This window comes from Candidatus Phytoplasma asiaticum, assembly GCF_015100165.3.
GTDB lineage: Bacteria > Bacillota_I > Bacilli_A > Acholeplasmatales > Acholeplasmataceae > Phytoplasma > Phytoplasma citri.
In genome coordinates this window covers 346028-461370 of record NZ_CP097206.1, presented here as the reverse complement: position 1 = coordinate 461370, position 115343 = coordinate 346028, and the positions used below count along the sequence as shown (strand labels likewise).

The window sequence follows — 115343 nt, the reverse complement described above, 5'->3', positions numbered from 1 at the left end:
GTTTAAGTAGTGTTATTTTAGTAGCTTCTTCTTTTGGTTTTATTGGAATTGGTTTAGATAATTCTGTTCCGGAATGGGGGATGTTGTTGAGTCTTAATAAAACTTATATTTATAGCTATCCGAGATTATTCTTTTTCCCGATGATGTTTATTATTTTTACTAATTTAGCTTTTAATTTTATAGCAGAAGGTATTAATAAATTTATTGAATAATAATTGATTTTTAATTTTTTGTATGGCGATAAAATTCATCTTTGTTCGAAGAAAGAGGTATAAATAATGGATATAACCAAATCCAAAATTTTATTTAAAGTTGAAAATTTGCATAAATCTTTTAAGGTTAATAAAAAAAATTTCCAAGCCAATTACAATATTAATTTATCTATTTTCAAACAAGAAACTTTAAGTATTATCGGCGAATCAGGTTCAGGAAAATCTACTTTAGGCCAATTAATTATACAATTACAAAAAAATAATCACGGTAATGTTTGGTATTTTCCTGAAGATGATTTAAATATTAATTTAAGTATTTTAAAGCCTAGTCAAATTAAAAGGTGGCGTCCTGATTTGCAAATTATTTTTCAAAATTCTTTTTCAGCTTTAAATCCTAAATTTAAAGTGCGTGATATTATTGGCGAAGGTTTGATAATTCATCAAAAAGTTTTGGGTTATAAAGATCCTAGGTATCATCAACAGATTATAGATATTATGCAAAAATGCGGATTATCTTTAGAATTGATGGAACGTTATCCGGCTGAATTAAGCGGAGGCCAAAGACAAAGAGTTAATATAGCTAAAACATTAATTTTAAAACCAAAATTTGTAGTTTGTGATGAAATTGTTTCTGCATTAGATGTAACTGTGCAAAAACAAATTTTAGATCTTTTAAATGATTTTAAAACTAAATATAAAGTGACTTATTTATTTATTTCTCATGATTTAGGAGTAGCTCAATATATTAGCGATAGAATTGGAGTAATGTATCAAGGTCAATTAGTAGAATTAGCTCCTACACAAGAAATTTTCCAAAAACCTATACATTTTTATACTAAATCATTATTAAATGCTATTCCTCGTATTCCTCATTATGAAACATAATGTTAACAATATTTAAAATTCTTTTGTAATAATAGTTGTGCAACGCATAATTTAAAATAGATATTCGCAAATTTAAAAGTTAAAAGATAATTTTATTAATTAAATTTAAAAAAATTAATTAAATTAAACAGGTTTAAAACATGATTAAAGTTATTTGAGTTATTGATATTTATTATTGTATTTTTTTATTTTTAAAGGATGAGATAATATGAATTTGTTACAAGTAAAAAATTTACATACTTATTTTCAATCTGAAAATTCTTTAGTGAAAGCGGTTAGAGGAGTTAATTTTGAATTAAAAGAAAAAGAAACTCTTGCTATTATAGGCGAATCTGGTTCCGGAAAAAGTCAAATTGCTTTATCAATTTTAAAACTTTTACACAAGAATCAAAAAATCGTTCAAGGGCAAATTATTTTTAATCAAGAAGTAATATCTAATTTTAATGAACATCAAATGCGTAAAATTCGTGGTCAAGAAATTAGTATTATTTTTCAAGATCCTGTTTCTAGTTTAAATCCTTTGTTCAAAATAAAAACACAAATATTCGAAATTTTAAAATTACGCAAGGGATTATATGGTAAACAGGCTTTTCTTCAGTCTATACAATTATTAAAACAGGTAGAGATTTCTGATCCTTATAAAGTTTTAGAATCTTATCCGTATCAATTATCCGGAGGATTATGCCAAAGAATATCTATAGCCATTTCTTTGATTTGTCATCCGAAATTGTTAATTGCAGATGAACCTACTACTGCTATAGATGTTATAGCTCAACAAGAAATTTTGAATTTAATTAAAGATATGCAAAGAAAATATAATATGTCTATGATTTTTATTACACATGATTTAAGTATTGTTGCTTCTTTAGTTGAAAATATTATTGTGTTATATAAGGGTATGATTGTTGAAAAAGCTCCTTGTAAAAAAATTTTTAGTAATCCTATACATCCTTATACTAAAAAATTGTTAAATGATTTTTTATTAACTAGTATTTATCGTTCTCGTATTCAACCTAATAAAAATTTTTATGATGCTGAAAATGAAGTTTTTGATTTTCGTAATTTTAAAAAATATGCAGAACCAGATTTAGATTTATACCAAGTATCTGATGAACATTTTATTAGTTGTACTTTAAAAAAATAATTTTTTTATTGCAATCAATCGGTTTATATTTGAAAATTTTAATTTATTATTTAGCGAAGAAATAAATTTAATATTCATAATGTTAATTTGTAAAGAAATTAATAAATTTTTTAAATTTAAAAAAGATTTTATTTTTGTTTTAAAAGACATTAATATATCTTTATCATTAAAATGTTTATTTTTTATTTTAGGAAAATTTGGTAGCTTTAAAACTAATTTGATGAATATATTAGGTGGTTTGGAGAAAATTTCCGATGGAGATATTATTTTTAACCATAAATCTTTTCGAAATTTTAGTGAAAGTGATTTGGATAATTATAAGAAATCAATCAGTTGGTTTTATTTTTCAACATTTTAAGTTAATCGATGATTTGGCAGTATTTCAAAATATATTAATTATTTTAGCAATTACAAGGTAAAAAAAGTTAATGATAAAATTATGAATAATCTTCTAAATGATATAGATTTAGCTGGTTTTGGTTTGTGTCATGTTAATGAATTATCAGGAGGTCAAAAATAACGAGTAGTTATCGCAAGAGCTATTATTAAGAAACCTGATTTTTTAATGACGAACCAACAGTTGCTTTAGATAGTGTCACTTGAGAACAAATATTAAAATTGTTTTCGAGAATTGCTAAAAAACATTAATCATTTTGATTTCGTATGATTTTTAGAAATGTCTCATAAATATGCAGATCGCATTATCGAATTACAAGATGGTAAGATTATTAAAGATCAAATAAAAAATTTAACAATTTTTTTATCTAACAATTTTTTTACAGATATTTCTTATTTTGATGTAAATAATAAAGAATTAATAAATAGTAAAACTTATTTATGCGAAAAAAGTTCTAAGTTTTTTTAAAATTATCTTTTCGTATGGCTCGGAATAATATAAAAAACAAATCTATTTCATTATTTTTTAATATTTTATTAACAATTTTTTTTGTTTTATTAGTTTTTTTCGGTAATGTATTTTTTTAAATCTTCGTATGGTATTAAATCAATGTTTCAAAATCATCCTTAAAAAATTTTGGTTTTAATCGATATTTTAACAAATTTTTGACTATGTCATCGATGACTTTAGATGATATTTAATTTATTGAAGCAAAAAAATCCGAAAGTTCATTTACAACTCATAATAAATTTGGAATGTTAATTATCAAAAGGAAGATGATTCTAATTATTTTTTAATTAGTAATGTGGTTGATTTGATAAAAATATCAGAAAATAAAAAATTTTGGAGAATAATTGGTTATCGCAAATCATTAATTTTATTAAAAATAAAAATTTATATTTCTCAAACTATTTACGAATTTGTATAATCTTATAATAAGTCACCAGATTCCCGATATATTTATAATGATTTTGAACCATTATTACCATTATTACAAGAAATATTGGCAGAATTTATTGTAATCGAAATGATAGATGATCAATATATCAATATATTTCTCGTATAAGAATCAAGATTATCAGAAATCACAATCAAAAGAAAAAATACTTTTTTTAATTTTATAAAACTTTCGTTTTTAGAATTATATTATTCGGTTGAAAAGTGTTTTGGTAATCTAATATATAGTTGTATTACTTAAAGAACTTAAAGAAGTAATAAATAATTTATAACTCTGGATTTTATGAAAAAATGTTATAACGAAAATCAAACTTTGAAGTTTTGCGAAATAATAGGTTTTCTTCAAGATTTATCTAAAAAACAAATAGATGATTTTGTTGATAATTATTATTCTTTGTATAGTAATGATTTATCTAAAATAAAAAATAAATATTTAATAATATCAATATCTCAAACTCCGCTTATAAGAGAATTATTTTTACTAATAATTCTATTAAAGCCAAGATACAAAGATATAGTCATTTTAAGAGCTATTGGAGCTTGTAAAATGTATATTTTATCTATTTTAATAGAAATAGTTATCTTCTTGATTAATTTGAGTTTATCCTTAATTTTGATTAAATTCTTTTGATTTAAAAAAAATAGTTGGTTTATTTCTTATTTATCTGTCCCTTTTTAATGCCACACATAAAAACTTATATATGTTTTGGTTTTAGGATTTATATTTTATATTTTAGTTATTTTTATACAAATTATAAAAATTACTATTAAGAAATATATTGATGTTATTAATTCGAGATAGATAATCTTTTGTATAATTGTTAGAAAACTATTTTATAAAATTTTATAATTAGAAAACTATTTTATAAAATTTTATAAATTATTTTTATTTATTGTAAAAAACAATCGAATTATAAAAATATTAACAAAAAAAAGAAAATTTAGGTTGACATTTTGTTAAAGATAATACATTATTATTATTGGTGATTTTTCATTAAATTAACGCACTAAAAACCCCCAATATATTAATTTTAAAATAATTAAATAATTAAAATCGTTTTTTTAATTTTGTCAATAATTAAAATAAATATTTGAATTTTAAATTTATAAATAAATTCCAATATAAACAGGAGCGATTAAGTGATGAATAATAAAGAGTTAGCGTTAAAATTGCACGCACAAAAAAAAGGTAAGTTAGCTACAGTATCTAAAGTAGAAGTTAATAATTTAAAAGAATTGGCTCTCGTTTATACTCCGGGAGTAGCAGAGCCATGTTTAAAAATTAAAGAAAATCCTGAAGATGTTTATAAATATACTTCTAAAGGTAATAATGTTGCAGTTATTAGTAATGGAACAGCAGTATTAGGATTAGGAAATATTGGTGCTTTGGCCTCTATTCCGGTAATGGAAGGTAAATCTGTTTTATTGAAGAAATTTGCTAATATTGATTCGTATCCTATTTGTGTAGATTCTGAAGATCCTGAAGAAATGATTAATATTATTAGTAAAATTTCTTCTGTATTTGGTGCTATTAATTTGGAAGATATTAAGGCTCCTGAGTGTTTTGAGATCGAAGAAAAGTTGAAACAAAAATTATCGATCCCTGTTTTTCACGATGATCAACATGGTACGGCTATCGCTGTTACTGCTGGATTAATTAATGCTTTAAAAGTTGTGCATAAAAAGATGTCTGAAATCGAAATAGTTATTTTAGGAGCAGGAGCAGCAGGTACAGCTATCGCGAAATTGTTATTATTATTAAAACCTAAAAATATTGTTTTAGTAGATAAACATGGAGCAATTAATTCTCAAGATTTAGAATTATTAAATGTAAGTCAACAAAAATTAGCTAAAATAACTAATTTTTATAATGAGACCGGTACTTTAAATGAAATTATTAAAAACAAAGATGTTTTTATTGGAGTTTCTAAATCTAATTTATTAACTTCTGATATGGTTGCTAGTATGAATAAAGATGCTATTGTTTTTGCTTTGGCTAATCCAGTACCAGAAATTATGCCATCAGAAGCTAAGAAAGGTAATGCTCGCATTGTAGCGACAGGTCGTTCAGATTTTCCTAATCAAATTAATAATTTATTAGTTTTTCCGGGGATTTTTCGTGGAGCTTTAGATAGTAAAGTGACTCAAATTACAGAAGAAATGAAATTAGCTGCAGTTTATGCTTTAGCAGCTGTTATTCCGGAATCTCAATTAAATGAAGAAAATATTTTACCTTCTATTTTTAATCCTGAATGTACACAAGCTATTGTTAAAGCTATAGCGAAAGTGAATAATATTTCTTAAAATAATAAATTTTATAAAATTAGATTTTATATTATTTTGTATTTTGTAGAAAGGAAATTGTTTTTATGCAAGGATTATTAATTTTACAAAATGGTTTTGAAGATTGCGAAGCTTTGGCAACAAGAGCTTTATTAAAAAAAAATGGTTTTGATGTTACTACTTTTACATTTAATGATTCATTAAATGTTGTTTCTGCATCGGAATTAAGGGTTAAAGCTGATATTTCTGAAAATGTTAATTATGATAAATATGATTTTTTAATTATACCAGGCGGTCCTTATGTAAAGAATGTTATAGAAAATGAACATGATTCTTTACAAAAAATATTAAATGTAATTAAAATATTTTCAGATTCTAGTAAAATTATTGCAGCTATATGTGCAGCTCCTGCATTTTTGGGAAAATTAAATTTATTAAAAAACCATTCTTTTACTTGTTTTCCTGGATATGAAATTTATATTAAAGAAGGGAAATATTGTCCTGATAAAATGACAGTTGTAAGCAGAAATTTTATTACTTCACAATCTCCTTGGACAGTTTTAGATTTTGCTAATGTTTTATTAAAAACATTCAACAAATAATAAATAAAAATTAATATTTTTAATATTTTTGATTTCAACAATATATTTATTTGATTATTTTAAAATAATTTGAATAAAAAAATAGGAAGTAGCCTTTTATATATGAATATAAATAGTTCTATTAATGATTCAATTTTTAATTCTCATAAAAAACCTAAATTAAAAATTTTAGGTTTTTCGATTGAGTTTGCTTTACTTTTATTGAGTATTTCTGTAATGCATATTTGGATATCTTATGATTCTGCCAAAGGACAATTTAATTCATCTTGGCATAATTTAATTTCAGTTCTCTTGTTTACTATGATTTTTGCTGAAATATTAAAAGTAATAGGTAAAAAAATACCCATATTAAAAGATATGGGTGGAGGAGCAATTTTTTGTTTATTATTACCAGCTTTTTTATTTAATTATAATTTTTTTCCTCGTAATTTTGAAACGTCATTGATGCAATTTCAAAATGCATTTCGCGAAAGAATATCTTTTTTTAATAAAAATAGTAATATAGGTTTTTCTGAATTTTTTGTTGCTTCATTGGTTTGCGGTAGTCTTTTGAGTATTGATAAATTTATTTTAAAAAAAAATGGTCCTAAATTTTTATTTTTGGTTATTTTATCTTTAATTTGTTCTGGATTAGTAACAGGAATTTTAGGCATTTTTTTAAAACCTATTGGTGGTATAGATAGCGTTCCTGGTAGCCATCGTAATAGTTTTTTAGATGCTATATTTTTTATTTTTGTTCCTATTTCGTGTGGCGGTTTAACATGTGGAATTATTCCTTTGATAAAAGTGTTTTCACAAGGAATAGTTCGTTTTGAAGATGCTTTTAAAAACCACATTATTACTTCTTTGTTAATTGGTGGTATTTTAAGTGTTATGTTTGGTGGTTTAATTAAAAAATTTTTTGGTAATTCGGAATATAGTAGTCCTGATGGTGAGTTAGATAAGAATATAAATAAATTAAATGCTGATAAATTTAATCATCTCAAAAATGAAAAAAAAGATAATAACTCAAATTTAAGTTTTTTAAATATGAAAATGGGTTTGTTGATTATTTTTGCTTTGTATGCTTTAAGTAGCATTTTTAGAAGTTTATTATTGAAATTATGGCCATCTGCTAATTTAGAAAAATACGTACCTCCTACTATTATTTTTTTAGTTATTTTAGTTTTATTAATTAAGTTTTTTGATTTGATTTCGGATAATTATATTCAATATATTAATCAAGCCTCTAAATTTATTACTCAATCGTTTTCATCTTGTATTTTAGTAGTTGTCGGTATTAATATTAATATTTTAATGATTATTAATCGGATTTCTAATTTATCGTTTTTGTTTACTTGCATTATTTGCGTTTTAACTACTGCTTTAACATCGGCTATAATTGGTAATAAAATGGGTTATTATCCGGTTCAAGCTTCAATTGCTGCTGGACTTTGTGCTAATAGCATTGGTGGTGCAGGTAATTTAGCTATTCTGGAAGCTTCTGATTCTTTAGAATTATCTCCTTATGCACAAATATCTACTCGTCTTGGTGGAGATTTAACAGTAATTGTAGCTAGTATTTTTTTTCCATTATTTTACTTTATCAATTGATAAATGTTATCTATTGGTAAATGTTTTAAAAAAATGGAATATTTAACTAAATTAGCTCTTATTGCTAGGGCGGCAAAGAGGCCTAAATTTCGTGCTATTTAACCAACAGCCAGAGCCGATAAACTCTGAAAGGATATGGTCGGTTTAGCAAACGAAAGGATGCCGAATTATAGCAGACCATAAAAGCGGGTTGCGACGAAAGCAAATTAGTCAAGATGATTCCGCCACCAAATAATTCTATGGAGAAGCCTGAGATGGCCTAAGAAGGAAAATTGATGTAATAAGAGAACCTGTCTAGGAAGTTGCTCAAACGGACAGTCCAGAGTCTACTAATATATATAGCAAATATTGGGTAGTTTATCATATAAATAAAACCTGGAATCAGCCTCTTAAAGAGGATACTTCCCCTAAGGAATTAAGGTTGAAATTTAGCGTAACTTGGAGAATCCTAAAACTAAGTAATTAAATTTACTAATCCGGAGATAAAAGCCCGGATGGTCAAGGATAAAGAATCTTTTTAGTAGTCGTAAGGGTAAACCTAAATTTGGAATAATTTAGTTAATCGGCTTACCAAGAAGAGAGTTAATGACTCTTATAGGGCGAAAGAAGAAAGTAATTTATTGTTTATTCAATGGTATCAAGGAAGGGGTTGATATATTATGTCAACAACTGTTTCACTCGAAACTAAACTTTCGCGAACATTGAATAGAATTCAACATCGTTCATCAAACGGTTACTCCCTAAAAAGAGAGCTGCAACAAGGAATGAATAACTTCTATAACACGTTAACAGCATTCAACAGAATCGCTACTAACAAGGGGGCGGGCACACCCGGAATCGACAACGAAACCATTGATGGAATTAATCTAGGGAAACTAGAAAGATACCATCAGGAATATGTCAATAATGATTACAACCCCAAACCAGTTAAAAGAATTCTCATTCCTAGTGATAATAAAGGAACCAGACCCCTGGGGCTACCTACTATCAAGGACAGGCTAATACAAAAATGTCTTGAACAACTCTTAACTCCCTATTTTGAAAATATCTTTTCAGAATGGAGCTTTGGATTTAGAACCAAAAAATCTTGCCACGACGCCATCAAACGCGTCAAACAAAGATTTAAAGGAATTGATTACATTATCAAAATCGACCTAAAAGGCTACTTTGATACGATCAATCATGAGATTCTCATGAGAACCTTAAATCGGTTCATCAGAAAGAATAAAGTCCTCTCAACCATTAATAAATGGTTAAAAGCCGGCTTCATGAAGGACGGAATCAAAAATGAATCTTTATCTGGTTCCCCCCAAGGAGGAATCATTTCTCCCTTATTAGCCAATGTATATTTACATTACATTGACCTAAAAATGGAGGAACTGATTAAAGAAGGAAAGCCAATTAAGAAAGGGAACCCAGAATATTGGAAAGCATGGACTAAAAACCAGCACCAGAGACTGGGGATTGATAGTTCTATCAACCTAAATCCAAAACCAAGAGTCGAATACATCCGCTATGCTGATGATTTTATTATTGGTGTTAAAGGCGAGTATGACAAAGCCGAAAGGATTAAGAATCAAGTAACACAATGGCTAGAGCAAGATTTGAAACTTACCATTAGTAAGGACAAATCAAAAATTGTCAAGGCCAGCAAAGGAACTAGGTTTCTATCCTACTTGATTAAGGTTAAAACAACCAATAAAACACGTGAAAGGAAAACTACAAAGAATTCCTTAAACGGTAAAGTTCAAATCCAAGTTCCCAAAATGAGAGCCAAAGAATATGGACACGAATATAATTGGTTAAAAGAGGGAAAGGTAAAACACGACGAAACATTAGCGGGTAGAGACGAATTAGAGATAATCCGAACCTACAAAACAATCGTTAGAGGAATTATCCAATACTTTTGTTTGGCTAACAATCTCGGTGTTTTAACCTATCTAAACTATCTAGCCGAATATAGCTGTTTGAAAACGCTGGCAAGAAAACGAAAAACGTCGATTGCCAGAGTTCGAAAGAAACTGAAGACAGGTTCAACTTGGGGTATTTCCTATATTAACAAAGGAAAGACTCAATATGAATCATGGGACGTTTACTCTTGGGATAAAATTAAAAAAATGCGTAACTATAAGGGAAATCCGGATATTACCATTAATAGATTTATATTCCGAGGTCGCACGCATCTAACTGACCGTTTGAAAGCGGAATGTTGTGAGAACTGCAATAAAACAACCCAACTTCAAATTCATCACATTGGGACAGTTCGCAATGCGAACCACCAAAGTATCATGAATAAAAGTACCAAGGTATTGTGTAAAGACTGTCACCTAAAAGTGACAAACCAACAAATACATGATATTAAAAGAATAAGGACGATAAGAATAAATAGCTAATCAACCGCGAGGAGAAATTAGTTCTCGAGAGAGAGTAAATTAGGGAAAGCCGGATGCTTGGAAACTTGCTTGTCCGGTTTGGACGGGGGCTGATTGTAAATAAAACAGCAAAGATAAATCGCTGCATAAAACGCAATTAATCTATCCGTATTAGAAACTGAGCTTTTATGTTATCCTTCCTTAGGTTTAGTTTCTATAAATAGTTGCGGATCTCATCAAGATATGAATTTTAATCTTTTTATAAAGTCTAAAGAAACTTTTAGTGTTTATTTTTATCATATTTATAATTTAGTTTTATCATATAAATCATTAAATTTTCATAAATTAAGATTATTAGGCGTAGAACAAGAAAAACGCATGTTTAAGGCGACTAATAATATAAATACTCATAAAGGTTTAATTTTTTCTTTCGGCATTATTTATTATATAGTGTCTTATAGTTTATTTAATAATATTCCTTTTTCTCGTTGGCATTTTCAAACATGTCAATTAACTAAAGAATTACTTAAAGATTTTTTATATTTTGGCAATAAAACTCCTGGTGAAAAGATTTTTACAAAATTTGGAATTACGGGAGCACGCGGAGAAGCTTTAGCGGGTTATTATAAAATTTTTTTTCAAGGTTTACCCTTTATTTTACGTATTTATAAAAAAAATCCTTATTTAAAATCTCAAGAATTTTATTTATGTTTATTAATTTTTTATATGAGTATTATCGAAGATACAACTTTAATTAATAAAATTGGTCTTTCATTTTTTAAAAAAATACAAAAAAAAGCTTTATCATGGTTAAATATTTTAGAAAATTATGGGTTTTATAACTTTCAAAAAGCTATTTTATCTAAAAATGATTACTATGTAAATTATAAAATCTCTCCAGGGGGTTGTGCTGATTTATCTGTTGTAACTTATTTTTTATTTTGTGTAAATCGGTTGAATAATATTTATGAATATTGAGTTTTTAGTCAAAAAATATATTTTTTGACTAAAATTAATAAAAATGGAGTGTGTCAAGTGCAAAATATTCAAAAAAAAATTTATTATTTAAAACAAAATCCTTTAAGTGTGATTGTCCGTACGAAAACTAAAAATAATGCTTATAAAATTTTAAAAAATACATTAGAAAATGGTTTTCGTTTTGCCGAAATTACTTTAACTATTCCTCAAGCTTTTTCTATAATCAAAGAAATTAGTTTGCAATATCCCGAAGCAATGATTGGAGCTGGTACTGTATTAACATTAAAAGAAGCTAAAACAGCTTTAGAAGCAGGAGCGCAATATTTGGTTTCTCCTGTTTATAACGAAGAAATTTTAAATTGGTCTATCCAAAATGATATTTTATACATTCCTGGAGTTATGAGTGTTAATGAAATGTATCTAGCTATTCAAAAAGGTGCTTCTTTATTGAAATTGTATCCAAGTATTGCATTTACATCTCAAGCTTTATCCTTAATTCGAGATCCTTTTCCTAATTGGCCTATTTTAGCAACAGGGGGTATTAATTTATCAAACATTTTAGATTATTTTGAAGCAGGTGCATTAGCGGTTGGTATTACAGGTGAATTAGGTAGCGATCGCGATGTGGATATAGTAGATGAATCTAAAATAGCTCATTTAGCTTTTAAATATGTTGATATAGTTAAAAACGTGATTAAAAAAAGAGGATTGAAAAATGATAAATAATAATAAATCAAATCCCATTATAAAAAGAGCCTTTTGTGGTTCTCTCAATTCTAGTGATTGTTTAGTCACTATAGAACCTAATTTAGCTGATATTATACAAATTTTTATTCAATCACCTTTTGAAAAACAATTTGGAGAACAAATGCGAACTTTAACTTTGAAAATTTTAAAAGATAATAATGTTACTAGTTGCAAAGTGTTAATACAAGATCAAGGCGCTTTAGAAATTGTGTTAAAATCACGTATTTTAGTCGCTTTAGAGCGTTCTAAATCCTGATTTATGTCTTACTATTATAAAATTTTTTTAATTTTGAAATACAAAAAATAATATCGAGGATAAAAATGAAAAAAAATAGAAAAACCATGTTATTTGTACGGGTGCCAAAGAGGCCTAAATTTCGTGCTATCTAACCAATAGCCAGGGTTGATAAACTCTGAAAGGAGATGGTCGGTCTGACAAACGAAAGAATGTCAGATTACAGCAGACCATAAAAGCGGGTTGCGACGAAAGCAAATTAGTCAAGAAGACGCCGCCACCAAATAATTCTACGGGCAAGCCTGAGATGGCCTAAGAAGGAAAAATTGAGGTATTTAACAAACCTGTCTCGAAAGTTGCTGAAACGAACAGTCCAGATCCTACTAATATGAGGTACGAGTATTGAGTAGTTTATCAGAAAAACCTGGAATCAGCCTCCTAAAGAGGATACTTCCCCTAAGGAATTAAGGTCGAAATTTAGTGTAACTTGGAGAATCCTAAAACTAAGTAATTAAGTTTACTAATCTGGAAATGAAAGTCTGGATGGTCAAGGATAAAGAATCTTTTTAGTAGTCGTAAGGGTAAACCTAAATTTGGAATAATTTAGTTAATCGGCTTACCGAGAAAAGAGTTAACGACTCTTATAGGGCGAAAGAAGAAAGTAATTTACTATTTATTCAGTGGCATCAAGAAAGGGATTGATATACTATGTCAACAACGGTTTCAATAGAAACTAAACTTTGGCGAACACGGGATAAAATTCAATATTGTTCATCAAATGGCTACTCTTCAAAAAGAGAACTACAATAAGGAATGAATAACTTTTATAATAAGTTAACCGCATTTAATAAAATTGCCGCTAACGAAGGCGCGGGTACCTCCGGGATTGATAATAAAACCATTGATGAGATATATCCAATACTTTAGCTATGTTGACCTATTTAAGTTATCTAGCTGAATATAGCTGTTTGAAGATACTGACAAGGAAACGGAAAACTTCAATTGCCAGAGTTCGGAAGAAATGCAAGATAGGTTCAACTTGGGTGTATTTCTTATCTTAATAAAGAAAAAACCCATTACGAACCGTGGGATGTTTATTCTTGGAACAGAATTAAAAAAATGTGTAACTATAAGGGAAATTCGGATATTACCATTAATAGATTTATATTCCAAAGTCGTACGAATTTAACTGACCGTCTAAAAGCAGAACGTTGTGATAACTGCGACAAAACAACCCCACTGCAAATTCATCACATTGGGATGATTCGTAACGCGCATCGCCACAGGGTCGGGAATAAAAGAACTGAAGTATTGTGTCAAGATTGTCATCAGAAGATAACCAATTAACAAATACACGATATTAGAAAACAAGAACAATAAGAATTAAATAGCTAATCAACCGTGAGGGGAAATTAGTTCTCGAGAGAGAGTGAATTATGGAAAGCCGGATGCTTGGAAACTTGCTTGTCCGGTTTGGACGGGGGCTGATTGTAAATAAAACAGCAAAGATAAATCGCTGCATAAAACGCAATTAATCTATCCGTATCTGGCAACAACCCTGCTTTATTTAAAGATGTTATTTCTTATCAGGTGGATAGTGTGATATTTGATTTAGAGGATGCTATTGCTGTTGAAGAAAAGGATGCCGCACGCGAATTAACTAGAAATATGATTAGTTTTTTGGATTATTATAGGTTTAACATTGAAACTATGGTAAGAATTAATGCTTTTGATACTCCTTTTTATCAGAAAGATTTGGAAGTTATGGTAACTAATGAAAAATTAGATGCTATCCGTTTACCGAAGGTTGAATCGAAATTAGAAGTTTTACGAGTTATCCAAGATATCGAAAGTATTGAGGCTAAATATAATAAATCTTCTAAAATTGTTATTTTTTGCGCTATAGAAAGCGCTAAAGGAGTTTTAAATGCTCTTGAAATAGCTTTATCTTCTTCGCGAGTAGTAGGAATTGCTTTGGGTGGTGTTGATTATATGTTAAATTTGCAAGCTACTAAAACTATTAATCGTCATGAATTGTTTTTCGCTCGCCAAATGATATTGCATGCAGCTAGAGCTGCTGATATTGATGCTATTGATTGCATTTATGATAATGTTTCTGATTTGGAAGGTTTAGAAAAAGAAGCTATTTTAGTAAAAGAAATGGGTTTTAATGGTAAATCTGCCATACATCCCAATCAATTACCTATTCTTAATCGAGTTTTTAGACCTAGTGATCAAGAAATTCAAGAAGCTTTAAAAATTTTAACTTTATATAAAAAAAATCGTTTACAAAACCAAGGTGTATTCGCGATTGATGGCAAAATGATTGATAAACCAGTTATAAAATATTCGGAAAATATTTTACAAAAAGCTAATATTTCAAATCCTAACATAGAAGATGAATAAAGATTTATTTGTTATTTTTTTTGTATTACTAATAAATTCAAAATAATAAAGGATTTTAAATGATAGATTAAATTAATTTTGAATAAGTTAGAACTTTTGTTGAGATATTTTATTAGTTTAATATTTGCATTTTTTTCTACATAAATAAATATTATTCAAATAAAAAATTATTTAAATAGTTTTTTGATTAAACAATATTTAAGAAAATTAAGTGATTTTTAAATGGTTAATGAATAAAAAAAGGAATAATTAAATGAGAGAACAATTTAAGAAAAATGAAAAAAAACTAGATAATAATTCATTTTATGATTGTAAAAATAATGATAATAGCGTTGGCTCAATGACTAAAATTAAAAATAATTTAAATAATAAAGTTTTAAATTCTTTAGAAGAAGCTATTGTTAAAAGTGGTTTGAAAGATGGTATGACTATTTCTTTTCATCATGCTTTTAGGCATGGTGATAAAACTTTTCAACAAGTTATGGAAGCTATCAAAAAATTAAATATTAAAAATTTAACTGTTTTAGCTTCTTCTTTTACGAAGTCTCATGATTGTTTTATTGAATATATTAAAAATGGTATTGTAACTTCTTTGGAAGGTTCAGCTATAAGGGGAGAGTTAGGAAATGCTATTTCTGAAGGCCTCTTAACAAAACCTGTTATTATTAGATCTCATGGCGGTAGAGCACGATCTATTACTACAGGGCAATCTTTTATTAATGTTGCTTTTTTAGCTGCTTCAAGTAGTGATGAAATGGGTAACGCTAATGGTGTTGTAGGTGATTCTTGTGTAGGATCTTTAGGTTATGCTATTGTAGATGCTCAATATGCTGATAAAACTATTATTATTACAGACACTTTAGTTTCCTATCCGAATAATCCTATTTCTATTCCGCAAATTTATGTGGATTATGTGGTTAAAGTAGAAGTTATTGGTGATAATAAAAAAATTTCTTCAGGAGAAATTCATTCTAAATTTAATCCTAAAGAAATTGTTATTGCTGAAAATATTGTTAAAGTTATTAAAAACACGCCTTATTTTAAAAATGGTTTTTCTTTTCAAACAGGTACTGGCGGGGCTTCTCAAGCATCTTTAGTAATTTTATCTGATGAAATGAGACGTAAGCAAATAAAAGCTTCTGTTTTTTTAGGGGGGATTATTAAATTAGAAGTAGATTTATTAAAAGAAGGGTTAGTTAATACACTATTAGATGTGCAGTCTTTTGATTTAGAAGCGGTTAATTCTTTAAAAAACAATCCGAATCATTTAGAAATGTCGGCTTCTTTTTATGCTAATCCGTTTATTAAAGGTTGTGCTGTTAATAAATTAGATTTTGGTATTTTAAGTGTTTTAGAAATAGATGTTAATTTTAATTGTAATGTTATTACAGGAAATGATGGATATTTACGCGGAGCTTCTGGTGGTCATAGTGATGTAGCATATGGTAGTAAAATTGCTATTGTAGCTGCTCCTTTAATTCGAGGACGAATTTCTTCTATAGTGGATCGTGTACAAACAATAGTTACTCCGGGAAATACTATTGATGTTTTGGTAACTGATTTAGGTATTGCTGTAAATCCGATAAGAACTGATTTACTTATGTGGTTAAAGTCGGCTGGAATAGTTGTTAAAGATATTCGCGAATTACGTGACTTGGCTTATAGTATTGTGGGCGAACCATTGCCAATTGATTACGATACTAATCGTGTTATTGCTTTGATTGAGTATCGTGATGGCACTTTAATTGATACTGTTTATAAAGTAAAATAAAAAATAATTTTATTTTAATTTTTGTTATTATATTTAGGTTTGTATAATTATTATGTTTTCTAAAATGATTAAGAAATATTTAAAAGCTAAAGAAGAAAGATATATATTACAACTTGAAATGTTAAATTATTATCAAAAAGGTTTGTTAACTATTAATTTGAATATTCCAGGGATCATTAAACTTAAACCTTTATATTTCGAATTTTTTAATTTATTTATGAAAAACATTATAATACCTTTTTTACAAACAAAACAAATATGTTTAGGTTGTAATAATTTTAGAATATTATTTGATAAAGCTGGTTTTTATGTTAATATAATTTTGATTACTGCAGAAATAACAAAATTAATGGAAATTAAAAAAAATTTTTTAATTTTAGAAAAAACTCATATTTGTTTTCGTTTAGTTGATTTAGATATTATTAATTTAAAACATGAAAATATTTCCCGAAATTTGTTTTATCCGCCGAATTCTCGATTATGTTTTATATGTTCGAAAGAAGCGAAAGTATGTGCTTTGAATAAAGCGCATAATTTAAGAGAATTATTAACATTTATTGATGATATTATGATAAATTTTATTTATTCAAATAAAAAAATCTAATTTAATAAATTAAAAATAATTTGGATTTTAGATGGATATATTATTTATTTATTGATCTGATTATTTTTTACTTATAAATAGTTTTTTATTTATTTATATTATTAATTACAAGAAAAAAGAGTTTTAGGAGTTTTTTTATGAAAATTATGTCTGTTAATTCTGGTAGTTCATCTTTGAAGTTTCAATTAATTGATATGGTTACAGAAAAAATGTTATGTAGTGGTTTATGTGAGCGAATCGGTAATGTGAATTCTATATTTACCATTAAAACTTTAGATCGAATTTATAAACAAAATATAGTTATTGCTGATCATCGATTAGCTATTGACTTATTATTAAAAAAATTAATTGAATTATCAATCATTAAAGAAATTACTGAAATTAAGGGAATCGGATATCGTATTGTTCAAGGTGGCGAATTATTTCCAAATTCTATTATTTTAACAGATGAAAATCTTGATAAATTGGAAAGTTTAAATAATTTAGCTCCTTTGCATAATCCGGTTAATATTTTGGGTGCTCGTTTGTTTAAACAAATTTTACCTAAAGCTCTTCATGTAGGCGTTTTTGATACTAGTTTTCATCAAACCATTAAAGCTTCTAATTTTTTATATGCAGTACCTTACGAATGGTATAAAAAATATCAAATTCGTAAATATGGTGCCCATGGTACTTCTTGTCGTTTTATTGTTCAAGAAGCACAACGTTTTTTAGAAAAATCTAATTTAAAATTAATTATCTGCCACGCTGGAAATGGAGTTTCTATTACTGCCGTTAATAGTAAAGGAGAATCAGTAGACACTTCTATGGGGGTTACACCATTAGCTGGTGTTCCGATGGGTACGCGTAGCGGAGACATAGATCCTGCTATTGTTGCTTTAATTTCTAGTTATGAAAATAAAACCTCTCAAGAAGTGATTAATGATTTAAATAATAAATCTGGATTATTAGGTATCTCAGGAATTTCTAACGATTGCAGAGATTTAGAAAAAGCGATGTTAGAAGGTAATGCTAAGGCTAAATTAGCTTTAGAGATTCAAATTAAGAAAATTGTTGATTATATTGCCAGTTATTATGTAGCATTAGAAGGTATTGATGCTCTAGTATTTACAGCAGGTGTTGGAGAAAATTCCATTTTTTTTAGATCAGAAATTATTTCAAAATTAGCAGTTTTAAATATTTTTTTAGAACCAACATTAAACGAAAATGGTCCTAAATTGAGAAATATTGCTAGCAAAAATTCTATTATTCCTATTTTAATTATTCCTACTAATGAAGAATTAACTATTGCTCGGGATGTTATATCTTTTATTTCGAATAAAAATAATGAAGCTAATATAGAGTAAATAAATAATTTAATCCTTTTATGAGCGTTCAAAGACCTTAAATATTGTGTTATCTCATCAATAATTAGTGCTAATAAAGCAAGAACATTACCTCCTCTTTTTTATCAAATATTTCCTTATTTTCTGAATCTAAATTTTAACCTTTGAGTAGAATAAGTTCAACCCGTAATAATGATTATTGTCGGTGTTAAAGGAACATTAGGTGCAAAACTAAGAAGATAAAATCAAGTCACTTAATGGTTGAAATAATGTTAAAACTAACTATTATTAAAGACAAATTTCAGATAATGATTGATCACAAAGGAATATAGTTATTATCTTACATGGTTAAAATAAATTCTGCCAATAGTATTTAAAAAAAACCGTAAAAACTCTACTTAAAGGAAAAGTCTAAATCTAAATTTCTAAGTATAAAATTAAGATATATAAAAAAAAATAAGGATAAATCCATTCAAAATGATTAAACATTAAGAAAGAATTTAAATTTATAAAACGATTTTTAGAGGAGGGGAGATCTTCTGCTACTTTTTTTAGCTAATAATTTTGGATAATTAACAATTGTTATTTCTATCTATTATGAATTATACTGACCGCTAGATTAATTGTAGAAAGTATGTGGAGTATGATGCTTAATTATCCTATTTGATAATCTATCATGCAAAGTAATAATTGATTTGATACAAAGTTAGTTCTCAGAATATATTAGGATAATCTAGGACTAGGAAATTTGCTTATAATTTTTTTATAATAAAGGGTGTTTTATAATTTTTTTTGAAAAAATTTGCAATTAATAAAGAGTATTATTTCGGAGGAATACCCAAGTTTGGTTAAAGGGGCTCGCTTGGAAAGCGTGTAGATCTTATTAGATGCGAGGGTTCGAATCCCTCTTCCTCCGCCAATTAATTTTTTATATAAATAGTTTATATAAATAAATATTTTATTATTTTATAGCATAATTTTTTTGAAAATGAAATATAAAATCATAAAATATTTAATTTATAAAAATTTAATTTCGAGCAAAAGGTTAAATATGTTATTAATATGAAAAAATATTTAAATTTATGTCGTACTATTTTAAAATATGGTAATATACGTGATAATCGTACTAAAATTTTAACTAAAAGTATTTTCGGTTATCATATGCGTTTTAATTTGACTCAAGGTTTTCCTTTATTAACGACAAAAAAAATTAATTTTAATCTAGTGATACATGAATTATTATGGTTTATTAAAGGAGATACTAATATTCGTTATTTAGTTGAAAATAAAGTTAATATTTGGAATGAATGGCCTTACGAACAATATCGTAAATCATCTTTTTTTAAAAACGAAACTTTATCGGAATTTATAAATAAAATTAAAGAAGATGAAAATTTTGCTAAAAAATATGGAAATCTTGGACCGATTTATGGAAAGCAATGGCGTGATTTTTCAGGAGTTGATCAATTAAAACAAGTAATTAGTGATATTAAATTTAATCCTTATTCACGGCGTTTAATTATTTCTGCTTGGAATCCTCCGGAAATATCTCAAATGATTTTGCCTCCCTGTCATATATTAATGCAGTTTTATGTCGAAGAAAATAAATTATCTTTACAAGTTTTTCAAAGAAGCGCAGATGTATTTTTAGGAATCCCCTTTAATATTAGCAGCTATAGTTTATTATTATGTTTAATCGCTCATATTACTAATTTACAGGCTTATGAATTAATTTATAATTTAGGAGACGCTCATATTTATCTTAATCACATTCCTCAAATTAAAATTCAATTAAAACGCTCTCCTAAACCATTACCTTATATTACTTTAAATAAAAATATTCATTGTATCGAAGATTTTACTATTAAAGATATTTGTTTGCATAATTATGATGCGCACGAAACTTTAAAAGGAGAAATAGCAGTATGATTAGTTTAATAGCGGCTGTAGATGGCAACTTTTTGATTGGTAATGATAAAAAATTACCTTGGCATTATTCTCAAGATTTAGCTTTTTTTAAAAGAAAAGTGACTAATCAAAGAGTATTAGTGGGTTTAAGAACATATCAATCTTTATGTTCTTATTATAAAAATAAAAAATTTCCTTTTAAATCAATCTACTTGGCTACCACTTCTTTTTCTAATATTTTTTCTCTATATCATCGCGATGATATTTCTATTCAACAAGTTGATGATGTTAAAATTTTTTTACAAAATTTTCATAAAACATCAAAATCAATTTTCGTGATTGGAGGTAGGCAAATTTATCAATTAGCCTTGCCCTATGTAAATATATTATATTTAACTTATATCTTGCGACGTTTTTCGGGAAATATTTATTTTCCGTATTTAAATTTAGATAAATATATTTTAAAAGAATATCTTATTATAGAAGAATTAATTTTTGCTACTTATCATAATAAAGTAAATAATTATTTGTAATTATTTTTGAAATAATGATTTATTATTTTAAAATTTGGATAAAGTTATTGAATGTATTTTTAAATTAAAGATTTTAAATAATTATTTAAATATTATATTTTTGTTCTTATAAAAGGGTTAATTTTAATGAATGTATTTAGTTTGGTATTTGTGATAGTTTTTTTGTAGTTTGGCGTTTTTTTATTAATATTCTGGTATTGTTGGAAAAATAATAGGAGTGTTTTTTTGTTTTTTTGCTGTTTTTTTAGTATCTATATTTATTATAAACATTTTGATATGCGTGATTGATTTTTTATCTATGAATTGCGCATTGATTGATAAAACTTTTTAAAAAGTTTTTATGTGTGTATCTCTTGATTTTTCTATTAATTAATAAAATTTTTATATTATTATATTAATTCATATTAGTTTTTCCTAAATAAATTAATAATAAATCTTGGTTTTATTTTTAATAAAGAGGTGAGGTAATATTAATATTTGAAATTGATTGGTTTTAATTTTTTTAAAAAATTATTATTTTCATTGTTAATAGAAGAAAATATTTTTTTTATTTAATTTGTATTTATCAATTTTGTATTATTGTAATATTCTAAATATTTATTATCAAATCTTTGTTAATTTTTAATTTATATTTTTTTAGAAATTTTCTATGTTTTTTATTATAATATTGCAATTTATTTTGTCATAATTTTTGCATTTTTTTTGATTAATTTTGCAATAATATTGATCAAATAAGAATGATTTTGGAATTTTTAAAATCTATATTAGTTATTAATTATGATTTTATAATTAATTTTATGTGTATCAGTTTTTTTATTCTTAATATTAAATAAATAATTTGAAAGTTGTTCACAGATTTGATTTAAATTAATTTATGTATTTAAATAATGAATACTATATATAGAAGAAAAGTAAAGTTTTAAAGAAAAAGGTTTGCAATTTACTTCTTAAATTTACAGCATTTTTAATTATTTGGAGAAATGAAATAGCTTTAGAAAGATATAAATATACATCTATAATGATGCTATGAATCCATGAAAATAAAAATAATGAAATTAAGTTAGTAAAATAACAGATAATTAAATATTTTATTATACGACCTAGAAAAATAAATAAAGATTTAAATAATTGTTTTAAAGTATAATGTTCTGTCATAATAAAATCCTCTTTTGTGTTGAATTTAAATAAAATTTAAAATAATTATTTACTTTTGATAAAAAATAAATTAAAAATAATAAAAATTATTATAATTTTATTATTATTTATTTTTGAAATAATTATATCTAAAGTTTGTAAAAAAATAATCAAAATAGCTTAATAATTAAATTATTTTGATACTAACAAACTAAATTTATAAATATTTTTTTAATAAATTAATGTAAATTTATTTTCTTCATATACATTTATATTTTTTTAACTTATTAATTTATTTTTAAAAGAAATGCGAGAAAAAATATGTTTAGTTTTATTTTTATAATAATTTTTTTGATTTGCTGGTATTATTTTATTATGATTTTTCCTATAAAAATAATTGGTATTTTGATTGGTTTTATTTGCGCTATTTTAACATCTTGGTTAATCAATTTATTATTATTATTTTTAAGTTTAGGATATATTAAAAACAAATCTATAAACAATATTTATCATTTGAAAATAGTTCAAAGTTTTTCGAAATTAATTGTTCGTTTTTTTTGTATTAAAGTTTCAGTGTATAATTATCATTTAATCCCTTTAGATAATCGTTTAGTTGTTTATACTAATCATAAAAGTAATTTTGACCCTTTTATAATAGCTTCTATATTCCCTCGCCCTATTACTTTTACCCCTAAAGATGAACTTTATAATAATTTTTGGTATGGTTGGTTTTTAAGGTTTTGTTTTGATGCTACTCATTGTATTAAAATTAATAGAAGTAATAGTAGAGATAATTTAAAATCTCTCGAAAAAGCTAAAGAAATAATTCAACATAAACTAGCTGTGTTAGTTTTTCCAGAAGGAGGTATTATTAATCCTATTTCCGATAATATTAATCACTCTTTAGATGGCGCTTATAAAATTTCTATTCAAAATCAAGCTGATATTTTGCCTATAACTTGTAAAGGAATTCATAATATGCGTCATAAATGTTGGTTTAGAAGAAAAAAAGTAGAAATATTTATACATCATCATCTTTCTTATTTAGATTATAAAGAAAAAAAAACTTCACAAATTAATTATGAAGTAACTAATATTATCAATTCTTTATTATAATTGTGGATATATAATAGATAATTGAAAATGTTAATTTAATGATTTATAACTTATTATATTCCAAAATTATCGGATATAATTTGACAGATATGATTATCATGAGCATAAATATAAATGTTACAGAGATCAATATATTTAAATTTTCTTTAAATATATTATTTTTGAATAATTTTTTTAAATGAACATCAGATATTAATTTAGCTTGAATAAAGTTTTCTGGTATATTTATATTTGAATTTTTAAAAAAATTAATACCTATAAAATTACCTTCATTATCAAAACATATAAAATTTATATTTTTAATTTTTTCTTTTAAATTAAATACAGAATCGAATACAAAATTACTATTTTTATTTATTATGCTACTTATTTGACTTTTAAACATTTGAGGATTATGATCATAATTATCTAAATTTGTAAGATAATAAATATCTTCGCCTACTCTAAGATCTGAAGTTTTTTTAAACTGGACTACCGGATAATTTTCTGAAGATTTAAATGTCATTAAAATAAGGTTATTTTCGTTGGGAAAGATATTATGTATCGTACCCTCTTCCTTTTTATAAATTTCTTGATCTGAGTTGTATATAATGATTTCGTTTTTATCTTGCAAAAGTCTTTTATATAAAAAATTATATAAGTTTATTAAAATATTGTCAGATTCTTCTTCATAATTAGATAAAACATAATATATATATTGATTATCTTTAGTTTTTACTTTATTAAAGATGATTCCGTTGCCGCTTATTTTATTATCTTGGTGCCAAACAATTAAAGAATCCATAATTTTTTGTTTTGTAGTATGAACAGAAGTTTTGGTTAAATCAATAAATTTTAAAGATATAAAAGCACTGTCTTTATTAGATAAATAATGATGATTATCTAAAGAATATTGTAATAAATCAATAATTTTATTATTTTTATTTTTTCTAATTATTTTTAGATTAATTTTTGATTTATTTTTATTGTCAATATCAGCATATAATTCGATATATTCTTTTTGCGGATCTATTAATATTATTTGTTGTTGGTGATAATTATAAACTAGTTTAATTTTTAATTTTATTTTTGATTTATTGGGATAATTTTTTAATAAGGGAAATGAAATAGGGTTTTTATTAGTTAAATCAGTTAATTCATCTATAGAAAATATAATATTTGGTGTTTCCTGATCTTGATTAATTTCGAGATTGTTAAAATTTTGTTTAAAATTAGTAATTTTTTGCATTAAATAATTTTTATGTTTTTCACTATTTAAAGAAGTTATTGTTTTTATATTGTTAGGATTGTTCTGGTGTTGGGAAAAAATTTCTTCTAGTCTTTTTTGAATGTGCAAAATATTAATAGCATGTGAAAAATTATCTGTTGCTATAGGATTATTGATAGTATTACGATTCATACCAATAATTTGTCCTTTTTCATCAAAAACAGGACCTCCGCTATTTCCGTGATCTATTTCTATATTAAAAGAAATAATAGCTTCGTTTAATTGGGTAATATCTCCTTTTTTTAATAAATTTCTTTTTATGGATCTTGTTTGTTGTTCGTTTGATTTTGGTAAAAATAAATTTTCTGATTTAAATGATTCTTGAGATCCCATACTATAAACTGTTTGTTGAATTTCAGGTTTTATAAATTTATCTGGAAAAGCCGTTTTGAGAATTTTTTTAATTTCTTTATATTTTTTATGATTGTTATCTGTAAAAGTTAATATACCTATATCATCAAAACCTTCAGAATTATCTATAATAGTAAAAATTTCTGCATCTTTGTGAGAATTAAAATAAGAATTATAAATTTTAATTTTAGCATTTTCTTTTTCGGCTGGTAATAAAACATGTGTATTAGTAAGTATATAGTATTTATAATTATTAGTATTGGGAATTTGTTCAATTTTGTAAATAAAGCCTGAACCTAAAAAATTTGTAAATTCAATTGAAAAAGTTATTTTTGATATATTTTCTATGAAAGTTTCAGGATATGGTGGGTTTTTTGGTTCTTTTATAGCATTTTCGTCTATATAATTCAATTTAAAGAATTTAAAAAATGGGTCTGTTAAATCTATATATTTGTCATCTATTATTTGTATTAAACCGTTAAATTTTCCATTTTTATTTAATTTAATTAATAATTTTATATTTTGTTCTGGATTATTTGTTTCTGATTCGATTTCTAAAGGTATTAATTTTCTTATTTCGGATGTTTTTGAAATTTCGGAATCAGGTATATTATCATCTTCATCTGTTGCACTTTCGCAGTCATCATATAAATTATATGAATCTGAATCGTATATTGGTAGATATATATTATTGTCATATTCGGTATTAAAATTATTTCGATTTAAGCAGATATAATATTTATTTACTATTTGGCAAAAATTGTAAATACTATTCGAAGGAATAATATAATTTATTTCCATTTTTTGAGATTGTTTAGGGTATGAAATTCCAATAAATTCACCTTCTTCATTGAAAAAAATTTTATTATTTTTGCCTTTAATAGAAATGGATAGATCATTTGATTGATTTTTGTCATATTCTTCGCTTATAATACCTTCTTGAAAAGGTTTAATATTATCATTAATATCCAACGTAAAACCATAAACTGTTTCGCCTTTATGAAAATCATATTTTTTGATTTTGGGAAAAATATTATTATTAATTTGTGAGTTGTCAAATATTTTTTTTAATTTATTTTGTATATCTTTAATAATTGTGTATTTATTTTTCTTTTCTTTATTAATAATATCGTCGTTAGAAGTTGCATATTTAACTAATATGTTATCGGTAGCCGAAATTAATGTTTGTTTATAATTATAATAATAAAATGTACAAACTATTAATATTAATAAATGAACTGATATTAATAAATAATTTTTTTTATTTATACGAAAAATATTCATGTTATTTATGTATTTTAAATCAAACCTTTTCTTTAATTATCATTAGAATTGTTAGTTAATTATAAATTAATTAGCGAATTTGAAGTAAATATTATTTTACTCGATTTCATAAGATACATTTATTATTATATAATAAAAATTTTAAGAAATATGTTTTTACATACTTGACATAATGTTTTAAAAATAATAGAATAAATTTAGCAGTCATGATAATTGAGTGCTAAATTATTTTATTTTTGGATGAAATAAATTATTTTCATCGATAAATACTTGACAAGCAGTTGTTTAATTAGTTAGAATAATCTTAGCAGTCATGATTGATGAGTGCTAATTTATTAAAATTATGATTATATTTCAATTTGAATAAATAACTTAATTTCAATTTTCGTTTCAATTTTCATAAATAATTTAGAATTATTTTATTTATTTTGGTTTTAATAAAAAATAGTTTGATTTGTAATTAATCAAGAATAATCAAAATATCTTAAATGATATGATTTAAATTCGTTTTTTATTTTTCTAAAATATTATTCGAAAAAATTCAAGTAATAAATAGTTCATGATTTAAATTATTCTTGATTAGTAATTTTAGTTAAGTGTTAATAATTAAATTATCTAAACCATATAAATAAGAGGTTAGGGATTTTTATTTAAAAGAATAGAAGATAAACTATTATGGTGATGGTGATGAAAAGTTATATTTTTTTCAAGGATTTACAAATTGATTTCGAATAGAGAGAGATTAATTTTAAAAGCTATTATTGAGCATCATTCAGCACATCAACAACCTATTAGTTCGAAATTTTTATCATGTTTGTCTTATTTAAAATATTCTAGTGCCACAATTCGTTATGATATGGCCCAATTAGAAAAAAAAGGTTATTTATGTAAAACTCACATATCTAGCGGCAGAATTCCTTCTTTAAAAGGATATGTTTTTTATTTTAATCATTTGATTACACGTAATCATGATATTTTGCAACAAATTTCGTTATTTGAAAATATTTTTAAAAATAAAAATTTTAATACAGAAACTATTATAAAAGAAACTTTAACTTTATTGGGAAATGTGACTCGCTATCTTGTGATTTTAGCTTTTCCTGACGCCTTAACTACCCACAAAGTGGCTAAAATTGATGTATTTTTTTTAAGTCCAGAAAAAGCTATTTTGTTGATAATTACTAATCATGGTCAAGTACGTTATCAAAGTATTTTTTTAGAATCTTGTAATAGTTTTAATTTTAAAAATTTGCAGAATATTATTTTTATTATAAATAATATATTATTCAATAAGTATTTGTGTGAATCTATTAAAATTTTGCAAGAAAGAAATATTGAAAATAATTTTTGCAATTCACGTTTATTTGATAAATTAATTAATATATTAATAGAAATTTTTTATAGTTTTAACTCGAATAATTCACATATTTATGGTATTAATAATTTAATTAATAATTTTAGCTGGGCGGATAGCAATACCATGAAAGAAATTTTGCACATTTTAGATACTAATAAATTAAACGAAATGTTATTTGATGCTCATAAATATATTTTTAAATTTAATAATCGAATACGTTGGATATCTTGTCATAAATTCGCTATTATCTCTATTCCTTGCGAAATTAAAAAATTTCCTGATCAAAAAATGTTTATTGCGGTTTTAGGACCGATGACTATGGCTTATCCAGAAGTTATTCCTCTTTTGGAATATTTATCTGTAAATTTGTCTCAAACTTTTTACAGTAAAACAAATTTAATTTCTGATAGTTGGGAAGAATTTCGTAAATAATATTAAGCAGTAAAAATTAAATTTTTAGAATAAGGAGTTTAATTTGAAAATTTATGCATTCTGAAGAACATTTAAAACAAAATCTTAATAATAAGAAAAAAAACAACAATAAAAATATAAATGAAAATAATTGTTCTTGCCAAGGAGACAATACCCAATCAAATAAAATTTCTTCCGATGGTGTATCTTCAGATATTCACGCAAATAAAAAAGAAGCTTCTAACTCAAATTGTAGTTGTAGTAATAAAGAAAATAATGAAGATGCTATTACTAATTCTGAATCAAAGAAATTTATTTCAAATGAAAAAGATTTACAAACATTACAACAACAAGTAAATTCTTTACAAAAAGAAAATTTTGATCTTAAACGAAATTTACAAGAAGTAAATCAACAAAGAACAAATGATAATTTAAAATATTTAGCTGATTTTGATAATTTTAAAAAACGTATTACTGTCCAAACGAATAGAGAAATCAAATATGCTTTAACAGATTTTATTAAAAATATTTTAGTTCCTTTAGAGCAATTTGAAAAGGTTTTAGAAATGCCTAATGTAGATGAATCTGTTAAATCTTTTTTATTAGGTTTTAAAATGATTCATAAACAAGTGAAAGATATTTTACAAAAGGAGGGAGTCGAGGAAATTAAAGCTTTAGGTGTTAAATTTGATCCGAATTTTCATTATGCTTTAGAAAAAATATCAGATCCAAAACAACCTAATGGTATTAATATTTCAGTTTTACAAAAAGGTTTTTTATATAAAGATTTAGTTATAAAACCAGCTATGGTAAGAGTAAATGAATGGAGTGATAAAAATAATGACTAAAAAAAATACAAATTTAAGTCCAATTATCGGAATAGATTTAGGTACTACAAATTCTTGTGTTGCTTGTATGGAAAATGGGCAACCGAAGGTAATTACTAATTCTGAAGGCGATAGAACTACACCTTCTGTTGTAGCTTTTAAAGGAGACGAAATTATTGTCGGTAAAGCCGCAAAACGTCAAATGGTTACTAATCCTAATACTATTCTTTCGATTAAAAGAGAAATGGGTAAAAAAGGTTATTATAAAGAGTATAATGGTAAAAAATATACTCCTCAAGAAATTAGTGCTATTATTTTGCAAAATTTAAAAAAACAAGCTGAAGATTATTTGGGAACAAAAGTAACAGAAGCTGTTATTACTGTCCCTGCTTATTTTAATGATGCCCAAAGACAAGCTACTAAAGATGCTGGTAAAATTGCTGGTTTAGAAGTAAAAAGAATTATAAACGAGCCTACAGCAGCAGCTTTATCTTATGGATTAGATAAAAACACTCAAAAAGAACAAAATATTTTAGTATTCGATTTAGGCGGAGGTACTTTTGATGTTTCTATTTTAAATATTGCAGAAGGTAATTTTCAAGTTTTAGCTACTGCAGGTGATAATGTATTAGGTGGTGATAATTTTGATGATGCTATTGTAGATTTTTTAGTTAAAATTTTTCGCGAAGAAAATGGAATTGATTTAAAACAAAATAAAGATTTAACTGCTTTGCAACGTTTAAGAGAAGCTGCTGAAATGGCTAAAAAAGAATTAAGTAATGTTGTATCTACAGTTATATCGCTTCCTTTTATTACTATGTCTGCTAATCAAACGCCTTTACATTTAGAATATACCCTAACAAGAACTAAATTTAATGAAATAACTAAAAATTTAGTAAATCGTTGTGTAACTCCTTTAAGACAAGTTTTAAAAGATGCTAAATTGCAAGTATCACAAATTGATCAAGTTATTTTAGTGGGTGGTTCTACAAGAATTCCAGCTATTCAAGAATTAGTTACTAAAGAATTAGGAAATAAACAGTTAAATAAAAGTGTTAATCCTGATGAAGCTGTCGCTTTAGGAGCAGCTATTCAAGGAGGAATTTTAAGAGGTGATGTTCAAGATATTGTTTTATTAGATGTAACTCCTTTGTCTTTAGGTATTGAAACTTTAGGTGGTATATTTACTAAATTAATTGAACGTAATACTACTATACCGACATCAAAATCTCAAATTTTTTCTACTGCGGTAGCTAATCAATCTTCCGTTGATATTAATGTATTACAAGGAGAAAGAGCATTAGCTAAAGATAATCAATTATTAGGTAGTTTCCAATTAACAGGTATTCCTCCTGCTCCAAAAGGTATTCCTCAAATCGAAGTTACTTTTGATATTGATGTCAATGGTATTGTTTCTGTTTCCGCTAAAGATTTAGGTACTAATCGTAAACATAGTATTACTGTTTCGGGAGGTAGTGGTTTAAGCGAAGAAGAAATTCAAAAAATGATAAAAGATGCTGAAAAAAATGCAGAAACAGATAAACTTCAAAAAGAACGTATTGTGTTACGTAATGATGCGGACAATTTTATTTCCCAAACTCGTCAAACTTTAGAATCTTTGAAAGATTCTGTCGAAGAACAAGAAAAGAATGATATTGAAACTAAAATTCAAGATTTAGAACAAGCTTTAAAAGGTGATGATTATGATTCTATTAAAGAAAAATTAAGTATTTTGGAAAAATCTTCGCAACAAATAGCTGTAAAAGCTTATCAAAAAGCACAACAACAAACCAACAAAGAAAATCAAAATCAAGATACTACTGAAGAAGCTGCTAAGTCAGAAGATAAAGTAGTAGATGCCGAGTTTGAAGATAAAAAATAATATAAACAATTAATAATAAATTTAATAAAGAGCCAAAAAAAGATCTTAATAACTTTTTTTGGTTTATTTATTAAATTTTATTTATTGTATTACAACGAGGAGTTTTATTTTGAAACAAAAAAAAGACTATTACGAAGTTTTAGGATTATCACGTGATGCTAATTTGGATGATATCAAACGGGCTTATCGAAGTCTTGCTAAAAAATATCATCCTGATCGTTGTAAAGAAGCTAATGCTGATGCTAAATTTAAAGAAATACAAGAAGCTTTCGAAGTGTTGAGTGATACCGATAAACGAGCTCAGTATGATCAAATGGGCCATAGTTTTAATAATCAAGGTTTTAATAGTGATTTTCAAGGTTTTCAAAGTGCTAATTTTGATGAATTTGAAGATATTTTTTCGAGTTTTTTCGGTCGTAGAAAAAGTAATCGTCAAACTTCTAAAGGTGAAGATCATAATATAAAAATAACTATTAGTTTTATGGAAGCTGTTTTAGGTACTCAAAAATCAATTGAATTTTATGTTAAAGAACAATGTGAAAAATGTAATGGTACAGGGGCAAAAACAAAAAATGATATTAGGGTTTGTCACGTTTGTAAAGGATCTGGTTATATTTCTTATACTCAACAAGGTTGGTTTGTAAGTGTTTCAAAACAAGTTTGCCCTGAGTGTAGTGGTCAAAAAAAAATTATCTTAGATAAATGTGTTTTTTGCCAAGGTATTGGCCTAGTAAAAAGTAAGCATAAAGTGACTTTAAATATACCTGCTGGAGTCGAAAGTGGCATGACATTGAAATCTCCAAATCAAGGGCATCAAGGGCCTTCAGGAACACCTAGTGGAGATTTGTATGTGGATATCGAGGTTCAATCTCATAAGATTTTTCAGCGCAAAGGTAATGATATTTTTTCTTCAGTATTAATTAATTTTTACCAAGCAGCTTTAGGTACAATTATTAATGTTGATACTATTCATGGCGATGTTAAATTAAAAGTTCCTGCTGGTACACAAACTGATACTAAATTTAGATTAAAAAATAAAGGTGTTCCTTATGTTAATTCTCCTTCTAGTTTAGGTGATCATTATGTTATTATTAAAATTTATACACCACAAAATTTATCGAATACTCAAAAAAAACTTTTTCAACAATTGGAAGAATTAGATAAATTAAATCAAAAATCAAAAACTAATTCATCTTGGTTTCATTTTTGAATTGCTCAAATAAATAAAATTATTTCTAAAATAAAAAAAATTATTCAAAATATATTTAATAATTACAAAAGATAATTATTATTTACTATTTAATGATTAATATTTATATCGATATATATTGATATAAATATTTTTAGAAGTTAGATGTTCGGGATTGGGTGCCAAAGAGGCCTAAATTTCGTGCTATCTAACCAATAGCCAGAGCTGATAAACTCTGAAAGGAGATGGTCGGTTCGACAAACGAAAGAACGTCAAATTACAGCAGACCATAAAAGCGGGTTGCGACGAAAGCAAATTAGTCAAGACGACTCCGCCACCGAATAATTCTACGGAGAAGCCTGAGATGGCCTAAGAAGGAAAATTGATGTAATATCTAAACCTGTTTCGGAAGTTGCTGAAACGGACAGTCCAGAGTCTACTAATATAAAAAGGATGTATTGAGTAGTTTATCAGATAAAGAAACCTGGAATCAGCCTCCCAAAAGAGGATACTTCCCCCTAAAGAATTAAGGTAGAAATTTAGTGTAACTTGGAGAATCCTAAAACGAAGTAATTAAATTTACTAATCCGGAAATAAAAGTCCGGATGGTCAAGGATAAAGAATCTTTTTAGTAGTCGTAAGGGTAAACCTAAATTTGGAATAATTTAGTTAATCGGCTTACCGAGAAAAGAGTTAACTACTCTTATAGGGCGAAAGAAGAAAGTAATTTACTATTTATTCAGTGGCATCAAGAAAGGGGTTGATATATTATGTCAACAACTGTTTCACTCGAAACTAAACTTTCGCGAACATTGAATAGAATTCAACATCGTTCATCAAACGGTTACTCTCTAAAAAGAGAGCTGCAACAAGGAATGAATAATTTCTATAACACGTTAACAGCATTCAACAGAATCGCTGCTAATAAAGGAGCGGGTACGCCAGGTGTTGACAATGAAACCATTGATGGGATTAATCTAGAAAGACTAGAAAGATACCATCAGGAATACGTCAATAATGGTTATAACCCCAAACCAGTTAAAAGAATTCTCATTCCTAGTGATAATAAAGGAACCAGACCCCTGGGGCTACCTACTATCAAGGACCGGCTAATACAAAAATGTCTCGAACAACTCTTAACTCCCTATTTTGAAAATATCTTTTCAGAATGGAGCTTTGGATTTAGAACCAAAAAATCTTGCCACGACGCCATCAAACGCGTCAAACAAAGATTTAAAGGAATTGACTACATCGTCAAAATCGACTTAAAAGGTTACTTTGATACCATCAATCACGAGATTCTCATAAGAACCTTAAATCGGTTCATCAGAAAGAATAAAGTCCTCTCAACCATTAACAAATGGTTGAAAGCCGGCTTCATGAAAAACGAAATCAAATATGAATCCTTATCCGGTTCTCCCCAAGGAGGAATTATTTCCCCCCTGCTGGCGAATGTGTACTTACATCACATTGACCTAAAAATGGGAGAACTAATTAAAAAAGGAAAGCCAATTAAGAAAGGTAACCCAGAATATAGGAAAGCATGGCTAAAAAACCAGCACCATCAACTGGAGATTGATAGTCTTACCAATCTAAATCCAAATCCAAGAGTTGGTATTATGAATAAAAGTACCAAGGTATTATGTAAAGATTGCCATCGCAAGATAATCAATCAACAAACACATGATATCAGGAAGAATAGAACGATAAGAATAAATAGCTAATTAACCGCAAGGGAAAATTAGTTCTCGCAAGAGAGTAAATTATGGAAAGCCGGATGCTTGGAAACTTGCTTGTCCGGTTTGGACGGGGGCTGATTGTAAATAAAACAGCAAATATATATCGTTGGATAAAACGCAATTAATCTATCCGTATTGTTTATTTGTTTTATGAAAGATTAAATTGATAAAAAACCATCATTATATATTTTTGTAATGGTGGTTATTTTGTTTATTTATTATTATATTTAATAATTATATATTGGCTTAGATATAATAATTAATGAATAAAATATAGTATTTTTTATTTTTGGTGGTTTATTAAAAGAGAAAGAATTTGGAACTTATTTATTATGATTTTAGTTAAATATCCATTATTATCATCGGTTTATAAACCTTATTTTTATTATGCTTTAGAAGAGTATATTTTGAATAATTTTTTAAAATATGATGATGAAATTTATTTTTTTTTCTGGACTATGAAAGGAATAGTGATTGGTCGTAATCAGATTATTGAAAATGAAATTAATTTAGATTTTATCAAAAAAAATAAAATTGAATTTTTTCGTAGACCGAGTGGTGGTGGTTGCGTTTATAATGATTTTAATACACCGATTTTTAGTTTTATTTTTAAAAATAAATTTTTAGATTTTAGTTTTAAAAGATATTTAAATTTTATTATTCAAGCATTTAATAATTTAGGAATATCTTTATATTTTGGCGGTCGTAATGATATTTTATTTAAAGGTAAAAAGGTTTCTGGTAATGCTTTTTGGAAAAATAAAAATGGAATTGTTATGCATGGAACTTTACTTTATCAATGTGATATAGATACGATGATACGTTGTATTACTCCAAATAATCAAAAATTAATTTCTAAAGGTATTGATAGTGTGCGTTCACGAGTGCTTAATTTGAAAGATTATCTTCCTGATATGACACAAGAAATATTAGTTAATTATTTGGAAAAATTTTTAAAAAAACAAGAATTAATTTTAACTGAAAAAGATTTAGCTGTTATTAATAAATTAGCTATTAAATATAATTCTTTTAAATGGTTATTTAATCATCCTATTTATTCCAAAAATTTGCAATATCGTTTTGGATGGGGCGAAATAAAAGTTTTTTTAGAATTAGAAAATGGTTATATTAGAAAAATGGAATTATGTGGCGATTTTTTTCATATTCAAGAAAATTTAGAAAAATTTTGTAGTTTTTTTGAGAATATTTTATTTAGAACAGAAGATATTCAAAAAGTTTTGCAAAAGGTGAATATTAATGATTATATTTTGAATGCTTCGAATCAAGATTTTTTATTTTTATTAGAACAAGGTTTAATTAATAATAAATATAAACAATCATAAACAATGAGTTAAATTTTTATCGGAATTTTGTTGCGGAAAATACTTATTAATTTCCAATTTTTTTGTTTATCCTTTTTAATAAAAATGTATAATATAAGAAAGGTATATTTTAAAAGTTAATTATGAAGATTTTTTCGTTAAAAAAAGTAATTATTAGTTCTTTGTTATTAACAATCTCTTTCTTTATTGAATTTGTATTTACTAAATTTTTTTTTCAAGATTGTCACGGATCTTTAATCAAATTAGAGTTATTGCCTATAGTTTTAATAGGTTTTTTGTTCGGATTAAAATTTAGTTTATGTGCTAATCTTGTTTATGTCATGATTCATACCGCGTTGGAATGGCCTATTATTAATATGTTTATTTTGAACCAAACAAGATATTTACAATTATCATTTTTAATGTTTTTTTTTATTTTTCCATATATGGCTTATTCTTTATCTGGTTTATTTCAAATCAAAAACTCTCCATATTTAATGAAAAAAAATATTATAAAAAGTTTATTATTAATTTCTTTTATGCAAATTATTTCTTATATATTGTGTATTTATAGTTTCTATTATTATTCTTATGATTCTTTGTTTTTAATATTTGAATCAGATTCTTGGATAATAACTCATTTAAATCCTTTTTTATCTATATATTGGATTTTGGTTATTTATATTAATATTATGATTTTGTTAACTAATACACTTATTGGATGTATTTTGTTGTTTTTAAAACCTATTATTAATGAAAATACTGAATTTAATTTATAAAATGGATAATTTATATCTTTTAGATAAATTTATTAACAATTTGTAAGTAATCTAATCTAGGACGATAACTATAAGGAATTTGCCATAATTCATTAATAAAAATTTGATAATCAATACTTTTGGATGAAGATTTTTGTATAAAATTATTTAAAAAAGATATAGGCAGATAAAAATATTTGTTATAACGTTTAAAATGAATAATTAAAAATGCTATTCCTTTCAATTCGTTTATTTTTTGTAAATAAATTATTTGATGATTAGGAATATTTTTTAAAGGAAATTTTTTTACATTATTAGTTTCTTTAGCATCAAAAGATAAATATTTACCTTTATAAATTCCTTGATAATCTGGTAAAGATTTTAAACGATAATAAGCTTCTACAATTTTAGTTTTTTTTCTTTGTGCATATTCGACTTTAACTACTTGTATAGGGATTTCATTTTTATGAATAAAAGCGATTTGATTTTCTTGATAAAATTTATTGGTTAAATTGATATCTTGTTCTAATTTTTTTCCTAAATTACTTTTTTTATTATAATTTAAATTTTGATTATTAATTTTAATTGGATATTTCATATTTTTATTTATCTGATAACTTTCTAAAAAAATAGAAAAAAATTGATATTAATTGTTTTAAAGCTATAATAAATAGTGATTAACCAAATTCAAGTATTTTTAAAAATAATTAACATCATATTAAATTTATTTATTTTTATTTTAAAAATATAATATTTATATTATAAACTTTAATTAATAATGATAAAAAAATCAAATTAATCGGTAAACATATGTTTTGAAATTATTTCAATTAATGATATCGTATTATTAATTTTTTAAGGGAGTTCTATTAAAAAAATGCAAGAAATTAATTTTTTCGCTTTAGGAGGTATAGGGGAGAATGGGAAAAATTTTTACCTCTTAAAAATCAATTCTTCTTATTTTATTTTAGATGCTGGTTTAAAATATCCTAATGTATTAGTAAATGGTATTGATGCTATTTTACCAGAATATCATAAATTAGAATCTATTAAAGGACAAATTAAAGGTATTTTTATTACTTCAGCTTTAGAAACTTATTCAGGAGCTTTAGTTTATTTCATAAAAGAATGGTCTATTCCTATTTATGCTTCAGATTTTACTATGGAAGTAATTAAATTTAATTTAAAACAAGCAAATATAGATTTATCTTGTTTATCGTTTAATATGATAAAAGATGATATGAAAATTACTATTGATAATATTAAAATTTTTGTTTTCGGGATATCTCATTTTTTACCAGGTACTTTAGGTTTAGCTTTTGAAACCTCTTCAGGAATGATTATATATATGAGTGCTATGCATATGCAACAATCTAAAAATAATTTTTTTCAAACTAATTTTACCACTTTAGTAGAATTGGCTCGTAAAAAAGTTTTAGCTTTATTATTAGTTTCCCAAGGGGCTTTGAGTTTAGTAAAACCTAAAAGAGAAGAAATTTTAGAACATCATTTGAGTAGTTTTTTTGGCCATATAGAAAACAATATTATTGTTACTTTTTTAATTCCAGATTTATTAAAGATTCAAATGGTTATAGATTTAGCTGTACAAGCTAATTTAAAGATTATTATTTTAGGTCGTAAAAGTGAAAAAATTATTGATATCGCTTTATCCAAAAAATATTTAAAAATTCCCGAAAATACTTTAATTAATTTAAAAAATTCTAAAGATTATTTGAAATATAATAATGTTGTTGTATTAGTGTTTGGCCGACGTTTTGAAGCTTTTTATCGTTTGCAACGTATGTGCAAAAAAACTGACCGTTTAATGAAATTGCATATAGCCGATAAAATTTTATTATTTTCTGTGGATTTACCTGGTATTGATAAAGTCCAAAATAAAACTATTGATATATTAGCAAGACATGGTTTTCAAGTAGAATTTTTAATTAAAGATCTATTTCAAAACTTATCTTATGATTATCAAGAATATTTAAAATTATTATTATATTTATTAAAACCAAAATTTTTTTTACCTATCGCAGGCGAATATAGACATCAATATTATGTAAAAAAAATGGTTCAAAATTTTAATTTTTCGGATAATAAAATTTTTTTAATAGAAAATGGTGATATGTGGTTTTATGATGGTTTACATAAACCTTTAATTAAAAAAAATTTTTTAAAAAATTTAGGCGAAATTTTAATTGATGGTACACCAGTTATAGATGGTAATAATTTTATTATTAAAGATAGGGAGTTATTAGCTAATGATGGAATTTTAATTATAGCCTGTAATTTAGATCTACGTTTGCGTAAAGTAATCGGAAATATTGATAATATTAAGTTGGTTAGTAAGGGATTTTTAGATAAAATGAAAATAGAACCTCTGATTCAACAGTTGAAAGAATTATTTTTAAAAATAAGTACACAGTTTATACATATTAATAAACAAATTAAATGGAGTGATTTTAAAAATAGTTTGCGAGAAGAATTATCTAAATTTATTTTTAAAGCTACTAAAAAAAAACCTGTCATCATTCCTGTTTTAATTTCTGCAACTCGGTCAACGCTGAATAAAGATTTAAATTTTAATTCAAATATTGTAATTGAAAGTAAAGGATAATTTTACAAATGGTAGCACATATTTCGCAACAACAATCTAAATTTGATATTTTATTTTATGCTTTGGGCGGATTAGGTGAAGTAGGTAAAAATATGTATGTGGTCGAAATTCAGGATAAAATTTTTATTATGGATTCGGGCATGTCTTTTTCTGAAGATTCTTTTTTAGGTATTAATTATATAATTCCTAGTTATGAATATTTAATTAAAAATGAACATAAAATTCAATGTCTTTTAATTACTCACGGTCATGAGGATCATATTGGCAGCATTCCTTTTTTATTACGTAAAGTCAAAATACCCAAGATTTTGGTTACTGGTATTGCTTATGATTTGATTGAATTTAAATTAACAGAACATAAATTGCAAAAATATATGCATATTTTAGATAAATATGAAGAAGAATCTGAATTGTGTTTTGGAAAGGTTACAATTTCTTTTGTACGTCTAAATCATTCAATACCTGATACTTTTGGTATTGTTTTTGAATATAATAAAAATATTATTTTTTATACTGGTGATTTTAAAATTGATCATACTCCTGAAGGTCCTTTAGCGAATTATGCTAAATTAGCTGATTTAGGTAAAAAAGGAGTTTTATGTTTGTTATCGGACTCTACTAATGCTCAACAAAAAGGTTTTATAGAATCAGAAAATAAAATCGGAGATACTATTAATAATTTATTTTATCAAATTAAAGGTAGAATTATTATTGTTACTTTTGCGTCTAATTATTATCGTATTAGACAAATTATTCAAGCTAGTGTTTTAACTAAAAGAAAAGTAGCTGTCTTTGGCCGAAGTATGGAAAAAGCAATTGAAGTTGGGGCTAAAAATGGTTATTTAAAAGTGCCAAAAGAATTTTTAGCTAATAGCAACAATATTAATGCTAATGATGAAGATATTACTTTGTTATGCACTGGTTCTCAAGGGGAACCTTTAGCTGCTTTGAGTCGTATGGCGAATGGTACTCATCGGCAAATTAAATTAAATAATAAAGATACAGTAATTTTTTCATCTTCTCCTATTCCAGGAAATCAAGATAGCGTGAATAAAATTTTAGATTTATTGTATAAAATGGAAGTTAATGTGATTTTACATGGGTTTTTAGTAGATACTCACGCTTCTGGACATGCTAGTCAAAATGATTTGAAATTAATGTTAAATTTAATTAAACCACGTTTTTTAGTTCCGGTTCATGGTGAATATGTTATGTTAATGGCTCATAAAAAGTTAGCTATTGAATGTGGTATACCTTCTGAGAATGTTTTTATTTTAGATAATGGTGATGTATTAGGTTTAAGTCCTGAAAAAGCTCAATTAATCCGAAAAATTCCTCATGATGATATTTATATTGATGATTCTGGTTCAGAAAATTTAAGCAATTCTATCATTAAGGAAAGAAAAATTTTAAACGAAGAAGGATTGTTATCTATTATTGTTAGCATGGATTGGAAAAATAAAAAAATTATTAATCATCCGATGGTTGTATCTCGAGGATTTATTTATATGAAAGGTAGTGGCGATTTTATTCAAAAAATATCTAATGATATTAAAAATATGATTCAAAAATTATTATCTTCTGAAACAGTTAATGAAAGTTATTTAATAAAAGCTATTATTAATTTTATCACTCCTCGTATTTATGAAACTACTTTACGTAATCCTTTAATTTTACCTATTATTGTATCTATTTAAAATTTTTTATTTTAGAAAGGTTTTGTGATTTTTATGAATTTCGCTAAACTACTTGATAGTAATTTATATAACAATTATTCTATTAACGATTTAATTTGTATAGTAAATGTAAGATATAATAAAGATAAAAACTTGAAAATTTCTAAAGAATGGTATACTGTTGATCTGAAAATACTTATCCACTCTGAGATTAAAATTTTTTCAGAATTAATTTTATTTTTTGAACATATTGATAATGATAATCCAGAATTTTTTTTACAACCAGGTCAAAAAATAAAAATTATAACTGGAAAATTATTTCTTAATAAAATTATGTTAAAAGAAAAAGGTACTTTGTTGATTGAAAAATTTATTCACGTAAGTGAATAGCAAATCGGAATTAGATCTAGATAATTTGAATTGGTTTGTAAAAAATTTTATAAATAAAAAAATAAAGGAGATCTTTTTAATGCCGGAACTACCAGAAGTAGAAGTTATTGTAAGAGCTTTAAACAAACAAATTATAAATCGCTAGGGCGCAAAAGATGCTCATAATTCTGCTATTTAACGCATAGCCTAGAGTGATAATTTCTCTAGAGGTCACGTAAACACCACAAGGTGGGCTTGATCAACTAGTTCGAAAGAATAGTTGATAACAGCAAAAGCACGCAAGCGAGATGAGACGAAATATCTAGTCAACAAGTCGACGCCAGACCAGAAGTCAAGGAAAAGGTGCAAGTCCCTAAGCGGTTAAATAGAGTGGTTTAATTAAAACATTTTGGTAAGATATTGCTACCAGAATTAAGGAAGGATACATAATAAATTAATTCTTATTATTGTAAATTATCAATTAGGTTAAAAATAAATTGACCCCTTCCTACACTTTTCCATCTAAATTAATCAAACTTCTACAGATATTCCTAACTTGAATGATGGTAAACTGCCCCTAACACTTCCCGTAGAATTATGTAGTAACTTTGATCTCCCTAAAAGCACCTTCTTAGGGTTAAAACTAGCAGTGCTAGGCTCAAGGGAAAAGCGAAACTTAGAGTAGTCGTCAGTTTAATTCTGGAATTGGAATATTCGAGAAGAACCTGATCAAGGCGAAGGGTAATAACCTTTACATGGCGAAAGAGTTTCAATATCTTAGATTATAAGATATTAGGCGCCGGATGCTTGGAAACCTGCTTGTCCGGTTCTGTGGGAGGCTAATTGCGAATATGAAGCAAGTTATTATTATTTCTTCTTTCTAAACCGCGTTAATCTATCTCGATTATTAAAGATATAGATATTTTTTATGAACCGATTATAGGTAATAAAAAATATTTTAATCAAATTAAAAATAAATTTTTTTTAAAAGTTAAGCGTCAAGGTAAATATTTAATTTTTTTTTTAAGTAATAACTTGGTTTTAATTGGTCATTTACGCATGGAAGGTAAAATTAATTTAAATCCTATTAATTTGTGTAATAATATTTATAAACATGAATGTTGGCGATTATATTTAGATAATGATATAGTTATGAGTTATTATGATACTCGTAAATTTGGACGTTTTTTAATTTATAATTACAATAATTATTTGATTACAAGTCCTTTAAGTAAATTAGCTAAAGATCCTTTCGAAATTTTGTTAAATGATTTTTATAATAAATTACAAAAGACTAATAGAGTTATTAAACAAGTTTTATTAGATCAAAGTGTAATTTCAGGAATAGGAAATATTTATGCTAGTGAAATTTTGTTTTTAGCTCGCATTCATCCTTCTAAACCTTCACGTCATTTAAGTGGGCGCCAAAGAGGCCTAAATTTCGTGCTATCTAACCAATAGCCAGGGCCGATAAACCCTGAAAGGATATGGTCGGTCTGGTAGACGAAAGCATGCCAGATTACAGCAGACTATAAAAGCGGGTTGCGACAAAAGCAAATTAGTCAAAAAGACGCCGCCACCAAATAATTCGATGGAGAAGCCTGCAATGGCCTAAGAAGGAAAATTGAAGTAATTGACGAACCTGTTCCGGAAGTTGCTTAAACGGACAGTCCAGAGACTACTGTTATAAAACTTAAGTATCGAGTAGTTTATCAGATTAAGAAAACCTGGAATCAGCCTCCTAAAGAGGATACTTCCCCTAAAGAATTAAGGTAGAAATTTAGTGTAACTTGGAGAATCCTAAAACGAAGTAATTAAATTTACTAATCCGGAAATAAAGCCCGGATCGTCAAGGATAAAGCATCTTCTTAGTAGTCGTAAGGGTAAACCTAAATTTGGAATAGTTTAGTTAATCGTCTTACCCAGAAGAGAGTTAATAACTCTTATAGGGCGAAAGAAGATAGTAATTTACTATTTATTCAATGGCATCGAGGAAGGGGTTGATATATTATGTCAACAACCGTTTCACTAGAAACTAAGCTTTCGCGAACATTGGATAAAATTCAATATCGTTCATCAAATAGTCACTCCTTAAAAAGAGAATTACAGTAGGGGATGAATAACTTTTATAATACGCTAATAGCATTTAATAAAATTGCTGCTAACAAAGGAGCGGGCACACCCGGAATTGACAATGAAACCGTTGATGGGATTAATCTAGATAAACTAGAAAGATACCATCAGGAATACGTCAATAATGGTTACAACCCTAAACCAGTTAAAAGAATTCTCATCCCTAGTGATAACAAAAGGACTAGACCTCTGGGGCTACCTACTATCAAGGACAGGCTAATACAAAAATGCCTCGAACAACTCTTAACTCCCTATTTTGAGAATATTTTTTCAGAATGGAGCTTCGGATTCAGAACCAAAAAATCTTGCCATGACGCTGTAAAACGCGTTAAACAAAGATTTCAAGGAATTGACTACATTATCAAAATCGACTTAAAAGGCTACTTTGATACCATCAATCATGGAATTCTTATGAGAACCCTAAATCAGTTCATCAGAAAGAATAAAGTCCTCTCAACTATTAACAAATGGTTGAAAGCTGGCTTCATGAAAAACGGAATCAAATACAAATCCTTATCTGGATCTCCTCAGGGAGGGATTATCTCTCCCTTACTAGCGAATTTATATTTGCATTACATCGATCTAAAAATGGAAGAACTGATCAAAGAAGGAAAGCCAATTAAGAAAGGCAACCCAGAATATGTGAGAGCATGGTCAAAAAACCGACATCATAAACTAGGGACTGATAGATGGATAAATCTAAATCCAAAACCTAGAGTTGAATACATCCGCTACGCTGATGATTTTATCATTGGCGTTAAAGGCGAGTATGACAAAGCCGAAGGGATTAAGAATCAAGTGATCCAATGGCTAGAACAAGACTTGAAACTTATCATCAGTAAGGACAAATCAAAAATTGTGAAAGCCAATAAAGGGACAAGGTTTTTATCCTACTTGATAAAGGTAAATCCCACCAATAAAACTCGTACAAGGAAATCTACAAAGAATTCCCTAAACGGCAGTGTTCAAATTCAAGTCCCCAAAGCAAAAGCCGAAGAATATGGATATGAATACAATTGGTTAAAAAGGGGGAAGATAAAACACGACGAAATATTAGCAGATAGAGATGAATTAGAAATAATCCGAACCTATCAAACAATTGTGAGAGGAATTATCCAATACTTTTGTTTAGCTAACAATCTCGGTGTTTTAACCTATCTAAACTATCTGGCTGAATATAGCTGTTTGAAAACACTGGCAAGAAAATGGAAAACATCGATTGCCAGAGTCCGAAAGAAACTCAATAGAGGTTCAACTTGGGGTATCCAAAGGAAAAACTCAATACGAACCATGGGAAGTCTACTCTTGGGATAAAATTAAAAAAATGCGTAAATATAAAGGGAATCCGGACATTACCATTAATAGATATATATTCCAAGGTCGTACGCACCTAACTGACCGCCTGAAAGCGGAACGTTGCGAAAACTGCAATAAAACAACCCAACTTCAAATTCATCACATTGGGACAGTTCGCAACGCGAACCGCCAGAGTATTATGAATAAAAGTACCAAGGTATTGTGTAAAGATTGTCATCGTAAGGTAACCAATCAACAAATACATGATATCAAAAGAACAAGAACGATAAGAATAAATAGCTAATCAACCGTAAGGGGAAATTAGTTCTTGAAAGAGAGTAAATTATGGAAAGCCGGATGCTTGGAAACTTGCTTGTCCGGTTTGGACGGGGGCTGATTGTAAATAAAACAGCAAATATAAATCGCTTCATAAAACGCAATTAATCTATCCGTATTTAAAACAAGTTGACAATATTTTAAAACATGCTCGCGATATTTTAAAAGCTTCTATCCAAGATGGAGCTACCACTACTAATACTTTCGAAGCCTTAGGAATTAAAGGTAATTTTCAAAAAAAACTTTTGGTATATCAAAAAAATAAAGAAATGTGTTGTAGGTGTAATAAATTAATTCAAAAAATTAAAATTAATGGTCGTAGTTCTTATTTTTGTGATTTTTGTCAGTTAAAATAAATAGAAATATTTTATGTTATTTTTTGATCATTATGAGGTCTAATCAATATTTATTTTTGTTTTTATCAATTATTTATAATTATTTATAGTAATAGTATTTAAGGAAGGTCGCAAATAATGATTAATTCGAATATAATTAAAATTTATTGTGTTAATAAATTAACTTCGGAAGATTACAAAGTACTTAATTTATTATATCAACCCCTAATCGGAACTATTGCTATCTCTTTGTATAATACTTTATATTTTTTAAACGAAAGTAAAAATAATGTTGATAATAATTTTACTATTACATATCAGATGTTATTTGATTTGTTAAATGTAAATAAAAAAACTTTTCAATCTAATAAATATAAATTAGAAGCTCTCCGTTTGTTAGAAACTTATTCTAATGATAATCAAGATATTATTTATGTACTTTATTCTCCTGTTTCAGTTCACAAATTTTTTAATGATCCTTTGTTAAGTCATTTTTTTTTAAGCGAAGTTGGTAATTATTATCATTGTTTACAAAAATTATTACTAACTAAATTACCTTTAATACCTAAAAATTTCCAAAATATTAGTAAAAATTTTGTAGATCTTTATAAAGTTAATAAAATTAATGTTGATTATACCTCTTTATATCATCATTCTAATTCGGGTAATGCTCAAAACAGCAATAATAATCATTTATTGGTATTTAAAAAATTTTTCGATTACGAAGTTTTTTTTAATAATTTATCTGAACGTTTTAAAAAACCTTTTTTATTAGAAAATGAAAATATTGATTATATCGTAACTTTAGGTTTTGTTTATATGTTACAACCAAAAGAAATGGCCGCTTTGTATCAAAAAATTTTTCGCCATAATTATAATCAAAATCTTAATATTAATTTAAATGTTTTGAAAGATTATTTATATGAACAAAATATAAAAACTCAACAAAATATTAAAATTGTTGATGTTAATAATCATCAACAAGAAAAAAATGAAATGATTTTATGTTTAAAAAGATCACATCCTATTCATATTATTAAAAATTTTGGTAAAAATATTAATATAAATAAAAAATTAAATCATGATTTATTCATGTTAATTCAAAATCATAAAAATGTAGATATTGGAGTTATTAATGCTTTATTAATGTATATTTGCAAAAAGAAACATCACGAACTTGATTTTGTTTTATCTTATAATTATTGTGATGTTGTTTTAAAATCGTGGTTAAAAAGAGGCATTATTTCTACAGAAATGGCTTATAATTACTTGACAGAAGAGTTAGAAAATAATAATAAAAAATTTAATTCTTCTCGCAAAAATGTTCCTTTGCCTAAATGGTTAGATGATTTTATGAAAAATTTACATTAAATTTACATTAATTAAAAGTAATCTAGAAATATTTGAAATCAATTATGAGATTGATAAATTATTATATAATCTCATATTAGTGCCGAAAAGGACTAAATTTCGTTCTATTTATTCAATATCCAGGGAAGATTTTGAAAGAATATGATCGGTCAGGAAAACGAAATAATGATTAATTATAGAAGACTATAAAATTGGATTGTAACAAAAGCAAATTAGTCAAGAGGATACTTCCACCGAATAATTTCTCGGAAAAGTTTGAAATGGCCTAAGAAGAAAAAGTGATTTAATATATAGACCTATTTCGGAATTAGCTAAACGGACAGTTCAGAGTCTAATAATATAATATATAATTATTAAGTAGTTTATCAGCCAAAGAAAACCTGGAATCATTCTCTCTAAAAAAGAGGGTAATTCACTTAAAGAATTAAGGTCGAAATTTAGCATAACTTGGGGAATCCTAAAACTAAGTAATTAAGTTTACTAATCTAGAAATAAAAGCCCGGATGGCGGATGGTTAAGGATAAAGAATTTTTTTAGTAGTCTTAAGTGTAAACCTAAATTTAATTTATTAAATTTATTTTTTTATTTTGATAAATTGTTTATTAATATTAGTTAAATGTTTAAAATGAAAAATAAATAGACATAAAAAAACATGATATAATAAATTAAGTAATAATTTATGTATAAGCTAAAAATATTTAGTAATGTTAAGAAAAAATAAGATTTTAGGTAAATATTTGATGATTTTAAAATTTATTTGTTGAGATTTCGATATGATAGATTTTTTCTAATTAATCTATATTTATCTGAATTTATAATAAATTCAATGTATTATTATTTTAGTTTTATAAAAATTTAGATTTTAAAAAAATTTAAATTTTTATTTAGGAGTTATTATGGATTCATCTGAAAAGTCAAATTTTCATTTGCAAAAAATTAAAGATTATATTAAGAATCATCCCGAAACAAAACATTTACAAATTAAAGACGAAGATGTTATTATTGTTTTTAATTATTTAAATAAAAAAGATAAACCCAATCCTTTTGGATATAAATTAGTTTTAAAAGAACAACCTTATCTTCATGTAGTTTGGCAAGAAACTGCCAAAACTAAACAAATAGATTGGAAAAATAATTTACAACAAAAAAATTTTTTATTTAATCAAGAAATAAATTTGACTGGTATAGATATTAAAAATATAAAATCTATGTCTAAAATACAAAAAATTATTTTTAATTATATGAGGGATATCGTAGAAAAATATAATTCCTTTGATATCAACATTAAACAAAATAAAGGTTTATATATTTATGGTCCTTTTAATTCTGGAAAAACTTTTATGTTAAAAATATTAGCTAAAATGTTATTAATAAATAATATTCCTTTTTTATTTATTGTTATGTCAGATTTGGTTCGGCAATTTAAATTTTTATGGACTCATGATATTATAGAAGATAAAATAAACCATTTAAAAAAAATTCCATTTTTAATTTTAGATGATTTTGGTTTAGAAAATATGAATGCTTTTTTTCGAGATGATATTTTTATACCTTTATTAAATTATCGTTATGAATATAATTTACCTGTTTTTTTTAGTAGCGTTTTGCATCAGAATGATTTGAAAGAAACTTTACAATTAAATGTAGATTTAATTAATGCTACTAAATCTGCGAAAATTATTAATTTAATTCAAAAATCTACTTTATTATATGATTTTTCTGATAATATTTCTAAAAATAAATTGTTATGATAACAAGAAGATTTTTTATTAGTTATTAAATTAGTTAAAATGATATTTTTTAGATTAATTTATACATTATTTTTAAAAAATTAGGGAGAGTATAAGTATGATTCGTTTAATAGACGTGAATTTGAGCTTTGATGAAGGAGAAGATATTTTAAAAGATATTTCTTTTAATTTACCTAGTAGTGGATTTGTTTTTTTGTCAGGACCATCAGGTTCAGGAAAAACTAGTTTATGTAATCTTTTATCAGGATTAGAAAAGATAAGTAATGGTAAAATTTTATTAGAAGGTAAAGATTTATCTACTTTTTCAGACTTTAAAATGGCTGATTATAGAAATGGTATGATTTCTTATATAACGCAAGATGCTTATTTTATTAGTGAATTAAGTGTTTTAGATAATATTCTTTTATCTGTTAAATTACAAAAAAGCTTTGTTAATCCGCTCATTCATACACAAATTAAAGATTTATTTAAATATTTTAATTTACCTATCAGTTTATTGAAAAAAAAACCTTTTCAATTATCTGGAGGACAATTACAAAGAGCCAATGTAATTAGAAGTTTAATCAAAGATTTTGATGTGATAATATCTGATGAACCTACAGGTAATTTAGATCCAGATTCTAGTAATTTAGTTTTTAAAAAATTAAAAGAGATTTCTGAAAAAAAATTGGTTATCGTAGTGACTCATGATATTTTATTAGCAACCAAATATGCCGATATTATTATTAAAATAAAAGAAGGTATTGTTAAAGATTATTTAGTGCGTAAACAAAATGACACTTTTAATAATGAAAATGTTCAATTTAATGAAAAGGATTTAGATTTATTAACCTATGTTGATAATTTAGAAAAACAAAGATTTGTTTCTAAAATCAAGGAAGCTTCTAATTTATTTGAAAACGATCATCTTTTGAAGTTTAAATCTGTTTCATCTAATTTACCTTTTAAAGAAGTGCATTCTATTTGTAAATTTTTTTATAAAAATCATTGGAAACGAAATTTATTTAGTCTTTTGTATTATTTTATATCAACTTTGTTAGCATTTAGATTACTATCTTATGTAAATATTTTATTGGGAAAAATATTTTGGTATAAAACATCTTTTTTTAAAAATATATATTTAGAATTTTATGACATTGTTATATTTCCTTTTTCAAAAGGATTTTACCTGATATCTTTTTTAAAATTTTTAGTAATATTTTTATTTTGGTTGTTTTATTTCCTTTTATCCAAGTCCTTTCTGAATCGTCAGACAATAGTTTTTTATCGTACCGCAGGTATTACTCGTATTTTAGGTGCGAATAGTCGAATTATTAATAAAATATTATTTTATTTTATCGCTTATTTTATATTGGCGTTTACTTTCTTACAGCAGATGTTTATGTTTTGGTATCAATTTGGAGTTAATAAACTTGTTAATGATGGTTTGAATTATTTTAATAATGGTTTAAATTATTTTTCTATGTTTTTGGATAAAAAAGCAATTCCTGGTTTTAATGATATGAATTTGTTTGAACAAAAAAAATCATTATTGCAATTAAGTGAAAAACTTTATCCTTGTCGTTACGACATTCTTCAATACTTTTTTGGTCCTTTATGTGAGAATGGTTTTTTTTCAATTTCACCCAGTTATCGAACTATAGTTAGTTGGGTAGGTTTTTTTATTATTTGTTTTTTATTTGTTTATAGTATTTATCTTTTGACGAATTCTAAACGATTAAATAAAACCAAACCTTTAATGATGTTAAAAAAAGGAAATTCTTGAAACAATTTTCATAAAAAACTCATTATACACAAATAATTTATTTTGTTATAAATAATCATAAATTTTATAATTTTTTAAATAACTCGATTTCTTAAGATTATTTTTTAGGAAATTGAGTTATTATAATTCTTATTTTATTTATTTTTATATTCATATTTTTGATTCTTTAATTAATTAAAACAATAAATATTTTTTATTAAAAGGATTTTAATTTCATATGAAAATTAAAGTGATAAGCACTTCTACTAGTTGTTTAGATTATTTTCATCAAAAACATAATATTGGATTAATTAGATTACAAATTTTTTTAAATAATCAAGAATATCGAGATGGCGAAAATTTAACTGCAGATCAATTTTATGATTTTATAACTAAAAATCCTCGTTTAATCGCTACTACTTCTCAACCTCCTATAGGAGAAATAGTTGATTATTTTCGCCAAATAGCTCGTTTAGGTTATCAAAAAATTTTTGTTACCACTTTGTCTAGTGCATTAAGCGGTAGTTATAATAGTATTTTATCTGCTAGTAAAATAGTTGCTTCTGAAATAGAAGTTATAGTTTTTGATACCCAAAGTATTGGTTTTTGCGAAGCATATTGCGCTTTACAAGCTGAACGTATGTTTTCTGAAGGTTTTGAAATTTCAGAAGTTATAGCATATTTAGAAAAATTACGTAAAAATAATAAAATTTTTTTTATAGTAGATTCTTTAAATCATTTAATTAAAAGTGGTCGTTTAAGTATTGCTAAAGGTTTTTTAGGAAGAATTTTTCATATTAAACCTATTTTAAAATTAGAAGCTCCTGGTATTATTACAATGATTAAAAAAGTTTTTACTATGGAAAAAGCTTTTGATTGTATTTTGAGAGAAATTGAAAATTATACTAAAAATCAGAAAAATCAAAAATTTTTTTTACATATTTTAACTTCAGGACGCCCTCCTATGAAAAATAAATTAATAGAAATTTTAAAAAAAAAGTTAAATATTAATGATATTTTAGAAGTTATTATTACTCCGGTGATAGGAGCGCATGTAGGTAATAATGTTCTTGGTGTGGGATTAATTATTCCTCCCATTTGATCCCATTAAGAAGTTTCAATAATCATAAGGTGTAAATATAATATATGTTAAATGAAAATTTATATATGGATAAAGCTAAAAAGATTTTAAAAATATTAAAAAAATATGACCAATCAGAAGCTTTTATAGTAGGAGGGGCTGTTAGGGATTTTTTATTAAAAAAACCTGTTACAGATATAGATATTACTACTAATCTTTTACCTGAAACTATTTGTGAAATTTTTAATGTTCCAAAGACAAGAATTCGTTACGGTTCTGTCAAAATTTGTTTTGAAAATGATTATTTTGAAATAACAACTTATAGGAAAGAAGGGGAATATTTAGATTTTAGACATCCTTCTTCTATTATTTTTATTAAAAATGTAAAAGAAGATTTACAAAGACGCGATTTTACTATAAACGCCATCTTATTAGATGAAAATCATAATATATTCGATTATGTTAATGGCTTAACAGATTTAAATAATAAAATTATTCGTATTATAGGCGATCCTTATCAAAAATTAACTGAAGATCCTTGGGCGCCAAAGATGCCTAAATTTCGTGCTATTTAACCAATAGCCAGGGCCGATAAACCCTGAAAGGAAATGGTCGGTTTGGCAAACGAAAGAATGTCAGACTATAGCAGACCATAAAAGCGGGTTGCGACGAAAGCAAATTAGTCAAGATGATTACGCCACCAAATAATTCTATGGAGAAGCCTGAAATGGTCTAAGAAGGAAAATTGAGGTAATTGACAAACCTGTTCTGGAAGTTGCTGAAGCGGACAGTCCAGAGTCTACTAATATAAAAGGATGTATTAAGTAGTTTATCATATTGAAATATTGGAATCAGCCTCCCTAAAGAGGATACTTCCCCTAAAGAATTAAGGTCGAAATTTAGAGTAACTTGGAGAATCCTAAAACTAGGTAATTAAATTTACTAATCCGGAAATAAAAGTCCGGATGGTCAAGGATAAAGAATCTTTTTAGTAGTCGTAAGGGTAAACCTAAATTTGGAATAATTTAGTTAATCGTCTTACCCAGAAGAGAGTTAATCACTCTTATAGGGCGAAAGAAGAAAGTAATTTATTGTTTATTTTTGAGACCGCGGAAACTAGGAATGATTTGGAGTTAAGCTTCCACGGACTATGAATAAAATTCATGTCCGATATTTACCCCTCATTTAAAATAAGATACTCAAGTGGGGGATGAATAACTTTGTACTTCGATTTTAACTGGATCGCTGCAAATAAAGGTAAATATGTTCATAACCAAGATAATTGTCAGGTTTGTTATCGTAAGAGGACCAACCAACAAATGAATAATATTAGAATATTTAAAAAGAACAAAAGGTCAAGAATAAACATTTAACCAGTGGTGACACGAAGTTAAACCCTAAAAAGGGATAAATTATGGAAAGCGGTGTGCTTGGAAACTTGCTTGCACCGTTTGGACGGGGGCTGTTTGTAACATTTGATAACTATCAAAGAAACGCAAATAATCTATCCGTATTAAGAATGTTAAGAATTTTTTATTTTAAATCAAAATTAAATTTTTCTGTAGAAGAAAAAACAGAAAAATTTTTAAAAGATAATATTGCTTTAATAAATAAATTGAGATCTTTTTTTATATTTAGAGAATTTAATAAACTTTTGAAACAACCTTATGTTAATTTAACTTTTAATTATTTATTATATACAAAAGCTATTTATTATTTCAAAAGTTTAATTTCTGGAATATTATTTTTTATCGAATATAAATTAGAAATTATTGATCCAGATTTTTTTTTCATAATTGCTGTTTATTTAAATAATAAAGTATTTTATGATTTTTCTTTTCCTTATAATCAAAGAATAAAAATTATTAAATTGGTTACATTATTGAAACAAAAATATCCTTTTTTATCTAATTTAAATAAATTTGAAATATCAAATTTACAAAAAAAATTTTTAAAAACAGGTTTATTTTGAATTATTTATTTGTATGTCTTTGTTTTATTGTTAAAAGTGTTTTAATTTTTTGTTATATTTTAAATAATTAAGAAAAATAAAAATGAGTTTAAAAATTATGATTTATAAAAACCAATTAGAAAATTTAAAGAATGCCGAAATAGGGAAAAAATACCAAATTTTAGGAAAAATTACTAATATTAATAAAGGTGATAATTTTTACAATATAGATGTTTTGTTAACTGAAATGGAAATTATCAATATCAAAATAGAAAATATAAATTTAGTTTTAATAACTGAAAAAATTTATATTTTTGAAGTAATTAGAAATTTAAAAAGTAATAAATATTATTGGATTTGCCAAAGTTTGAATTTAATCGAAAATATTTTAAATTTGGAAGAAACTTATCAATATTATCGTCTTTTTTTTGTATGTGCGCCATTATCTTTTGAAAAAGCTGATTTTTTAATTACTAAATATATTAATAAAATTAAAAATTATAATTTAAATAAAATTACAACTGCGTTATATAATAAATATAAATTGTCTTTTTTGATTTCTCCAGCTGCTTTTAAAATGCATCATAATTATTACGGAGGATTAGCTTATCATACTACTAATATGTTGCAAATTACTTTAAATCTAGCCGAAAGATACAATTTTTTAAATTTAGATTTATTATATGCAGGAATTATTTTACATGATATGTTTAAAGTTAAAGAATTTAATTTTTCGAAAAAGGAATATACTAAAGAAGGAATTTTATTAGGTCATTTAGTTTTAGCTGTTAATTATGTTCATGAAGAAGCTGTTTTCTTCAATATTCAAGATACAGAAGAAATATTATTATTAAAACATTTATTAATTTCTCATCATGGTTTATTAGAATATGGTGCTTTAAAAACTCCTCAAACAGGTGAAGCATTTTTGTTATGGCATTTGGATAATATAGATGCCAAATTAACTTCTTTAGGAGAAACATTAGCTAAAACTTCTGCAGGTAGTTTTTCAGAACCTTTAGCGGTTTTCGAAAAAAAGTCTTTATATAAACCCAATTTATAAAATTTGATATTTATTTTTATAATTTAGAAAAATAATGATGTTCGTTATTTATGTAATGAATAATTAAAAATTTAAAAATTATTAATATATCTGATGTATTATTAATAAAAATTATTTAAACTTTTTACTAAAATAGATTTAATCTTTTTAAAAAATTATCTAGTTTTATTAAAATTATAAATTTGATTGTAAATATAAAAAGAAATTTTATTATTTTTTTTATTTTAATAATTTAAAGGAGTTCTTATTGAAAGACAAGAAAAAAACTTTATTGATTATTTTTTTTAGATTAATTATGAATTTGTTATTATTATTATTTATTTTTTGGTCTCTAATATTAAATTTTAAAAATAATAAAGATTTGATGAATTTAAAATCTGATATATCTCACAAAAATGAAGCAAATTTTTTAAATTTGACTAATAGTTTTGATGAAAAAGAATCTTTTTATCCGATTAATAGTGATAATTTTCTTGATTTTTCAACTTTATCGGGTTTTAAAGAAGAAAAGAAAATAGCTAATTCGTTTATATTGTATATAAAAAAACCTGAGAAATTTAAAGATATTGGTCACATTGAACCTCCTTTAGGTATTTTGTTATATGGTGTTCCTGGAACAGGAAAAACTACTTTTGCTCGGGCTATAGCTAAAGAAACACAGTTGCCCTTTTTTGAACTGAGTGCTTCTATTTTTTCAAAAAAATATAGAGGTCAAGCAGTACAAATGATTAGAAATTTATTTAATGATGTACGTAAAATATCTAAAAAACACCCTGGAGCTATTATTTTTGTAGACGAATGTGAAACTATTTTTCGAAAATTAAAAAATTTAGAAGGCGATTCGGAAATTACCAATATTGTTAACCAATTTAAAACAGAATTGACTTCTAATGAAAATGATCCCAAACATCCTATTTTTATTTTAGGAGCAACTAATAATTTTTCACAAATCGATGATGCTATAAAATCGCGTTTTTCTTATGCTATCGAAGTTAAACCAGGTAATAAATTAGAGCGTAGACAATTTTTAGAATTTTTAATGGATCAAAAACTTAAAAATCCATATAGTACGGAAGCTAAAAATTTTTTATATGAAATAATTAATGAAGCTTTAGATAGAATTGAATCTAATTATGATTTTTTAAAAACTAATCGTACTTTAGAAAATTTGATGAAAGCTGCTGCTATGAATTTCGCTATAAAAAGAGCTAATGATGATGATTATCTTACAGTTAGTAACGAAACAGTTAATATTGATGATTTGAAAGAAGCTTATCGTAGAATTATTATTACTGATAAAAACTTAAAAATACTAAATGAAGTGGAAAAACAATTTTTAGAAAGAAAAAATTCCTTAAAATAGAAATAAATTAAATCTATTTTTGATGATGATAAGATCAAATTCGTAAAAAATAAAATATTTAAACATAAAAAAAGCTGTTTATTATAATAAACAGCTTTTATTTTTTTAAAATTAAAAATTTTATTTTAATTTAAATTTCAAATTTAATCATATTGGTTTTATAGTCATTTATTTTATATATAATTAATTTATATATAAAACGTGTAAGAATTAAAAAATTGGTGATTGTCAAAATTATTAATATAGTTTTCCAATATTTAAAATTACTATTAAAAACATTATTATCATTAATATCAATATGGTTAGAATAATTATTATTTTCAGAAATTAATATTTTTTTAAAAACTAAAGAAAATTGGTTTTTTATTTCGCTATATTTTTCAATAGATTTTTCAAAATTATTTTTAGCTCGATCATATTTTAAATTAGAAAGGACAAAATCTTTATTATTTCGTTGCGTTTCGGCTTCTAACATGAATTCATCGCCTTTATTTCCGAAATAAACAGCGCTATTTTCTTTATCAGATTCTATTTCTAATTTGATACTATTTAATTTTGATTTGATATCTTTATTATTCGCAAAATAAAAGCTTAATTCTAATAATTTAGAAATTTCTTCTTTATTTTTATTAATTATTTTTTTTAATATTAAAGAGTTATTTGTTTTAACTTTGTTGATATCGAGATAGATTAACGCGGTTTAGAAAGAAGAAATAATAATAACTTGCTTCATATTCGCAATTAGCCTCCCACAGAACCGGACAAGCAGGTTTCCAAGCATCCGGCGCCTAATATCTTATAATCTAAGATATTGAAACTCTTTCGCCATGTAAAGGTTATTACCCTTCGCCTTGATCAGGTTCTTCTCGAATATTCCAATTCCAGAATTAAACTGACGACTACTCTAAGTTTCGCTTTTCCCTTGAGCCTAGCACTGCTAGTTTTAACCCTAAGAAGGTGCTTTTAGGGAGATCAAAGTTACTACATAATTCTACGGGAAGTGTTAGGGGCAGTTTACCATCATTCAAGTTAGGAATATCTGTAGAAGTTTGATTAATTTAGATGGAAAAGTGTAGGAAGGGGTCAATTTATTTTTAACCTAATTGATAATTTACAATAATAAGAATTAATTTATTATGTATCCTTCCTTAATTCTGGTAGCAATATCTTACCAAAATGTTTTAATTAAACCACTCTATTTAACCGCTTAGGGACTTGCACCTTTTCCTTGACTTCTGGTCTGGCGTCGACTTGTTGACTAGATATTTCGTCTTATCTCGCTTGCGTGCTTTTGCTGTTATCAACTATTCTTTCGAACTAATTGATCAAGCCCACCTTGTGGTGTTTACGTGACCTCTAGAGAGATTATCACTCTAGGCTATGCGTTAAATAGCAGAATTATGAGCATCTTTTGCGCCCTAATTCTATATAAGATTTTTCTTGTTTTTCTAAAATGTTTAACAAAATTACTTCTTTATTATTTTGGGGATTATTTATTTGAAAATTATTAAGTTCTGTAATATATGTTTTTCGTTGTGTTTCGATATCATTTAAAAAAATCTGTAATTTTTCTTTTTCGTTTGATGATAATATATCGAATTCTTTATTGAATTTTTGTGTTTGATTTAATTCTGTATCTAAAATAATTCGATATTGAAAAATTTTAGTTTTTAAATCTATTATTTTTTGATTATTATCATCAGAAATCTGAGCCACAATCGTATTCATAAAAAAACATTTAAGAAAAAATAAGATCAGAATTAAATATTGAAATAATAAAATATTTTTTTTATTTTTATTAAAAATTTTTATATTAGTTATCAATTCTCTTTTCTTTTTTATTTTTAAAAATATGTAATAAATATATTTTTATTTAGTAGATAATATTTTTTTAAATATTTTTGTTAGATAAATTTTAATTATTTTGTGAATTTATAATGTTTAATTTTTTTTCAAATTTTCAAATTTCATTTTCAATTATCATTTATTTCCTTTTGAAGGAAAATATTAAGATATTTTATGAATAGAAAATATTCTAAATATAAAATATCTAACTTAATTATAACATATAAAATGGTTAATGATATAGTTATTTCAGCAGAATATGTTGGTTATATTTTTATATTTGATTAAAATGTTTTTTCAAAAGTTTAATAATTTATTTATGCCAAAATAATAATTTATTAATAATTTTTTTATAGTATTAATTATTTATTTAATTTTTATATAAATAAAAAATTTTTAATAAATTATTATTTTAACTTTGTAATTATATTGATATGTATGTTTAAAATATTGTTTTTTTATTTTAATAAGAAATTTTAAACTTTTTTACCTAACTAAATAAAGAACAAATGAAATTTAATTTTAAATATTTTATATATACCAAAAATATAAATTTCGATAAGTTATATGTTCGCATATTCTTATTATTAAAAAGACAAATTGGATAATTTATAAGAAGATAATTTTAATTTAAGTTTGTTTATTTGGTAAATATTTTTATTACATAATAAAAATCTTGAATTATTAAAAAGAAATTTGTAATTTACAAAATATCTTTTCAAGATTTGTTTTATTAATTATTAACTTAAAGAACGTTTTAGAAAGGAATTATATGCCAAGAAAAAGATTATTTTCGCTCTTTTTAAAAGATAAAAATAATTTATCTATTAGAGATAAATTGATTGAAGTTCATGCGCCTTTGGTTTACAAAATTGTTAATCAATTTAAATATTATCCTTCTATTTTGGATAAATCAGATTTAATTCAAGAAGGCTTTTTAGGTTTAATTCGTGCTTTAGGTTATTATCAAGATCAAGGTTATGATTTTATAGCTTATGCTAGACCAACTATTAAATTTGTTATTCGCGAATTAATTCGAAATAGTCATATTCCGATTGTTCCTCAAAAAAATTATTTTATAATTAATACTAATTTTCAAGACACTATTTACTATTCTTTCGCTAATTATTCTTTAAATCCTCATCAAAATTGGTTAAAACAAACAGATTATGAATTTTGGATTAAAAAAATAAGAAAAACTTTAAATTCATCAGAATTTAAAATTATTGGTTTAAGTTTTGGTTTTTTTAATAATTTTTCATGTCATAAAAAAATTTCTTATCGAGAAATAGCTTTTTCTTTAAAAATAACTCCTAAAGAAGTTCAAAAAATACGTAAAAATGCTATCCAAAAACTCAAAAGAAAATTAAATTATCTTAAAAATTTATGAATATAAATTAAACAGATATTAATTTTAACATTTCTAGTTATTTATTGTAAATTTGGATATATAATATTAAAATTTTTTAAAAAAATTTTTTAAATTTAAAATCCAAGTTATGGAGATTATAAAAATATGAAATTATTAAAATTAAATAAATTTTTAATATTTTTATTTCTAATTCAATTCATTTGGTTATTTAATAATAATTTTTTAAAATTATGTGCTTTTGATATTGCTAATTATGAAAAAGATTATAATACGAAGCATAACGCTATTTATTGGCGCCATGAAAAAGGTCATATGTTTTCTGACAAAGCTTATGTGTTTTATAATCTTTTTCCTTTCAAAAGAATGCCTTGTAAAACTTATCAAGAATTTGCTAATACTAAACAAATTATAAAAAATACTACTGTTTTAGTGAGTAATTTATTATTCCCTGTTAATAGAATATTTAAAGTTTTGGATACAGTACAAGAAGTAACTGGTGATAAATATATTAATGATTCGGATGATCAAATCGCTTTTATTAATCAATTTGTTAAATACTTTATTCAATATCGTCCAGAAAAAGGTATATTTTTTTTTGATCCTGATTATTTGAAGGAAATTTCTTATGTTGATATAACTTTTTGCAATTGTGAGATGTCGAATTCTTTATTTTCTATGAGTTATGATTTATTAGAGAATTTTTTTCAAAACGAGGTAGATAAAATACCTTACGAAGATATATTTTTTAATGAAGCATCTGAGGTAGAAATGGCTGAATTAGGTCTTAATCTTCAAAATTTTTATCAAAAAATTCTTGGAAATGATTCTCTTAAAAAACGTATTAGAACCCAAATAATTCAAAAAGTTAAAAATCAAATAAACTTAAAAATTTTAAAAACTGGCATTAATCAAACAACAAAATATGTTGCGAGTAAATTAATTTGTAATTTTTTGATTCCAGGAGCAATAGAAAGTTATGAAATGTTGAAGCAAAATCACGATGCTAATTGTCATATTGATCAAAACATCCGTGTATATATAAAAAATAATAATTTTGAAAAAACATTAGGCTTTGCTTTACATTATAATAAGGTAGATAATCGAATAGAAATTTTTTCATTAGAACAAAATCAACTATCTTCCCGATTATCTTCTCATTTCATCCAGAAAATAAATATATTTAATTCCACTCATATGTTAGTTAGTTTGTTACAACCAAAAAATCTAGGAACGCCTGATATGAATTTAAATATTTATGGTTGTAAATTAAAAAAAAATTTACAAAAATAATTATTTATTATTAAGTTTTGCTATTATTATTAAATAATAATTAGTGTTAATATCATTTTTGAATCTTTTTATTCTTGAATACTATTTTGTTTAATGTTGGATTATTTTAAAAAAAATATAAATTGATTTTACAGATTATTTTTAGTTTAATTTTGATGAATTAATATATAAATGTTTAATTAAATAGTTATTAAATTAATTTTTAAATAATTGAGATTTTGAAAATAAAGATCAACTGAATTGTTGATCTTTATTTGTTAATTATTCCTTAAAATGAATTCATGTTAGAGGTTAATTATGGAAAATTATTGATTAAAAAGATAATTCAAAAACATTATTAATTTTCAATATATTACAACTATATTCCTGATAAATAATTTTAAAAAAGAAATTAATATTTATCAAAATTAATTTAAGATTATAACATAATAACTAAAGCTAAAGCGTATTTTTCAGTATGAGTAATAGATATCATAAATTGATTATTATATTTATCTATTATATAAGGGGCTCCTTTATCGTCGTTTAATATAGACCAATCGCAATAATTATTGGTTAAATTACCTTTTTGATAAGTTTTAAATATTGCTTCTTTAGCGGCCCATCTTCCTGCTAAAAAAAAACTTTTACTTTTTAAAGAATTTATTTTTTTATAAATTTTATATTCTGAAATAGATAAAATACGATTAGATATTGAGGTTAATCCTATTTGAATAATTTTATTAATTTCAATTAAATCGATACCGATATTTTTCATTTTTGATAATTATTGCCTTTTTATATTTTATTTTTAGTTTGCGATAAAAGTTTATATAATTCTAATTCTTGAATAATAGTAATGTTTATGTTTTTGGCTTTTTCAAGTTTTTTTTCGCTGTAATTTGCCCCACAGATTAAATAATTAGTTTTTTTAGATATATTATTAACTATTAAGGCTCCTAATTTTGATAAATTTTGAATTATTTGTGAACGTGTATATTGCGACAATGTTCCTGTAATAATAATTTTTTTGTTTTTAAAAAAATTATCATCAACATTATTATCAACATTATATCTAATAATATTTTGAGTAGAAAAATTTAATTGATGTTGTTCTAATTGAATAATTTCTTGAACATTTTTTTCATCATTAAAAAAATTATGTATACTATGAGCTATTTCTTGTCCTATTTCGTGTATTTTAGTTAGTTGTTCTATTGTAGCTTTTTTTAAATTATATATATTATAAAATTTATTAGTTAAAATTTGAGCGATTTTACTACCTACATGTTTTATTCCTAATCCGAATAGAACGCGATCAAAGGGTTTTTGTTTACTTTTTTCTATAGCTTCCAAAATATTGTTAATTTTTTTAATTCCGAAAAAAGGTAATTTGAGTAATTGTTGTTTTTTTTCTTTAAGAATATATAAATCCGAAATTTTATTGATAATTTTGTTTTTAAATAAAATAGTTAATGTTTGAGAACCTAAAATATGGATATCCATAGCTTCTTTAGATGCGAAATGAATTATTTTTTGTATTTTTTTTTCATTACATTCAGAATTAATACAAAAATAATTAATTCCATTATTTTCTTTTTTTAATAATGAATCACAAGAAGGGCATTTTGTAATCATTACAAAAGGTTTTGTAGAAGCAACTCTTTTATTAATAATGACTTTAATAATTCTAGGAATAATCGATCCTGACTTTACAATAATTACGCTATCATTAATACGAATATCTTTATTTTTAATATAATTGTAATTATGCAAGGTCACACGTGATATTTTACTACCATCAAGAATAATAGGTTCAAGATCTGCTACAAGATTAATTATGCCAGTTCTGCCCACATAAAATAAAATATTTTTGATTATAGTTTCGCCTGTAATTGAATTAAATTTATAAGCTAGAGCGTATTTAGGAAATTTATTTGTATAACCTATTTTCGGATATAAATCTAGTTGGTTTAATTTTATAACAATACCATCTACATCATAATTTAAAGAGGTTTTTAAATCTATATAATAATCTATAAAGTTAATTAAATCAGACCAAGAATTGATTATATGATAATATGGATTTACAGAGAAACCTAATTTTTTTAATAATTCTAAAACTTCTTTTTGAGTATGGACAATTAACGAAGTTTTTACGATACTATATAAAAAAGAAGATAAATTTCTAGAAGCGACAATATTAGGATTTAATAATCTAATGGTTCCAGATGCGGCATTACGTGGATTAGCAAAAGATTTTTTTTGTTCTTTGTTATGTTTTTCGTTTAATTTTTTAAAATTTTCATAATTAAAAAAAACTTCTCCTCTTACTTCTAAATCTATTGGTTGCAAAAGTTTTAAGGGAATATCTGTGATATTTTTAATATTATGAGTTACTACTTCCCCTACTAATCCGTTTCCTCTTGTAGTAGCTTGCATTAAAATTCCTTGTTCATATTTTAAATTAATAGCTATACCATCTATTTTTAATTCTGTAATAAAATTACAATGGGGATATTGTTCCATTATTTTTGTATAAAATTTTTTTACTTTTGTAATGTCAAAGGCATTGTCTAAAGATAACATAGGTTTACTATGATTTATTTTAGGTATTTTGTTATCATCTAAAGAACTACCTATTTTATCAGTCGGACTATTTTTTAATTTATATTGCGGATAATTCTGTTCTAGATATATTAATTCCTGTAATAATGCATCATATTGTTTATCACTTAAAGAAGATTGATTTAAATTAAAATATTCATAATTCGCTTGATTTATTTTTTTAGTTAATTGTTTTATTTTTTTTATAATATCTAACATATTTTTTATCTATTATCCGTATTCAATATTGCAATGTATTAGTTCGTTTTTTGATTGATATTTTAAATTTTTATTTTTCAGTTAAAGGTATTTTAATTTTAAAAAATATTAATAAGATTAAAAAAAATATGCATATTTTAAAATATGCATATTTAAAATATATCTTTATATGTTGATTAGATAATTAATTTTTGAATATCCAGTTATTAATATCATTATTTTTGCTAAATTAGATTATTACTCAAATTATATTTATAATTTCTTCCAATTTACTTTATAAATTATATATATTAATATCTTATATTTGGAGAAATTTTTTCAATTACAAACATTTATGAGGAAAATTTTGGTACTTGTAGAATGATTTTAATTTTTTTTTTAATTTTATAAATTAAATTTTAATTAATGGTTAAAAATTAATTTTTTATAATGATTTTTGGAGATATATTTACATAATACGGAATTTTGTATCTATTAAATCAGGCTCGGATATGGAATTTTTATTAGTTTTAACATCAAATTTTGTTTCAGTTAATTTATTGTTGCTATCGAAAAATTTAGTTTCAATTAAAACTTCATTAGTTATGTAATTAAATTTTTTAATAGAAGATATTTGTTGATTTTGATTGAAAATGGTTATTTTAGTAATTTGTTGATTTGCATTAAATTCTTCTATAGCATTTAATCTATCACCAATATATTTAAAATTTTCGATTTTTATCGGATTTTGTTTATTATCCCAATAAATTTTTTGGTCTATTTTATAAGGAGCAGTTTTCTGATAAAAACTCGTTGTTATTAATTTTTCTTCATCATCAAATTCTGCAATGTTATGTGTTATGAAATTTTTAGTATTTTCGTTATATACATTTAATATTTCAGTTTTAATTTTATTATTTTTATAAAAGGAAATTAATTCCGATTGATAATCATCAGCAAAAACTGTTTTTTTGAATAATTGATTATTTTGATATTCTTCTATTGTTTTATAATAATTATTTTCACTGTTTAAAAAGATTTTGCTTATTAATTCTCCAAATTTATTAAAATATTTAATATGATCGATTTCTTCTTCTTTATTATTTTTAAAAACTATAATACTTTGGGTAGCTTCATCAGTTAATTTTTGCAAATCAAAAGTGAAGGAATTTGTTTTTGGTTGAAAAAACTTTTTTTGCAATTCTATACTTTCTTGTAAAGAATTGAATATAGGTTTTAAAGAATTTTTATTTGAATTAATGTTATTGTTTTTCTCCGCAATAGGTTCAATTTTTATTTTATTACTATTTTGAATTTTATTATAATTTTCTAATAGTTGTTTATGAGTTTGAGATAATTTCTCATTTTCTTCTTCTATTTCTTCGTTATGAGCTAATACATTCATAATAAAAAAAATTTGACCTAATAAAATTAAGAAAATGATAAAAAATAATAATATTCTGTATAATATATTTTTGTCACTGGTGAAATTCATGTGTTTTAGTTGATCTCACTTTCTAATGATTTATAGAAATCTAATAAAATCTTACTTCGCGATAATAAACCATACACAATCCTAAATTAAAAAAGTGAATTTAAATTTTAAACAAACGCAATCTAATTATAACAAAAAATAATATAATAATAAATATTAGGTATTCTTAAAGTTATTTTACAAAAACATAATAAATATCATTAAATATGTTATGGAGTAGAATTTTTTGAAATATATTTGAAAAATTATGTTTGATTATATTTAGATAAAATCAAATTATATAAAATTTTTTTAAAATTTATTTTCAAATTTTAATTATTTTTAACATAAAAATTTTTTATTTATATTGTTATATCTTAATAAATTATATAATTTTAATTATTAGTTAATTTAGTTATTAATAATATTTATTAAGTTAAATTTTTTTATATTAAAAGATTAAAAAGTATGAGATTAATTTGTTAAAATAAAAGTTATTATTAATAAATAAGGAATTTATATAAGTTTATTTGGAATATTTAAATTATTTTTTTTGATATTTAGAATAATTATTTTTTAAATTTTTCATTATGTTATATTATATATAAAAATTGAAAATGAAATGTTCTTAAATTTAGTAATGAAAATTAATTTTTTATTAATAAACAAAATTATAATATTTTTTCCGATTTTAATAAAATATATAAAAATATTATTAATAATTAATTAATAATTATCTTTAAAAAAAACTATGCCATTATAATGTAATTTTTGATCAAAATGAAATTTTTAATTTTTAATTCATATCCGAAAGAAGAAATAAATGTGTTTTTGATAAAAAATCCATATAAAAATACCAAATATTATGATAAATATAATAAATTTTATTATTAATGGGAATAAATAGTTCAAAGATATAAAATATAATTGATAATAAAAATATTTATTTTGGAATTATTTATTTTGTATTTTTAGAAAGATGATTAGAATATGAAAAATATAATTAAAAAAACAGCTAATTTATTGACGATATTTCGTATTTTTTTAGTTTTTTGTATGTTACCTTTTTTATATTTAAAATTATTAAAACATGAAATAGAAATTTTTAAAAATTATTTTAATATTATTTTTATAGTAGCATCTATAACTGATTATTTAGATGGATTTATTGCAAGGAAATTTTGTCAAACAACTGTTTTTGGTAAATTTTTTGATCCTATAGCTGATAAATTATTAGTTATTATTTCTGCGTTTTATTTACTGATTTTATGTCAAAATAATTATTTATTGCATCAAGATAATGATAAAATTGTTAATTATGTTGTAAGTTTTTTGATAGTTACTATTATAAGAGATTTTATCGTTATGGGTATTCGATTATTAGCTTTTGAAAAAAAACATATTATTAGTTCTTCTTTTGGTGGCAAATTAAAAACTTTTTTGAATTTTGTTTCAATTATTATAATGCTTTTATCTGTTCAATTAGAACGTTTTTTTTCTCAATTATTTCCGGAATATAATTTAAAAATGTATTTTATTATTAATTTTATTTTAATATTGAACATTTTTATAATTGTGATTTCTGGTATAGATTATATCTTAAAAAATTTGAAGTTAATTTATTTTTAAATTATTAAAAATTTATCTTTTTTTATAATTATGATGAATTTTAGTAAAATTATATAAGAGGTGTTTAGTAAATGAATAAAGAAATATTAAAAAAACCTCCTTTAACGCAAACTATTAGCGAAATAGAAAAAATTTTCGGAAAAGGCAGTATTATGCAGATGAATTCTGATAAGGTAGAGCCTATAGAATCTATTTCGACTGGTTCTTTAGGATTGGATATAGCTTTGTCTATTGGAGGTTTACCGAAGGGAAGGATTGTAGAAATTTTCGGACCTGAAAGTGCTGGTAAAACTACTTTAGCTTTGCATGCGATAGCAGAAGCTCAAAAATCTGGAGGTCTTGTTGCTTTTATAGATGCCGAGAATTCTTTAGATATTAATTATGCTAAAAATATAGGAGTGGATGTAGATAAAATGTTAATATCTCAACCTGATTCCGGAGAAAATGCTTTAAATATTGCCAATTTTTTAATACAAAATAATGTTGTTGATTTGATAGTAGTAGATTCTGTAGCTGCTTTAGCTCCTTTAGCAGAAATAAATGGTGAGGTTGGTGATTCTTATGTAGGTATACATGCTCGCATGATGAATCAAGCTTTAAGAAAGCAAAGTTATATTGTTTCTAAATCAAATTCTATTTTGCTTTATATTAATCAGTTAAGAGAAAAAGTAGGAATTACTTTTGGAAACAATGAAGTTACTCCCGGAGGAAAAGGCTTAAAATTTTTTACATCTGTTAGATTAGATGTTCGAAAAACCTCAGAATTAATTAAAGATAATGATCAAGTTATTGGAGTAAAAACTAATGTTCGTATTGTTAAATCTAAAGTTTGTCCTCCTTATAAAACAGTTAGTTTTGATATTTTATATGGCAAAGGTATTTCTAAAATTAGTGAAATTTTAGATTTAGCAGTAAGTTTAAATTTAATTAAAAAAAATGGTATGTGGTATAGCTATAATGAAAAACAAATTGGCCAAGGTAGAGAAAAGGCTCGAGAATTTTTAATGAAAAATTCAGATCTTGCAAATAAATTGGAATTAACTATTCGCCAATATTATAATTTAAATGTTAATAAAGGAAAATAAATTTTTTTTATTAAAAATATTTATGAAGAATTTTTAAATTCGAATTATACAATTATAAAATTAATTAGTTTTTTAAAATTTTTTTAAATTTTAATAATTTTACAAAAGATAGGAATGAGTTTAAATATATGAATTTAAAAAAAATAATTTATCAAGGTGCTAATTGGAATAATTTAGATGATGAATTTACACATCATTTTTATGAACAAAATTTAAGTCAATTTTGGCGTCCAGAAGATATTAGTTTACAAAGTGATTTGCATATTTGGAACACTTTATCTCGCGAAGAACAAAAAACTTATTCTCGTAATTTGTTAGTTTTAACTTTTTTAGATACTTATCAAGGAGATATAGGTATGCCTGTTTTGGTTAGATCTTGTTTGCCTGAAGAGCATCAAAAAAAAGCTACTCTTAGTTTTATGGGAGCTATGGAAAATGCTGTTCATGCTAAAAGTTATTCTAATATTTTTATGACTTTTTTGAATAAAAATGAAATTGATGATTTATTTTCTTGGGGTATGAAACAAAAAAATTTACAGAATATTTTAAATTTAATTATTAATGTTTATGAAATGTTAGATCAAAAAATAGTTATTAATAAAAATAATTTTGTTTATTTAAATAGTTATGAATTTTGCGAAATAAAATGGAAAGCTCTTGTAGCTTCAGTATTTTTAGAGACTTGGTTGTTTTATAGTGGTTTTTATTATCCTTTATATTTTTATGGCCAAGGTAAATTAATGCAAGCCGGAGAAATCATTAATTTGATTATTCGTGACGAAAGTGTTCATGGAGTTTATACTGGAAGATTAGCTAAACATTTATATTCTACTTTTAATGTAGAGCAAAAAAAAAGTTTATATAATTGGTTAGAAAAGTTTTTATTCCAATTATATCAAGAACAAACATTGTTAACTTCTGAACTTTATCAAAAAAAAACTTTAGTAGATGATGTTAATAAATTTGTTCGTTATAACGCTAATAAAGCTTTATTGAATTTAGGTTTAGAACAAATTTTTCCTTATGAAGACATTAATCCTGTTATTTTAAACGGATTGAATACAGAAACTAAAACAATGGATTATTTTTCTATGAAAGGTAATGGTTATCAAAAAATGAAAAGTGAAAGTTTAAAAGATGAAGATTTTATTTTTTGATTTTTTCCAATTATCTCATGAGATTATAATTTTTAATTTTTCATAAATTTGAAAATTTCCAAATAATTGTTAATTTAAATAAAAAAAGAAGGATATATATACCTTCTTTTTTTTATTTAAATTAGATTATTTTTTCAATATTTTGTTATTTAATTTGGCAGGGATATCAGGATTCGAACCCGAACTCATGGTTTTGGAGACCATTATGCTACCATTAACATCATATCCCTAAATAAAATATTTGGTACGGGTGACAGGACTCGAACCTGCAAGCTTAAGCGCTAGAATATGGATAGAAAACCTTTATTATATTTGGTTAGCCCCCATCCAAACCGGACAGGCATGTTTCCATGCATCCGGCTTTCCGAATTCAACATAATAAATTTTTTTATTTGTTTAGATTAAAAAACATATTTTTTTTTATTTAATTTATATTGCGCATTTATAAATTGTTTTATAACAAAATAAAAATTATCATTTAAAAAGTGATAAAAAAAATATTTATTATTTTTTAATCTTTCTGCTTCCCTTCGCCTTGTAAATAGTTTTCCTATTCTCCCTGAGAGGACCGAAAACCTCCGACTACTATGTCAGCTCTGCAACCTTAATTATTTTATAAAAAAATAAAAAAATAATTTTAGGTTTTCCTAGGTAGCTATAAATTATAGGCTAATGATAAATAGCGGTTGGAGTCTTATAATAGGTAAAATCATTAAATTTACCTTGATGTAGATAATTGAATAAATATTTTATTCTTTATTGGTAATTATAATTACTTTAGGATCTTGAGAGTAATTATATAATTATCTATTTAGGTATTTTGGAATATATCGTTTAACCTTCCCTAAAGCTTTAGAACTAAACCACCATTCTTTGCTCTTCACTTGAATATTCAACCTTATTTTATCTTCTTCTTATGTTTATTGTATATTTTTTAATAAATATTAAAATTAACGATTTTATTTTTTATATACTAAACATTTATGAATATGCTATTTTCCCTTTCATTCTTTCGAATTCAGGTTAATTCATCGAAGTACTTTTATTACCATTAAAAGTGAGGGGCCTAAAAAACCTCTTTAATTTATGCTCGAACTAGCGCCCTCCTAAGTCTAGTGCGTTTACCAATTTCGCCACACCCGCAACATCGTAATTTATTTTTATAAAAAAAATTTTTTTAATAAAATTAATTATTAAAAATATTAAAAGTAAAAATTATGGCAGGCCCAGCTGGATTTGAACCAACGAATGACGGAGTCAAAGTCCGTTGCCTTACCACTTGGCTATGGGCCTTCTATGTAAATCAAAATTATTTTGATTATTTTTTTTATTAAATTATAATTTAATCAAATTTGGGGCGGATGATGGGGATCGAACCCACGAATGTCGGCGCCACAAGCCGATGCGTTAACCATTTCGCCACAACCGCCACAAAAATTATTAAAATTTTCATTATTAAAAAAGTTAATAACATTACATATTATACATGAATTGTAAATAAAAAAATATATTTAATGTTTATTAAAATAAATAAATTGAAATAACTTTAAAATTATTGTTTTATTTGTTTAAACTGTTTTTGTTTTTCTATTAATAATGACTTAACAAATATTAAATCTTTGGGATCTATATATAAAGCTTTATTTTTTGAGTCATAATAAGAATGAGATACATTGGAAAAATTATTACGATTTTCTATAGGCATATTGTTTAACATAAATAATTGTATTTCAGCAAAATTTTCCATTTGGTCAAAAATTTTTTTTAAGCTTTCAGGTATTTGCTTTTTAAGCGCCTCGTCAATAAATTTTAAGTCTATATTTTGTAATATATTTGGAGATAAATTTTTATTATTTTCTGAATTATTATCTTTTAAATCTTTTTGTATTGATGAATTTTCATGATAAATTTTTGATTTTGTATTAATTTTTAATAATTCTGTTTCCAAATTTTTTATCTGTTGTTTAAGCATTTCTTGTTCGAAGTAGTTTTTTTGTTGTTGTAATTCTATTTTTGTTTCCATTTTATATTGATTTAATTCAAGACGAAAAGCTTGTTCTTTATTTTTGTTTTCGTTTTCTTTTCGATTAATTTCTAGCATTTTTAATTCTATTAAGGTTAAATTTTTATCTTGATATAATTCATTTGGTAATGGATGTTGTATAGAAAATTGAGGAATTTCTGTTTTTGAATTTAATTCAGAGTTTTGATTATCTTTATTTTTATATTCTTGAATATTAAAAATAAAATTAAAATTTAACAATAAAATACGATATAGAAAAGTTAAAATTTTTTTAAGTACTATTTTAATAATTTCTGAAAACATAAAAATGCTTAAAAAATATATCCACCAATAATTTTCAAAAGGAAAGCGATTTAACCATTCTTTAATATTTATCATCATATTTATTATCAAATTATTGACACAACCTTCTGTATAATCATTGTTTTTAACAATGTTATCTCGAATTTATTTTTATCATTTAATTGCGTTAATTTCGAAAATAATGAAGCAATTTATTGAAATTTTATTATTTGGTAACGTTAAGTATTAAAAATATGTTTAATTTAAAATTATTTTGTATAAATATAAGATACTATTTTTTTGATAATAATCAGATATTTAGTTAATGGTTTTTGACAATAGGGTTATTTATTATCTGTTTTGTGTATTTATAAAAAATTCTTTTTCTGAAGAATCGGATTTTTTTGGATTATTTGGATTTTCTCGGAATTGTATTATATTTATTCTGTTCTTGAGATTTTCTAAATCTATATTTATTTTATCTAGAATAATCGAATAATTATTGGTTGTTAATAAAAGTTTTTCTTTTTTATTATTTAAATCTTTCATCTGATTTTCTATTTCTGTTAATTTGATCTGGACTAGAAATAAATCAGTTTTATTACTATCATTTATTAAAGTTTGATTTAGATTTTCAATATGTTGTCCGTATTCAGTTATTTTTTTTTGTAAACTTTGTTCTGTTATTAATTTTGGATATTTTGTTATTTTTTTTGGTTTAGAAAAAAAATTCCAATTAATATCAAAAAAAGCTTTTACATTACTTAATTTAGAATTAGATAAATTACCTTGTTTATTTATAAATAAACCGAAAAAATTAACTACTACAAGATTTAACAACAAAAATATAATGAATTTTAATTGGATTTTTTTAAGCATTTTTCTCCCTCAATTATTTAAATAAAATGCAAAAATTATATGTTTTTTTATTTAAAAAAATCATAAATTTTATATCAATATTTTAACATTTTTCGATTAATGTTTCAATATTTTAGGATATTTTGATACAAAATATAAATTACGTTCTTTAAATTTAAATTTAATTTATATTATTGATATTAATTCAAATTTTAGATGTAAAAATTATAATTAATGACTAGTTTTTATATTTTTAGTATTTTATATTTCGAGTATGAAAAATAAGTAAATGTAAAATATTAAATTTTTTAAAAAGAGATTATATCGGAAATATTTTTTATAGTTTCTAAAATATCTGCTTTAATAAGTTTTAATTGTTATGTGTTATAATTATTAACACATTTTTTAATTTAAAAATTTGGAAAGTAATGTTAATAAAATAATTTAGTATTAAAAAAATTTTAAATTATTTTGTATGAGATCAACAAATAAAAACTATAAATTTTAAATATATTAAATATATTTTTTAATTGGATTAAATCAATATAAATAGGGAGAAAATTAAATTTCATAAAATGAGCAAAAAAAATGATAAAAAAAATAAAGAAAATATAAATGAATATAGCGCTGCTAGTATTGAAATTTTAGAAGGTTTAGAAGCTGTGCGCAAAAAGCCAGGGATGTATATTGATTCCGTTACTATGAAAGGGGCATATCATTTGATTTGGGAAATTATAGATAATTCTATAGATGAAGCTTTAGCAGGATATGCTACAGAAATTATTTTAAAAATTTTTCCGAATAATGTAGTTAGTGTTTCTGACAATGGCAGGGGTATTCCTGTCGACATTCATCCTAAAACTAACAAATCAGCCGTAGAAACTATTCTAACTACTTTACATGCTGGCGGAAAATTTAAAAATACTCCAAATTCTAAAAATTACAGTTATTCGGGTGGTCAACATGGCGTAGGTGCTTCTGTAGTGAATGCTTTATCTAATTGGTTTATTGTTGAAATTTTTTTGAATGGTAAAATATATTATCAAAAGTATGAAAAAGGTGTCCCTACTTCATCTTTACAAATTGTGGGAGATACTAATAAAAGAGGAACTACTATTACATTTTTACCTGATGAAACTATTTTTCAAGATATTAAAGATACTCCTTATAGTTTAGATGTTTTAAAAAAAAGAATACAACAATTATCTTTTTTAAATAAAAATATTAAATTAATTCTAGAAGATTTGCGCTTTCAACCTTCTCAAATTATTAATTTTCATTCAAAAGGCGGTATTCAAGAATATCTTCAATATTTAAATGAAAATAAAAAAGTTTTAAATCAACCTTTTTATCAAGAAAGTTCTGAAAATAATATTTTTTTAGAAATTGCCTTTCAATATAATGAAAATTATATTTCTAATATTTATTCTTTTGTAAATAATATACCTACGCATGAAGGCGGAACTCATGAGGAAGGTTTTAAAATGGCTTTAAATAGAGTTTTATCTAAATATGCTAAAGATAAAAATTTATTAAAAAAAGATTTTAGTTTTATTGGTGAAGATACTTTAGAAGGAATTACAGCTATTATTGCTTTAAAACATTATGATCCTTTATTTGAAGGCCAAACCAAAGCTAGATTAGGTAATTATAATATAAGACAATTTGTTTCTAAAAATTTTGGCCTGGCTTTGGAAAATTATTTATTAGAGAACCCGCAAGAAGCTAAAAAAATTATTGATAAATGTTTATTAGCAGCTAAAGCCAGAGTAGCAGCTAAAAAAGCTCGTGAAATTACTAGAAAAAAAACTCCTTTAGATAATTTAAGTTTTGCTTCAAAATTAGCTGATTGTCGCACTAAAAATCCTGCTTTGGCAGAATTATATATTGTTGAAGGTGATTCTGCAGGTGGTTCTGCTAAACAAGGCAGAGATTCTGCTTTTCAAGCGATTTTGCCTTTAAGAGGTAAAATTATTAATGTAGAAAAAGCTCGATTAAATAAAATTTTAGTTAATAATGAAATTCTCTCTTTAATTCAATCTTTTGGTACAGGTTTTGACAAGGAATTTAATATTTCTAAAGCGCGTTATCATAAAATTATTATTATGACAGATGCTGATGTTGATGGTGCTCATATAAGAACTTTATTATTAACTTTCTTATTTAGACAATTCAGACCTTTGATTGAAAATAATTATATTTATTTTGCTCAACCTCCTTTATATAAGGTACAAAATAATAAAAAAATTTTTTACTTTTATACAGAACAAGAATTAAAAAATTTTATAAATCGCAAAAATGATTCTCAAAGAATTGTTGTCCAAAGATATAAAGGATTAGGGGAGATGAATGCAGAACAACTTTGGGAAACTACTATGGATCCCGCAACTAGAACGTTATTACAGGTTAAATTAGAAGATGCGGTAGAAGCTGATAGAATTTTTACTATGTTAATGGGCGAAGAGGTCAGCAATAGGAAAATTTTTATTCAAGAAAATGCTACTTATGCTGATATAGATATTTAATTTAATATTTATAATTATTAGATTTACTAGTGATTTCAAATAATAAATAAAAAAAAATCAATTATTAATAAAAAAAGGCGTAAAATATGATATTAAAAAAAATAAAAAAAAATGATCATTTAAATGAAGAATATAATCCTTTAGATTCTAAAATTAATCTTAATCGTGTTGAAATAGTAGATATAAATGAAGAAGTAAAAAAATCTTTTTTAAGTTATGCTATGAGTGTTATCGTTAGAAGAGCTCTTCCTGATATTAGAGATGGTATGAAACCGGTACAAAGAAGAATTTTGTATATAATGAACGATTTAGGATTAGCTAATCAAGAACGTTTTAAAAAGTCTGCTGCTGTAGTGGGAGCCGTTATGGGTCGATGTCATCCTCATGGAGATAATAGTATTTATGAAGCTATGGTTCGTATGGCGCAGGATTTTAATTATCGTTATCCTTTAATTAAAGGTCATGGTAATTTTGGTTCTATTGATGGAGATTCAGCAGCAGCTATGCGTTACACAGAAGCTAGAATGTCTAAGATAGCTATAGAATTAATTCGTAATATCGAACAAGAAACTGTGGATTTTATTGATACTTATGATGGTAACGAAAAAGAACCTACTGTTTTACCAACTTTATTTCCTAATCTTTTAGTGAATGGTTCTACTGGTATTGCTGTAGGCATGGCTACCAATATACCACCTCATAATTTTAAAGAAGTTGTTAATGCTTTAATTGCTTTTATTAATAACAAGGATATAGAAGTAAAGGAATTAATGAAATATATAAAAGGACCAGATTTCCCTACAGGAGGTGAAATTTTAGGTGCTGATAATTTAAAACATATTTATGATACTGGTAAAGGACGTATTTTTATCAGATCTAAAGCGCAAATAATTCAAAATGATAAAAATAAAAATTCTATTATTATTACTGAAATACCTTTTCAAATTAAAAAAAGTAGTTTAATTGAATCTATTGTTTTATTGGCTAAAGAAAAAATTATAGATGGAATTACAGATTTAAGGGATGAATCTAATCGTAAAGGTATTAAACTTGTTATTGATTTGAAAAGAGATATTAATCCTCATGTAGTTCTGAATAATTTATATAAAAATTCTCAAGTACAAGTTTCTTTTAATTTTAATATGATTGCTTTGGTAAAAGGTGTTCCTAAAATAGTTAATTTAAAACAAATGTTAAAAGAGTTTTTTGATTTTCGTATTAATGTTATTCAACGTCAAAAACAATTTGAATTATCTAAAGCTCTTAAAAAACAACATTTAGTAAAAGCTTTAATTATTGCTTTAAATGATATTGATCAAGTAGTCGAATTGATTAAAGCTTCATCTAATTCCAAATCAGCACAAATTCAATTAATGGAAAAATATCAATTGGATGAACCGCAAAGTAAAGTTATTTTAGAAATGAGTTTACAAAGAATTACTAATTTAGAAATAGAGAAAATTAAACAAGAAAATACAGAATTATCATTAAAAATTACAGAATGCGAAAATATCATTAATTCTATTTCTTTAAAAGAACAAATTTTAAAACAAGATTTATTAAATTTACAAAAAATTTTTCAAGATCCGCGTAGAACTGTTATTAATACAGAAAATAATAATTTAGATATAGATGAAGCATCATTAATCGAAAAAGAAAAGATTTTAATTACTATTACTCATAAAGGATATATTAAACGTTTAAGTTTGGATACTTATAAAAAACAAAATAAAGGTGGTAAGGGTGTTATAGGAATTACTATGAATCAAAATGATTTTGTAGAGCATTTTGCTATAACTTCTACACATGATTATCAATTGTTTTTCACTAATAAAGGTAAAGTATATCAGATTAAAGGTTATGAAATAGCTTCTTATTCTCGTCATGCTAAAGGTATCCCTTTGGTTAATTTAATTCCTATGGCTAAAGGCGAATTTTTAACTACTTTAACAAGTGTAACAGAATTCACTAATAATAAAGATTATTTAGTATTAGTGACTAAAAAAGGATTTATTAAAAGAAACCTTATTCAAGAATATGCTAATATCCGATCTAATGGTAAAATAGCTTTCGCTTTAAAAGAAGATGATGAAGTTTTAGCAGTATTGAAAACTTCTGGTCATCAAGATATTATTTTAGCTAGTTCTGGTGGTAAATCTATTCGTTTAAAAGAAAATTTTATTAGAACTACCCATCGCAGAGGTACTGGAGTTATTGGTATGCGTATGGATAAAAATGAGCAAATTGTAGGTGCAGCTGTTGTTTCGCATCCGGAACAAGATATTTTGGTAGTAACAGAATTTGGTTATGGTAAAAAAACTCAAGCAAGTTTTTATAAACCTCAAAAACGAGGCGGAAAAGGCGTTAAAACTTTAAAAATTACTGATAAAAAAGGAAAATTAGTAACTTTAAAAACTATTTTTCCAAATGAAGAATTAATTTTAATTTCTCATTTAGGTCAAGTTATTCGTATTGAAGCTAATAAAGTTTCGACTACTAAATCCAAAAATACTCAAGGAAATAGGTTATTTAAATTAAAAGAAGATGATAAATTGATTAATGTAGTAGTAGTGCAAAAACAAGAAGATGTTCAACAATTAGATTAAACATTTATAATCGCTTAATTAGATTAATATTTTTTTATTTTCTTAAATAAGTTAATAAAATTTTGAAAAAATATAATATTATAAAATTAGAATCAGAGTTAAAAAAATTTTTATCTAGTTTAAAGATAGAAATCGGATTTTGAAAAAAAATTTTTTATATGTTTTTATAAGGAGATATGTTTAAAATAACAATATAAACTTTATTTTAAAATTAACTTGAATAATATACTACCTTAATTTACAAAATGGAATTAAAAATGAAAATTATTTATAATAAAATATGTTTAAAATCGATACAAACTAAAATGGCTGGTATTTTTTTAGCCCAAAAAATTATATTTACGAACTTATATAAAAGAAAAAAAAATATTTTACTCATTCAAGGATCAATGGGAATAGGTAAGACTATTTTTGTCAAAGGTTTTGCTCAGAAATTAGGAATTTTAAGGATTAATAGTCCGAGTTTTAATTTTTTTAAAATTTATAACTTTAATAACAATAAATTATTTCATATGGATCTTTTTCGGTTTGAAAATAATAGTAAATTAGTTTTTTTATTAGAAGAAGTATTCGAATATTTAAGTATAGGGGATATTCTTTTAATAGAATCAACTTATTTAAATAATGAAATCGAAAAATTATGTGATTTCAAAATTGAAATTAAATTTTTAAAATATAATAGTAGGTTAATCACAATAGAACAAAAAAATGTGGAAAATTAATAAAAAAAGATTATGATAAATAAAATAGAAAAAAAAATATATAATTATCCATTATTTTTTAAAGAAAATATTTTAATTATAGATACTTCAACAGATATGCAAATAGTTATTTTGACGCGCGAAAAAGAGATTCTGGATATAAGTATTAATGTTAAACCTAAAAGTTTTGTATCTTGCATGATACCGTTAATTAATAAGATTTTACAAGATAATTCTATAAACTTATTTAATATAAAGAAAATTATAGTAGGTTGTGGTCCTGGTTCTTATACTGGTACTAAAATAGGGGTTTTAACCTCGAAATTATTAGCTTTAGAATTGAAAATTCCTTTATTTAAAATTAGTAGTTTATTATTGTTATCTAGTGGTTTTGATCAAAATTGTTTGACTCCGAAAATTAAAATTAATTCAGATCATTTTTATGCTATTAGTTTCCAAAATAACAGAATTATTTTACAAGAATCAAGATATTCTTCAGATTTTCTTTTTAATTATCCAAATCATATTTTATTAAGTTCTTTAAATTATAAAATTTCTTTGTTTAAAATATTGAATTATTTGGATATTGTTGATAATCCTCATGAATTGTCTCCGAATTATTGTTGTTCTAGTTGGTTTTAAAAGATATAAATAATTTTACTATTTATTTAATTAAATATAACGAAAAATGATAATAAAATAAACAACTAACAAGTGGTAACATAAAGTTAGTCTTCGCAAGAAGATAAATTATGGCAAGCCGGATGCTTGGAAACTTTCTTGTCCGGTTTAGAGGGGGGCTGTTTGTAAGAGACAATAGAAAAAATTATTCTGTGGTTAAAACTAAAACGCGAATAATATATCCTTATAAAATATTGAAATAAAAATTGTGCAAGATGAGCAGTTATATCAAATTTGATATAATTTAAAAAAATTTCATATTTTATTTCTGAATATGAAATATAAAATATGTAGAAAATTTGCGTATTTTTTATTTGAGATTAATTTTTATTATAAAATTGCAAATGATAAATTATTTACTCTACTTAATTATTAAAGAAACTATATAAATTTAATAATTAAGAATTTAATAGTTTTTAAATCGAAATATTAACTATATAAATATTTTAAATAGTGCTTTTTGAATTTTTTTATTTTTAGAGTAATGTTTTTATTTTTGATTTGATCAAATATTACGAGATCTTTTTTGTAAATGAAATTAATTTTAAGTAAAATCAAAATATAGTAATATATTTTTCAATATAAATCAATAAAATTTCTCATTGTAAATTAAAAAAATAATTTAGATATATATTTTTTTAAATACAATGAGATTATTTATTTATTATTTGTTGTTAATAAAATAAAAGTTTATAAAGAAATATAAAAGGTTATTAATTATGATTATTTTATCTATCGAAACTAGTTGTGATGAAACTAGTATTGCTATTACTCGGGATGGAAAGAAAGTATTAGCAAATGAAACTTTTTCACAAATTAAATGTCACCAAAAGTATGGCGGTGTAGTTCCTGAAATAGCTTCACGTAAACATTTAGAAGTTATAACATATTTTTTAAAAAAAGCTTTTATTAAGACAAAAATTAAACCAAAAGATATAGATTTAGTCGCTGTAACTCATGGTCCGGGATTAATAGGATCGTTATTATTGGGAGTTAATGCTGCTAATACCTGGTCTTATATTTATCAAAAGCCTTTGATAGGTATTAATCATTTAATAGGTCATATTTATTCTGTTCAAATAGAAAATGAAATAGAATTTCCCGCTTTAGCTTTGATTGTTTCAGGAGGTCATACCGAATTACTTTATTTAAATGATCACTTTGATATACAAAAATTAGGAACTACTTTAGATGATGCTGTTGGCGAAGTTTATGATAAAATTGCTAAAAATTTAAATTTAAATTATCCGGGAGGGCCTATTATAGAAAAACTTGCTCTCCAGGGTGAAGCTGTTTTTGATTTTACTTTGCCTTATGTTAAAAACAATAACCTAGATTTTAGTTTTTCAGGATTAAAAAGTCAAATTATTAATTTAATTAATAAAAATCGTCATAATATATCAAATAAATTAGTTTTCGATATATGTGCTTCTTTTCAAAAAGTAGTTATTGAAGTTTTATTAATTAAAATAAAAAGAGCTTTAAAAAAATTTCCTACTAAAAATTTAATTTTAGTAGGAGGTGTTGCTTCTAATTCAAGTTTAAAAAAACAATTTTTGCGAGAGTTTCCTAATTTAAGATTATTAATTCCAAGCTTAAATTTTTGCACAGATCAAGCTGCCATGATTGGTATTGCGGCTTATTATCAATATAAATTTCAAAAACCTACAAAATTATATAATTATGATTTAACAGGATTAGCAAATTTAACATCTTTTTTTTAAAAATTTTAAAATCATTAGTTCAATTTTTTATTAAATAATATTAAAAAAATATTTTGGTACATATTGATATATAGGGATAGATTATTTGCGTTTCGATTTCAAGATTGATTTTATTTTTCTATTTTTCTTATATCTATTACAAACAGCCCCCCTCTAAACCGGACAAGCAAGTTTCCAAGCATCCGGCTTGCCATAATTTATCTTCTTGTGAAGACTAACTTTATGTTACCACTTGTTAGTTGTTTATTTTATTATCATGTTTTATTATATTTGAATAATATTAATTATTTTCTGAAATTTTTTTTTCTGCCAAACCGATCATCTTCTTTCAGAGTTTATCAGCCCTGGCTATTGGTTAAATAGCACGAAATTTATACTTCTTTGGCACTTACATAAACATAATAATTCTTGGGAATAAACAATAAATTACTGACTTCTTTCGCCCTATAAAGGTCATTAACCTTCTTCCTGAGAGGACGATTGACTTAATGATTCCAAATTAAGTTTTACTCCTCCGACTACTAAAAAGTCGCTTTATCCTTGGGCATAATGATTTTATCTTATTATTAGTTAATCCGATAACTGGCCTTTAGGATTCTCCAAGTTACTCTAAATATCGACCTTGGTTCCTTAGGAGAAGTGACCGTTAAATTAACGGTGAGATTCCAGGTTTTTTTGTTGATAAAATATCCAATAATCGGTTATATATTGATAGTTTCTGGACTACTCAATGATAGTAGTTTACGAGATAGGTTATACAATTTCATCTTCTTATCTTCTTAGACCATTTCAGGTTTATCCTTAGAACCATTCGGTGGCGGTGTCATTTTAACTAACTACTTCGTCGTAACCCGCTTTTAAGAACCGCTATAATTCCTGATTGTTTCCTTTCAGAAACCATTCTTATCCTTTCAGGCTTTATCTTCCTGGTGAATGGTTAGTTCACTTGATATTTAGGCCTCTTTGGCGCCCAACCGAATAGGTTGATAATATGCAATCCATTTATTATTATTATTCATTACTATAAAAGGTTCTTGGGTTATAATGTGTCTTTGATCTAAATAAATACCATTTTGAATTAATTTAATGATATAATCGTTTAAAATTATTTTTTTACAATTTTGAAATAAAATTTTAATATCTATTAAATTAGATAAAGAGATTTGATTCATTAAAGTAGCATTTTTTAGTTCATATAAACCAATTTTAGTTCTTTTTAATTGTTTTAATGATACGGATAGATTAATTGCGTTTTATGAAGCAATTTGCATTTGCCGTTTTATTTACAATCAGCCCCCGTCCAAACCGGACAAGCAAGTTTCCAAGCATCCGGCTTTCCCTAATTTACTCTCTTGCGAGAACTAATTTCCCCTCGCGGTTGATTAGCTATTTATTCTTATCGTTCTTGTTTTCTAATATCGTGTATTTGTTGATTGGTTATCTTGCGATGACAATCTCTACACAGTATTTTTGTTCTTTTATTCATTATCCTTTGGTGATTAGAGTTACGAATCGTCCCAATGTGATGAATTTACAGTGGGTTTTTTTTGTCGCAGTTCTCACAACGTTCTGCTTTCAAGCGGGTGTAGGACCTTGGAATATAAATCTATTAATAGTAATATCAGGATTTCCCTTGTAATTACGCATTTTTTTATTTATCCCAAGAATAAACATTCCATAGTTCGTATTGGGTTTTTCCTTTATTAAGATAAGAAATACCCCAAGTTGAACCTATCTTATATTTCTTTCGGACTCTGGCAATCGACGTTTTCCATTTCCTTGCCAGTGTCTTCAAAAAGCTATGTTCGGCTAGATAATTTAGATGGGTTAAAACACCGAGATTGTTAGCTAGACAAAAGTATTGGATAATTTCTCTAACAATTGTTTGATAGGTTCGGATTATTTCTAATTCGTCTCTCTCTGTTAATGTTTCGTCGCGTTTCACCTTCCCCTTTTTTAACCAATTATATTCATATCCGTATTCTTCAGCTTTTTGCTTGGAAATTTGGATTTGAACTTGGCCATTTAAGGAATTCTTTGTAGTTTTCCTTACCCGAGTTTTATTGGTGGGGTTTACCTTTATCATGTAGGATAAAAACCTAGTTCCTTTACTAGCTTTGACAATTTTTGATTTATTCTTACTGATGGTAAGTTTTAAATCTTGTGTTAGCCATTGCGTTACTTGATTCTTAACCCTTTCAGCTTTGTCATATTCACCTTTCACACCAATGATGAAATCATCAGCATAACGGATGTACTCAACTCTTATCTTTGGGTTTAAATTGATATGCCTATCAATCCCCAGTTTATGGTGTTGATTTTTAGACCGTGCTTTCCCATATTCTGGGTTACCCTTCTTAATTGGTTTTCCTTCTTTAATCAGTTCCTCCATTTTCAGGTCCATGTAATGTAAATATACATTCGCCAGTAAGGGGGAAATGATTCCTCCTTGAGGAGTGCCTGATAAAGATTCGTATTTGATTCCATCTTTCATGAAGCCAGCTCTTAGCCATTTGTTAATGGTTGAGAGAGTTTTACTCTTTTTGATGAACCGATTTAAGGTTCTCATGAGAATCTCATGATTGATGGTATCAAAGTAGCCTTTTAGGTCGATTTTGATAAGGTAATCAATTCCTTTAAATCTTTGTTTGACGCGTTTGATGGCCTCGTGTTAAGATCTTTTGATTCTAAATCCAAATTTTCATTCTAAAAAGATATTTTCAAAATAGAGAGTTAAGAGTTGTTCGAGACATTTTTGTATTAGCCGGTCCTTGATAGTGGGTAGCCCCAAGGGTCCGGTTCTTTTATTATCATGAGGAATGAGAATTCTTTTAACTGGTTTCGGATTATAACCATTATTGACGTATTCCTGATGGTATCTTTCTAGTCTTTCTAGATTAATCCCATCAATGGTTTCATTGTCAATGCCCGGTGTTCCCGCCCCTTTGTTAGCGGCAATTTTATTAAATGCTGTTAACGTGTTATAAAAGTTATTCATCCCTTGCTGAAGTTCTCTTTTTAGAGAGTAACCGTTTGATGAACGATATTGAATTTTACTCAATGTTCGCGAAAGTTTAGTTTCGGGTGAAACAGTTGTTGACATAATATCAACCTCTTTCTTGATACCATTGAATAAATAGTAAATTACTTTCTTCTTTCGCCCTATAAGAGTGATTAACTCTCTTCTGGGTAAGCCGATTAACTAAATTATTCCAAATTTAGGTTTACTCTTACGACTACTAAAAAGATTCTTTATCCTTGACCATCCGGACTTTTATTTCTGGATTAGTAAATTTAATTACTGAGTTTTAGGATTCTCCAAGTTACGCTAAATTTCGACCTTAATTCTTTAGGGGAAGTATCCTCTTTAGGAGGCTGATTCCAGGTTTCCTCTTCTGATAAACTACTCAATACTCGAAACTTATATTAGTAGACTCTGGACTGTCCGTTTCAGCAACTTCCGAACAGGTTATACTATTACATCAATTTTCCTTCTTAGGCCATTGCAGGCTTTTCCATAGAATTATTTGGTGGCGAGGTCTTCTTGACTAATTTGCTTTCGTCGCAACCCGCTTTTATGGTCTGCTATAATTTGACATTCTTTCGTTTGTCAAACCGACCATCTCCTCTCAGAGTTTATCGGCTCTGGCTATTGGTTAGATAGCAAGAAATTTAGGCCTCTTTGGCGCCCCTCCGTAAGTATTCATATTTTTTCCAATATCTCTAATTAAACTTCTTATATAAGTTCCTTTAGATACATCTACTTGAAATTTAGCTTCTTGTTCTTTGTTATCATATGAAATTAATTTCAAATTTGAAATGGTTACTTGTCGCGGAGGAATTTTTAGATATTTTTGTTTTCTAGCTAAATTATACATTTTTTGGCCTTTAATCTTTATAGCAGAGAAAATCGGAGGAGTTTGCCAATATTGTTTGTTATTAAAAAAATCAAAATTTTTTTTTATCATAGATTCAGATAAAATTATGTTTTTAGTGTCCAGTAATTTTCCATTAACATCTAAGGTGTCATAATTTTTATTAAAAATGGCAGTTCCTTGATATTGTTTATCTAAATCGTTAAATAAAAATGCTAATTTTGTCGCTTTATTAATTATTACAATTAACAAACCTTCTGCTAAAGGATCTAAAGTTCCTGTATGTCCTGCTTTTTCTAAATTTAATTTTTTTTTGATAAATTTAACAACATCATGTGATGAAATGCCAGAAGTTTTATTTATTAAAAAAAATCCTTCCATTTTGCTACAAATCATATTTTTTTTCCTATTTTTATTCAATATTCAAAATTTAAAAATATTATTCAATCTTCTATATCATTTGTTATAAAATCGAATAATTCTGATAAAGATAAATAGCCTATATTTTTTTTAATTAATTTAGTATTTTTATATAATAGTAAACTAGGATAACTTGTAATATTATATTTTTTAGCTAAAGCAAAGTTTTCGTGCCCGTTAATTTTGATAATTTCAATATCGGGGTTTTCTTTTTTAATTTGTTCCAGATGAGGCATTAATTTTTGACAAGGAGGACAATGTGTTAGAAAAAAATCAATTAACAATAATTTATTTTTGTTTTTAACAATTAATTTCTCTAAATTTTCTATAGAATTTTGCATTATTTATTATTTGAGTCCTTTCTTAAATTTTAATAAATATATAACATATTTACATATTTAGTGAAAATTATTTTTGAGAATTTCATTTTTGATCTAGATTTATGTAAATTAATGTTTAAAAATTAAAATTAATTTACGCTTATATATTATAATGATTTAAAGAAATTAAAAATTTTATTATTTTTTTATAAATTAAATATTAAATTCAAATTATTATGTATTAACAATTATTTTTAAGTTATTTAATTTTTTTAAAATTTTTTAATATTAAAAAGTAATTGAATCAAAAAAAATAGTAATTATTATTTTTTTTGATAAAATTTAGTATGTATTAATCTTTATTATTAAAATAATAATATGTAAAAATGTTTTTTAAATTATTGAATCTTTTTATATTTTAATTATAATTATTAGATAAAAAGGTTTTAAAAAAACTACTATTTATATTTGTAATTATGTAAAGTTTTTTATTATATTAAAAATACTTTATAATTTTAATTTTGATTATTTATTGTTATATAAATAAGATTAAAAAAATTTTTCTTTATATTACTATGAATTTTTTAAAAAAGTGATTTACTAGGTGATAAAATAATGAAAATCGAATATATAAAAAATGATTTTGCGAAATATAATTTTGATATTAATCCTCAAGAATTTGAATTTTTTTTACAAAAATCTTTTGATGATATTAAAAAAGATATTAAAATTAAGGGTTTTCGCAAAGGTTTTGTGAATAGATTATTATGTGAAAAATATTTTGGAGAAAGATTTTTATATCAAAAAGCTATTACATTTTTAGTTGAATCAAAAATTAATGAAATTTTAGCAAAAGATGAAAATAAAATTATGGGACAACCCGAAATTGTTGATTTTGATCTAAATAAAATAGAACGAAATCATAATTTTTCTTTAATAATTAAATTTGCATTAAAGCCGAAAATTGATTTGTGTGATTATAAAAATATTAATATACCTATTAACAAAAAAAATCAAGATGTTGTAGTGACAGAAGAGGAAATCGATAAATCTATTCGACAATGGTTAAATATAGCATTTAAAGAGCAGGGTTTTATATTAAAAAATAAATATTGTCAATATTTTTTTAATTTAGAAATACGACATAAAAATGTAGTTATTTTGAAAGAAAATAATATCTGTTTTGATTTTGATAATGGGAATTTTAATTATATTATTGAATATTTATCTTCTCACATATTAGGAATGAAAGAAAAAGAATATCGTAATTTAAAAATTAAATTTCCTAATACATTTTCAAATTCAAAATTATCTGGTAATAATGTTAAAATAAAATTATTTTTAAATAAAATTAATGTTATATCGGATATTAATTTGAACGCGGATATAATTAATCAATTGCATTTATCTGAAAATTTTCCTAAAATTGAAAATTTAATCGATTATTTCCGGAAACAATTGCAATTTAATAAAAAAGAAGTTTTAAAAAAACAAGAAATACAAGAAATTGTGGAATATTTGTTAAAAAATTCAAGTATTGATATATCTCAACATTTATTACAAAATCATATTTCAATAACAGAAAATAAAATTCAACAACAATTAAAAAACAAAGATTTTAATTTAATGGAATATTTGCAAAAAAATAATTTGTCAGAATCAGATTTTAAAAAACAAATGATTGAAGAGAATGTGAAAAAAATAAAGATAGCCTTTTTGTTAGAAGAAATTGCTCTTAAAGAGAATATTCGTATTTTAGATGATGAAATTCAAAATTTTTATCAAAATTTATTTCATAGTTCGAATTTTAATAATTTTGAAGATTTTCAAAAAGAATATGACTTTAACTATATTAAAACAACTTTATTACATAATAAAGTTATAGATTTTTTATGGAATAATTCCTCTTTTAATAAAAATTCTTAATTATTTTTAATATTTCAATTATTTTATAATAATTAGAAATTAAATATTAGTTAATTTTTATATTATTTAATAAGTTTAATTTTATTTTCAAGAGAGAGGCGAATAATGAATAAAAAAATTAAATTAACTCAAATAGAAGGCGATAATAAATTCGAATATATTGAAGGTGTTGAGGTTCCTTATGAATTACCCGCAATTATTGTACGTGATGTGATACCTATTCCTAATAATGATTTTAGGATAGAAATAGGACGTGATTTTTCAATAAATGCTTTAAAACATGCCGAAAAAAGTAAATTTCCTTATGTAGTTATTTTGCCTCAAAAAATATTTGCTCTAGAAGATCCTGGAATAGTAGATATTGCAGAATATGGGGTATTAGCTCGAATTATCGCTTCAGTTAAAATTCTTAATAGTTCTATTTATAAAGTTAAATTCCGTTTATTAAAAAGAATTAAAACAACTTCAATTTTGAAAAAAGATAATTTTTTTAATGCTACATATGTTCCAGTCGCTACTGAATTAAGTGATGATATTAAAAAAGAAGAAGCTTTGATTAAATTAGTTATGGAACAAATAACTTCTAATACAAGTCAATTTTTATTTATATCCGAAAATAATTTGTTAGAACAAATTCAAAATGGTATTGATACTGAAAAAATAGCTGATTTAATTATTTTTGCTTTAAAAATTGATGAAAAAGAAAAGTATAAGTATTTACAAGAAACAAATTTAAATAATAGATTATTTTATATTTTACAAGATATTCATAAAAAGATTGATATTATCGAATTAGAAAATAAAATAAATGAAGAAGTTAAACGTAGTATTGACGAAAATCAAAAAGAATTTTATCTTAGAGAAAAAATACGTGCTATTCAAAATGAATTAGGCGATAGGGCTAAAAAAGAAGAAGAAATAGAAACTTTACGAGCACAAATTAAAAATTCTAAAATGCCGATAAATATTAAAGAAAAAGCATTACAAGAATTGTCTCGTTATCAATCAATTTCTTCAGCGGTAGCTGATTCTTTTGTGATTAGAAATTATTTAGATTTTTTAATAGCTTTGCCTTGGGGTAAAAAAAGTAAAGATGTTAATGATTTAGAAAAAATTCGTATGGTTTTAGAAAAAAATCATTACGGTTTACAAGAAGCCAAAGAAAGAATTTTAGAATATGCTGCTGTTAGAATTATGACTAAACATAACGCTCAAACGATATTATGTTTGGTAGGCCCTCCGGGTGTAGGTAAAACTACTTTAGCTATTTCTATAGCGGAAGCTTTAGGACGTAAATTTGTTAAACAATCTTTAGGAGGTTTACAAGAGGAAAGCGAATTTAAAGGTCACAGAAGAACTTATGTTGGAGCTATGCCTGGCCGTATTTTGGATGGTATTAAAAATGTAGGAGTTATAAATCCTGTATTTTTGTTAGATGAAATAGATAAATTAGTAAATAATTTTCATCATAATCCGGAATCTTCTTTATTAGAAATTTTGGATCCGAATCAGAATAAAACTTTTGTAGATCTTTATTTATCTGAACCTTTTGATTTGTCGCAAGTATTATTTATAACTACTGCTAATGATATTAGTAATATTTCTGCCCCTTTAAGAGATAGATTAGAAATTATCGAATTAAATTCTTATACAGAAAAAGATAAGTTAAATATTGCTAAACAACATTTAATTCCGAAACTTTTAAAAGAACATGGTTTAAAAGCAACAAAATTTTCTGTTAGTGATTCTGCTTTAATTAAAATTATTAGGAATTATACTAAAGAAGCTGGAATTAGAAATTTAAGTCAAAAAATAGCTACTTTAATTCGCAAAACAATAAAAAATATTTTAATTAAAAAAATCACTTGCGCTAATATTAACGAAAATAATTTAGAAAATTTTTTAGGAAAAATAATTTATTATGATTTATTAACCGAAAAAAAACCTCAAATAGGTGTTGTTAACGGATTAGCTTATACAACGGTAGGAGGAGATGTATTATCTATTGAAACTACTTGTTATCCTGGCAAGGGTAAGTTAGTTTTAACTGGTCATTTAGGAAAGGTTATCGAAGAAAGCGCTATTACTGCTTTTAGTTTTTTAAAAGCTAATGCTCACAAATTAGGCATCGATTACGACATGTTTAAACAAAAAGATTTTCATATTAATTTTGTTGAAAGCGCGGTTCCTAAAGATGGACCTTCTGCTGGTGTAACCATAGCTACATCTTTATTTTCTGTCATGACTAGCCAAAAGGTTAAAGAAAATATAGCAATGACTGGAGAAATTAGATTAACTGGAGATGTAGTAGCTATAGGCGGATTAAAAGAAAAAGTTTTAGCCGCTGATAGAATAGGTATAAACATCGTTTTTATTCCGAAAGCTAATTCTAAGGATATCGATGATATTCCTGAAGAAGTTCGTAGTAAATTAAAAATTATAACTATTCAAAATGTTAAAGATATCTTTGCTGAAGCTTTTATTTCTTCTTAATTTAAAAAGATGAAAATAATTTTAATATTTATTGATTTGGAAATTTTTACAAAATTATAATTTTCAAACTAATTTAAAAATTATTTTAACAATAAAAAAATACCAAAAAAAGATTAATTAGCATATATAGTTAGTATTTTTGTATTAAAAATAATTTAGGGTCAATAATGAATTAATTTTGAAATATTTTGGTAAGATATTAATAATAAGATAAAGAAAAATTTAATTTAAATTTTAATGTGAAATAGTTTAAATAGAATCTTTTTCGCAGATATTAAAATTTCTTTCGAAGATATTAAAGTTTTTATTCCGGAAAAAATATTTTTTCCGGTTTTATAAATAATTAATATCAATTATAAAATCATAAATAAAAAATTTATTGAAAATTCATTAATCTATCACAATTTCAATGAATGTATTTAATTAAAAATTAATAAAAAGGTGATTAATATGTTCGTGTTACCTAATTATGTTATTTATATTATTTGTGTTATTATTCTTGTTAGTGTTTTGTTTTCATCCGAAACAGATGTCACTGATGCATTCGCAGAACAATATGGAACTCACAAAAGCAATCAAAGTATTGATAAATTTAATCGTTTCATTAGTATTTTAGTTTTAATTATCTTTTTGCAATTTTTTATTCAACAATCATTTTAATGATGATCAAAAAAATTATGGGCGCCAAAGAGGCCTAAATTTCGTGCTATCTAACCAATAGCCAGGGTCGATAAACCCTGAAAGGAGATGGTCGGTCCGGCAAACTAAAGAATGTCAGATTACAGCAGACCATAAAAGCGGATTGCGACGAAAGCGAATTAGTCAAAAAGACTTCGCCACCGAATAATTCTATGGAGAAGCCTGCGATGGCCTAAGAAGGAAAATTGAGGTGATTTAATAACCTGTTTCGGAATTGGCTTAAACAGACAGTCCAGAGCCTACTAGTATAAATAGTAAGTATTGAGTAGTTTATCAGATAAAGAAAACCTGGAATCAGCCTCAAAAAGAGGATACTTCCCCTAAAGAATTAAGGTCGAAATTTAGCGTAACTTGGAGAATCCTAAAACGAAGTAATTAAATTTACTAATCCGGAAATAAAAGTCCGGATTGTCAAGGATAAAGAATCTTCTTAGTAGTCGTAAAGGTAAACATAAATTTGGAATAATTTAGTTAATCGGCTTACCTAGAAGAGAGTTAATTGATATTTATCTTTCATTCGAATAAGATACTCAAGTGGGGGATGAATAACTACTTCGATTTTAACTGGGTCGCTGCCAACAAAGGTAAATATGTTCATAATCAAGATGATTGTCAGGTTTGTTATCGTAATAGGACCAACCAACAAATGAATAATGTTAGAATATTTAAAAAGAACAAAAGGTCAAGAATAAACATTTAACTAGTGGTGACACGAAGTTAAACCCTAAAAAGGGATAAATTAGGGAAAGCGGTGTGCTTGGAAACTTGCTCGCACCGTTTTGATGAAGGCTGTTTATAAATAAAACAGCAAATACAAATCGATAAATAAAACGCAATTAATCTATCCGTATATTTTAATCAAAATAAAATAAATATAGATATGTACAAAAAATATCCATTTTATTATATTTTTATATCTTTTTTGTTATAATTTATGTTATAATAAGACAACATATTAATTGGATGATTTTAATTGTTTTAATACACATGTATACATGAAAAGATTTACTTAAACAATAAAAAAATTAATAAATGAATTATGAATATAATTAAATCTAAAATATAAAGGAGTATATATGCCAAAAGTTATTACGAGAGAAAATGAACAAATTGAAGATGCATATAAACGTTTTAGAAGAGAAGTTTCTAAATCTGGTATTACTGCTATAGTTAGACAAAGAGCATTTTTTATTAAACCTAGTGTAGCGAGAAAAATGCGTGCTAAAAAATTTCAATTAAAAAAACGTTAATAAGTGAAATATTAATTTTGATAAAAAATGTTTTTTTATATTAAATTTAAATAAATTAAAAATTTTTTCAGTTTTTATTTTTATTTATTAAAATTGCAATAAATATAATTTGCGATAATAAATAAAAGCAAATTCTGAATTTCTTTTTTGTTATACAAATTTATAAAATTTTAATTTTGGATAAGATTTAAATCATGGATATTAAAATAGAAAACAATACTAATTTTGCAATTGATTATTTAATTCTTGTTTTAATTAAAATATTTCAAGATTTGGATATAGGAAAAAAAATAAATATTATTTTTGTTAACGATGATTATATGAAAAAAGTTAATAATTTTTATTTAAAAAAAAACTATACCACTGATGTTTTAGCTTTTAATGATTATACTCAAGATATTTCATTAGGAGATATTTTAATTTCGTTGCCTAAAGCTTTTAAACAAGCTATTAAACATAATATTACCGATATTCAAGAAGTTAGTTTTTTAGCTTTACATGGTTATTTACATTTAAAAGGTTATGATGATAAAACGGAAGAATCATTGTGCGAAATGATCGATTTACAACAAAAAATCTTAAAAAAACATAATTTACATTTTGATTATTAAAATTAAAAAAATTAAAAAAATTTTTAAACTATTTTATTAATAAAAAGGAGGATATTTTGTTTAAATCAGGATTTATTTCTATCATTGGCAATGCTAATGTAGGCAAATCTACTCTTATTAATCATTTAATTAATCAAAAAATATCAATAACTAGTTCTAAATCTCAAACTACACGTGACGCTATTATCGGTATTGATACTTCATCTTCTTATCAATTTATTTTTATTGATACTCCTGGTTTGCATTTTAATCGTAAATATTTATTAAATAAAATGATGCATCAAGTTACTTTAAGAAGTTTAAATGAAGCTGATGTTATTTTATTGATAGTGGATCAAGAATATTATCAAAATAATCAAGAACAAAATTTTTTCGATATTATAAAAAAATATAATAAAAAAATTATTTTGGTCGTTAATAAAATTGATTTATATAAAAATATAATTATTGATAAAATTATCTTAAGTTATGTTCAAAAATTTCATTTTGATGCTGTTATTCCTATATCAGCTATTCATAATAATAATATAAATATTTTGAAAAAACATATTTTAGAATTTTTGCCTGAAGGAAAAACTCATTATCCGCCTGGTATTAAAACAAATATAAACCAAAATAAATTCATATCTGAAATTATTAGAGAAAAAATTCTTTATTATTTGCACCAAGAAATCCCTCATGCTTCGACTGTTTTAATTGAAAATATTTCTCCTATTAAGTCTTCTTCTATTGTGAATATTTCTGCCCTTATTTTAATCGAAAAAAATAATCAAAAAAAAATATTAATAGGTAATCAAGGCAATATGTTAAAAAAGATAGGAATTGAAGCTCGTAAAGATATCGAATATATTTTGAATAAAAAAATTTATTTAGATTTATGGGTTAAAGTTGAAAAAAAATGGCGTAATAATATTCATTATTTAAGGAAAACTGGAATATCATTAAATTTTAATTAAAAATAGCAAAGGATAAGTAAATGTTTTCTTTACAAGAGTTAATTAGTTTTGCGAAACAAAATGGTTTTATTTTCCCGGGAAGCGAAATTTATGGAGGTTTAGCTAATACTTTTGATTATGGACCTTTAGGGTGTTTGTTAAAACAAAATATTAAAAAAGCTTGGCAAAAAAAATTTTTTCAAGAAAGAGAAGATACATTATTATTAGATAGTTGTATAATATTAAATCCGAAAATTTGGGAATCATCTGGACATATTAAAAATTTTACTGATCCTTTATCAGAAAACAAGGATACTAATAAACGTTATAGAGCGGATCAGTTAATTAAAGAACATAATCCGAATGTGAATATTAACGAAATGTCTTTAGAAAATATGACACAATATTTAATTACCCATCGTCTTTTAGGCACTTCTAATTGGTCTCATGTCAAACAATTTAATTTATTATTTCAAAGTCATCAAGGTTCGGTGCCATCTCAAAATAATATAATTTTTTTGAGACCAGAAACTTGTCAGGGCATTTTTGTTAATTTTAAAAATATTTTAAATACTTTTAGAAAAAAAATACCTTTTGGTATAGGTCAGATTGGTAAATCATTTCGGAATGAAATTACTCCGGGAAATTTTATTTTTAGAACTTGTGAATTCGAACAAATGGAATTAGAATTTTTTTATCATCCCGAAGAAACTCTAAAGTGGTTTGAATTTTGGAAAAAGTATACTTATGATTTTTTAATTAATTTAGGTTTAAAAAAAGAAAATTTAAAATTTAAAGATTACCATCGTACGGAATTAAGTCATTATGCTAGTGATACCACTGATATTTTATTTAATTTTCCTTGGGGTTTTGATGAATTATGGGGCATTTCTGTACGTAATGATTTTGATTTAAAACAACACCATAAATATTCAGGTATAGATTTAAGATATTTAGATCCACAAACAGGTAATAAATTTTATCCTTTTGTTGTAGAACCTTCTGTAGGAGTTGAAAGGTTATTGTTAGCTATTATGTTGAATTGCTTACAAAAAGAGAATTTAGACAACCAAACAGAAAGAATTTTATTCAAAATACACCCATTTTTAGCTCCTTATAAAATAGCAGTTTTGCCTTTAATTAAGAATATTCATCGAGAAAAAGCAAAACAAATACAACGTTTTTTATGTAATTATTTTGAAGTTATTTATGATGAAACTAAAAGTATTGGTAAAAGATATAGAAGACAAGATGCCATTGGCACACCTTATTGTTGTACAATAGATCATCAAACTTTAGAACAAGATATTGTATCTATAAGAGATCGAGATTCTTTAAAACAAGAATTTATACCTTTGAAAAATCTTAAAAATTACTTAATTGATAAAATATCTTTTGAATAAATTAATAAATTATTCAATTAATTTCGATTGGATAATAATAAATAAAAATAAATATGAATCAGATTAAAAAAAAAATATCATTTATTGACCAAATTAATCAAAAAATTTCTATTTACGAATTAGTTAGTCAAGTAGCAGGCCTTTCTTTAAAAAAAACAGGTAAAAATTTTATGAGTTTATGTCCTTTTCATGAAGAAAAAACTCCTTCTTTTTCTGTTTCTCCAGAAAAAAATATTGCTGTTTGTATGGCTTGTCATGAAGGGGGGAGTCCAACAGCTTTTTGGGCTAAATTTAAAAAAATAACTTTAGAATCAGCTGCTCACGAATTAAATTATAAATTTAATTTAAAAATATTAAATACACCTCAAGATTATGTACAAAATAAATTAATAAGTATTTTAGAATATGCTCAAGATTTTTTTAAAAGCGCTTTGCAATATATTTTGCATAATATTGAAGATCATTATGCTTCTGATTATTTATTAAAAAAACGAAAATTAACTTTAGAATTAATTAATAAATTTCATTTAGGTTACGCACATGTTCATCCTCAGGCTCTTCAAAATCATTTATTACATAAAGGTTTAAAAATAGAAGATTTGTTAACGTTAGGTTTAGTTAGCAAATCGCAAAATAGTTCCGAAGAATATTATAGTTTTTTTCGTGATCGCATTATGTTTCCTTTGACGAATTCAAATGGTAAAATTATAGGTTTTACTGGTCGTTCATTAAAAGATAATCCAAAGATTCTTAAATATTTATTCAATAACAATACTATTTTGTTTAAAAAAACTAATGTATTATATAATTTATTTGAAAGTCTTGAATTTATTAAGCAAAAACAAAATGTTATTTTATGCGAAGGTATTTTTGATGTTATAGCTTTTTATAAGGTTAATATTTATAATACTATTGCTACTCTAGGAACTAAATTAACTTTAGAACATATTACTTTATTAAAAAAAAATACTAATAAAATTACAATTGCATTCGATGGTGATGAATCGGGGATAGAAGCTACATATAAAGCGGCTGAATTATTGATTAAACATAAAATGCGCGTTTTTATTTGGCATCCGCCTAATAATCAAGATCCAGATGAATTTTGGTCTAATCCGGATAATCAAAAATATTTTAATTATGAAAAATTATTACAAAACTCTCAAGATTATGTTTTTTATATGATCGAAAAATATTTAGAAAAAGGTTTGGATACAACCATTTTAAATAAAAATATCTTAAATTTAATTAAATCTTATGATGAACAAACTAAAAATGATTATTTTCAAATTATTTATAAAAAATATTCTCTTTTTATAGCTAATGATATTTATAATACAAAAATTATGAATTTACAAGATTATAAAACACTTATGTGTCAAAATTATTTTCAAGAAATTCCCAAAAAAACTAAAAGTATTGTAAGTCTTGTAGAAAAAGAAATTTTAATTGAAATTTTATTAAATCCAGAACATTTAAAATCAATTAAACATGATATTTATGATTATGTAGTTTCGGATGTAAATATTTTAAAATTAATAGATCAAATTGATATTTATTATCAAAAGGATGCGACAGAAAATGAAATAAAATATGGTATCAATTTAGAACGTTTTATGGAAATTTATGGCGATTTTATATCAGAATTATCAAAAGAATTTGATATTTATGGTTTATTTTTAGAAATTAAAAATAATTATTTATTTAAAAAAAAAATACGTATCCAAAAATCCGAAAATTTAAACGAATTTTATTGTTATTTAAAAAGGCATTTAATTGATCAAATGAGAAAAGAATTAAAAATTCTTAAAAATAAATTGCAAAATTTATCAGAACAAATTATAAAAACTAATAACAAAACAGATAATGATCTAACAAAATTAATATTATTAGAAATAGCCCGTAAACAAAGAGAGTTATTAAAGTTAAAAAATATAGGAGTTCGTGATGAATCTAAAAATGACAATTAAAAAAATCTACAAACAAAAAATTTTGCAATTTGAAAAAATAGGTGAAACAGTTCTTGCTAATATTTTCACAAGAGAATTAAAATGGTTTAATTCTAATACAAAAGATATAAATAATATTTATAAAAAAATGATTAAATTTTTTTTAATTAATGGTAAGTTAATAAATAAAAAAATATCTAAAAGTATTAAACCAATAAAATCTCAAAGTGATTTAGAAAATTCTGATTATGATACATTAGACATAGAAGGTTTAGAAGATGAAAATATTAATATTGAAACTATTCGTTCCGAAGACATACAAGAAGATCTTAATTTAAAAAAAATTGCTAATTCCATTAAAGTTGATGATCCGGTAAGAATGTATTTGAAAGAAATCGGACAAATACCCTTATTAACTTTAGAAAAAGAAAAAGAAAATTCTAAATTAGTTTACGAAGGTGTAAAAGCTAAACAAAAATTAGAAGATTTTAAAAATAAATTAATATATCTAACTAATGAAGAATTAGAACAACTTCAATTATCAATTAACAAAGCTGTTATAGCAAAAAATAAATTAATTGAAGCTAATTATCGTTTAGTAGTATCAGTAGCTAAATTATATATAGGTAGAAAAATTAAATTTTTAGATTTAATTCAAGAAGGTAATATGGGATTAATGAGGGCTGTAGATAAATTTGATTATACCAAAGGTTTTAAATTTTCTACTTATGCAACTTGGTGGATTCGACAAGCTATTACTAGAGCTGTTGCCGATCAATCTCGTACTATCAGATGTCCAGTTCATGTTTCAGATATTTTAAATAAAATTTCACGTTTAAGGGGGAAATTAACTCAAGATTTAGCTCGAAAGGCAGAAAATCATGAAATAGCTAAAGCTATGAACTTAGAAACAAAAAAAATTAATGATTTGCAAATGATCGAAAAAGAAACTATTTCTTTAGAAACATCTATTCGTGATGAAGATGATTCTTCTTTAGGGGATTTTATTAGCGATCCTAATGCTATTTCTCCTCATGATTATATGTTACAAGAAACTTTAAAAAAAACTTTAGAAGAATCATTAGAAGAAGCTTTAACTCCTAGAGAACAACTTGTTTTAAAAATGAGGTATGGAATTTTAGAAGGAGATAACAGAGTACATACTTTAGAAGAAGTTGGAGCTAAATTAGGTGTTACACGTGAACGTATTCGTCAAATAGAAGCCAAAGCTTTAAGACGTTTAAGATCTCCTTCGAGGCAAAATAAATTAAAAATTTTATATAAAAATATCAATAGAAAATAAATATGAATAGAATTTTATTTATAGCTTCGTTAATTAAAAATTATAATACAGTTGCTGATATTGGTACAGATCATGGATTAGTATTAAAAAAAGCATTAGATTTAGGATATATCCGCAAAGGAATTGCTGTAGATATCAGTTCTAAAGCTTTATCTCGAGCTCGTAAAAATTTAGAAAATTATCCTGTTCAATTTTTTGTTAGTGATGGTTTTCAAAATATTTCTGTAGATTTTGATTTAGCAGTTATTTGTGGTTTAGGAGCTTATACAATTATAAATATATTAAAGAATACTCCAATTACTAAACCATGTTTGTTAGGTTGCCAAAGTAAAATACATTTATTGTTTGATTGGTTAAAAAAGAATGATTTTATTATTTTAAAACATTATGTTTTTTCTGGGGGCGCCAAAGAGGCCTAAATTTCGTGCTATCTAACCAATAGCCAGGGCCGATAAACCCTGAAAGGAGATGGTCGGTCTAGCAAACGAAAGAATGTCAGATTACAGCAGACCATAAAAGCGAGTTGCGACAAAAGCAAATTAGTCAAAAAGACTTCGCCACCAAATAATTCTATGGAGAAGCCTGAAATGGCCTAAGAAGGAAAATTGAGGTAATTGACAAACCTGTTCAAAATTTGCTTACATGAACAGTCCAGAGTCTACTAGTATATATCAGAAGTACGGAGTAGTTTATCAGCTAAAGAAAACCTGGAATCAGCCTCCCTAAAGAGGATACTTCCCCTAAGGAATTAAGGTCGAAATTTAGAGTAACTTGGAGAATCCTAAAACTAAGTAATTAAATTTACTAATCCGGAAATAAAAGTCCGGATGGTTAAGGATAAAGAATCTTTTTAGTAGTCGTAAGAGTAAACCTAAATTTGGAATAATTTAGTTAATCGGCTTACCGAGAAAAGAGTTAATCACTCTTATAGGGCGAAAGAAGAAAGTAATTTATTGTTTATTTTTGAGACCGCGGAAACTAGGAATGATTTGGAGTTAAGCTTCCACGGACTATGAATAAGATTTATGACTGATCTTTAAAATTATCGAATATATCCCTCACATTTAATCAGGTTGCTACCAACTAAAAAGTAAAAAATCTAGAATTGATGGAAATACGATAAATAAGATGGATTTAAATAAATTAAATAAATATCATCTAAAATACATTCATAACTAAGACAATTCGAAACCAGTTAAAAAGAACAAAAGTTCAATAATAAACATTTAACCAGTAAACCAGTGGTGACACGAAGTTAAACCCGGAAAAGGGATAAATTAGGGAAAGCGGTGTGCTTGGAAACTTGCTCGCACCGTTTGGACGGGGGCTGTTTGTAATATTTGATAACTATCAAAGAAACGCAAATAATCTATCCGTATTAAATTTGATTATATTTTTTTTAAAATTAAACCAAAAGATATGAGTGATATTTAGTTATTTGATTTTTATAATAATCAGATAATTAACTATCTGATTAACAAAATATTAATATATAAAACCAATTATTAATAAATTTTACCTTTATAAATTAATTATAAATTATATATTTTTAGTATAATATAAGTTGTTTTTTAAAAATGTTTGAGTAGCTCAGCAGGATAGAGCAACGGCCTTCTAAGCCGTCGGTCGGGGGTGGACGAAAAAGATGCCTAATATCTAATGATTTAACCAATCATCCACTGTATTGATAATCAGTGGCAGTATATAGTCGGTTATTATAACGAAAGAAATAATAATTATAGTAGACTATAAAAATGGAAAACGGATGAGATAGTTTCGTCTAGGAATTTCTGTGAACTGAATTATGACTCACGGATAACCTCTGAAATGAGGCTAAGGGAATAAAAAGGAGTAATCCGGAACTGATAGCAAACTATCTTTTTTAACTATCAATTCGAGTAACTATGAAAATGAATCCCTATTTCATGGTATTATCAAAAAAACTCGAAACCTACCAAAACTTAAAAAAAGATTTATTTAATTTAAACTATATTTTAAATTTAAGTTTTGGTCATCCCGCCTAAAAGTCAATAATGGTAAATATTAGAGTAACTTTAATCCTCCTAAACCTCAAAATAGTTATTAAAACTAGGTTAAATGAGAGGCAAGGAGAAAGCAGAATCATAGTAGTCGTGAGAAATTTAAGAATCAAGTTGGAATATTTGGTTAAACTGACTCACCAAGGAGCCAAGGAAAGCTTGGTACAAGGCGAAAGAGGAAATTTTTGTGAAGGTTTAGCGAATTTTTAAATAATATTTTAGTTTTATTTAAAAATTATTGTTTTAAAATAATATTAAATGAATAAAAAGAGTTTTGATCTATCTAGATGGAGAAAAACTCAAGAAATTATAAATTTTTAGGCTAAATCAAATTATCACTTAAATAATCGCCGGATGCTGGGAAACTAGCTTGTCCGGTGGTGTGTGGGGCTTATTATAATAGTTAGAAATAATGAAATGTAGTAATTCTATCACGATTCGAATCCCTCCTCAAACGCCATAAAATAATAAAAATTACTTCTGTTAATTAGCAACAACTCATTAATTAAAATTAATTTTTATTATTAAATAAAAATTTTTTTTTTATTTAATAATGACAAAGGAGAAAAATTAAAATGGCTGTCCCCTTTAGAAGAACTAGTAAAACTGCTAAAAGAAAAAGACGTACTCATTACAAATTAAAAACACCTACTTTGGTATTATGTGGGCGCCAAAGAAGCCTAAATTTTCGTGCTATCTAACCAATAGCCAGGGATGATAAACTCTGAAAGGAGATGGTCGGTTTGACAAACGAAAGAATGTCAAATTACAGCAGACCATAAAAGCGGGTTGCGACGAAAGCAAATTAGTCAAGATGATTCCGCCACCAAATAATTCTATGGAGAAGCCTGAGATGGCCTAAGAAGGAAAATGATGTAATACCAAAACCTGTTCGGAAGTTGCTTAGACGGACAGTCCAGATTCTACTAATATAAGACATAAGTATTGAGTAGTTTATCAGCTAAAGAAACCTGGAATCAGCCTCTCTAAAGAGGATATACTTCCCCTAAAGAATTAAGGTCGAAATTTAGTGTAACTTGGAGAATCCTAAAACTAAGTAATTAAGTTTACTAATCTGGAAATGAAAGTCTGGATGGTCAAGGATAAAGAATCTTTTTAGTAGTCGTAAGAGTAAACCTAAATTTGGAATAGTTTAGTTAATCGTCTTACCCAGAAGAGAGTTAATAATTCTTATAGGGCGAAAGAAGATAGTAATTTACTATTTATTCAATGGCATCGAGGAAGGGGTTGATATATTATGTCAACAACCGTTTCACTCGAAACTAAGCTTTCGCGAACATTGGATAAAATTCAATATCGTTCATCAAACGGTTACTCTCTAAAAAGAGAGCTGCAACAAGGAATGAATAATTTCTATAACACGTTAACAGCATTCAACAGAATCGCTGCTAATAAAGGAGCGGGTACGCCAGGTGTTGACAATGAAACCATTGATGGGATTAATCTAGAAAGACTAGAAAGATACCATCAGGAATACGTCAATAATGGTTATAACCCCAAACCAGTTAAAAGAATTCTCATCCCTAGTGATAACAAAAGGACTAGACCTCTGGGGCTACCTACTATCAAGGACAGGCTAATACAAAAATGCCTCGAACAACTCTTAACTCCCTATTTTGAGAATATTTTTTCAGAATGGAGCTTCGGATTCAGAACCAAAAAATCTTGCCATGACGCTGTAAAACGCGTTAAACAAAGATTTCAAGGAATTGACTACATTATCAAAATCGACTTAAAAGGCTACTTTGATACCATCAATCATGGAATTCTTATGAGAACCCTAAATCAGTTCATCAGAAAGAATAAAGTCCTCTCAACTATTAACAAATGGTTGAAAGCTGGCTTCATGAAAAACGGAATCAAATACGAATCCTTATCTGGATCTCCTCAGGGAGGGATTATCTCTCCCTTACTAGCGAATTTATATTTGCATTACATCGATCTAAAAATGGAAGAACTGATCAAAGAAGGAAAGCCAATTAAGAAAAGCAACCCAGAATATGAGAGAGCACGGTTAAAAAACCGACATCACAAACTGGGGGCCGATAGATGGCTCAATCTAAATCCAAAACCTAGAGTCGAATACATTCGTTACGCTGATGACTTTATCATTGGCGTCAAAGGCGAATATAACCAAGCCAAAGGGATTAAGAACCAAGTAACGCAATGGTTAGAACAAGATTTAAAACTTACGATCAGTAAGAACAAGTCAAAGATTGTCAAAGCCAGCAAAGGAACTAGGTTTCTATCCTACATGGTAAAGGTAAATCCCACCAATAAAACCCGTACAAGGAAATCCACAAAGAATTCCTTCAACGGTAAAGTTCAAATCCAAATTCCCCAAGCGAAATCCAAAGAATACGGATACGAATATAATTGGTTAAACAAGGGAAAGGCGAAACACGACGAAACATTAGCGGGTAGAGACGAATTAGAGATAATCCGAACCTACAAAACAATTGTTAGAGCAATTATCCAATACTTTTGTTTGGCTAACAATCTCGGTGTTTTAACCCATCTAAATTATCTAGCCGAATATAGCTGTTTGAAGACACTAGCAAGAAAATGGAAAACATCGATTGCTAGAGTTCGAAAGAAACTTAATAGAGGTTCAACTTGGGCTATTCCTTATCTTAATAAGGGGAAAACCCAATATGAAACATGGGTTGTCTACTCTTGGGATAAAGTTAAAAAAATGCGTAACTATAAGGGAAATCCGGATATTACCATCAATAGATTTTTATTCCAGAGTCGTACACATCTAACTGACCGCCTAAAAGCGGAACGTTGTGAGAACTGCGACAAAACAACTCAACTCCAAATTCACCACATTGGCACGGTCCGCAATGCGAACTACCAAAGTATCATGAATAAAAGAACAAAGGTATTGTGTAAAGATTGTCATCGCAAGATAACCAATCAACAAATACATGATATCAAAAGAACAAGAACGATAAGAATAAATAGCTAATTAACCGCGAGGGGAAATTAGTTCTCGCAAGAGAGTAAATTATGGAAAGCCGGATGCTTGGAAACTTGCTTGTCCGGTTTGGACGGGGGCTGATTGTAAATAAAATGGCAAATACAAATCGCTATATAAAACGCAATTAATCTATCCGTATCCTGATACTAATAAATTCACTTTACCTCATCGTTTAACTAAAAATGGTAGTAGTTTTTATAAAAATAAATTAATTTCAAAAATACAAAATACGAATTAATCATATTGAAAAAAATTAATATTTTAAATAAAAAAGGCATTAATATGATCAACATTAAAACATCTCAAGAAATTCGTAATATATGGCTAAATTTTTTTAAATCTAAACAACATAAAATAGAATCATCAGCATCTTTAATACCAGATAAAGATCCTACTTTGTTATGGATTAATGCTGGTGTAGCACCTTTAAAAAAGTATTTTAATGGTTCCGTAATTCCTCATCACAAACGTATAGTTAATATTCAAAAATGTTTAAGAGCTAATGATATTGATATGGTAGGAAAAACTTCTCGTCATCATACTTTTTTTGAAATGTTAGGAAATTTCTCTATTGGAGATTATTTTAAAAAAGAAGCTATCGAATTCGCTTTTGAATTTTTAACATCTCATGAATTTTTAGCCTTAGATTTTCGCAAATTATATATTACTTATTTTGAAAAAGATTTAGAAACTTATGAGTATTGGTTACAAAAAGGCATTGATAAAAATCATTTAATTGCTTTAAAAGAAAATTTTTGGGAAATAGGTGAAGGACCGTGTGGCCCTTGTACCGAAATTTTTTTTGACCGTGGACCGGCATATGATTCGCGTAATCATAATTTAATTTTAAATAACATTAACAATAACCGTTTTATTGAAATTTGGAACATTGTTTTTTCTCAATATAATTTAGAAATTAAAAATAATCGCAAAGTTTATCAGGAATTACCCAATAAAAATATTGATACTGGAGTAGGTCTAGAACGTTTAACTTGTATTTTGCAAAATAAAAATAATAATTTTGAAACTGATTTGTTTTTGCCTATTATTCAAAAAATTTCTATTTTAAGCAATATAATATATCGGTTAGATGAAAATCAAGAAATTTTTCAAATTATTTCTGATCATATTAGAGCTTTAGTTTTTGGGATTGCTGACGGAGTTATGTTATCTAATGATGGTAGAGGTTATATTTTAAAAAAACTTTTAAGAAGAGCTTTCCAAAAAGGAATTAAATTAGGATTTAATGATCCTTTTTTATTTAAATTAGTGCCTACAGTAGTTGATATAATGGAAGATTTTTATCCATATTTAAAATCAAAAATATCAATTATTCAACAAATCATTTTAACAGAAGAACAGAAGTTTTTATTAACTTTACAAGAAGGAAAAAATAAATTTTTAGAATTTACTAAAATTTCCAAAAAACTTTTGGCTAAAGATTTTTTTAAACTTTATGATACTTATGGATTGCCCCCGGATATCATTTTAGAATATGCTAAAAATTATAAAATTTTAGCAGAAAAAAACGAATTTGAAAAGATTTTAGAAAAACAAAAAAAAATATCATCTAATCAAGGTAAAATAGTGTTTAAAAATAAAAATTATCAAAATAATGAATATTATAATTTTACTCTTAAAAGTGAATTTGTAGGTTATAAATGTTTTAGTACTTCGGCTAAAGTTATTAAAATTTTTGAAAATGGAATTATTTTGGACAAAACTCCTTTTTATGCTGAAATGGGAGGCCAAATTTCAGATTTTGGTATGATTAATCAAAGTTATATTGAGAAAGTTATTAAATTACCTCATGGTCAATTTTTACATTATACAAAAGATTATTTTGAATTAGGTCAACAAGTTAACACATGTATTGATTTACAAAAAAGACATTTAATTTCTTTAAATCATACAGCGACTCATTTATTACATGCTGCTTTAAAAAAATTATTTAATCCTGATATACAACAATGTGGTTCTTTTTTGAATCATAAAATTTTAAAATTTGATTTTAATTATTATAAATCTTTATCTTTAGATGATCTAATTTCTATAGAAAACAAAATAAATTCATGGATTAATGAAAAATATCCTATAAATGTCAAAATAATGACTTTTAAAGAAGCTCAAGATCAAAAAATACAATTGCTTGAACAAATCGAGTATAATGATATTGTGAGAGTAATCGAAATTAAGAATATTTCAACTCAATTATGCGGTGGAACTCATGCTTTTAATACTTTATTTTTGGAAAAATTCGCTATTTTGTCTTATGTTTCTATTGGTTCTGGAATTTACAGAATAGAAGCAACAACCACTACTAATAATATTATTCTTGGTTTTGATTCTAAAACTAAACATTTACGTATCCAAGAACAAAAAATATTGCATCAAATAGAACAATATTATTATGATGATTTGAATAATAAAGTTAATATTCCTCAATTTAAAGAAGATAAAGATAGTTATAAAAGTATTTTTATTTATAAAGATTATTGCGAAGAATTACAAAAATTGTGGTCGAAAATACAAAAAAAAATTTATCAAAAGAATATTATAAAAATGATTAAAGAAGCTGAAAAAATTATACCTTCTAAAATAGAACCTTGTATGTTTTTAAGTGGGCGCCAAAGAGGCCTAAATTTCGTGCTATCTAACCAATAGCCAGAGCTGATAAACTCTGAAAGGATATGGTCGGTTTGACAAACGAAAGAATGTCAAATTACAGCAGACCATAAAAGCGGGTTGCGACGAAAGCAAATTAGTCAAAAAGACTTCGCCACCAAATAATTCGATGGAGAAGCCTGAAATGGCCTAAGAAGGAAAATTGATGTAATAGCATAACCTGTCCCGGAAGTTGCTTAAACGGACAGTCCAGAGACTACTAGTATACAACTTAAGTACTGAGTAATTTATCAGATAAAGGAAACCTGGAATCAGCCTCCTAAAAGAGGGTACTTCACCTAAGGAATTAAGGTAGAAATTTAGAGTAACTTGGAGAATCCTAAAACTAAGTAATTAAGTTTACTAATCCGGAAATGAAGCCCGGACGGTCAAGGATAAAGCATCTTCTTAGTAGTCGTAAGAGTAAACCTAAATTTGATATAATTTAGTTAATCGCCTTACCAAGAAGAGAGTTAATCACTCTTATAGGGCGAAAGAAGAAAGTAATTTATTATTTATTCAATGGTATCAAGGAAGGGGTTGATATATTATGTCAACAACTGTTTCACTCGAAACTAAACTTTCGCGAACATTGAATAGAATTCAACATCGTTCATCAAACGGTTACTCTCTAAAAAGAGAGCTGCAACAAGGAATGAATAATTTCTATAACACGTTAATAGCATTCAACAGAATCGCTGCTAATAAAGGAGCGGGTACGCCAGGTGTTGACAATGAAACCATTGATGGGATTAATCTAGAAAGACTAGAAAGATACCATCAGGAATACGTCAATAATGGTTATAACCCCAAACCAGTTAAAAGAATTCTCATTCCTAGTGATAATAAAGGAACCAGACCTTTGGGTTTACCGACCATCAAAGATCGGTTAATACAAAAATGCCTGGAACAACTCTTAACTCCCTATTTTGAAAATATCTTTTCAGAATGGAGCTTTGGATTTAGAACCAAAAAATCTTGTCATGACGCTGTAAAACGCGTTAAACAAAGATTTAAAGGAATTGACTACATCGTCAAAATCGACTTAAAAGGCTACTTTGATACCATCAATCATGAGATTCTCATAAGAACCTTAAATCGGTTCATCAGAAAGAATAAAGTCCTCTCAACCATTAACAAATGGTTGAAAGCCGGATTCATGAAAGACGGTATCAAACACGAATCTTTGTCAGGCTCTCCTCAAGGAGGAATTATTTCCCCCTTGCTGGCGAATGTATATTTACATTACATCGACCTAAAAATGGGAGAACTAATTAAAGAAGGGAAACCGATTTGGAAGGATAATCCGGAATATAAGAAAGCATGGTTTAAAAACCAACATCATAATCTGGGAGTTGATAGACATATCAATCTAAATCCAAAAATAAGGGTTGAATATATCCGTTATGCTGATGACTTTATCATTGGCGTTAAGGGGGATTATAGTAAGGCATGCAGTATTAAAAACCAAGTTACACAATGGCTAGAACAAGATTTAAAACTTACTATCAGTAAGAACAAGTCGAAGATTGTTAAAGCCAGCAAAGGAACTAGGTTTCTATCCTACATGGTAAAGGTAAATCCCACCAATAAAACTCGTACAAGGAAATCCGCAAAGAATTCTTTCAACGGTAAAGTTCAAATCCAAATTCCCCAAGCGAAAGCCAAAGAATACGGATACGAATATAATTGGTTAAACAAGGGAAAGGCGAAACACGACGAAACATTAGCGGGTAGAGACGAATTAGAGATAATCCGAACCTACAAAACAATCGTTAGAGGAATTATCCAATACTTTTGTTTGGCTAACAATCTCAGTGTTTTAACCCATCTAAATTATCTAGCTGAATATAGCTGTTTGAAGACACTGGCAAGAAAATGGAAAACATCGATTGCCAGAGTTCGAAAGAAACTTAATAGAGGTTCAACTTGGGGCATTCCTTATCTTAATAGAGGGAAAACCCAACACGAACCCTGGGTTGTCTACTCTTGGGATAAAATCAAAAAAATGCGTAAATACAAGGGAAACCCTGATATTACCATCAATAGATTTTTATTCCAGAGTCGTACACATCTAACTGACCGTCTAAAAGCGGAACGTTGTGAGAACTGCGAAAAAACAACCCAACTTCAAATTCATCACATTGGCACGGTCCGCAACGCGAACCGCCAGAGTATTATGAATAAAAGTACCAAGGTATTGTGTAAAGATTGTCATCGTAAGGTAACCAATCAACAGATACATGATATCAGAAAGAATAAGAACGATAAGAATAAATAACTAATTAACCGTGAGGAAAATTAGTTCTCGAGAGAGAGTAAATTAGGGAAAGCCGGATGCTTGGAAACTTGCTTGTCCGGTTTGGACGGGGGCTGATTGTAAATAAAACAGCAAAGATAAATCGCTGCATAAAACGCAATTAATCTATCCGTATTGCGATAATATCGATATTGATGAAAATATGTTGAAAAATCTTTTAGATTATTTAATACAAAAATTAAAAATTAATTTTTTATGTTTATATAAGCAAAAATCCGAATATTTTATTTTGGTTTGTAAAAGTAATATTGATAGTATTAATGCTAAAAATTTTATAAATCGTGTAAATATTATCATTGAAGGAAAAGGCGGGGGAAATGCAAATTTTGCTAAAAGTATTAGTTATAACAAAGATAAATTAATAATATTGCAGCAAGAATGGTTAAAATGTTTATAAAAGAGCAAAATTTTTTAGGTTTAGATTTGGGAGAAAAAACTTTGGGAATTTCATTTTCTCAATTTGGAATTATTGCCAAAAATTTAAAAACTATTAAATTTCAAAGGCATCAATATCATCAATTAGTTTTGCCTTTATCTAAAATAATTACCGAACTTAATATTAATACAATTGTTTTAGGAGATCCTAAACATATGAACAATAATATAGGAATTAAATCTAAAATTAGTATTTCTTTTAGCAAAAGAATTAAGAAATCTTTTCCATTTGTTCAAATAGTTTTGTGGGATGAACGACTTTCAACTAAAGAAGCAATTAATAATATGTATCAAGCTCAATATAAAAAAACTAAAATATTTAAATTAAAAGATGAAATGGCTGCTAAGGTAATTTTACAAAATTTTTTAAATTATCATAAATCTATTTAAATAAACATAAATTTATAAAGAATTCACATATGTCTATATTTTATAAAATAAAAAAAAAATATTTAAAAAAAATAAAAAAATATGCTATAAAAGAGCGTATACCTATTATTCACGAAGAAACTGGTTTATTTTTAGAAAACTTTGTTAATCAAAAAAAAATAATAGATATTTTAGAAATAGGCACTGCTATCGGTTATAGTGGGGCGCCAAAGAGGCCTAAATTTCTTGCTATCTAACCAATAGCCAGAGCCGATAAACTCTGAGAGGAGATGGTCGGTTTGACAAACGAAAGAATGTCAAATTATAGCAGACCATAAAAGCGGGTTGCGACGAAAGCAAATTAGTCAAAGATGACTCCGCCACCAAATAATTCCATGGAGAAGCCTGTGATGGCCTAAGAAGAAAATGATGTCATACCGAAACCTGTTCAGAAAGTTGCTGAAACGGACAGTCCAGAGTCTACTAATATATGCACTATGTATTGAGTAGTTTATCAAATAAAGAAACCTGGAATCAGCCTCGCTAAAGAGGATACTTCCCCTAAAGAATTAAGGTAGAAATTTAGTGTAACTTGGAGAATCCTAAAACGAAGTAATTAAATTTACTAATCCGGAAATAAAAGCCCGGATGGTCAAGGATAAAGAATCTTTTTAGTAGTCGTAAGGGTAAACCTAAATTTGGAATAGTTTAGTTAATCGTCTTACCCAGAAGAGAGTTAATAACTCTTATAGGGCGAAAGAAGATAGTAATTTACTATTTATTCAATGGTATCAAGGAAGGGGTTGATAAATGATGTCAACAACCGTTTCACCAGAAACTAAACTTTCGCGAACATTGAATAGAATTCAACATCGTTCATCAAACGGTTACTCTCTAAAAAGAGAGCTGCAACAAGGAATGAATAATTTCTATAACACGTTAACAGCATTCAATAGAATCGCTGCTAATAAAGGAGCGGGTACGCCAGGTGTTGACAATGAAACCATTGATGGGATTAATCTAGAAAGACTAGAAAGATACCATCAGGAATACGTCAATAATGGTTATAACCCCAAACCAGTTAAAAGAATTCTCATTCCTAGCGATAATAAAGGAACCAGACCCCTGGGGCTACCTACTATCAAGGACCGGCTAATACAAAAATGTCTCGAACAACTCTTAACTCCCTATTTTGAAAATATCTTTTCAGAATGGAACTTTGGATTTAGAACCAAAAAATCTTGTCATGACGCTATAAAACGCGTTAAACAAAGATTTAAAGGAATTGACTACATCGTCAAAATCGACTTAAAAGGCTACTTTGATACCATCAATCATGAGATTCTCATGCGAACTTTAAATCGGTTCATCAGAAAGAATAAAGTCCTCTCAACTATTAACAAATGGTTGAAAGCCGGCTTCATGAAAGATGGGATCAGATACGAATCTTTATCAGGTTCTCCTCAAGGAGGAATCATTTCTCCCTTGTTGGCGAATGTATATTTACATTACATCGACCTTAAAATGGATGAACTAATTAAAAAAGGAAAGCCAATTTGGAAGAAGAGCCCAGAATATCGGAAAGCATGGCGTAAAAACCAGCACCATCAACTGGGGGTTGATAGGTATATCAATTTAAATCAAAAGACAAGAGTTGAGTACATCCGTTACGCTGATGATTTTATCATCGGCGTTAAAGGTGAATATGACAAAGCCGAAGCGATTAAGAATCAAGTAACGCAATGGCTAGAACAAGATTTGAAACTTACCATTAGTAAGGACAAATCAAAAATTGTGAAAGCTAACAAAGGCACAAGGTTCTTATCCTACATGATAAAGGTAAATCCCACCAATAAAACTCGGGTAAGGAAAACTACAAAGAATTCCTTAAATGGCCAAGTTCAAATCCAGATTCCCAAAGCGAAAGCCAAAGAATATGGACACGAATATAATTGGTTAAAAGTGGGGAAGGTGAAACACGACGAAACATTAGCGGATAGAGACGAATTAGAGATAATCCGGACCTACAAAGCAATCGTTAGAGGAATTATCCAATACTTTTGTTTGGCTAACAATCTCGGTGTTTTAACCTATCTAAACTATCTAGCGGAATATAGCTGTTTGAAAACGCTGGCAAGAAAACGAAAAACGTCGATTGCCAGAATTCGAAAGAAACTGAAGACAGGTTCAACTTGGGGTATTTCCTATATTAACAAAGGAAAGACTCAATATGAATCATGGGACGTTTACACTTGGGATAAAATTAAAAAAATGCGTAACTATAAGGGAAATCCGGATATTACCATTAATAGATTTATATTCCGAGGTCGCACGCATCTAACTGACCGTTTGAAAGCGGAATGTTGTGAGAACTGCAATAAAACAACCCAACTTCAAATTCATCACATTGGGACAGTTCGCAACGCGAACCGCCAGAGTATTATGAATAAAAGTACCAAGGTATTATGTAAAGATTGCCATCGCAAGATAACCAATCAACAAACACATGATATCAGGAAGAATAGAACGATAAGAATAAATAGCTAATTAACCGCAAGGGAAAATTAGTTCTCGCAAGAGAGTAAATTATGGAAAGCCGGATGCTTGGAAACTTGCTTGTCCGGTTTGGACGGGGGCTGATTGTAAATAAAACAGCAAATACAAATCGCTGCATAAAACGCAATTAATCTATCCGTATCATTAACCATGTGTAATCCGGATAATCAAATTGAAACATTAGAACGAAAATATAATTATTATCAATTGGCTAAAAAAATATTTTTTAACACACCTTTTAAGATTAAAGTAATTTGGACAGAAGCTTTAATATATGAACCTAAAAAAAATTATGATTTAATTTTTATTGATGGCGCTAAATCACAATATTGTAAGTTATTCGAAAAATACCAAAAATTTCTCAAAAATAATGGTTTTATTATTTGTGATAATTTAAATTTTCATAATTTGTTTATGAAAAAAAATAATTCTAAAAATGTTTGTAAAATTCTGAATAAAATACAAAAATTTAAAATATATTTAAAAAATAATTATTTTTTTAAAACTATATTTACCGATGTAGGGGATGGTTTAAGTATTTCTTGTAAAAATTTTTTACCATCTACATATATATTTAGACGATAAAATGAATTATCTAGTATAAAAACACAATAAAAAAAAGAGGTTAGTTATTATGAATCATGATATTATTGATTCTTATGCGAATAAATATAAAGTTGATAAAAAAAATATTCATAAAGATAAACAAATTTATAAGTTAACTCAAGAAGGTTTAAATAAATTAAAACAAGAATTAGAGCATTTAACTTCTACTAAAAGAAGTGAAAATTTAATTTCTTTAAAAGAGGCTCGTGATCAAGGTGATTTAAGTGAAAATGCTGACTATGCTGCTGCTACTAATGAACAAATAATAATAGAAACAAGAATTTCTGAAATCAAAAATATCTTAAAAAATATGGAAATAATTGATCATTTTAATCAAAATAAAGAAATTGTTACTATCGGTAATACAGTAGATATTCAGTTTTTAGATAATATGCAAATTTTAAAATTACATTTAGTTGGAATTTTAGAAGTAGATCCTTTAAATAATAAATTTTCTATCGAATCTCCTATTGGACAAAGTTTACAAGGTCATAAAGAAGGTGATCAAGTAAAATATAAATCTGAAACTGGTAAAATTATTGATATTAAAATTTTGAAAATACATTAATTTGATATGAAAATATGAAAATTATAAAATTAGAAAATTACTTTCATTATATACCTAATTTTTATTATGATTCTGTTTTTGAAATTCCTTTCGAATATTTTTTTCGAAAAAATTTTAAAGTTTTATTATTTGATTTGGACAATACTCTTATAGAACCCTATCAAACAACATTAGATAATAAAGTTTACAATTTATTAACAAATATTAGTAAAAAATTTCAAATAATTATTCTTTCAAATGCTTCTAATCGTAAATTAAAAAAAATTTTAGAACCTAATTGGAATTATGTTTATCTTAATTTGTTACATAAAAAACCTTCATCTTGGGGTTTTCGCAAAGTTTTAAGTTTAACTCAAATACAAACTCAAGAAGCGATCATGATCGGAGATCAATTAGCCACAGATATTAGAGGAGCTAATCGATTAAATATTACTTCTATTTTAGGGGCGCCAGAGAGGCCTAAATTTCGTGCTATTTAACCAATAGCCAGGGCTGATAAACCCTGAAAGGAAATGGTCGATTTGATAAACGAAAGAATATTGAATTAAAGCAGACCATAAAAGCGGGTTGCGACGAAAGCAAATTAGTCAAGATGATGCCGCCACCAAATAATTCGATGGAGAAGCCTGAAATGGCCTAAGAAGGACAATTGATGTAATAGAAGAACCTTTCCCGTAAGTTGCTGAAACGGACAGTCCAGAGTCTACTAGTATATACTAAAAGTACGGAGTAGTTTATCAAATAAAGAAAACCTGGAATCAGCCTTCCAAGAAGAAGGATACTTCCCCTAAGGAATTAAGGTCGAAATTTAGCGTAACTTGGAGAATCCTAAAACCAAGTAATTAAATTTACTAATCCGGAAATAAAAGCCCGGATGGTCAAGGATAAAGCATCTTTTTAGTAGTCGTAAGGGTAAACCTAAATTTGGAATAATTTAGTTAATCGGCTTACCGAGAAGAGAGTTAACTGCTCTTATAGGGCGAAAGAAGAAAGTAATTTACTATTTATTCAGTGGCATCAAGAAAGTGGTTGATATTATGTCAACAACTGTTTCACTCGAAACTAAACTTTCGCGAACATTGAATAGAATTCAACATCGTTCATCAAACGGTTACTCTCTAAAAAGAGAGCTACAACAAGGAATGAATAATTTCTATAACACGTTAACAGCATTCAACAGAATCGCTGCTAATAAAGGAGCGGGTACGCCAGGTGTTGACAATGAAACCATTGATGGGATTAATCTAGAAAGACTAGAAAGATACCATCAGGAATACGTCAATAATGGTTATAACCCCAAACCAGTTAAAAGAATTCTCATTCCTAGTGATAATAAAGGAACCAGACCCCTGGGGCTACCTACTATCAAGGACCGGCTAATACAAAAATGTCTCGAACAACTCTTAACTCCCTATTTTGAAAATATCTTTTCAGAATGGAGCTTTGGATTTAGAACCAAAAAATCTTGCCACGACGCCATCAAACGCGTCAAACAAAGATTTAAAGGAATTGACTACATCGTCAAAATCGACTTAAAAGGTTACTTTGATACCATCAATCACGAGATTCTCATAAGAACCTTAAATCGGTTCATCAGAAAGAATAAAGTCCTCTCAACCATTAACAAATGGTTGAAAGCCGGCTTCATGAAAGATGGGATCAGATACGAATCTTTATCAGGTTCTCCTCAAGGAGGAATCATTTCTCCCTTGTTGGCGAATGTATATTTACATTACATCGACCTTAAAATGGATGAACTAATTAAAAAAGGAAAGCCAATTTGGAAGAAGAGCCCAGAATATGGGAAAGCATGGTTTAAAAACCAGCACCATCAACTGGGGATTGATAGCTTCATCAATCTAAACCCAAATCCAAGAGTTGAGTACATCCGCTATGCTGATGATTTTATCATTGGCGTTAAAGGCGAGTATGACAAAGCTGAAGGGATTAAGAATCAAGTAACGCAATGGTTAGAACAAGATTTGAAACTTACCATTAGTAAGGACAAATCAAAAATTGTGAAAGCCAACAAAGGAACTAGGTTTCTATCCTACATGATCAAGGTTAAACCAACCAATAAAACTCGTGAGAGGAAAACTGCAAAGAATTCCTTAAACGGTAAAGTTCAAATCCAGATTCCCAAAGCGAAAGCCAAGGAATATGGACACGAATATAATTGGTTAAAAGTGGGGAAGGTGAAACACGACGAAACATTAGCGGATAGAGACGAATTAGAGATAATCCGAACCTACAAAGCAATCGTTAGAGGAATTATCCAATACTTTTGTTTGGCTAACAATCTCGGTGTTTTAACCTATCTAAACTATCTAGCGGAATATAGCTGTTTGAAAACGCTGGCAAGAAAACGAAAAACGTCGATTGCCAGAGTTCGAAAGAAACTGAAGACAGGTTCAACTTGGGGTATTTCCTATATTAACAAAGGAAAGACTCAATATGAATCATGGGACGTTTACTCTTGGGATAAAATTAAAAAAATGCGTAACTATAAGGGAAATCCGGATATTACCATTAATAGATATATATTCCAAGGTCGTACGCACCTAACTGACCGCCTGAAAGCGGAACGTTGCGAAAACTGCGACAAAACAACCCAACTCCAAATTCATCACATTGGGACAGTTCGCAACGCGAACCGCCAGAGTATTATGAATAAAAGTACCAAGGTATTGTGTAAAGATTGTCATCGTAAGGTAACCAATCAACAAATACATGATATCAAAAGAACAAGAACGATAAGAATAAATAGCTAATTAACCGCAAGGGAAAATTAGTTCTCGCAAGAGAGTAAATTAGGGAAAGCCGGATGCTTGGAAACTTGCTTGTCCGGTTTGGACGGGGGCTGATTGTAAATAAAACAGCAAATATAAATCGCTGCATAAAACGCAATTAATCTATCCGTATTAAAACCTCTAAATAGAAAACAAGAAAATTTATTCACAAAATATAATCGTTTTTATATAGAAAGACCTTTAATTAATTTAATTCGAAAAACTAATTTAGATATTTATAATAAAAAGTTTAAGAATTTTATTAAATAAAAGATAATTAAAAGGTATGTTGATAGAAGAAATTTTAAAAAAAATTAATAATAAATTTAAAAATGATATTTATCGTTTAAATCATATTTTAGGAGTTTATCAAAAAGCTACTGAATTAGCTATATTTTATGAAGAAAACCTTCAAGAAGCTCAAATAGCTGCTTTATTTCATGATTATACCAAAAATGAATCTTTAGAATTTCATTTATCTTTATTAGATAATGAAATTATTAATAAATATAAACAAATGGTTTTTATGTATCATGCTTTTAGTGCTCCCGTTGTGCTTCAACAAGAATTTAATATTAATAATACAAAAATTTTTGATGCAATTAGAAAACATGTTTGGGGTCACGAAACCATGAATAAATTAGATAAGATTATTTTAATTAGCGATAAAATAGAAGATAGCAGAACTTTTCCGAATATTAATTATTTTAGAAAATTAGCTTTTAAAAATTTAGATCAAACAATATATGAATTATTAAAAAATAATCTTAATTATTATATTAGCAAAGGTTTTAAATCTTTTCCTGAACAAATAAAAATATTAAATTCTTTAAAGAAAAAACTTGCTTTAAATTGAAAAAAGTTTGGTAATATTTATAATGTTGCGTATTATATCAGGAAAATATAAAAATTTTCGTTTAAACTTAGTACCATCTAAAACCACTAAAAGTTCTACTCATTTAATTAGAAAAGCTTTATTCGATACTATTCAAAAAGATATTAATAATAGTATTGTTTTAGATTTATTCGCGGGTTCTGGAGCTTATGGTTTTGAAGCTTTAAGTAGAAAAGCCAAAAAGATTTTTATGGTAGATAATTCTCTTCCGGCATATTTAACCATTAGAAAAAATCAAAATAAACTTAAAATTAGTAATCAACAAATAATAGTTTTTTATAAAAATGCTTTCAATATGTTAAAACGATTTATATATCAAAAAATTAAATTTGATGTAATTATTCTAGATCCTCCTTATACTTTTGATATCCAACATTTATTTCCTGAATTATTTAAAATTATTCATTGTCAAAGTTGGATTATTTATGAAACTTATCATAAAAATTTATTACCTAATATTAATCACAAATTTATTTTAATTAAGAACCAAAAATACGGTAACAAAAGATTAATTTTTTATAAACCTATTGTTTTATAATAAGAAGATAATTTTTAATTAAATAAATTTATTAAAAAATAATTAAATTATTCCAATAAATATTCAAATCGAAAGGAAAATAGTTATGACTTGGTTTGAAACAATTTTATTTTTATCAGGTTTATTTATAGGAATTTTAGTAGGAGCATTAGTAATGTTTTTCGGTATTAAAAAATATTTAGAAAAAAATCCTCCTATAAATAAAAAACAAATTAAAGAAATGTTCAAACAAATGGGAAGAAGTCCTAGTGAAAAACAAATTCAACAAATTATGTTGGCAATGAAAAATAAAAAATAAAAGGAGATTAAATAAAGTTAATGAGTTATTATATATTATTTGTAATTATATTTATTGTTATAATAAATTTTATAATTATGCATTTAATATATCGATTTAATTTTAATTATAAAATCGAACATTATTTATTAAATTGTGATACTTTAGAACAAGAAGTTTTAAAAACCTTTATGAAAAATAGAAATCAAACTTTTCCCTTAACTAATCAATCTCCAATTACTAAAAAATTTTTAAATTTAAATATCTTAGTTAAAATAAAAGATGATGAAGTTAATTCAGAACATGGAATTTATTTATTAAATAAGAATATTTTTAATTTAGTTATAAAAAATAATAAATTAAAACAAATATATTTAGAAAT

89 protein-coding genes, 4 tRNA genes and 5 pseudogenes (2 of these 98 running past the window's edge) are annotated in these 115343 nt (G+C 25.7%); 82 read left to right on the top strand and 16 right to left on the bottom strand.

Features of this window, described 5'->3' with window-relative positions; all coding sequences use genetic code 11:
* From H7686_RS01970 to H7686_RS01865, 22 genes are all read left to right on the top strand, one after another.
* Positions 1–212 carry the final stretch of an ABC transporter permease gene (locus H7686_RS01970; RefSeq protein WP_304513260.1) on the top strand. The gene continues 562 nt to the left of window position 1, outside the view, so only the last 212 of its 774 coding nucleotides appear in the window; the start codon falls outside the window, past its left edge; it ends in the stop codon at positions 210–212.
* Between the two features lie 66 nt (positions 213–278).
* Positions 279–1097 carry an ABC transporter ATP-binding protein gene (locus H7686_RS01965; protein ID WP_193621819.1) on the top strand — a complete coding sequence of 273 codons (819 nt, stop codon included), beginning with the start codon at positions 279–281 and terminating at the stop codon, positions 1095–1097.
* Positions 1098–1305: 208 nt separating this feature from the next.
* Positions 1306–2241 (top strand): ABC transporter ATP-binding protein, encoded by a 936-nt coding sequence (locus tag H7686_RS01960; protein WP_193621820.1) that lies wholly within the window; start codon positions 1306–1308, stop codon positions 2239–2241.
* Between the two features lie 676 nt (positions 2242–2917).
* Positions 2918–3106: a hypothetical protein gene (locus H7686_RS01955; protein WP_193621821.1), complete on the top strand. Its 189-nt coding sequence runs from the start codon at positions 2918–2920 to the stop codon at positions 3104–3106.
* Positions 3107–3878: 772 nt separating this feature from the next.
* Positions 3879–4226 (top strand): hypothetical protein, encoded by a 348-nt coding sequence (locus H7686_RS01950; protein ID WP_193621822.1) that lies wholly within the window; start codon positions 3879–3881, stop codon positions 4224–4226.
* 512 nt (positions 4227–4738) lie between these two features.
* The gene (locus H7686_RS01945) at positions 4739–5899 is read left to right on the top strand and encodes an NAD(P)-dependent malic enzyme (RefSeq protein ID WP_193621823.1); all 1161 of its coding nucleotides are present in this window, start codon (positions 4739–4741) and stop codon (positions 5897–5899) included.
* Positions 5900–5964: 65 nt separating this feature from the next.
* A complete protein-coding gene (locus H7686_RS01940; protein ID WP_193621824.1) occupies positions 5965–6480 on the top strand; it encodes a DJ-1/PfpI family protein in 516 nt (171 codons plus the stop codon).
* Between the two features lie 102 nt (positions 6481–6582).
* The gene (locus tag H7686_RS01935; RefSeq protein WP_193621825.1) at positions 6583–8073 is read left to right on the top strand and encodes a 2-hydroxycarboxylate transporter family protein; all 1491 of its coding nucleotides are present in this window, start codon (positions 6583–6585) and stop codon (positions 8071–8073) included.
* 659 nt (positions 8074–8732) lie between these two features.
* Complete coding sequence (gene ltrA / locus H7686_RS01930) at positions 8733–10466, top strand: group II intron reverse transcriptase/maturase (protein WP_444517535.1); 1734 nt, start codon at positions 8733–8735, stop codon at positions 10464–10466.
* A gap of 135 nt (positions 10467–10601) precedes the next feature.
* Positions 10602–11423, top strand: a complete 822-nt coding sequence (locus tag H7686_RS01925; protein WP_193621842.1) for a triphosphoribosyl-dephospho-CoA synthase — start codon at positions 10602–10604, stop codon at positions 11421–11423.
* A 57-nt stretch (positions 11424–11480) separates the two neighbouring features.
* Entirely contained in the window at positions 11481–12149 is a 669-nt protein-coding gene (locus H7686_RS01920; protein ID WP_193621827.1) for a bifunctional 4-hydroxy-2-oxoglutarate aldolase/2-dehydro-3-deoxy-phosphogluconate aldolase, read from the top strand.
* On the top strand, positions 12139–12426 hold the full coding sequence (gene citD, locus H7686_RS01915) for a citrate lyase acyl carrier protein (protein ID WP_193621828.1): 288 nt from the start codon (positions 12139–12141) through the stop codon (positions 12424–12426). The genes H7686_RS01920 and citD overlap by 11 nt, the downstream gene beginning before the upstream one ends.
* A 908-nt stretch (positions 12427–13334) precedes the next feature.
* Positions 13335–13466 (top strand): hypothetical protein, encoded by a 132-nt coding sequence (locus H7686_RS01910; protein ID WP_444517534.1) that lies wholly within the window; start codon positions 13335–13337, stop codon positions 13464–13466.
* A 58-nt stretch (positions 13467–13524) separates the two neighbouring features.
* Positions 13525–13752 (top strand): hypothetical protein, encoded by a 228-nt coding sequence (locus H7686_RS01905; protein ID WP_193621829.1) that lies wholly within the window; start codon positions 13525–13527, stop codon positions 13750–13752.
* A 243-nt stretch (positions 13753–13995) separates the two neighbouring features.
* On the top strand, positions 13996–14811 hold the full coding sequence (locus tag H7686_RS01900) for an HpcH/HpaI aldolase/citrate lyase family protein (RefSeq protein ID WP_444517533.1): 816 nt from the start codon (positions 13996–13998) through the stop codon (positions 14809–14811).
* 253 nt (positions 14812–15064) lie between these two features.
* Positions 15065–16582: a citrate lyase subunit alpha gene (citF, locus tag H7686_RS01895; protein WP_193621830.1), complete on the top strand. Its 1518-nt coding sequence runs from the start codon at positions 15065–15067 to the stop codon at positions 16580–16582.
* Positions 16583–16634: 52 nt separating this feature from the next.
* Positions 16635–17186: a citrate lyase holo-[acyl-carrier protein] synthase gene (locus tag H7686_RS01890; RefSeq protein ID WP_193621831.1), complete on the top strand. Its 552-nt coding sequence runs from the start codon at positions 16635–16637 to the stop codon at positions 17184–17186.
* A 137-nt stretch (positions 17187–17323) separates the two neighbouring features.
* Positions 17324–18532: an acetate kinase gene (locus H7686_RS01885; protein WP_193621832.1), complete on the top strand. Its 1209-nt coding sequence runs from the start codon at positions 17324–17326 to the stop codon at positions 18530–18532.
* An 807-nt stretch (positions 18533–19339) separates the two neighbouring features.
* Positions 19340–19430: transfer RNA gene (locus H7686_RS01880), tRNA-Ser, on the top strand.
* Positions 19431–19573: 143 nt separating this feature from the next.
* Positions 19574–20440 carry a thymidylate synthase gene (locus H7686_RS01875; RefSeq protein WP_193621833.1) on the top strand — a complete coding sequence of 289 codons (867 nt, stop codon included), beginning with the start codon at positions 19574–19576 and terminating at the stop codon, positions 20438–20440.
* Complete coding sequence (locus H7686_RS01870; protein WP_193621834.1) at positions 20437–20952, top strand: dihydrofolate reductase; 516 nt, start codon at positions 20437–20439, stop codon at positions 20950–20952. Before H7686_RS01875 ends, H7686_RS01870 begins: the two co-directional genes overlap by 4 nt.
* A 1509-nt stretch (positions 20953–22461) precedes the next feature.
* Positions 22462–23202, top strand: a complete 741-nt coding sequence (locus tag H7686_RS01865) for a lysophospholipid acyltransferase family protein (protein WP_249175840.1) — start codon at positions 22462–22464, stop codon at positions 23200–23202.
* Between the two features lie 43 nt (positions 23203–23245).
* Here the strand turns inward: H7686_RS01865 and H7686_RS01860 are convergent, their stop codons facing one another.
* The gene (locus H7686_RS01860; RefSeq protein ID WP_193621836.1) at positions 23246–26104 is read right to left on the bottom strand and encodes a S1 family peptidase; all 2859 of its coding nucleotides are present in this window, start codon (positions 26102–26104) and stop codon (positions 23246–23248) included.
* Between the two features lie 721 nt (positions 26105–26825).
* Between H7686_RS01860 and hrcA the strand changes: the two genes are divergently transcribed.
* The 7 genes and pseudogenes from hrcA (at position 26826) to H7686_RS01825 (ending at position 35610) form a co-directional block, all read left to right on the top strand.
* A complete protein-coding gene (gene hrcA, locus H7686_RS01855; protein ID WP_193621837.1) occupies positions 26826–27893 on the top strand; it encodes a heat-inducible transcriptional repressor HrcA in 1068 nt (355 codons plus the stop codon).
* Between the two features lie 53 nt (positions 27894–27946).
* Positions 27947–28720: a nucleotide exchange factor GrpE gene (locus H7686_RS01850; protein ID WP_193621838.1), complete on the top strand. Its 774-nt coding sequence runs from the start codon at positions 27947–27949 to the stop codon at positions 28718–28720.
* The gene (gene dnaK / locus H7686_RS01845; protein WP_193621839.1) at positions 28713–30581 is read left to right on the top strand and encodes a molecular chaperone DnaK; all 1869 of its coding nucleotides are present in this window, start codon (positions 28713–28715) and stop codon (positions 30579–30581) included. Before H7686_RS01850 ends, dnaK begins: the two co-directional genes overlap by 8 nt.
* A 109-nt stretch (positions 30582–30690) precedes the next feature.
* A complete protein-coding gene (gene dnaJ / locus H7686_RS01840; protein ID WP_193621840.1) occupies positions 30691–31791 on the top strand; it encodes a molecular chaperone DnaJ in 1101 nt (366 codons plus the stop codon).
* 749 nt (positions 31792–32540) lie between these two features.
* Positions 32541–33383: pseudogene (locus H7686_RS01835) on the top strand (reverse transcriptase domain-containing protein); the annotation flags it as partial.
* 458 nt (positions 33384–33841) lie between these two features.
* On the top strand, positions 33842–34852 hold the full coding sequence (locus H7686_RS01830) for a lipoate--protein ligase (protein WP_193622182.1): 1011 nt from the start codon (positions 33842–33844) through the stop codon (positions 34850–34852).
* A gap of 122 nt (positions 34853–34974) precedes the next feature.
* On the top strand, positions 34975–35610 hold the full coding sequence (locus H7686_RS01825; protein ID WP_212304315.1) for a hypothetical protein: 636 nt from the start codon (positions 34975–34977) through the stop codon (positions 35608–35610).
* Positions 35611–35629: 19 nt separating this feature from the next.
* Here H7686_RS01825 and recU read toward each other — a convergent pair whose 3' ends face one another.
* Positions 35630–36187 (bottom strand): Holliday junction resolvase RecU, encoded by a 558-nt coding sequence (gene recU / locus H7686_RS01820; RefSeq protein WP_193622095.1) that lies wholly within the window; start codon positions 36185–36187, stop codon positions 35630–35632.
* Positions 36188–36466: 279 nt separating this feature from the next.
* Here recU and H7686_RS01815 point away from each other — a divergent pair, with 279 nt between their 5' ends.
* The 15 genes and pseudogenes from H7686_RS01815 (at position 36467) to H7686_RS01745 (ending at position 54681) form a co-directional block, all read left to right on the top strand.
* Entirely contained in the window at positions 36467–38212 is a 1746-nt protein-coding gene (locus tag H7686_RS01815) for a ribonuclease J (RefSeq protein ID WP_193622094.1), read from the top strand.
* 8 nt (positions 38213–38220) lie between these two features.
* Positions 38221–39909: a ribonuclease J gene (locus tag H7686_RS01810; RefSeq protein WP_193622093.1), complete on the top strand. Its 1689-nt coding sequence runs from the start codon at positions 38221–38223 to the stop codon at positions 39907–39909.
* 33 nt (positions 39910–39942) lie between these two features.
* Positions 39943–40278: a hypothetical protein gene (locus tag H7686_RS01805; protein ID WP_193622092.1), complete on the top strand. Its 336-nt coding sequence runs from the start codon at positions 39943–39945 to the stop codon at positions 40276–40278.
* Positions 40271–40423 carry a hypothetical protein gene (locus H7686_RS01800; protein WP_444517532.1) on the top strand — a complete coding sequence of 51 codons (153 nt, stop codon included), beginning with the start codon at positions 40271–40273 and terminating at the stop codon, positions 40421–40423. Before H7686_RS01805 ends, H7686_RS01800 begins: the two co-directional genes overlap by 8 nt.
* Positions 40424–41154: 731 nt before the next feature.
* Entirely contained in the window at positions 41155–41718 is a 564-nt protein-coding gene (locus H7686_RS01795) for a DNA-formamidopyrimidine glycosylase family protein (protein ID WP_444517565.1), read from the top strand.
* 549 nt (positions 41719–42267) lie between these two features.
* Positions 42268–43990, top strand: a pseudogene (locus H7686_RS01790) (reverse transcriptase domain-containing protein).
* Between the two features lie 301 nt (positions 43991–44291).
* Positions 44292–44378, top strand: a complete 87-nt coding sequence (locus H7686_RS01785) for a zinc finger domain-containing protein (protein ID WP_369221291.1) — start codon at positions 44292–44294, stop codon at positions 44376–44378.
* A gap of 117 nt (positions 44379–44495) precedes the next feature.
* Positions 44496–45728 (top strand): replication initiation and membrane attachment family protein, encoded by a 1233-nt coding sequence (locus H7686_RS01780; RefSeq protein WP_193622076.1) that lies wholly within the window; start codon positions 44496–44498, stop codon positions 45726–45728.
* A gap of 896 nt (positions 45729–46624) precedes the next feature.
* On the top strand, positions 46625–47479 hold the full coding sequence (locus H7686_RS01775) for an ATP-binding protein (RefSeq protein WP_193622075.1): 855 nt from the start codon (positions 46625–46627) through the stop codon (positions 47477–47479).
* A 97-nt stretch (positions 47480–47576) separates the two neighbouring features.
* Positions 47577–49244, top strand: a complete 1668-nt coding sequence (locus tag H7686_RS01770) for an ATP-binding cassette domain-containing protein (protein ID WP_193622074.1) — start codon at positions 47577–47579, stop codon at positions 49242–49244.
* A gap of 217 nt (positions 49245–49461) precedes the next feature.
* Positions 49462–50325, top strand: a complete 864-nt coding sequence (locus tag H7686_RS01765) for a DegV family protein (protein WP_193622073.1) — start codon at positions 49462–49464, stop codon at positions 50323–50325.
* Positions 50326–50369: 44 nt separating this feature from the next.
* Positions 50370–50879 (top strand): hypothetical protein, encoded by a 510-nt coding sequence (locus tag H7686_RS01760; protein WP_212304299.1) that lies wholly within the window; start codon positions 50370–50372, stop codon positions 50877–50879.
* A gap of 839 nt (positions 50880–51718) precedes the next feature.
* Complete coding sequence (locus H7686_RS01755; RefSeq protein ID WP_212304301.1) at positions 51719–52276, top strand: hypothetical protein; 558 nt, start codon at positions 51719–51721, stop codon at positions 52274–52276.
* Positions 52277–52358: 82 nt separating this feature from the next.
* Positions 52359–53318: an HD domain-containing protein gene (locus H7686_RS01750; RefSeq protein WP_304513349.1), complete on the top strand. Its 960-nt coding sequence runs from the start codon at positions 52359–52361 to the stop codon at positions 53316–53318.
* 247 nt (positions 53319–53565) lie between these two features.
* Positions 53566–54681, top strand: coding sequence for an ATP-binding protein (locus tag H7686_RS01745; protein ID WP_249175858.1), 1116 nt, complete (start codon positions 53566–53568; stop codon positions 54679–54681).
* Positions 54682–54811: 130 nt separating this feature from the next.
* Here the strand turns inward: H7686_RS01745 and H7686_RS01740 are convergent, their stop codons facing one another.
* Together H7686_RS01740 and H7686_RS01735 are read right to left on the bottom strand one after the other, a co-directional pair.
* Entirely contained in the window at positions 54812–55156 is a 345-nt protein-coding gene (locus tag H7686_RS01740) for a hypothetical protein (protein WP_193622069.1), read from the bottom strand.
* A gap of 923 nt (positions 55157–56079) precedes the next feature.
* Complete coding sequence (locus H7686_RS01735) at positions 56080–56409, bottom strand: hypothetical protein (RefSeq protein ID WP_193622026.1); 330 nt, start codon at positions 56407–56409, stop codon at positions 56080–56082.
* A gap of 889 nt (positions 56410–57298) precedes the next feature.
* On the opposite strand from H7686_RS01735, the gene H7686_RS01730 reads away from it, so the two are divergent.
* Both H7686_RS01730 and H7686_RS01725 read left to right on the top strand, forming a co-directional pair.
* Positions 57299–57916 (top strand): sigma-70 family RNA polymerase sigma factor, encoded by a 618-nt coding sequence (locus H7686_RS01730; RefSeq protein ID WP_193622027.1) that lies wholly within the window; start codon positions 57299–57301, stop codon positions 57914–57916.
* A 126-nt stretch (positions 57917–58042) separates the two neighbouring features.
* Positions 58043–59188, top strand: coding sequence for a hypothetical protein (locus H7686_RS01725; RefSeq protein ID WP_249175859.1), 1146 nt, complete (start codon positions 58043–58045; stop codon positions 59186–59188).
* Positions 59189–59606: 418 nt separating this feature from the next.
* On the opposite strand, the gene acpS is transcribed toward H7686_RS01725, so the two are convergent.
* The 3 genes from acpS to H7686_RS01710 form a co-directional block, all read right to left on the bottom strand.
* A complete protein-coding gene (gene acpS / locus H7686_RS01720; protein WP_193622028.1) occupies positions 59607–59945 on the bottom strand; it encodes a holo-ACP synthase in 339 nt (112 codons plus the stop codon).
* A 20-nt stretch (positions 59946–59965) separates the two neighbouring features.
* Positions 59966–61993, bottom strand: coding sequence for an NAD-dependent DNA ligase LigA (ligA, locus tag H7686_RS01715; RefSeq protein ID WP_193622029.1), 2028 nt, complete (start codon positions 61991–61993; stop codon positions 59966–59968).
* Between the two features lie 448 nt (positions 61994–62441).
* A complete protein-coding gene (locus H7686_RS01710) occupies positions 62442–63467 on the bottom strand; it encodes a hypothetical protein (protein ID WP_193622030.1) in 1026 nt (341 codons plus the stop codon).
* 969 nt (positions 63468–64436) lie between these two features.
* Between H7686_RS01710 and pgsA the strand changes: the two genes are divergently transcribed.
* The 3 genes from pgsA to nrdF all read left to right on the top strand — a co-directional run bounded on the left by pgsA (position 64437) and on the right by nrdF (position 67317).
* Entirely contained in the window at positions 64437–65075 is a 639-nt protein-coding gene (pgsA, locus tag H7686_RS01705) for a CDP-diacylglycerol--glycerol-3-phosphate 3-phosphatidyltransferase (RefSeq protein ID WP_193622031.1), read from the top strand.
* Between the two features lie 71 nt (positions 65076–65146).
* A complete protein-coding gene (gene recA / locus H7686_RS01700) occupies positions 65147–66160 on the top strand; it encodes a recombinase RecA (protein WP_193622032.1) in 1014 nt (337 codons plus the stop codon).
* 128 nt (positions 66161–66288) lie between these two features.
* Positions 66289–67317 carry a class 1b ribonucleoside-diphosphate reductase subunit beta gene (nrdF, locus tag H7686_RS01695; RefSeq protein WP_193622033.1) on the top strand — a complete coding sequence of 343 codons (1029 nt, stop codon included), beginning with the start codon at positions 66289–66291 and terminating at the stop codon, positions 67315–67317.
* 155 nt (positions 67318–67472) lie between these two features.
* Here nrdF and H7686_RS01690 read toward each other — a convergent pair.
* The 5 genes from H7686_RS01690 to H7686_RS01670 form a co-directional block, all read right to left on the bottom strand.
* Positions 67473–67547, bottom strand: a tRNA-Trp gene (locus H7686_RS01690).
* A 988-nt stretch (positions 67548–68535) separates the two neighbouring features.
* Positions 68536–68610: transfer RNA gene (locus tag H7686_RS01685), tRNA-Gln, on the bottom strand.
* A 60-nt stretch (positions 68611–68670) separates the two neighbouring features.
* Positions 68671–68746 (bottom strand) — tRNA-His (locus H7686_RS01680).
* Between the two features lie 123 nt (positions 68747–68869).
* Positions 68870–69733: a hypothetical protein gene (locus tag H7686_RS01675; RefSeq protein ID WP_193622034.1), complete on the bottom strand. Its 864-nt coding sequence runs from the start codon at positions 69731–69733 to the stop codon at positions 68870–68872.
* Positions 69734–69973: 240 nt separating this feature from the next.
* Entirely contained in the window at positions 69974–70501 is a 528-nt protein-coding gene (locus tag H7686_RS01670; protein WP_193622035.1) for a hypothetical protein, read from the bottom strand.
* A 554-nt stretch (positions 70502–71055) separates the two neighbouring features.
* Here H7686_RS01670 and H7686_RS01665 point away from each other — a divergent pair.
* The 6 genes from H7686_RS01665 (at position 71056) to tsaD (ending at position 78717) form a co-directional block, all read left to right on the top strand.
* On the top strand, positions 71056–73005 hold the full coding sequence (locus tag H7686_RS01665; protein WP_193622036.1) for a DNA topoisomerase subunit B: 1950 nt from the start codon (positions 71056–71058) through the stop codon (positions 73003–73005).
* A gap of 86 nt (positions 73006–73091) precedes the next feature.
* Entirely contained in the window at positions 73092–75611 is a 2520-nt protein-coding gene (gene gyrA, locus H7686_RS01660) for a DNA gyrase subunit A (protein WP_212304302.1), read from the top strand.
* Positions 75612–75868: 257 nt separating this feature from the next.
* Complete coding sequence (gene tsaE, locus H7686_RS01655) at positions 75869–76333, top strand: tRNA (adenosine(37)-N6)-threonylcarbamoyltransferase complex ATPase subunit type 1 TsaE (protein ID WP_193622037.1); 465 nt, start codon at positions 75869–75871, stop codon at positions 76331–76333.
* Positions 76334–76345: 12 nt separating this feature from the next.
* Entirely contained in the window at positions 76346–76954 is a 609-nt protein-coding gene (tsaB, locus tag H7686_RS01650; RefSeq protein WP_193622038.1) for a tRNA (adenosine(37)-N6)-threonylcarbamoyltransferase complex dimerization subunit type 1 TsaB, read from the top strand.
* Between the two features lie 110 nt (positions 76955–77064).
* Positions 77065–77196: a hypothetical protein gene (locus H7686_RS01645; RefSeq protein WP_444517531.1), complete on the top strand. Its 132-nt coding sequence runs from the start codon at positions 77065–77067 to the stop codon at positions 77194–77196.
* Positions 77197–77712: 516 nt separating this feature from the next.
* A complete protein-coding gene (gene tsaD, locus H7686_RS01640; protein ID WP_193622039.1) occupies positions 77713–78717 on the top strand; it encodes a tRNA (adenosine(37)-N6)-threonylcarbamoyltransferase complex transferase subunit TsaD in 1005 nt (334 codons plus the stop codon).
* A gap of 953 nt (positions 78718–79670) precedes the next feature.
* On the opposite strand, the gene H7686_RS01635 is transcribed toward tsaD, so the two are convergent.
* The 4 genes and pseudogenes from H7686_RS01635 to H7686_RS01620 form a co-directional block, all read right to left on the bottom strand.
* Entirely contained in the window at positions 79671–79889 is a 219-nt protein-coding gene (locus H7686_RS01635) for a hypothetical protein (protein ID WP_193622040.1), read from the bottom strand.
* Between the two features lie 224 nt (positions 79890–80113).
* Positions 80114–81820: pseudogene (locus H7686_RS01630) on the bottom strand (reverse transcriptase domain-containing protein).
* Positions 81821–82409: 589 nt separating this feature from the next.
* Positions 82410–82973: pseudogene (truB, locus tag H7686_RS01625) on the bottom strand (tRNA pseudouridine(55) synthase TruB); the annotation flags it as partial.
* A 62-nt stretch (positions 82974–83035) separates the two neighbouring features.
* Positions 83036–83353: a thioredoxin family protein gene (locus tag H7686_RS01620; protein ID WP_193622067.1), complete on the bottom strand. Its 318-nt coding sequence runs from the start codon at positions 83351–83353 to the stop codon at positions 83036–83038.
* A gap of 594 nt (positions 83354–83947) precedes the next feature.
* Between H7686_RS01620 and H7686_RS01615 the strand changes: the two genes are divergently transcribed.
* From H7686_RS01615 to H7686_RS01485, 27 genes and pseudogenes are all read left to right on the top strand, one after another.
* A complete protein-coding gene (locus H7686_RS01615; RefSeq protein ID WP_193622066.1) occupies positions 83948–85258 on the top strand; it encodes a trigger factor in 1311 nt (436 codons plus the stop codon).
* A gap of 105 nt (positions 85259–85363) precedes the next feature.
* Entirely contained in the window at positions 85364–87751 is a 2388-nt protein-coding gene (lon, locus tag H7686_RS01610) for an endopeptidase La (protein ID WP_193622065.1), read from the top strand.
* 450 nt (positions 87752–88201) lie between these two features.
* Positions 88202–88411: a hypothetical protein gene (locus H7686_RS01605; RefSeq protein ID WP_193622064.1), complete on the top strand. Its 210-nt coding sequence runs from the start codon at positions 88202–88204 to the stop codon at positions 88409–88411.
* Between the two features lie 1115 nt (positions 88412–89526).
* Positions 89527–89700: a 30S ribosomal protein S21 gene (rpsU, locus tag H7686_RS01600; protein ID WP_193622063.1), complete on the top strand. Its 174-nt coding sequence runs from the start codon at positions 89527–89529 to the stop codon at positions 89698–89700.
* A 194-nt stretch (positions 89701–89894) separates the two neighbouring features.
* Positions 89895–90311, top strand: coding sequence for an rRNA maturation RNase YbeY (gene ybeY / locus H7686_RS01595; protein ID WP_193622062.1), 417 nt, complete (start codon positions 89895–89897; stop codon positions 90309–90311).
* 56 nt (positions 90312–90367) lie between these two features.
* Positions 90368–91267 carry a GTPase Era gene (gene era, locus H7686_RS01590; protein WP_193622061.1) on the top strand — a complete coding sequence of 300 codons (900 nt, stop codon included), beginning with the start codon at positions 90368–90370 and terminating at the stop codon, positions 91265–91267.
* A 20-nt stretch (positions 91268–91287) separates the two neighbouring features.
* Positions 91288–92649 (top strand): glycine--tRNA ligase, encoded by a 1362-nt coding sequence (locus H7686_RS01585; RefSeq protein ID WP_193622060.1) that lies wholly within the window; start codon positions 91288–91290, stop codon positions 92647–92649.
* A gap of 53 nt (positions 92650–92702) precedes the next feature.
* Entirely contained in the window at positions 92703–94619 is a 1917-nt protein-coding gene (gene dnaG, locus H7686_RS01580; protein WP_193622059.1) for a DNA primase, read from the top strand.
* Positions 94597–95901, top strand: a complete 1305-nt coding sequence (locus H7686_RS01575; RefSeq protein WP_193622058.1) for a sigma-70 family RNA polymerase sigma factor — start codon at positions 94597–94599, stop codon at positions 95899–95901. The genes dnaG and H7686_RS01575 overlap by 23 nt, the downstream gene beginning before the upstream one ends.
* A 2-nt stretch (positions 95902–95903) precedes the next feature.
* Positions 95904–96320 (top strand): tRNA (adenine(22)-N(1))-methyltransferase TrmK, encoded by a 417-nt coding sequence (locus tag H7686_RS01570; protein ID WP_193622057.1) that lies wholly within the window; start codon positions 95904–95906, stop codon positions 96318–96320.
* Between the two features lie 872 nt (positions 96321–97192).
* Positions 97193–97324, top strand: a complete 132-nt coding sequence (locus tag H7686_RS01565; protein WP_444517530.1) for a hypothetical protein — start codon at positions 97193–97195, stop codon at positions 97322–97324.
* 1191 nt (positions 97325–98515) lie between these two features.
* Positions 98516–98611: pseudogene (rpmF, locus tag H7686_RS01560) on the top strand (50S ribosomal protein L32); the annotation flags it as partial.
* 587 nt (positions 98612–99198) lie between these two features.
* Positions 99199–100932, top strand: a complete 1734-nt coding sequence (locus H7686_RS01555) for a reverse transcriptase domain-containing protein (protein WP_444517529.1) — start codon at positions 99199–99201, stop codon at positions 100930–100932.
* 294 nt (positions 100933–101226) lie between these two features.
* A complete protein-coding gene (gene alaS / locus H7686_RS01550) occupies positions 101227–103608 on the top strand; it encodes an alanine--tRNA ligase (protein ID WP_444517528.1) in 2382 nt (793 codons plus the stop codon).
* 550 nt (positions 103609–104158) lie between these two features.
* Entirely contained in the window at positions 104159–105889 is a 1731-nt protein-coding gene (locus H7686_RS01545; RefSeq protein ID WP_444517527.1) for a reverse transcriptase domain-containing protein, read from the top strand.
* Positions 105890–106070: 181 nt separating this feature from the next.
* Entirely contained in the window at positions 106071–106325 is a 255-nt protein-coding gene (locus H7686_RS01540; RefSeq protein WP_444517526.1) for a hypothetical protein, read from the top strand.
* Positions 106316–106753, top strand: a complete 438-nt coding sequence (gene ruvX / locus H7686_RS01535; RefSeq protein WP_304513327.1) for a Holliday junction resolvase RuvX — start codon at positions 106316–106318, stop codon at positions 106751–106753. Before H7686_RS01540 ends, ruvX begins: the two co-directional genes overlap by 10 nt.
* Positions 106754–106782: 29 nt before the next feature.
* Positions 106783–106989: a hypothetical protein gene (locus H7686_RS01530; protein WP_444517525.1), complete on the top strand. Its 207-nt coding sequence runs from the start codon at positions 106783–106785 to the stop codon at positions 106987–106989.
* A gap of 556 nt (positions 106990–107545) precedes the next feature.
* Complete coding sequence (locus tag H7686_RS01525; RefSeq protein ID WP_444517524.1) at positions 107546–109279, top strand: reverse transcriptase domain-containing protein; 1734 nt, start codon at positions 107546–107548, stop codon at positions 109277–109279.
* Positions 109280–109438: 159 nt separating this feature from the next.
* Positions 109439–109873 carry an O-methyltransferase gene (locus H7686_RS01520; protein WP_444517523.1) on the top strand — a complete coding sequence of 145 codons (435 nt, stop codon included), beginning with the start codon at positions 109439–109441 and terminating at the stop codon, positions 109871–109873.
* Positions 109874–109922: 49 nt separating this feature from the next.
* Entirely contained in the window at positions 109923–110462 is a 540-nt protein-coding gene (gene greA, locus H7686_RS01515) for a transcription elongation factor GreA (protein WP_193622154.1), read from the top strand.
* Positions 110463–110476: 14 nt separating this feature from the next.
* Positions 110477–110941, top strand: a complete 465-nt coding sequence (locus tag H7686_RS01510) for a YqeG family HAD IIIA-type phosphatase (RefSeq protein WP_193622155.1) — start codon at positions 110477–110479, stop codon at positions 110939–110941.
* Between the two features lie 558 nt (positions 110942–111499).
* Positions 111500–113233: a group II intron reverse transcriptase/maturase gene (ltrA, locus tag H7686_RS01505; RefSeq protein ID WP_444517522.1), complete on the top strand. Its 1734-nt coding sequence runs from the start codon at positions 111500–111502 to the stop codon at positions 113231–113233.
* A 304-nt stretch (positions 113234–113537) separates the two neighbouring features.
* A complete protein-coding gene (gene yqeK, locus H7686_RS01500; RefSeq protein WP_193621963.1) occupies positions 113538–114107 on the top strand; it encodes a bis(5'-nucleosyl)-tetraphosphatase (symmetrical) YqeK in 570 nt (189 codons plus the stop codon).
* A gap of 22 nt (positions 114108–114129) precedes the next feature.
* A complete protein-coding gene (gene rsmD, locus H7686_RS01495) occupies positions 114130–114684 on the top strand; it encodes a 16S rRNA (guanine(966)-N(2))-methyltransferase RsmD (RefSeq protein ID WP_193621962.1) in 555 nt (184 codons plus the stop codon).
* Between the two features lie 85 nt (positions 114685–114769).
* Positions 114770–114982 (top strand): YneF family protein, encoded by a 213-nt coding sequence (locus H7686_RS01490; RefSeq protein ID WP_078123152.1) that lies wholly within the window; start codon positions 114770–114772, stop codon positions 114980–114982.
* A 20-nt stretch (positions 114983–115002) separates the two neighbouring features.
* Positions 115003–115343, top strand: the 5' portion of a protein-coding gene (locus tag H7686_RS01485) for a super-infection exclusion protein B (protein ID WP_193621961.1). The gene runs 7 nt beyond the window's last position; the window shows 341 of its 348 coding nt (coding positions 1–341); the start codon lies at positions 115003–115005; its stop codon lies beyond the right edge, outside the window.

Coding starts and splice junctions, on each gene's coding strand:
- H7686_RS01965 (WP_193621819.1), top strand. CDS start 279: ATGGATATAACCAAATCCAAAATTTTATTTAAAGTTGAAAATTTGCAT.
- H7686_RS01960 (WP_193621820.1), top strand. CDS start 1,306: ATGAATTTGTTACAAGTAAAAAATTTACATACTTATTTTCAATCTGAA.
- H7686_RS01955 (WP_193621821.1), top strand. CDS start 2,918: ATGTCTCATAAATATGCAGATCGCATTATCGAATTACAAGATGGTAAG.
- H7686_RS01950 (WP_193621822.1), top strand. CDS start 3,879: ATGAAAAAATGTTATAACGAAAATCAAACTTTGAAGTTTTGCGAAATA.
- H7686_RS01945 (WP_193621823.1), top strand. CDS start 4,739: ATGAATAATAAAGAGTTAGCGTTAAAATTGCACGCACAAAAAAAAGGT.
- H7686_RS01940 (WP_193621824.1), top strand. CDS start 5,965: ATGCAAGGATTATTAATTTTACAAAATGGTTTTGAAGATTGCGAAGCT.
- H7686_RS01935 (WP_193621825.1), top strand. CDS start 6,583: ATGAATATAAATAGTTCTATTAATGATTCAATTTTTAATTCTCATAAA.
- ltrA (WP_444517535.1), top strand. CDS start 8,733: ATGTCAACAACTGTTTCACTCGAAACTAAACTTTCGCGAACATTGAAT.
- citD (WP_193621828.1), top strand. CDS start 12,139: ATGATAAATAATAATAAATCAAATCCCATTATAAAAAGAGCCTTTTGT.
- H7686_RS01910 (WP_444517534.1), top strand. CDS start 13,335: ATGTTGACCTATTTAAGTTATCTAGCTGAATATAGCTGTTTGAAGATA.
- H7686_RS01905 (WP_193621829.1), top strand. CDS start 13,525: ATGTGTAACTATAAGGGAAATTCGGATATTACCATTAATAGATTTATA.
- citF (WP_193621830.1), top strand. CDS start 15,065: ATGAGAGAACAATTTAAGAAAAATGAAAAAAAACTAGATAATAATTCA.
- H7686_RS01890 (WP_193621831.1), top strand. CDS start 16,635: ATGTTTTCTAAAATGATTAAGAAATATTTAAAAGCTAAAGAAGAAAGA.
- H7686_RS01885 (WP_193621832.1), top strand. CDS start 17,324: ATGAAAATTATGTCTGTTAATTCTGGTAGTTCATCTTTGAAGTTTCAA.
- H7686_RS01875 (WP_193621833.1), top strand. CDS start 19,574: ATGAAAAAATATTTAAATTTATGTCGTACTATTTTAAAATATGGTAAT.
- H7686_RS01870 (WP_193621834.1), top strand. CDS start 20,437: ATGATTAGTTTAATAGCGGCTGTAGATGGCAACTTTTTGATTGGTAAT.
- H7686_RS01865 (WP_249175840.1), top strand. CDS start 22,462: ATGATTTTTCCTATAAAAATAATTGGTATTTTGATTGGTTTTATTTGC.
- H7686_RS01860 (WP_193621836.1), bottom strand. CDS start 26,104: ATGAATATTTTTCGTATAAATAAAAAAAATTATTTATTAATATCAGTT.
- H7686_RS01850 (WP_193621838.1), top strand. CDS start 27,947: ATGCATTCTGAAGAACATTTAAAACAAAATCTTAATAATAAGAAAAAA.
- dnaK (WP_193621839.1), top strand. CDS start 28,713: ATGACTAAAAAAAATACAAATTTAAGTCCAATTATCGGAATAGATTTA.
- H7686_RS01830 (WP_193622182.1), top strand. CDS start 33,842: ATGATTTTAGTTAAATATCCATTATTATCATCGGTTTATAAACCTTAT.
- H7686_RS01825 (WP_212304315.1), top strand. CDS start 34,975: ATGAAGATTTTTTCGTTAAAAAAAGTAATTATTAGTTCTTTGTTATTA.
- recU (WP_193622095.1), bottom strand. CDS start 36,187: ATGAAATATCCAATTAAAATTAATAATCAAAATTTAAATTATAATAAA.
- H7686_RS01815 (WP_193622094.1), top strand. CDS start 36,467: ATGCAAGAAATTAATTTTTTCGCTTTAGGAGGTATAGGGGAGAATGGG.
- H7686_RS01810 (WP_193622093.1), top strand. CDS start 38,221: ATGGTAGCACATATTTCGCAACAACAATCTAAATTTGATATTTTATTT.
- H7686_RS01805 (WP_193622092.1), top strand. CDS start 39,943: ATGAATTTCGCTAAACTACTTGATAGTAATTTATATAACAATTATTCT.
- H7686_RS01785 (WP_369221291.1), top strand. CDS start 44,292: ATGTGTTGTAGGTGTAATAAATTAATTCAAAAAATTAAAATTAATGGT.
- H7686_RS01780 (WP_193622076.1), top strand. CDS start 44,496: ATGATTAATTCGAATATAATTAAAATTTATTGTGTTAATAAATTAACT.
- H7686_RS01775 (WP_193622075.1), top strand. CDS start 46,625: ATGGATTCATCTGAAAAGTCAAATTTTCATTTGCAAAAAATTAAAGAT.
- H7686_RS01770 (WP_193622074.1), top strand. CDS start 47,577: ATGATTCGTTTAATAGACGTGAATTTGAGCTTTGATGAAGGAGAAGAT.
- H7686_RS01765 (WP_193622073.1), top strand. CDS start 49,462: ATGAAAATTAAAGTGATAAGCACTTCTACTAGTTGTTTAGATTATTTT.
- H7686_RS01760 (WP_212304299.1), top strand. CDS start 50,370: ATGTTAAATGAAAATTTATATATGGATAAAGCTAAAAAGATTTTAAAA.
- H7686_RS01755 (WP_212304301.1), top strand. CDS start 51,719: ATGGAAAGCGGTGTGCTTGGAAACTTGCTTGCACCGTTTGGACGGGGG.
- H7686_RS01750 (WP_304513349.1), top strand. CDS start 52,359: ATGAGTTTAAAAATTATGATTTATAAAAACCAATTAGAAAATTTAAAG.
- H7686_RS01740 (WP_193622069.1), bottom strand. CDS start 55,156: ATGTTAGAAGCCGAAACGCAACGAAATAATAAAGATTTTGTCCTTTCT.
- H7686_RS01735 (WP_193622026.1), bottom strand. CDS start 56,409: ATGAATACGATTGTGGCTCAGATTTCTGATGATAATAATCAAAAAATA.
- H7686_RS01730 (WP_193622027.1), top strand. CDS start 57,299: ATGCCAAGAAAAAGATTATTTTCGCTCTTTTTAAAAGATAAAAATAAT.
- H7686_RS01725 (WP_249175859.1), top strand. CDS start 58,043: ATGAAATTATTAAAATTAAATAAATTTTTAATATTTTTATTTCTAATT.
- acpS (WP_193622028.1), bottom strand. CDS start 59,945: ATGAAAAATATCGGTATCGATTTAATTGAAATTAATAAAATTATTCAA.
- ligA (WP_193622029.1), bottom strand. CDS start 61,993: ATGTTAGATATTATAAAAAAAATAAAACAATTAACTAAAAAAATAAAT.
- H7686_RS01710 (WP_193622030.1), bottom strand. CDS start 63,467: ATGAATTTCACCAGTGACAAAAATATATTATACAGAATATTATTATTT.
- pgsA (WP_193622031.1), top strand. CDS start 64,437: ATGAAAAATATAATTAAAAAAACAGCTAATTTATTGACGATATTTCGT.
- recA (WP_193622032.1), top strand. CDS start 65,147: ATGAATAAAGAAATATTAAAAAAACCTCCTTTAACGCAAACTATTAGC.
- nrdF (WP_193622033.1), top strand. CDS start 66,289: ATGAATTTAAAAAAAATAATTTATCAAGGTGCTAATTGGAATAATTTA.
- H7686_RS01670 (WP_193622035.1), bottom strand. CDS start 70,501: ATGCTTAAAAAAATCCAATTAAAATTCATTATATTTTTGTTGTTAAAT.
- H7686_RS01665 (WP_193622036.1), top strand. CDS start 71,056: ATGAGCAAAAAAAATGATAAAAAAAATAAAGAAAATATAAATGAATAT.
- gyrA (WP_212304302.1), top strand. CDS start 73,092: ATGATATTAAAAAAAATAAAAAAAAATGATCATTTAAATGAAGAATAT.
- tsaE (WP_193622037.1), top strand. CDS start 75,869: ATGAAAATTATTTATAATAAAATATGTTTAAAATCGATACAAACTAAA.
- tsaB (WP_193622038.1), top strand. CDS start 76,346: ATGATAAATAAAATAGAAAAAAAAATATATAATTATCCATTATTTTTT.
- H7686_RS01645 (WP_444517531.1), top strand. CDS start 77,065: ATGGCAAGCCGGATGCTTGGAAACTTTCTTGTCCGGTTTAGAGGGGGG.
- tsaD (WP_193622039.1), top strand. CDS start 77,713: ATGATTATTTTATCTATCGAAACTAGTTGTGATGAAACTAGTATTGCT.
- H7686_RS01635 (WP_193622040.1), bottom strand. CDS start 79,889: ATGAATCAAATCTCTTTATCTAATTTAATAGATATTAAAATTTTATTT.
- H7686_RS01620 (WP_193622067.1), bottom strand. CDS start 83,353: ATGCAAAATTCTATAGAAAATTTAGAGAAATTAATTGTTAAAAACAAA.
- H7686_RS01615 (WP_193622066.1), top strand. CDS start 83,948: ATGAAAATCGAATATATAAAAAATGATTTTGCGAAATATAATTTTGAT.
- lon (WP_193622065.1), top strand. CDS start 85,364: ATGAATAAAAAAATTAAATTAACTCAAATAGAAGGCGATAATAAATTC.
- H7686_RS01605 (WP_193622064.1), top strand. CDS start 88,202: ATGTTCGTGTTACCTAATTATGTTATTTATATTATTTGTGTTATTATT.
- rpsU (WP_193622063.1), top strand. CDS start 89,527: ATGCCAAAAGTTATTACGAGAGAAAATGAACAAATTGAAGATGCATAT.
- ybeY (WP_193622062.1), top strand. CDS start 89,895: ATGGATATTAAAATAGAAAACAATACTAATTTTGCAATTGATTATTTA.
- H7686_RS01585 (WP_193622060.1), top strand. CDS start 91,288: ATGTTTTCTTTACAAGAGTTAATTAGTTTTGCGAAACAAAATGGTTTT.
- dnaG (WP_193622059.1), top strand. CDS start 92,703: ATGAATCAGATTAAAAAAAAAATATCATTTATTGACCAAATTAATCAA.
- H7686_RS01575 (WP_193622058.1), top strand. CDS start 94,597: ATGAATCTAAAAATGACAATTAAAAAAATCTACAAACAAAAAATTTTG.
- H7686_RS01570 (WP_193622057.1), top strand. CDS start 95,904: ATGAATAGAATTTTATTTATAGCTTCGTTAATTAAAAATTATAATACA.
- H7686_RS01555 (WP_444517529.1), top strand. CDS start 99,199: ATGTCAACAACCGTTTCACTCGAAACTAAGCTTTCGCGAACATTGGAT.
- alaS (WP_444517528.1), top strand. CDS start 101,227: ATGATCAACATTAAAACATCTCAAGAAATTCGTAATATATGGCTAAAT.
- H7686_RS01545 (WP_444517527.1), top strand. CDS start 104,159: ATGTCAACAACTGTTTCACTCGAAACTAAACTTTCGCGAACATTGAAT.
- H7686_RS01540 (WP_444517526.1), top strand. CDS start 106,071: ATGTTGAAAAATCTTTTAGATTATTTAATACAAAAATTAAAAATTAAT.
- ruvX (WP_304513327.1), top strand. CDS start 106,316: ATGTTTATAAAAGAGCAAAATTTTTTAGGTTTAGATTTGGGAGAAAAA.
- H7686_RS01530 (WP_444517525.1), top strand. CDS start 106,783: ATGTCTATATTTTATAAAATAAAAAAAAAATATTTAAAAAAAATAAAA.
- H7686_RS01525 (WP_444517524.1), top strand. CDS start 107,546: ATGTCAACAACCGTTTCACCAGAAACTAAACTTTCGCGAACATTGAAT.
- H7686_RS01520 (WP_444517523.1), top strand. CDS start 109,439: ATGTGTAATCCGGATAATCAAATTGAAACATTAGAACGAAAATATAAT.
- greA (WP_193622154.1), top strand. CDS start 109,923: ATGAATCATGATATTATTGATTCTTATGCGAATAAATATAAAGTTGAT.
- H7686_RS01510 (WP_193622155.1), top strand. CDS start 110,477: ATGAAAATTATAAAATTAGAAAATTACTTTCATTATATACCTAATTTT.
- ltrA (WP_444517522.1), top strand. CDS start 111,500: ATGTCAACAACTGTTTCACTCGAAACTAAACTTTCGCGAACATTGAAT.
- yqeK (WP_193621963.1), top strand. CDS start 113,538: ATGTTGATAGAAGAAATTTTAAAAAAAATTAATAATAAATTTAAAAAT.
- rsmD (WP_193621962.1), top strand. CDS start 114,130: ATGTTGCGTATTATATCAGGAAAATATAAAAATTTTCGTTTAAACTTA.
- H7686_RS01490 (WP_078123152.1), top strand. CDS start 114,770: ATGACTTGGTTTGAAACAATTTTATTTTTATCAGGTTTATTTATAGGA.